This is a genomic window from Kitasatospora sp. NPDC056138 (assembly GCF_042264695.1).
In the GTDB taxonomy this organism is placed as follows: Bacteria; Actinomycetota; Actinomycetes; order Streptomycetales; family Streptomycetaceae; genus Kitasatospora.
Genome location: NZ_JBHJVK010000040.1, coordinates 1 through 84,909, shown reverse-complemented (window position 1 = coordinate 84,909; position 84,909 = coordinate 1). Strand labels below are relative to the sequence as shown.

Below are 84,909 nucleotides of genomic sequence, written 5' to 3'. Positions count from 1 at the left end.
GCGCCGTCGCCGGCGAAGTAGCGGCCCTGGAAGCGGGACCAGTAGGTGTCGATGTAGCGCTGGTCGTCGCCCCAGATGGTGCGGAGCATGGAGGGCCAGGGCTGGGTGAGGACGAGGTAGCCGCCGGAGCCGTCGGGTACCTCGCGGCCCTCGTCGTCGACGACGGTGGCGGCGATGCCGGGCAGGGCGCGCTGGGCGGAGCCGGGCTTGGTCTCGGTGACGCCGGGCAGGGGGCTGATCATCATGGCGCCGGTCTCGGTCTGCCACCAGGTGTCGACGATGGGGGTGGTGCCGGCGCCGATGTGTTCGCGGTACCAGATCCAGGCTTCGGGGTTGATGGGTTCGCCGACGCTGCCCAGGATCCGCAGGGAGCTGAGGTCGAACTTGGCGGGGATGTCGTCTCCCCACTTCATGAAGGTGCGGATCGCGGTGGGGGCGGTGTAGAGGATGGTGACGCCGTACTTCTGGACGATCTCCCAGAAGCGGCCCTGGTGCGGGGTGTCGGGGGTGCCCTCGTAGATGACCTGGGTGGCGCCGTTGGCGAGGGGGCCGTAGACGATGTAGGAGTGGCCGGTGACCCAGCCGATGTCGGCGGTGCACCAGTAGACGTCGGTGGCGGGCTTGAGGTCGAAGACGGCGTGGTGGGTGTAGGCGGCCTGGGTGAGGTAGCCGCCGGAGGTGTGCAGGATGCCCTTGGGCTTTCCGGTGGTGCCGGAGGTGTAGAGGATGAACAGCGGGTGTTCGGCGTCGTGGGGCTGGGGGGTGTGTTCCGCGGGCTGGCGTCCGGTGATCTCGTGCCACCACACGTCGCGGCCGGGGGTGAAGGAGACGTCCTGGCCGGTGCGGCGGACCACGAGGACGTGTTCGACCTGGGGGCAGCGGTCGAGGGCCTCGTCGATGGCGGGCTTGAGCGGGGAGGGCTTGCCGCGGCGGTAGCCGCCGTCGGCGGTGATGACGAGTCTGGCGTCGGCGTCCTGGATGCGGGAGGCGACGGCGTCGGCGGAGAAGCCGCCGAAGACGACGGAGTGGGTGGCGCCGATCCGGGCGCAGGCGAGCATCGCCACGACCGCTTCGGGGATCATCGGGAGGTAGACGGCCACCCGGTCGCCCTTGGTGATGCCGAGTTCCAGCAGGGCGTTGGCGGCCCTGGAGACCTCGTCCTTGAGCTCGGCGTAGGTGATGGAGCGGCTGTCGCCGGGCTCGCCCTCGAAGTGGATCGCGACGCGGTCGCCGTGGCCGGCTTCGACGTGCCGGTCGACGCAGTTGTGGGCGACGTTCAGCCGGCCGTCGGCGAACCACTTGGCGAAGGGCGGGTTGGACCAGTCCAGGGTCTCGGTCGGCTCGACGGCCCAGTCCAGGCGGCGGGCCTGCTCGGCCCAGAAACCGAGCCGGTCCTCGGAAGCCTGCGCGTACGCGGCCGCGGTGACGTTGGCGGCCGCGGCGAGCTCCGCGGGCGGAGCGAAACGACGCTCCTCCTTGAGCAGGTTGGCCAGGCTCTCGTTGCTCAACGCGCACTCCTCATCGAGTTTCATCTGCCGGGCGATCCCGTGCGGAGGGATTGTCCCGTGTGTCCCAGCGCACAGCTCACCAGGTAAACCGCCATGTTGACAAGAGGCTCCCTTCAATTGGTTTAGACCTTTGGTTGCTGCAGGTGGGAGCCGTGGGCATCACCCCGGGCCAAAGGCGTTGCCCCGCCTCGGCGAACGCCCGGGCCGCAGATCCGCGCAGGTCCCGACGGGCTCCGCGGCAACCGTCCACTGCGAGAGGTCTTGACGGGACGTCCGGCCGGTACTCCACTGACGGTACGGGCCCGCTGCCGCCACTCGCGGGCCCGCTCCTCAGCGCACCGCTCCTGCACGGGGGGACGAAGCATGCCCGGAACTCCCTCGACTCCCACCGCCTCGGCCCACTTTGACGCTCCTCTCCTGCCTCCCCTCCCCGGGGACTTCGCCGTTGTCCGGATGAGCGGTCGGATCGGCCGCCTGATCAGGATCGGACAGTGGCTCAACGGCGATGGATTCGCCGACTTCGAGCACGCCTTCGTCTACGTCGGTGACGGCGAGTTGGTGGAGGCCGAACCCGGCGGTGCCCGGCTCGGGCCGCTGACCGCCTACCGGGGCCAGCCGATCCGCTGGTCGACCGACCGGTTCCCGCTGACCGAGGAACAGCGGCACGCCGTCGTCGCGGCGGCCCGCGGCTTCATCGGCGTCCCCTACAGTGCGGCCGACTACTTCGCGCTCGCCGCGCACCGCTTCCACCTTCCGATCGGCCCGCTGATCAAGGCCTACGTGGCGGACAGCCGGCACATGATCTGCTCCCAACTCGTGGACCGGTGCTACCAGGACGCCGGTGTCCACCTCTTCGGTGACGGCCGCTGGCCGGGGTACGTCACACCGGCGGACCTGGCCGCCCTCCTGAGCCCCTGAGCCGCCCCCCGGGCCCGCGAACCATCCTTCCGATCCTCCGAAGCGTCCTCCCCCCGCTTCCGAAAGGCCCGCCCGTCGGTGCTTCTGAGGCCCTGCCGCCTGGAGCGGTTCGACTCCGAAGCTCCCGACGGGCCCGCAATGGCCGGGCCCGGTCCTGTCCGACCGGGCCCGGCGGGCGCCGGAGCGCGCGACGTCAGGCTGCCACTGGCCGTTCGTCGTGCTCTTCCTCCGACACGGACACGAACCGGCCCCTCTCCCGGTCCAAGACGTACGCCTGGGCGGTGGCGAAGTCGAAGTACATGCCGACCAGCCGCAGGGTGCCCGCGTTGACCCGGCGCTCCACCGCCGGATTGGCGAGCAACTGGTCCAACTGCTGGACCACGTTGGTGATGCAGAGCTGTTCGGCGAGATCGGTCACCGGTCGGCCGGCGAACTCGGCGGGCGCCCGCTTCAGCCGGGCCAGCGACCCGCGCCCGTTGCGCAGCCAGCGGGCCAGCGGCGTCGGTGGCCCGGGATGCTCGTGGACCCCGTCCAGCAGGGCCTTCATGGCACCGCAGCCGGAGTGCCCGCAGATGGTGATGCTGCGGACCTCCAGCACCTCGACGGCGTACTGCACCGCAGCCGCCACCGAGTCGTCGGCGGCGCCCGGCTCGTACGGTGCGGGGACCAGGTTCCCGATGTTCCGCACCGTGAACAGGTCGCCCGGGCCGCTGTGAGTGATCATGCTGGTGACCAGGCGGGAGTCGGCGCAGGTCAGGAAGAGCTGCGAGGGGGTCTGGCCCTCGCGCGCCAGTCGGGCCAGTTCGTGGCGGACCAGGGGCGCGGTGTGCTGCTGGAAACCGCGGACCCCGTCCAGCAGGCGGCCGTGCGGGTCCTCGTGGCTCTGCTCGATGCAGTGGTGGCCGCCCCAGGGCGTCCAGGCCCGGCAACGGTGCGGACCGGGGGAGCTGCCGACGCGGACGGTGCCGTCCGGGTCCAGTACCCCGTCGTCGTGGCGCTCCGTCAGGACCGCGACCCGGCCACCCCCGGCCTGGTGGCCGACCCGCCAGGCGTGCACCTGCTCGTACGCCGCGTGGTCGAGGAACGATCCGTCGTGGGCCACGGTCACCCGGGCACCGGCGGGGATCAGGGCGAGCGCCCGGCTCAACCGGGGGACGGCGGCGAAGGTGAGCGGGCCGTGGGTGCGGACCAGGTACGAGCCGTCCGGCTCTTCCGACACGTCGACATGGGCTCGGGTCAGCCGGTACAGGGCCAGCAGGGCGGCCACCGAGCCGCCCAGCACCACGCCGAGCGGGACGCCGAGCAGGACCACGCCCAGCACCGTGGTGAGGTAGACCGGGAACTCCCGGTGCCGGTGCACCCGTCGGATGTGCGCGAAGCTCACCATCTGGATGCCGACCACCAGGACCAGTGCGGCCAGAGCGGCCAGCGGGATCCGGCGCAGCCCGCCGACCAGGGCGAGAGCGGCCAGGGCCACCCAGAGCCCGTGCAGCGCCGCGGACCTCCGGGTGGCGGCGCCGGCCCGGATGTTGGCGGTACTGCGGACGGCTCCGCCGGCCACCGGCAGCCCGCCGAGCAGCCCGCTCAGCAGATTGGCGGCGCCCTGCCCGCGGAGCTCGCGGTTGAGGTCGCCCGAGCCGTGGGTCATCCGGTCCACGGCGACGGCGGAGAGCAGCGACTCCACGCTTGCCACGGCCGTCACCGTCAGCACGGCGGTGAGCAGTACGGGCCAGTGCTGGACGACCACGGCGAGGCTGGGGGCCGACGCGAGGTCGTGCTCCGCCCAGGCGGGCAGTTCGACCCGGGCGAGGCTGAGCCCGAGGCCGATGGAGAGCCCGGTGCCGGCGGCGACGGCCACCAGGGCGGCGGGCACCCGGGCCAGCGCGCTGCCGACCCGGCCCGCCGTGCCGGGGAGGCGGCCGAGCCGGGGCCAGCCGCAGAGGACGGCCACGGCGACCGCGCCGACCGCGAGCGCGGGCAGGTGCGGGACGGAGAGCTGGCCGGGGAGCGCGAGCAGGTTGGCCAGCGCGGAGCTCTGCGGTGAGCCGCCGAGCACCACGTGCAGCTGGGCGATGGCGATGCTGAGGCCGACACCGGCCAGCATCCCGTGCACGACCGCGGGCGAGACGGCCAGCGCGGCGCGCGCCACCTTCAGCGAGCCGAGCAGCAGCTGCAGCAGCCCGGCGGCCACGGTGACGGCGCAGGTGGCCTGCCAGCCGAACTGGGCGGTCAGCCCGGCGACGATCACGGTGAGCGCTGCCGAGGGGCCGCTGACCTGGAGCGGCGTACCGCCGAGGAGCCCGACCACCAGACCGCCGACGGCGGCGGCCACCAGTCCTGAGGTGAGCGGCGCGCCGGTGGCCAGGGCGATGCCGAGCGAGAAGGGGACGGCGACCAGGAAGACCACCAGGGAGGCCGCGAGATCGTGCAGGAGGAACGCGGACCGCGCCGGGGGGTTGACGGCGGCTGCGGTGTCCGGTGACGCGGTGTCCGGTGGTGCGTGGTCGGTGGTGTCGGAGGCGATCGGTGCGCTGGAGATGTCGAGGGTCATGTCTTCCCGTCTTTCCGGGGAACGAACGCAGTCAGGTCCGGGGATGGGGCGCGGGGGCGGATCGGCTGTCGTGGGTCGCAGCGGTGTGGCGGGATGGCGTGGGCGCGGCGGGGGAGTGTCGCGGGCGGCCCGTTAACCATCAAGAATCGGTAAACCGAGAGTAATGAGATCTTTGCACAGAGTGAAATCGGGGAGAAGGAAACGGGTCTGGATTCATCCCTACGGGTGGCAGTGCCGCTGGTCGGGAATACCCCCCTGAGCAGCGCGAAGGCCGACACCCGGTCAGTGGGTGTCGGCCTTCGCGCGGATCTCGGGCGGCTCTGCTCCCGGCCTGGTGCCGGCCCGGCCCCCGGAGCCGGGGGCTGCTGTCAGGCGTGGGCGGCGTCCAGGTGGTCCACGGTGTGCTCGGCGCCGAGTACGAACTCCTCGTCGATCTGCGCCGCGAGGTCGATGCCGACCTTCGCGTTGCCCCAGCTCTCCGCGTTGCGGAGGTGGAAGTGGACGGCCTGCCTGGTGTAGCGGTGCGGGTCGCGGAGCCCGAAGGTCGCATCCGCCTCCGCCTTGAGCTGGGCGAGCACCGTGCGGTTGGCGGGCTCCAGCGTCCTCAGCTCCGGCTCGGCGCCCTGCTCCAGCCGTCGGACCCAGGCGGACTGGGCGAAGACGGCGAGCAGGTCCTCGCCCACCTCGCGCTGGAGGAAGGCCAGATCCTCCGGGCCCTGCACCTTGTTGCCGACGACCCGCAGGGCGACACCGAAGTCCCGCGCGTAGTCCTTGTACTGGCGGTACACCGAGATGCCCTTGCGGGTCGGTTCGGCCACCAGGAAGGTCAGGTCGAAGCGGGTGAACAGGCCGGAGGCGAAGGAGTCCGAGCCCGCCGTCATGTCGGTGACGACGTACTCGTCGGGGCCGTCGACCAGGTGGTTCAGCAGTAGTTCGACGGCGCCGACCTTGGAGTGGTAGCAGGCGACGCCCAAGTCCTCCTCGGCGAAGGCCCCGGTCGCCAGCAGGCGCACGGAGCCCTCGTCGAGCGCGATCGGCCGGGCGCAGCCCGCGTACACCGGGTTCTCCTCGACGATCCGCAGCAGGCGTGAACCCCGGCCGGGCGGCGTGGTTTTGATCATCTCCTCGGCGGAGCCGATCAGCGGGTTGCTGCCGCGCAGGTACTCCTTGATCTGCGGCAGGTGTTCGCCGAGGGCGGGCAGCGCCGCGGTCTGATCGTCGGTCAGCCCGAGCGTGGTGCCGAGGTGTTGGTTGATGTCGGCGTCGACGGCGATGACCGGGCGCCCGGCGGCGGCCAGATGCCGGATGAACAGCGCCGACAGCGTGGTCTTGCCGCTGCCGCCCTTGCCGACGAAGGCGATCTTCATCTGGGACCCCGACTCTCACTTCGGCCGGCTGTGCGTCGCCGGAGGTTGTTGGAAACCGTTATCGTCACCGATAGTGGCCATGCTAACCGTGGTTTGGGGTCACGCAGGGGCGGGAATCGAGGATTGCCTCAAACGGGTGATGCCGGGGTTGCTGTGTCGGCATGCAGGGGTGGTTCATTACTCTCGGGTAGGTGACCACTGGAACTGATCCCCTCGCCCCGCTGGCAGAGCTCCCCGGGGTGCCCGAGGCCGTTGCCGAGGTGCGCAAGGCCGTGGACCGGCTGTACGGGCACCGCGTGATGCGCCGCCGTTCGCACGAGGTGACCTCGGAGGCCGCCCTGCGCGGGGCGCGTGCCTCCGCCGCCCTGGACGGCGCGGACTGGCCGTTGGAGGAGGTGCGCCGCCGCAGCGACTTCGGGGCCGATCCCGAGGCGCGCACGGTCGGTGGTGCGCTGCGGATCTCCGCCGAGGCCGGGCAGCTGCTGAGTGTGTGGCGGCACTCGCCGCTCCAGGTCCTGGCCCGGCTGCACCTGCTGGCGGTCGGGGACGCGGACGCCGCCGCCGGGCGGCCGCGACGTGCGGGGGAGCCCGCGGCCGAGCTCTTCCCGCTGGAGCTGGCGGCCGCGGAGGGCGTGGGCGCGGACCACGGGCCGCGGGTGTCCGGTGCGGCGGAGCTCCCTGCCGCACCGTCGGCCGAGGAGGTCGCGGCGCGCCTCGACCAGCTCTCCCAGTTGCTGGTGGCCCGCGCCGAGGGTGTGGCGAGCGGTACTCCCGCGCTGGTGGTGGCAGCAGTGGTGCACGGTGAACTGCTCGCGCTGCGGCCGTTCTCCTCGCACAACGGGGTGATCGCCCGGGCCGCGCAACGCATCGTGCTGATCGCCGAGGGGCTCGACCCCAAGGCGATCTGCCCGTCGGAGGTGGGTTTCGCCGAGCTGGGCACGGCGGCGTACCGAACTGCCCTGCAGGGCTACCTCAGTGGGACGGCGGAGGGCATGGCCGCCTGGATCGCGCACTGCGGCCAGGCGCTCCGCCTGGGCGTCCGGGAGAGCACGGCGGTCTGCGAGGCGATGCAGCGCGGCATGGTCTGAGCGCGGTTGCGGAGCCGCCCGGGCCCGGCCGGGCGGCGAGCGTTTCGCGCAGAACGTTCCGCCAGGGCGTTACGGGCAGAGTTGCGGCGGCACCTGATCCTGCTGGGTGCCGCCGCTGGTACAGGTACCGGGTTACCAAGCATGCACCGTAAGTGCCCATCAGGCGGGGATCCTGCCCGTTCACCTGGTGCGGCGGCCCGACAGCGGGTCGGCTGCATGTGGGTGCTCAGTTATCTGTACGCGGTCCGTGTGGCCTGAACTGCGTTGTCGGAATGACCCCTCTGGGTCCTGACCGGGTCTCGCGGGCCGTAACTCATTTCTATCGCGGTTTGACGAAAAGCGGAACCCGAAACGAGAAGTCTTTACTTTTTGTCCGGATCGTCCTGATCCGTTGGCTTTCGGGTCGGGCCCGCAGTGGCCCGTGGGGGCCGGGCCCGACCCGCGTTCCGCCGGGGCGTGTCCGGGTGGATCAGGCGGTTGGGCGGCGCCGCTTGGCCGCCGCGTACCAGACCGCCCCGGCCGTCAGCAGTGCGGTGCCGACCGCGACGGCCGTCACCACCGAGCGGCTGGGTGCACTGAAGTCCGGGAGCCGGCGCCGGAGTTCGACCGGGCGGTCGAAGACCAGGACCGGCCAGTCGCGGGCCAGCGCCTCCTTGCGCAGAGCGCGGTCCGGGTTCACCGCCGACGGGTGGCCGACCGCCTCGAGCAGCGGCAGGTCGGTCGAGGAGTCGCTGTACGCGTAGCAGTTGGTGAGGTCGTAGCCCTCGGTCGCGGCCAACTCGCGGATCGCCGCTGCCTTGTTCTCGGCGTAGGCGTAGTACTCGATCTCGCCGGTGTACCGGCCGTCCTCGATCTTCAGCCGGGTGGCGATCACGTGGTCCGCGCCGAGCAGGGTCCCGATCGGCTCGACCACCTCGGAGCCCGAGCTGCTGACGATCACGACATCACGGCCGGCCGCGTGGTGCTGCTCGATGAGGGAGGCGGCCTCGTCGTAGATGATCGGGTCGATCAGGCCGTGCAGGGTCTCGGCCACGATCTCGCGGACCTGCTGGACGTTCCAGCCCCGGGTCAGTGCGGAGAGGTACTCGCGCATCTTCTCCATCTGGTCGTGGTCCGCGCCGCCGACCAGGAAGACGAACTGGGCGTAGGCGCTCTTCAGCACGGCCCGACGATTGATCAGTCCGCCCTGGTAGAAGGGGCGGCTGAACGCCAGGGCGCTCGACTTGGCGATGATCGTCTTGTCGAGGTCGAAGAAAGCGGCGGTTCGTACCGCGCCATACTGGCGACGAGGGGCGGCTGCGGGTGCCGGTTCGGCGCCGTCCGGTGCGGAACGGTGCGCGGAGTTCCCGTCGTGCCCGGCGATGTCGGCGTTCTCGGTGGTGTCCACGGGATCCGAGGATAGAGGGCCCGGCAAAACACCCCGCCATTCGGCGTACTCGTGGGCGTGCGGGTTTGTGTTTCTGGCCGCTCGGGTACACCATGGAAGTCACGGATCGTTCGCGACCGTGCTAACCCGGTCCGGCTCCTCCCCCCCGAGTCGGGCTGTGGATAGACGACCCCCGCTCTCCCCCCCGGCGGGGGTCGTCGCACGTCCGGGGCCATTTTCCGGGGTTCTTGAGGGGGCTGGGGAAGTCCTGCCGAAGGTTTTCGCGGCGGGTGGGGGCGATCATCCCGGTCGGTTGACCGACTCCGCTTCGTTACTCTCCGTATCCATTGGACCTTGGTCCGTGAGGCGCGGCTCCGCCCCCTCGCGGTGGTTCCCGGAGGAGATGCGACCACTGGGCTCCCGTGCTTCTCGGCAGTCCCGATGGCGTCAATTCTTCGGTCATTACCCCACCGGACGGGTGAACGCAGTTATCCACAGCCCCGACTTATCCACAGGTAATCGGAAGGGGGATGACGGATTCCGTCGCGCCCGTCACCTTGGTGTCCGGGCAGCTGCCGCTTCGCAGTCGGGGAGGCCGCTGACAACCCACCGGCGGGCGCCGGGGCCGAGGTCGGGCCCGGCGCCCGGACAGCACCTCACCGGGGGAGACAGCCATGTCAACACCCACCACAGACCGCCATCCGGCCGATCGCGCGGCCCCCTCGGGCCCGCTCATCGTCACCGAGAACGAGACCCTCGTCGAACATCTGCTCAGGCTCTGCGCCGCCGCAGGCACCGACCCGCACCTGCTGGGCGGCGCGCCACCCTCCCGGGACCTCTGGGAGAGCGCGCCGCTGGTGCTGGTCGGCGACGACCAGGCGGAGCGCTGCGCAGGTCTGGGGCGCCGGGCCGGCGTCCTGCTGCTCGGCATCGACCTGGACGACTGCGAGGTCTGGGTCCGGGCCGTCCAACTCGGCGCCGAGCACGTGCTGTTCCTGCCCGATGCGCAGGCGTGGCTGCTGGACCGGATCGCCGATGCGGCCGAGGGCGTCGGCCCGCCCGCCCTGACGGTCGCCGTGCTCGGCGGCCGTGGCGGGGCCGGGGCCTCGACGCTGGCCTGCGCCCTCGCGATCACCGCAGCCCGGACGGGCCGCCGCACCATGCTCATCGACGCCGACCCGTTGGGCGGCGGGCTCGACGTCCTGCTCGGCGGCGAGGGCACGGGCGGCCTGCGCTGGCCCGACCTGGCCGGATCGCGCGGCCGGGTCAACGGAGCCGAACTGGCCAAGGCCCTTCCCGAGTTGCACCACCTGACGGCCCTCTCCTGGGACCGCGGCGACACACTCACCGTGCCGCCCGAGGCGATGCGCAGCGTGCTGGCCGCAGCCCGCCGCCGAGGTGGGCTGGTCGTTCTGGATCTGCCGAGGCACCTCGATTCGGCGGCCGGGCAGGCACTCGAACAGGCCGACACCGGGCTGCTGGTGGTCCCGGCGGAGCTGCGCGCCATGGCGGCGGCCGACCGGGTGGCCTCGGCCGCCAGGATGCGCCTTTCCGACCTGCGGGCAGTCGTCCGAGTGCCGGGGCCGGCCGGGCTGGCGGGCCCGGAGATCGCCCGGGGCCTGGGGATGCGGCTGGCCGGAGAGCTGCCGCAGGAGCCGGGGCTCGGCATCGACGTCGAGCGGGGAGCGCCGCCGGGCATCCGCGCGAAGGGGCCGTTGGCGCGCTTCTGCGGCCGTTTTCTGGACGAGGCCATGCCGCCGGTTGCGGCGGACGGAGGGGGAGCGCTGTGACGGGCCGTCTGCGGGGGCCGAGCAGGCCGGGGGAGTACGACAGGAGCACAACCGGGCCGCACCGGCGGTCTCTCGGTGCCGGCGCGCGCCTCGGCGCCCGACAGCACGGGCCGGACCAGGCCGGTACCGGTCGGACGCGGCCGGGCACGGGCGATCGGAGCGCGGCGGTGGAGACGGGCGGGCCCCAGGTGTCCGGCGGTCCGCAGCCGGTCGGTCAGGGAAGGCCCGGTAGGGCGGAGGGCGGTGGATCCGGGCAGGCGGCGTCGGCGGCTGTCGGCGGGCGGCCCGACCCACGGGCGACAGCCCTGCTCGATGCGGTCCGGCTGCGCCTGGCCGAGGCCGGCGCGCAGCCCACCGCCAGGTCGGTGGCGGCGGCGGTGCGGGCCACCAGGCCGCCGCTGGGCGGCGACGACGTCCTCGACGCCGTACGGGTACTCCGCTCGGAGCTGGTCGGAGCAGGGCCGCTCGACCAACTGCTCGGCGAGCCGGACGTGACCGACGTCCTGGTGAACGGGCCTGACGAGGTGTGGGTCGACCGGGGCGCCGGGCTGCAACGGGTGCTCGGCATCCGGTTCCCGGACGCCGCCGCCGTACGCCATCTGGCGCACCGGCTGGCGACCGCGGCCGGGCGGCGGCTCGACGACGCCAGGCCGTGGGTCGACGCCAGGCTGCCGAACGGGACTCGCCTGCACGCCGTGCTCCCGCCGATCGCCGCCAATTGCACCCACATCTCGCTCCGGATCTCCCGCTCCCGCCCGTTCACCCTGGCGGAGCTGGTGGCGGGCGGCTCACTGCCCCCGGCTGGAGCCGACCTGCTCTCGGCGGTGCTGGACGCCAGGCTCTCGCTGCTGATCAGCGGGGGCACCGGCACCGGCAAGACCACCCTGCTGGCAGCACTGCTGGGGCTGGTCGGGCCGGGCGAGCGGATCGTGCTGGCCGAGGACTCGGCCGAACTCCGTCCGGCCCACCCCCATGTGGTGCGGCTCCAGGGCAGACCGCCGAACCAGGAGGGCCTCGGCGAGCTGACCCTGCGGGACTTGGTCCGACAGGCGCTGCGGATGCGCCCGGACCGCCTGGTGGTCGGGGAGGTCCGGGGAGCCGAGGTGGTCGACCTGCTGGCGGCGCTCAACACGGGGCACGAGGGCGCGTGACCATGCAAACCGTACAGGCAATGCCCGACCACGCAGAAGCCCCGCCCATGCGCGACGGGGGACGACGCATGGACGGGGCTGCCCTTGCCCCGTGTAGCAGTGATGATCAGGCTGTCAGGGCTTCCACGCGTGCCTTGAGCCGTACGTCAGTGATGCTGGCGATCGGTCGCCAGGTGTACCCGCTGACCTCCTCTTCCTGGAGCGTCACAAGCTCGCTTCCCGTCGTGCGGAACACGAACCGGAAGTCGATGTGGAAGTGGTCCGGCTCGCCCTTGGTGGGGTTCTCCGGGATCGGATGCACATCGATGTGCACGGGGCCGTCCACGGCCAGCGTGACCGCTTCGGTCGGGATGCCTGCCTCTTCGGTCAGCTCGCGGAGCGCGGCACCGCTCAGCGTGGCGTCCTCGGCTTCCAGGTGCCCACCCGGGGTGAGCCACTTGTCGAGTGCCACGTGATGGATGAACAGCACGTGCTTGTGCTCGTTGACCAGGACGGCACCGGCCGTGGCGTGGCCCCGGAACTCCTTGCGGCTGGACAGCTCAGCGCCGGAGTCCAGCAGCGACAGCGGCAAGGCCAGGTCCGCCTTGTCCTCCGGGAACTCATCAACGTAGGCCGTCAGCGTGGCGCGGATGTGGTCGGCCGTGATGGTCATGGGATCACCTGTTGTAGTAGTTGAGCCAGGTAGCGGCGATGGTCGCGCGGTCGTCCGCCGGGACTTCATGCATGGTGGCGCCGAGATCCCGCCGCGCGAGCAAGCGCACACCTGCCAGGATCTCAGCCTGAACGAGGAAGATGAACGGCCCGACGCTGGCGCCGTGCAGGAAGTTGACGGCGTTTCCGTTGTTGAGCAGGTAGAAGTAGTGGCCCGTGGTGCTGTAGCGGGTCACGTTCTCACCCGAACTGCTGCGCGTGTAGCCGTCGGGCAGTCCGTCAAGCTCCAACTCGTCCTCGCTGCTGGTGACGGTGGCGATGTAGGCGCCGTTCCGCAACAGCGGGAAGTCCTCGCCACGCAGCGAGAGAGCACCAGTGGCGCAGAGCACGAGCCCCGCCCGGCTGATGGCTTGGTCACGGTCCCGGGCCACGCTGAACCCCTGAGACAGCGCCTGCGCGCGCCGCACGGGGTCAATGTCGTACACGGTGACATGAACTCCCTTGGCGTGCAGCAGCCTTGCAATGCTTGACCCTAGCTTGCCGAAGCCGATCACAAGGGCCGGGCGGCCGTGCAGGATGTCTCCGCGCCCGCGCAACAGCGCTTCGGTGGAGAAGACCACGGACTGACCAACAAGGAAGTCTTCCGGGTCCTTGAGGGGCGAGCGGGCCACCGACACCACGGGGCACGGCAGCTTGTCCCGCTCGGCGTACCGCCTGTGCCCGTTCTCCGTGTCCTCGACCACCCCGAGGACGCGGCCCGAGAACCGGTCGCACAGCGCGTCGATCACCGGGGCGAAGTACCCGCCTACGTCCAACAGAACCACGTCTTCACCGGCCGCCCTGGTCTCCAGGTATGTTACGGCCGTGTCGGGGTTGGCGAACATCTCGCGCGACAACTCGTCGCAGGGAACGGCCTGTTCGACCTCCCGCCGCGCTGCCGGGTCGATCGACTTGGGCTTGGGCAGTACCGCCCGGAGGTTCGTCACAGCGTCCACCGCTCGCACGAACGCCGGGCGCTCCGGCAGCAGGTGCGTAACCAGCAGGGACGACGGGAGTTCCGGCGGCGCGAAATGCCCCGCGATCTTTCCGAAGTACGTGTCCAGCCGTGCGCGCTCCGAGGCTTCCACAGCTATACCCCTCCTTGTCTTCGGCGTGATTGAACCCGCCCCGACCGGCTCGACCTGTCCGGGGTTGGGGACGGCCGGGGCGGGGGTCTATGCGGGCCTGACAGCAGGCCGGGGGCTCCGGGGCCGCCTTCGGCTCCTCCGGCGCCGTCTGGGGCGGTCTGGGGTCTTCCCGGCGGTCATGCGGCTCCACCTACGGTGCCGGGCACCGTCCCGTGCGCGTCGTGCATGGCGGCAACCAACTGCGCCCGCCGTACGTACCGGTTCGCCCGCTCGAATCCGTCAACGCAGTACGGCAGCGTCACCAGTCCGGCGTCAGTCGGGATCGTCGGCCCGGGGGCTACCAGGGTCGGACGGTCACAGCAAGCACAGCGGCCAAGTCTCCAGAGCTTTCGGGGCGGCAACGGCCAGGGCGGTGCGGGCAGGACCGCGCCAGTCATCGCTGCCTCGCTTTCCTGGCACGGCGCTGGGCAGCACGCCGCATGAACGGCTCACTTGCCGACACCCCGACCATGAGCACGGGGCAGGCGGTGAACATGAACAGCGCCGCCTTGGTCGAGAACGGGGCGCTCGCGCTGAGCGGCAGCGTGGCCAGAAAGCCCACCCCCAGGCTTACCGAGATAGTTACAACAACCGCAACCAACAGCGTTGCAGCGCCGCCAAGTTGAGGCTTCACGGGGCACCCTCACCCTGCGGCCGGCCGGGGGGCTGCCGGTTGCCTAACTCCCTTGAAGGGATGATGGGTTGAATCTCACTAGCCGGAGTGTCCCACGCCACGCCCCCACCTACGGGCTTGAGCTCTACCGCGTGCTTGGTGGTGTAGCTGGGGCCGTCGTAGATCCCGTTCACGCCGTGTTTCGTGTCCCGGACCAGCTCCCCAATCTGGGGCTTGTACAGCGTCTGCGGGGGTCGTCTGCGCACGGTCATTGCCCCTCCGGAGTCTGGTCGTGAGTCTGCGCGGGCATGGCCGGTGCGGTCCGGATGACCTTCGCCGTGCGCGTGATCACGTCCGGTCGATCGCCGTATCGGTTGGCCGCGCGGCTGTCGATGGTGGAAGTCATGGTGTGTCCGTCCTGATCAACGCCAGCCGTTGTGTGAATCACCAGTACAGGGCGGCTTCTCGACCTTGAACAGCGCACGCATGCCGCATCTATGCCGCATCGGTGCCGCAGAGTCGCTGCACCACGTGCTGTGGCCTGGTAGAACAGCAGTCAGAGACTGGGAGGCGGGAATGGTAGCGCGGCGCGAGGATTTCATTAAACGGCGCAAGCTTCTTGGATTTACACAAGAATCATTGGCTCAAACCGTCGGTGTCGATCGCTCCACGGTGGGCCGTTGGGAAATGGGGCAAGTCGATCCCCAGGACTGGAACCGTCCCGCCCTCATGAAAGCTCTTCGGGTCACCGCTGATGAGCTCGAATTGCTCATCAATGCTCAGGCCGCTCCAGCGCCAGCAACGCCGGTCACGATCGTGGAGTCCAGCTATGACGACGAAATTGAAGCTCTGGAGCTTGTTCGCCGTGTCTCAGCAAGCGACGTCGGCAAAGCTACGCTTTCGCATCTAGAGCTAGCGTTTGATGAGCTGGCAACCAAGTACCCGACTGTTCCTCCGCATGAGCTGCTGGGGCAGGTACGGAAATACTCCGGATACGTCGGTCGCCTCATGGACGCGAAGAAGACGCTTGCAGAGCACCGGCAACTACTCGTCATAGGCGGATGGTTCTCCCTGCTGGGTGCGACTCTTCATATCGACCTCAACCAGCAGGACGCGGCAACGGCGAGACTGCGAACGGCAATGACGCTGGCTCAGCACGCCGACTACCCAGAAATTCAAGCTTGGTGCTACGAAACAGACGCCTGGCGTGTGCTGACGGACGGCGAATATTCCAAAGCTGTGGAATTGAGCAAGGCTGCTCTGCAAATCGCCCCAAAGGGAAGTTCTGTCGAGATCCAGGCCACAGCGCAACAAGGTCGAGCATTCGCGCGGCTAGGTAATTCTCTTGAGACGTACGCCGCAATAAGTAGGGTTCATTCCCTTTCCTCGACGGCTGGCCTGCCTAACCAGCCAGAGCATCACTTTCAGTACGATCCTGCGAAATCCGTCGCTTATACAGCTACAACACTCGCGTGGCTGGGAGATCCCGCAGCTGAGACGTATGCCCGAGAAGTAATTGCACGGCTAGCGCCGCCGGACGATATCTCGAAATGGCCGCGTCGGGTCGCCTCGGCAAATATCGACCTTGCTCTGTCGCTCGTAGCCACAGATAGGTTGGACGAAGCATGTAACGCTGCCCAGCTCGCCATGCTTTCCGGCCGAGTGGCACCCTCTAATCACTGGCGGGCGCTCGAAGTCGTTCGCGCAGTCGAGACACGGAGGATTTCGGATGCCAGGGACCTGCGAGAAGTCTACGAGGGGATGCGACTCGAAATAGAGCCACCGAAGGCCAGCTGAAGGGGATGCAAGAAAGCCCCCTGCGCCGACCATGACGGACGGTACAGGGAGCTTGTGCTGCGGGCGGGTAGCGAACCGCCACGGGTCCATGAGCTAAGTCGAGTTGACCACACGCGCTGACAGCGTGGATGGCCAACTTGCCTGCGTGAGCGAGCAGTTAGCCTCGGCCGGCCGCAGGGTCGAGATTCCCAACTCAACCTAGCCAAACAGGGGTTGCCGTTGATCAGTCGGCGGGCATGTCGGCGAGGATGCGCGCGGCGTGTTCAGCGGTCAGAAGCTCATGTTCAGCGCTGCCAGCGGCTACCGCGCGGATCACGTCGAGTTCTGCGGGGGTCGCCACACCGTGTCCCACGAGCGTCCCGATCCCCGCAGCGGGTAGCGCGGCAAAAAATGCGGCCCCACGGTCGTGACCTAGGATTCGCTCCCACTGGCTTTCGGTCCGCCGGAACAGAGCGGCGGTATTCTCGGTCTTTCGCTTGGCCTTAGCCATGCTTAGCCGCCTTTCACGAGCTTGTACGGTCCCCGGGTGCCGAGGCGCTGGTATTTCGGCGGGGCGTCGTCGTCCTCTTCAAGGTCCGGCAGCGCGAGAGCGGCGTTTAGGCGAGCAAAAGCAATGCGGGTTTGCCGCAATTCGACCACAGCGGGATTAACCTTGTTTGCCCGCATCACGCCGTTGCGCTGCACGTCGGCATCAAGCGCGTCTAGTGTGTCCGAGGTGCGGCAGATCTCCAGCAAAAGGCGCCGTTCCTGCGGAGTCAGCTCGTAGTCAGCGTTTACCGATTTCCACAGGTCGAGAGCAGTAACACTGAGCGACGAAAGCTGCTCTGAGAAGTCCACAGAAACCCTCCTTTCCTCGTTTCGTGCGTTTCACGGAGTTAGTTCATGCGCGTTTCCTGGGGGCCGGGTCCCCCTAGCGTGAGCGGCTATAGATTGACCCGCCCCCGGTACCCCCTACTGTCCGCCTTGGGAGTCACACTAAGTAAGCGTCGCGCGCCGAGAGGGACGGAAAGGAAAGGCGCCCGCCACAGCACATGGCCATGACGGGCGGCAAGCGGCAGAGTTAGAACGACGGAGTGGTAAGGCCGGTGCCAGAAATGACCGAAATGGACTGCGGGAACCGCGCAGGCTGGAAAGACACGTAATTGTAGAGTCGCACCAGGACACTCATATTCTGGGCATAAGTTTGCTGGAACGCCTCAGCCCGGATATTTGACTCCCAGGCCCAGAGGTCAGCCATGCGGGCGACAATAATGCGGTCTTCATTGCTACCCGCACCGAGATTCGTCGGCACATTTGCGTCAACAAAGACGGGCAAGCCCTGGAGTTCTCCGACGTAACCCTGCGCCCGCACATCACCGGAAACACCAGCGGCGTTGAACGGGCCACCGGCCACCGGAACGACTAGCGGACGGTTCTGCGCGTCCAGCTGCGATACACACCAGGCCCAGCGACGCGGGTGCATGATGATGGTGTCCGGCGGCAGGAAGCGACTAGTGTGAACCGCCTGAATTGCCCCGGCGATCTTGCTGTAAAGAAGACCGAGAGTCGGTGAGGCCGACGTAAACGTAATTGCGTTGGTACCCGCCTGGGTGAGAATTCCGGTCAGCTGACCATTGGTGCCGGTACCGGCGAGGACCTGAAGGTCAAACCTCATGGCATAGTCGGCGGCAAGGTCGCCGAGTACGACCGAATCCATGGACAGCGGGCTCTGCTCAATGAGCTGAAGACTCAGCGTCTGCGCGCCCGCGATGGTCGCGACCGACGACGAAACCGAAGTAGTCGTCAGATCGGTATTCTGCACCGCGCTATTCTGCGTGGTCTGGATAGCCGTAGCGGTACCTGTATTGATCTTGGGCAGAATTAGCTGATCGGTTCCAGCGGGCAGGGGTTCGAGATTGCAGCGATCAACGGTCACGCGACCCGGACGCGCGTACTGAATGAACTGCTCCTCAAGCCACTTCGGCGGGACGAACTCACCGCCCGCACCGGCCACATTTCCGGAAATAGCGCGAGTCTCCGCCTGAAGCTTCTGATTTCGATGAAGCCGGCCAGCGGCATCGCGGTCGCCCAGCTCGCGGGCCAGATACAAATCCTTGAAATAGGAAGTGCCATTATCGGGCCGGTACACTTCCTCGCTGCGCGTGACCTGAATTCGGCTATAGCCCGGCATGCTGGTACGGTTTTCCATGCTGGTGCCCTTCGTGCTGGTGGGTGCGTACTTGCGCTGCATTGGCGCGGCGGCAGCGTCGGCCTCGATCTGCTCTGCGAGCTCGTCAATTCGCTCGTCGATTTCTCGAATCTGGGCTTCGGCCGTATCAAAGTCCGCAGATTCCGCTTGCGTCAGATTTCTGTTTTCCGCCTTGGCGCGCTCTACGAGGTCCTGAAGCTGTGCGGTATAGGGCTTGCGCCTCTGCCGGAGGTCGCTGACCATCTGGCGCTTACTCACTCGCAACCACCGATCTCGTCGGCAAGGTGCTCGCCATTGCGCGGAAGGCGACGCCGGACCGCTTCAACGGCTTCCGGAATATCCCGGATAAGCGCGAAGGCATCTTCCGCTGCTGCGAGATCACCGCGCGACTCGGCGGCGAGAATGTCTAGTACAAGCTTTCGCATTTCTGGCGACGCTCCGGCGCCCTGGGCGCGGCTATCCATAGGCGCGCGGAGGGCTGCGTATTCGACGCCAGCGGATGAACGCAGTTCCGTGAGTGTGGGGGCCATCTCAGCTCCTAAAACAAAAAGGCCCCCGCGAACCCGGAATGCCTATGGGCGGCATGCATTCGGGGTTCACGAGGGCCAAGATCAAAGGGCGCGCCGCCGAGCGCAGAGAGAGCAGAGCGCTGCGCGAGGGGCGCGACCTATTCTCATTTTCTACTAGAGAGCAATGGATTCCCGGCGACTGGGCGGGCGCGGGGCCGATGTAGATATGTAGGTTGGGAGTGTGTTTCCGGTTTCCCTATAGAGTTCTATATGCATTACGAGAACAAGGGTCCAAACTACATATCTACATGGCTGAGTCAGATTTCCAGGAGTTTCCCGCGCTGCTCATCGCGTCTGTTCACTGGCGGGCGTCAGCGCTGCGCCGGGCAGTCCCCGCCAGCGGCTCTGTACGGCCGTCTACGGGCACGAAGAAGCCCCCGCCGGGCCGAGGGGCCAGACAGGGGCTGAACGGGCGCCAGAGGGGCACTCAGGGGCTCGCTCGGCTAGTCGAGAGCGCCACTCTCTTCGAGCGCGATGGCTTGCAGTGCGGCTACGTCGGGATCAACCTCACGCCACCACGCTGGGCCGTCGAAGCTGACTGACACGCGAGTCGGGGTGAACCGCTTGGGTGCTCCCGGTACCGGAGGCGATATCACCGCCCGTGCGCCCAGGTCAGCGAGCAAGGCCCGCCGCCCCTCGTCGTCTCGCCGGTTCCACTCGTCAGCGATGGTCCTGCCAGCATCCACCCAGCGCCCTTCGGCGTGCTCGGCCTCTGCGCGCAGTTCGGCAGCTCGGTGCTCAAGCGCGTTCAGTTGCGGGATGACGATCCGCGCTGCCGCTCCGTTGGGGTCAAGGTTCACCAGGTTTCCGGCCAGCCGCTCAATCTGCGTGCTCACTTCGGCGAGTTGAAGAACCGCACTGCCGTCCGGCTCAGCCCAGCGCATCAGGTTCAACCGGCCGAACCGCTTGAGGTAGTCGGCGGTCACCATGTCTTCAACCGGCGCGGCAACTACTACGTTCGGCCGGTGGATGCCCAGTCTGCCCACACCTTCGCGACACACGTACGTGCTGTAGTCCTTTCCGCGTACCTGGCGGCGCTGGCGATACATCGGGCCGTTGCACTCGGAGCAGCGCGCCACGTGCAAGAGGAGCGCCTTCCCGCTGCGCTCCACGCCACGTCCCTTGGCCTTCCCGTCGATGACAGCGCGTACGGCAGACCACGTCGCGCCGTCCAGGATGGCGGGGCCAGCAGACAGGGGTTGTCCCTCCGCATCCAGGACCGGCTGATTGGTCAGTGCACCCCGCTTGGAGCCCGGTACGGCCTGAATCAGCCATCCACGAACCGCAGGGGTGTACAGCACATCGCGGAGGGTTGACGTGTGCCAGCGACCACCCCGCACCTTGCGGCCGTCCCGCTGCCGTGCATGGTCCGCCGGGGGCAGCACTCCGCGTTCGTTCAGCTCACGGGCAAGGCCAGTCAACGACGCCCCGTGGTTGATAAGCCGGTCGGCGCACTCGCGAACGTTGGCGGCAGCGGTCTCGTCGATGGCCCAACGCTTGTTGTTCACTGGCCCATCGACTGCGTAGCCGTACGGTGCGAGACCGCCCAGATGGTTGCCGCGAGCCCGAAAGTGCTTCTTTGAGTCCTGGATACGGGACGTGATCATGTCTCGCTCGTACTCGGCGAACGCGGCAAGCACGTTGATGATGATCGAGGCGTTCTCCGGCGACACCACGCCATCGGCGGTGACGACGGTCGTCCGGGTGGATTCCGCCGCCTTCAACAAGCGCTGGAACTCCAGGACACTCCGGGCGTACCGGTCGAGCTTCGCGGCGAGCACGTAGTCAGCGCGCGGCAGCCAGGCAAGTACCTCGCGCATACCGGGGCGATCCTCTAGCTTCGTGGCACCGGAGACGTTGGTGTCGCTGGCAACGTGGATCACTTCCCAACCTCGCTGTGCCGCATACGCTTTGCACGCGGTGATGCGGTGGTCAGGTGCCTCGTCGGCGAACAGGCGGGACAGGCGGTCGTAGATGATCACGGTTGGCATGGGGCCCCCTCTCTCGTTCCCCCTAGCGCGCATCGACTTCCTGCACGGTTAGGGCGGTCACGCGGGCGGCAGCGGGACGCTCCACGCCAACACCGCAGCCGACGTCCCGGCCAGACTGGAGGCGCTCGGTTCGCTCGCCGGACTGGACCGGCTCTCCCTGCACAGCCAACTGCGGGCGGCCCTCGACGTCATCGTCCACCTTGTCCGTGATCCGGGCACAGGGCTGCGCAGGGTCGCCGAGATCCACATGCTCACGAGCGACGAGCGCGGGCTCGCGACGACCACCCCGGCGGTCACCTTCGCGGCTGACGGCAGCTGTGGGCCAGGCCCCGGTTGGGAGCGATTGCGGCAGCGCTGTGCGGCCCGAGGGGTGGAGCTGCCGGGGAGCATCCGATGAGCGCGCGTCAGGTCGAGGCCCTCTGGACGCTGCTGTTGTGCGGTACCGCGCTCGGCGCCTGGTGGTTGCTGCAGTCCGCGAGGCAGGGGTTGTCGCGGCAGAGGCCGGTGGGGCAGGGGTCGCGATGACCGAGGAACAGGCGCTATGGGCAGCCGGACTGCTCGGTGCGGCAACCGGGCTCCGGTGGGCTCTCCACCGGAGGGCGCGGGCAGCCGAGCGGGCCCGGGGACTCTTCGGCCCCGTGGTGGGAGAGGACCGAGGAGGCTTGCTGGACCGTCTCCGAGCCTGGGCGCAGTCAGGTCGGCTGCGCCGGTTGGTGCCGGAACTCCTGCTCCTCCCGGTCGGGTTGGCGCTCGGGCAGGCGACAGGGTCCCCGGTGCCACTGGTGGTGGCGGCCATCGGTGTGGTGCCGCTGCGGCGATGGCGCCAGCGCCGTCGCGGCGCGAGAGCGGCACGCAGGCGGGCGACGGCGGTGATCGAGCTCTGCGTCGGCCTCGCGGCGGAGCTGCGCGCGGGCGCGACGGCGGACCAGGCCCTGGGCTCGGTGACCGCGCGCACGGGGTCCCTGCGGGCCGGCCTGGGGGCCGAGGCCACCGCCCGGTTGGCCGCCGGGCGGTACGGCGCCGACATCCCGGCCGCGCTGAGATCCGTGGCGGATCTTCCCGGCGGGCAGGGCGCGGCTGCCGTTGCGGCGTGCTGGGAGGTGACCGCGGAGGGTGGCACCGGCCTGGCCGCCGGACTGGACCAACTCGCCGATGCGCTGAGGGCGGAGCGAGCGCTGACCGAGGAGATCGCCGGGGAATTGGCCGGGCCGAGGACGACCGTTGCCGTACTCGCCGCCCTGCCGCTGGTCGGCCTGCTGCTGGGCGCCGCACTCGGGGCGAAGCCCGTGCAGGTACTGCTGCACACACCCGTCGGCCTGGGCTGCCTGGCGGTGGGGGCGCTGCTGGAGGCGGCAGGGCTGGTGTGGACTGCGCGGATCGTGCGTGCGGCGGAGGCCGCCGAAGGCTTGCCGGGCCGAGGGGGGCCGACAAGCGGGGCGGAGCCGTCCGGGCGGCAGTTGGCGGCGGGGGCGGCTGCTGATCGGCGTAGCCCGGCGAGACCGGGCGCAGGGGGTCGACGGGGAGCAACGGGCCTGCCGGGGCGAGCGGTTGAGTGCGGGATCTCCAGAGTGCGCAGCGGCAGGGCGGAGGTGGCGTGGTGAGCGTCGGAGTTCCGATGCTGTCGTTCGCCCTGCCCGTGGCGGTGGTGGCGGCCGCCGGGGAGGCAGTGGTGGCAGGTCGGCGGCGAGCTGTTCGGCGCAGGCTCGGCCGGTGGGGCGGTTCCTGGGCCGACCGGCGGGGCGGTCAGTGGGACGGTCGACTGGATGGTCGGTGGGATGTCCGCACTCCCGGGTGGGATGTCCGGAAGGGACGGCTGTCCTGGAGAAGCCGCGGCCTACGGTCCGGGCACGACACCCACGGGGACGGCCACCGCCTGCGGTCGCGAGGCTGGCGAGACCGGATGACCGACCTGGTGGGTGCCGACTGGACGGTGCCGATCGTGACGGGGGCCGGTGCGGTAGCTGTCATCGGCGGTCCGGTCGGGCTGTCGGCCGGAGTCGTGATCGCACTCGCCGCGAAGCGCTGGCTGCCTCGCGTGCGTTCTCCGGCTGCTCGGCAGGCCGCACTGGAACAGGACCGGTTGACCCGGCAACTGCCGCTGACGGCCGAGCTGCTGGCCGCCTGCCTCGGGTCCTGCTCGTCGCCGGCCCAGGCTGCCGCGGCCGTCGCGATGAGCGTGAGTCCGCCGATGAGTGACCGGCTGGCCGGTGTGGCGGCCGAGTTGTCGCTCGGGGCGCCGCCGGAGGTCTGCTGGGAGAGGCTCGGCGCGGAGTGCCCGACGCTCGCTCCGCTGGCGCGCTGCCTGGTACGGACGAGTGTCAGCGGCTCGCCGCCTGCCGCGCCCCTGATCGGACTGGCCCAGACCGAGCGGGCGGCGGTCGGCCGGGCTGCCCACGCCCGCGTTCGCCGCGCGGGGGTGCTCGCCACCGCTCCGCTCGGCGTCTGTTTCCTCCCCGCCTTCGTCCTGATCGGGGTGGTGCCCGTGGTGGTCGGGCTGACGTCGCTCTTCAGCAAACGAATCTGACGATTCGTGGGATTCATCCAGTTCGTGAAGTCGAGCGCTTGGACCGAGTCGAAGGAGATCTGCCATGACCGTTCCCGTCGCGATCGCAGTGGGCCGAGGTCCCGCCCGCCCCGCTCAGCTCCTCCGGAGGGCCGGAAAGTGGCTCTCCGCGCGGCTGAGAAGGCTGCGGGGCGTGCAGGGCGATGCGGGGATGACGACGGCCGAGTACGCCGTCGGCACCGTGGCCGCGTGCGCAATCGCTGCGGCCCTCTACAAGGTGGTGACCAGCGGGACGGTCACCGACGCGTTCAACGAGCTGCTCACGCGGGCACTCCATGTCGTCTGATCCGCCCCGACCTCCCCGGCTGTTCGGGCAGTGCAGTCCGAAGCGGCCAGGATGCCGGTGCTCCTCCCCGTGCGCTTCGCGGCAGCACACGGGGAGGAGCACCGGGGACGGCGGCTTCGTGACGGCCGAGACGGCGGTCGCGCTGCCGGCCCTGGTCCTCCTCGCAGCGATGCTGATGTGGGGGGTCGTGGCGGCCGCTGCCCAGATCCGCTGTGTGGATGCCGCGCGGATCGGGGCGAGGGCGGCGGCCCGGGGCGACGTGAACGCCGCTGAGGTGGCACGGGCGGCGGCACCCAGCGGGGCGGCCGTCCAGATCTCCCGGGACAGCGAGACGGTGCGGGTGGCGGTCGATGCACCCTGCCCGGGGCCGGGGCACCTCGCCTCGGCTCTGACAGCCCGCTTGAGGGCCTCTGCGGTGGCGGCACGCGAGGACGTCATCGGTGTGGTGGAAGGCGGTGAGCGATGACGATCCGGGCCCCGGAGACCGATGTTCCTCGCGCTCCTTGCGGTCTCGATGCAACCGGGCGCGACGCGACCAGCCTCGATACGGCCGGCTTCGATGAGGGTGGGCTGACCGTGACCCTGCCTGTGCCCCTGCCCCCACCCCTGCCCGTGCCCGTGTCCGGAGTGATCGCAGTTCGATCGGTCGGGACCGGAGCCGTCGAGACCCCGTCGGCCGGCCTCACCGCAGCGCACCCCAGACCGGATTCCCCACCGGACTCCACCCCGCGCTCCGCACCGGACTCCACCCCGCGAGGGGCTGCGCCCGACGAGGGCTCGGCCACCGTGTGGCTGGTTGCGCTGGCGATGCTCGGCTGCGTGGTGTTCGCGGCGAGCCTGGCCGTCGGATCGGTCGTGGCCGCGCGGCACCGAGCGGAGTCCGCCGCTGATCTCGCCGCACTCGCAGCCGCCGACCGACTGCTGCTGGACCCGGACGGCGGCTGCGGTTGGGCCGCCCGGATCGCGGACGCCCACCGGGCAGCGCTGGTCTCCTGCTCGGTGGATCCGGACGCGGACGCCGTGGCGGTGACGGTCGAGGTGGAAGTCCCCCGAGGGGCGGTGCCGTTCCCGATCGGCCCGGCCCAGGGACGGGCCAGGGCCGGACCGGTCTGGTCCTGGGAGGCCGACGGTCCGGAGCCCGCAGCAGGGTCGGCCCGGGAGCACCCGGCCGTGACCGGTCAGGCCCCACCGCCGGTCGCCTCAGGTAGTCCCGGAGCTCCGGCCAGCAGGATGTCCAGCAGCCGTACGGCTGCCGCCTTGTCGAGCGGCTCGTTGCCGTTCCCGCACTTCGGGGACTGCACGCACGACGGGCAGCCACGTTCGCACTCGCACGCCGCGATCGCGTCCCGGGTCGCCGTGAGCCACGGCTCAGCCCGGTGGAAACCGCGTTCGGCGAAGCCGGCGCCACCGGAGTGCCCGTCGTACACGAAGACCGTCGGCAGTTGGGTGTCGGGGTGGAGCGGCACGGAGACGCCGCCGATGTCCCAGCGGTCGCAGGTGGCGAAGAGCGGGAGCAGGCCGATCGCGGCGTGCTCGGCCGCGTGCGCGGCACCCGGGAGCTGGTCGAACGGGATCTCGGCGTCGAGTAGTTGGTCCTCCGTGACGGTCCACCAGACGGCCCGGGTGCGCAGTGTCCTCGGTGGCAGGTCGAGTTTGCTCTCGCCGAGGATCTCGCCGGTGGAGATGCGCTTGCGCAGGTATCCCACCACCTGGTTGACCACCTCGACCGAGCCGAAACAGAGCCGCGCCTCGCCCCACTCCACGCTGGTGTCGGTGCCGAGGACGGAGATGGAGGTGATGTCCCGGGCAGCCGTCGTGTAGGGCGGGTCGGCCCGTTCGACCACGGCGACGGAGGTTTCGAGGTCGAGGTCCTGCACCAGGTACGTACGGCCCTGGTGCAGGTGGACCGCGCCGGTGTGCACGGTGGTGTGGGCGGCGGCCGCGTCCACGGTGCCGAGCAGCCGGCCGGTGGAGCCTTCGACGATCTGCACCGGGCTGCCGCCGCTGCCCCGCAGGTCCACGGCGTCCGCGGCGCGCTCACGCCGGGTCCAGTACCAGGCGTTGTCGCCGCGCCGCCGCAGCAGCCCGCGCTGCTCCAGCACCGGGAGCAGCTGGGCGGTGGAGGGGCCGAACAGGGCGAGGTCGCTTTCGCCGAGCGGGAGTTCGGCGGCGGCCGCGCAGAGGTGGGGCGCGAGGATGTGGGGGTTGTCCGGGTCGAGCACGGTGGCTTCGACGGGGTTGGCGAACAGCGCCTCCGGGTGGTGCACGAGGTAGGTGTCCAGGGGGTCGTCCCGGGCGATCAGCATGGCGAACGCGCCCTGGCCCTCCCGTCCGGCCCGACCGGCCTGCTGCCAGAGCGAGGCTCGGGTCCCCGGGTAGCCGGCCATCAGAACGGCGTCCAGGCCCGAGACGTCCACGCCGAGCTCGAGGGCGGAGGTCGAGGCGAGGCCGAGAAGCCGCCCGGAGTACAGGTCACGCTCCAGGGCCCGGCGTTCCTCGGCGAGGTAGCCGCCCCGGTACGCGGCGACGCGGGCGGCGAGCGGTGAGCCGAGCTGGTCCTGCGCCTGCAGGGCCACGAGTTCGGCGGCGCGGCGTGAGCGGACGAAGACCACCGTCCGTGTTCCGGCCCCGACCAGGTCGGTGAGCAGGTAGCCGGCTTCGGCGGTGGCGGTACGGCGTACGGGGGCGCCGTGCTCGCCGACGATCTCGGTGAGAGGAGGCTCCCAGAGGGCGAAGACCAGCGGGCCGCGTGGCGAGGCGTCCTCCGTCACCGCGACGGCCGGGAGGCCGGTGAGCCGTTCAGCGGTGGCCGCAGGGTCGGCGGTGGTGGCCGACGCGAGCAGGAAGACCGGTTCGGAGCCGTACCGGGCACAGAGCCGGCGCAGTCGGCGCAGCACCTGGGCGACGTGCGAGCCGAAGACACCGCGGTAGCTGTGGCACTCGTCGACCACGACGTACTTCAGCGCTTTGAGGAAGGAGGACCAGCGCGCGTGGCCGGGGAGGATGCCGCGGTGCAGCATGTCCGGGTTGGTGAGCACGTACGAGGCGTACTGGCGGACCCACTCGCGTTCCTCGGGCGGCGTGTCGCCGTCGTAGAGGGCCGGGCGGACCCGGTCCGGGACGAGTTCGGCGGCGCGTCGGCGCTGGTCGGCGGCCAGTGCCTTGGTCGGGGCCAGGTAGAGCGCGGTCGCGCCGCGCCCGTTCGGGGCTTCGGTGCCGTCCAGCAGGTCGCTGAGCAGCGGCGCCAGGTAGCCGAGCGACTTGCCCGAGGCAGTCCCTGTGGCAATAACCATGGTTTGGCCGTTTTTGGCCAGATTCATTGCCTCGGCCTGGTGGGCCCAGGGCAGGTCGACCCCCAGGGCCTGCGCCGACGCCACGATCTCCGGTCGAATGCCGTCCGGCCATGGCGAGAAGCGCGCCTGACGGGCCGGTAGATGCTCCGTATGGGTGAGGCGGTCCGAGCGGGACCGACCCTTGGCCAGGGCGGCCAACAGGGCCTCGGGCGGGCGGTGGTGGGGTGGCATGAGGACCCAGTGTGTCACTGGCGTGACGGAGAATCGCTCCAAGCCATCGTGCGGGCATGGTTGCAAGTGGTTGAATGAAGCCGTGACGGCCGCATGGCCGAGGGCCGCAACGCCGAGGTGCGATTTGCCGTGGCAGCGCGCCCGGCCTGCGACCAAAGCGACGGCGGCCGACCGGCCGAGGTCGCAATGACGTAGCAAGGCAAGGTGCTGGAGGTTCCGTGGACCTGTCCCTGTCGACCCACACGATCGGCGACCGCACGGTTGTCGAGGTCGGTGGCGAGATCGATGTGTACACCGCCCCCAAGCTGCGCGAGCAGCTGGTCGAGCTCGTCAACGACGGTAACTACCACCTGATCGTCGACATGGAGGGCGTGGATTTCCTCGATTCGACCGGTCTGGGTGTCCTCGTCGGTGGCCTGAAGCGGGTCCGGGCGCACGAGGGTTCGCTGCGTCTGGTGTGCAACCAGGAGCGCATTCTCAAGATCTTCCGGATCACTGGCCTGACCAAGGTCTTCCCGATCCACAACTCGGTCGAAGAAGCGGTCTCGGCGACCGACTGATCCACTTTCAACACGCCGGCGTGAGCAGACCGACGGGGCGACCGCGCCTCGTCGGCCTGTGGGGCGCCGGAACGGACCCGGCGTCGCCGTGACCGGCGGCGCCCGTGGTGAGGTGTTGGGAAGTAACCCCGGAGGGGGAGAGATGGCAACCGTCGAACTTCGATTCAGTGCGCTTCCCGAGCACGTGCGTACGGCCCGGCTGGTGGCTGCGGCAGTGGCGAGACGCGTAGGTGTCGACGAGTCGGTGCTCGACGAGGTGCGACTCGCGGTGGGCGAGGCCTGCTCGCGTGCGGTCGGGCTGCACCGCCGCGGCGGTATCGACGGTGCGGTGCGGGTCGCTCTGATCGACCAGGAGAAGCGTTTCTTCATCGAGGTGGAGGACGAGGCCGGTCCGGCCGGTGTGCCCTCCGCCGATCGGGGCGAGGACTCCGATGCGGAGGAGGACGCGCTCGGCCTCGCGGTGATCACCGGACTGGTCGAGGACGTCGAGGTGACCAATGGCGCCGAAGGCGGTCTGATCCGCATGAGCTGGCCGGTGGCCGACCCGTCCGCGGACGACTGAGCCCCGCCGCTCCGAACCCGAGCCGGACTGAATCCGAGCCGGACTGAATCCGAGCCGGACTGAATCCGAGCCGGACTGAATCCGAGCCGGACTGAACCGGATCGGATCGAGCGGGGCTGACCCGCTGCTGCGGCCTGCCGACGTACACCGCGCCGGTGGTCTGCGGCTTCCGGCTGCGCGGGCGATGATTGACAAGTTGTTGAAGTTGGCTGTTCCCTGCTCTCGGGCGCGATCGGTACGGTTCGAGACAAGGGACACCCCCATGCGGATACGCATTCTGTGGCCGGCCGGGCAAGCGATGGCGACGCTGCGGTCGACGCCCACCTCGACGGCGCTCTGGGAGGCGCTGCCGATCGCAGCCTCGGCCGGTACGTGGGGCGAGGAGGTCTACTTCGGGACGCCCGGTCAGCGTGCCCCGGGAGGACGACGCCAGGCAGGTCGTGGAGCCCGGCACGGTCGCCTTCTGGACGGACGGCGACAGCCTGGCGCTGCCGTACGGGCCCACGCCGGTCTCGTACGGGGACGAATGCCGACTGGCCAGTGCCTGCAACATCCTCGGTGAGCTGGCCGGCGACCCGCGGGTGCTGCGCACCGTCCGCAACGGAGATCCGATCCGGGCCGAGCGAGCCTGACCGGAGGCACTTCTGCGGCCGGGCCCGATCCGAACCCGCAGGTCGGCCGTCCCCGGCTCGAGGGCCGGGCCTCCTGCGATCCGCGTACCGGCCCCCTCGGCCGGTGGCGGGGCCGAGGTGGCGCGGGGAGGGCCGGGCCGCAGGGGAGCCGGGCGCCTGCGGGCCCGACGGACGGCCGTGTAGGTTCGCAGGTCGATGACCGACACCGAAAGGGCCTCCCGGTGAAGAAGCGACTGTTGACCGTGTCCGCGCTCGGTGCGCTGCTGGCGTTCGGTGCCGTCGGGTGCGGTGGCAACGACAGCGCTGCGCTCGACAACTGGGCTAAGAGCGTCTGTGACAGCGCTCAGAGCCCGATAGGCAAGTCCAGCGACGCCCTCGCCGACACCGGCAGGGTGAAGCCGGGAGAGGCCCCGGTGGACCTCCAGAAGCGGCTGTCGGCCGACCTCGCCGTGCTCGCGACCGCGAACCAGCAGTTGGCCGACGCGATCGACAAGGCGGGTGCACCGAAGGTGAGCGACGGCGCGAAGCTGCAGCAGGGCGCCGTGGACGAGCTCAAGCAGGCGACCCAGGGCTACCTCGACGTCCAGAAGAAGCTGAACGCACTACCCAACGACGACCAGGCCCGGTTCGCGGACGGTCTCAGGAGCGTCGGCGACCAGGTCCAGCGGTTGGCCCAGCAGTCCACGTCCGCGCTGAAGAACATCCAGGCCGGTGATCTCGGGGCGGCGATCAGCAAGCAGTCCGGCTGCAAGGCCAAGCCCGGTGCGGGAGCGGCGGCGGGCGGTGCGGCGGGTGCTACGGCAGGCGCGCCCACCGGGTCCGTCACTGGCAGCGTCGGTGCCAGTTCTTCGGCCCGGAGCGGAGCATCGTCGGCCTCGCCGTCCGCCTCCCCGTCGGCCGCCGAGTCCAGTGCGGCTCCCTCGGGCGGTGCTTCGGACTCCGCCTCGGCCTCCGCTTCACCGTCGGCCTCCTCGTCCGGTAACTGAGCCGCCGGGCAGCTGAGCCGTCCGGTAACTGAGCCGCCCCGCAGCTGAGCCGTCCGGTAGCCGGGCCCTTCGGCAACCGGGTCGACCGGCAACCGGGCCGTCCCGAAGCCCGCCAGCCCGCCGACCCGCCGGCTCGGCTGCCGTACCGCTCGGAGGTCGAGCCGCTCGGAGGTCGAGCCGCCCGGAAACGCTCCGCTCGGCGGGTGGGGGCTGTGCCGCGAGGTGGGTGGTGACGGGGGACGGGGGACAATGGGCCGGTGACCAGTAGCCCCGTTCTTGACCCCAGCCGCCTCGCGAAGCTCCGTGAGGCGCTGCTCGCCGCCTCGTACACCGCCGACGGCTGCCTCGACCTGCTCGGGCCGACCGGCTACGCAGCCCTGGCCCGCAGCGAGGCGGTACCCGCACTGCGGGCGACCCGTGGCGGGAGCCCGCTGGAGACGTTGGTGCGGCTCTTCCTGCTCCAGCAGCCGGTCCCGTACGCGGCTGCCGCGGCGGCGTTGCCGGTCGAGGACTGCCTGGCGGACGGTTGGCTGGCCCGGGACGGCGAGACCGTACGGGCCACCGTGGATGTCCGCCCGTACGCCAACGAGGTGGAGGGCCTGCCGAGTGCGGACGCCTGGGTGGTCTCCGACCTGGGGTGCGCGGTCGGCGGCGCCGGTGGCATCGGCTCGGGGGAGACCGCGCAGGGCGTGGCCCGGAAGGACCTCGTGCTCGGCGTGGGCGGCGCCTCCACCACGCTCGCCAACCTCGCCGTGCGGCGGCCGGTCCGTACCGCGCTCGACCTCGGTTCGGGTTCCGGCGTGCAGTCGCTGCACGCCGCCCGGCACGCGCAGCGGGTCACCGCCACCGACCTGAACCCGCGGGCCCTGCACTTCACCCGTCTGACCCTGGCCCTCTCCGGCTTCGAGAACGTCGAGGTGGCCGAGGGCAGCCTCTTCGAGCCGGTGACCCACGGGCAGTCCGGCCCGCGGAAGTTCGACCTGATCGTCTCCAACCCGCCGTTCGTGATCTCGCCCGGCAGCCGCTTCGTCTACCGTGACGGCGGGATGGCCGGTGACGACCTCTGCCGCAGCCTGGTCCGGGGCGCGGCCGCACACCTGGAGCCGGGCGGGTACTGCCACCTGCTGGCCAACTGGCAGCACGTCAAGGGCGAGGACTGGCACGACCGTCTGGCGGGCTGGGTGGCCGGTACCGGGCTGGATGCCTGGGTCGTGCAGCGCGAGGTCCAGGACGCGGCCCAGTACGCCGAGTTGTGGCTGCGGGACGGCGGCGACCACCGTGGCCCCGGCTCCGACTACCAGACCCGATACAACGAGTGGCTGGACGCCTTCGAGGCCGAGGGCGTGGAGGGCATCGGCTTCGGCTGGATCACCCTGCGGGCGGGCGGCGCGGACCGGCCGACCGTACGGGTCGAGGAGTGGCCGCACCCGGTGGAGCAGCCGCTCGGCCCCCACATCGAGAGCTGGTTCGAGCGCCAGGACTTCCTGCGGACGCACGACGACGCGGCCCTGCTGGCCGCGCGCTACGTGCTGGCCGACGAGGTGGTCCAGGAGCAGGTCGGCCCGCCCGGCGCGGAGGACCCTGAGCATGTGATCCTCCGTCACAACCGCGGCATGCGCCGGGCGACCAAGGTGGACACGGTCGGTGCGGGCTTCGTCGGAGTCTGTGACGGTACGCTCACGGCCGGCGAGATCGTCGACGCCATCGCGCACCTGCTCGGCGAGGACCAGGTGCTGCTGCGTGACCGGGTGCCGGAGTCGCTGCGGCTGCTGACCGAGCAGGGCTTCATCAACCCGGTTCGCTGACCGGCCCCTTGGCCGGCCGGACGGGTCGGCCCCTGTGTGGGGGCGACCCGTCCGTGGGGGCCGACCCGGGTGCGGTGGCCCGCCCGGTCGCGGGTGGTAGAGCTCCGTGACGTGGGTGATGCGGCCGGAGCCGTCCACGGTGATGTCGTAGTTGCCGCCGAAGCAGGAGTACGGCTGGTCGACCGGGCGTCGCCGCCGAAGCGGCGGAGGCGGCGTTGGAGGCGGATCCGGCGGTGGCGGCCTGCTTGCCGTCGCTGCCGCAGGCGGTGAGGGTGAGGGCGGTGGTGGCGAGCAGTGCTGCGGCCGCCAGTGGGCGCTGAGCTGACATTCTGAATCCCCCTGGGCGTCCGGCCAGTTGGTGCGACCGGCCGAGGTGTGGCGTCCGTACCTCTCTCCACGTGGTCTCCACGTGGCCGACCGGCGCGGGGTTGCCGCTGTTTCGGAGCCGCGACGGCCCGGTTGCCCTGTGTGGTCGGGGTCGGGTCGCGTCACCCGGTCGCGCTACCGGGGCGGAGCCGGATCAGCCGGCCTCCGAGATCTCGACGATCTGCCCGCCGGAGTCCACCTTGATGAGGAAGTAGTTGCCGTGGCAGCTGAACGGCTCAGCGACCGCGCCCACTTGGGTGCAGTCGTTGACGTGGTCGATCAGCCGGGAGATCGGCACCGTCGTGCCGCCGGTCCTGCCCGGAACGAGCAGTTCGGCGCTGACCTCGGTGGTCATCGAGTAGCGGACCGCCGGGCCGCTCGCGGAGAACGTGGCACCCTTCGGGCCGCAGTCGAGGGCGGCGGCCGAGGCCCGCAGCTGCTCCTCGGGCTGCAGAACGCCCGACACCGCGTGGATCAGTTTGTAACCGGGCCGGACGAAGCCCGGATTGCAGGACGCCCCCGCTGCGGACGCCGAGGCCGTCGGCGACGGACTGGCAGGCGCACTGGAGGGCGAACCGGAGGGTGAACCGGGGGCGGGCGAGGCGACGACGGGCCCGGACGGCGTCGCCGGTGAGCCGGACGAAGCCCCGGCCTCGGTGGCCGGTTGCGACCCGCAGGCTGACAGCGACAGCGACAGCGCCAGTGCGGCACCGGCGAGTCCGGCGGTGCTGAGCAGCGGTCGGCGAACGAACATGACTGTGTCCCCCCGAAGTTCCCCCGAGCCCCGGGCGGCTGCCCTGGGCCGTTGTCGGTCGTGCAGTCCTGGTAGCGCAGGCCTGGTGGTGCGGTCCGCGCTGTGGTGCGGTCCGTCCGTGGCGCGTGCGCCAGTTCACCGGCCTGTCCCCCCGGTGTTCTCCACCGTACTTCGAACGGCATCCCCAGGTTGTCCACGGGCTGTCACGCTCCGGTGCACCGGCTCCGGTGGCCGGGCGGACAGCGGGACGTGCAGGGCGCGGGAGGAGACGTTCATGGAGACGCCGACGGCGACCACAGCGGGGTCCGTCCTCATCCTCTTCGGCGGCGCGCTGCTCGTCTGGTGCGCCCTTGAACTGCGCCTTCGCCACCATCTGCGCCGTCACGGTGTTCCGGCCACGGCCAGGGTCGTGGTGGACGGCGATCCGTACGGGGAGCTCTACGGCGATCCGTACGGTGAGCTCGACACGGCTCCGCTGCTCTCGTACTGCACCCTGCCCACCGTCGGGGCGACGGGCCTGGGCCAGGCCGAGTCGGTGCTCTCCCGGCCGCGCGGGCACACCAGGCTCCGCCGCCCGGCCGGACTGGCCCCGGGGGCGGTGGTCCAGGTCGCCTACGACGCGCGCCGTCCGAGCCGGGTGGTCCTCGCGGCCTCCGAGACCAGGCCCTCCCTGCCCAGTGACGTCTTCTGGGCACTGCTCGGTACGAGTGCACTCGCCGTCGGCCTGACCCTGATCGCGTCCGTCCTCACGGACTGAGTCCACGGACCGAGTTCAACCGAGTTCAACCGGGTTCACGGACCGAGTTCAGGAACCGGGTTCACGGACCGGGGCGCGTCGGCCCGGCCCGCACCTCGTCAACGACCCCACTCCGCCGCGCTGTCCGGCCCGCGCCGTGGCCCGTGATGTGACCCGTCGTCCGGCCCGCCGCAGTGCCGGTTTCCCGGCTGATCGGACATCAGCCGTTCGGGGCCCCTGATCGGCCGAATCCGGCCGCTGGCAGGCCCTCGCCACCCCTCCGCGCGGCGCGACCGAGCGTCGTCGGGTTACCGTTCGAGTGGCGTCGGTCGGCCTTGCCGGTGAAAAAGTGGGATCCGTCCGTTTGACAAGGGTGGCCAGGGTACGGTCACACTCCGCTGGTGGGGCCGTCGCGCAGCGGCAGCTCCGGACGGCGGTGGTCGGGCGGGACGTCTCCTTCGCCGGTGCGCCGCCCAGCACAGGAAACGACCGGGAGAGAAGAGCGAAGGTGTCCCCGAGCAGCGAGACCGCGCACGGCAAGCGACTCGTCATTGTCGAGTCGCCGGCCAAGGCGAAGACGATCAAGGGCTACCTCGGCCCCGGCTACGTCGTCGAGGCCAGCGTCGGGCACATCCGCGACCTGCCCGGCACTGCCGCCGAGGTCCCGGACAAGTACACCGGCGAGGTGCGCCGCCTCGGGGTCGACGTCGAGCACGACTTCGCCCCTATCTATGTGGTCAACGCGGACAAGAAGTCGCAGGTCACCAAGCTCAAGAGCCTGCTCGCGGAGTCCGACGAGCTCTTCCTCGCCACCGATGAGGACCGCGAGGGCGAGGCTATCGCCTGGCACCTGCAGGAGGTGCTGAAGCCCAAGGTGCCGGTGCACCGGATGGTCTTCCACGAGATCACCAAGGACGCCATCCAGGAGGCCGTCCGCAATCCGCGGGTGCTGAACCAGCGACTGGTGGACGCCCAGGAGACCCGCCGGATCCTCGACCGCCTCTACGGCTACGAGGTCTCGCCGGTGCTCTGGAAGAAGGTCATGCCGAAGCTCTCGGCCGGCCGCGTGCAGTCGGTCGCGACCCGGCTGGTGGTCGAGCGCGAGCGTGAGCGGATCGCCTTCACCAGCGCCTCGTACTGGGACCTGACCGGCGTGTTCGCCACCGGCCGCACCCCCGCCGACGCCGCGAACCCGGAGACCTTCGGCGCCCGGCTGGCCGCCGTCGACGGAAAGCGGATCGCCAGCGGCCGCGACTTCGGCCAGGACGGCCGCCTGAAGACCGCCAACACCCTGCACCTGGACGAGACGGCCGCCCGCGCGCTGGCCGCCGCCCTGGAGCAGACCGCGTTCGCCGTCCGCAGCGTCGAGTCCAAGCCGTACCGCCGTTCGCCGTACGCGCCGTTCCGCACCACCACGCTCCAGCAGGAGGCCAGCCGCAAGCTGGGCTTCGGCGCGAAGCGGACCATGCAGGTGGCCCAGAAGCTGTACGAGAACGGCTTCATCACCTATATGCGTACCGACTCCACCACGCTCTCCGACACCGCGGTCGCCGCCGCCCGCGCCCAGGTCACCCAGCTCTACGGTGCGGACTACCTGCCGGGCGCGCCGCGCACCTACGCGTCCAAGGTCAAGAACGCCCAGGAGGCGCACGAGGCGATCCGCCCCTCCGGCGACCGCTTCCGCACGCCCGCCGAGACCGGTCTGTCCGGTGACGACTTCCGGCTCTACGAGCTGATCTGGATGCGCACCGTCGCCTCCCAGATGAAGGACGCCGTCGGCCAGTCGGTCACCGTCAAGGTCGGCGGCCGCGCCTCGGACGGCCGGGACGTCGAGTTCTCCGCCTCCGGCAAGATCATCACCTTCCACGGCTTCCTCAAGGCCTACGTGGAGGGCGCCGACGACCCGAACGCCGAGCTGGATGACCGCGAGCGCCGCCTGCCGCAGGTCACCGAGGGCGACCCGCTGGCCGCCGAGCAGCTCACCCCGGAGGGCCACGCCACCAAGCCGCCGGCCCGCTACACCGAGGCCTCGCTGGTCAAGGAGCTGGAGGACCGCGAGATCGGCCGTCCCTCCACCTACGCCTCGATCATCGACACCATCATCGGGCGCAAGTACGTCTTCAAGAAGGGCACAGCGCTCGTCCCGTCCTTCCTCTCCTTCGCCGTGGTGAACCTGCTGGAGAAGCACTTCGGCCGCCTGGTCGACTACGACTTCACCGCCAAGATGGAGGACGACCTCGACCGCATCGCCGCCGGTGAGGCGCAGTCCGTCCCGTGGCTGAAGCGCTTCTACTTCGGCGAGGGCGAGGGCGCGGGCGTCGCCGCCGAGGCCGGGAACGGCGACGGCGACCACCTCGGCGGCCTCAAGGAACTGGTCACCGACCTCGGCGCGATCGACGCCCGGGAGATCAGCTCCTTCCCGGTCAGCGACGAGATCGTGCTGCGGGTCGGCCGGTACGGGCCGTACGTCGAGAAGGCGTCGAAGGTCGCCGACGAGCCCGGCCAGCGCGCCGACATCCCCGACGAGCTGCCGCCGGACGAGCTGACCGTCGAGCTCGCCGAGGAGCTGCTGGCCAAGCCCAGCGGCGACTTCGAGCTGGGCGCCGACCCGGTCAGCGGCAACATGCTGGTGGCCAAGGACGGCCGGTACGGCCCGTACGTCACCGAGATCCTGCCCGAGGGCACGCCCAAGACCGGCAAGAACGCGGTCAAGCCGCGCACCGCCTCGCTGTTCAAGACGATGTCCCTGGACACCGTCACCCTGGACGACGCCCTCAGGCTGCTCTCGCTGCCCCGGGTGGTCGGCAGCGACCCCGAGGGCAACGAGATCACCGCGCAGAACGGCCGCTACGGCCCGTACCTCAAGCGCGGCACCGACTCGCGCTCGCTCACCAGCGAGGACCAGCTCTTCACCGTCACCCTCGACGAGGCGCTGGCGATCTACGCCCAGCCCAAGCAGCGCGGCCGGGCCGCCGCCGCCCCGCCGCTCAAGGAGCTCGGGACGGACCCGGTCAGCGAGCGCCCGGTGGTCGTCAAGGACGGCCGCTTCGGCCCGTACGTCACCGACGGCGAGACCAACGCGACGCTCCGCAAGGACGACGAGGTCGAGACCCTCACGCCCGAGCGCGGCTACGAGCTGCTCGCCGAGAAGCGGGCGCGCGGACCGGTGAAGAAGGCGGCCAAGAAGGCTCCGGCCAAGAAGGCCGCGGCGAAGAAGACCACGACGGCGAAGAAGACCGCCGCCAAGAAGACGGCCGCGAAGAAGACCACCACGGCGGCGGCGAAGAAGGCCACGACGGCCAAGACCGCGGCCAAGACGGCGGCCAAGAAGGCCGCCGCCCCGTCCGAGGAGAGCTGAGCCGAAGCAGGATCGGCCCGTGAGTCCCGGTGCCGGGGTTCACGGGCCGCCGTCCGTCCGGCGGACGGGGGCGGTCGCGTCACAACCCTGTCATGAGCGGCTGTCGGGGCCCGTTCCCCGGCTCTGCGACAGGGCCCGCCCGCTACCCTGACCGTATGACGAGCGAGGAGCAGCCCACCAGCACGAGTGCAGCCCTACCCAGGCTCCCCGAGGCGGCCCCGGCCGGAACTCCCGGAGAACGGGCCCGCGCGCTGCTGCGGTTGCGCCCCTACCGTCGGCTCTGGACGGCCCAGCTCGTCGGAGGCACCGGCGACCGGCTCGGTCTGCTGGCGCTGCTCGCGCTGACCTGGGCCGCGGCGGTCTTCGGCGGCCAGTTCGGTCACGGTTACCGGGCGCAGGCGCTCACGGTGGCCGCCGTGCTCGGCGTCCGGGTACTCGCCACGCTGCTGTTCGGAGCCGCGCTGCTCGGTCCGGTGCACGGTCTGGCGGCCGGGAAGCTGGACCGCCGCTGGGTGCTCTTCGGGGCCGACGCGTTCCGGGCCGTGCTGATCGGCATCGCCCCGTGGTGGCTCGCCTGGAGCCCGGGTTCCGCCACCTACCTGCTGCTCGGCACGGTCTTCCTGACCGGTGCCGCCGAGCGGGTCTGGTCGGTCGCCAAGTCGGCCGCCGTGCCGTCGCTGCTGCCGCCCGCCGACTCCGCCGCCGCCCCGTCCGAGCAGCGGCCGTCCGCGTCCAGCCTGGACGCCGTACGCATCCTGGACATGCGCACCGGCTGGGCGACCGTTCCGCTGGCGGCCCTCGCGCTGGTGGCGTTCACGCTGGTCAACAACGTCTTCGCGGCGCTCGGCTCGCACTGGCTGCGGACCCACCAGGTCACCTCGGCCGGTGTCGGCGCGGCCCTGCTGCTGGCTGCCTCCGCCGTCCTGGTCTTCCTGCAGGAGCTGCCCGGTGGCACGGCTGCCGCGCCGCGCTCCCCGCTCCAGGGCCTGCGCGCCCCCACCGACGCCACCCCGGGACCGGCGCTGCGCAAGGGCCGCACCGGCTCCGCCCCGTACTTCACCTTCTCGGTCGCCGCCGCCTACGCCTCGATGGCGGGCGTCGGCGCGCTCGGGCTGCTGACCGCAGTCGACCACCGGGCCGGACCGATCGGCTTCGGCCTGCTGGTGTTCGCCGCGGCCGGTGCCCCCGCGCTCGGCGTCCGGCTGACCCGGGCCACGCTGCCCTCGCTCTCCAGGCGCCGTCTGCTCGCGCTGGCCCTGCTCACCGAGGGCGTGGCGCTGATCCTGGCCGGCCTGGTGCTGGACTTCGTCCTGGTGCTGCTGCTCACCGTGCTGGCCGGGCTGGCCGCCGGTGTCGTGATCGCCACCGGCCGGACGCTGCTCGCCCAGGAGGTCGAGGAGATCCGGCTGCCCAAGGTCACCGAGCACCTGTACGCGGTGCTGCGGGCCGTGGTGGGCGCCGCGCTGGTCGTCGTCCCGCTGATCGCCGCCGGGTACGGGGAGGTCCAGTACGGCGAGGTCAGGCCCGGTGGCTTCACCTTCATCCACGACGGGGCCGCGCTGGCGATTGCCACCGCCGGACTGCTGACCATGGTGCTGGCGGCGGTCGTGCTGCTGAAGACCGACGACCAGCGCGGCAGTGTCCCGCTCGGCCGTGAGCTGGTGCAGTCGCTGCGGGGTGGGGCGCCGCTGGCACCGCACCGGGTGAGCGGAACCGGCTTCTTCATCGCGCTGGAGGGCGGCGACGGCGCCGGGAAGTCCACCCAGGCGAACGCGCTCGCGGAGTGGATCCGCAGCAAGGGCCACGAGGTGGTGCTCACCCGTGAGCCCGGCGGCAGCCCGATCGGACAGCGGCTGCGCGCGCTCGTTCTGGACGTCGGCAACACCGGCCTCTCGCACCGTGCCGAGGCACTGATCTACGCGGCCGACCGGGCCGAGCACGTGGAGAACGTCATCCGGCCCGCGCTGGAGCGCGGTGCCGTGGTGATCACCGACCGATACATGGACTCCTCCATCGCCTACCAGGGCGCGGGCCGCGACCTGGCGGCCACCGAGGTTGCCCGGATCTCCCGCTGGGCCACCGGCGGACTGGTCCCGGACCTGACGGTGGTGCTGGACGTCGACCCGACCAAGGCCCGGGAGCGCTTCACCGAGGCGCTGGACCGGCTGGAGTCCGAGCCGACCGAGTTCCACACCCGGGTGCGGGCCGGGTTCCTCGCCCTGGCCGCCGCCGACCCGGCGCGCTACCTGGTGGTGGACGGCAGCCAGCAGCCCGCCTTCGTGACCACCGCGATCCGCCACCGGCTCGACCGCGAGCTGCCGCTCTCCGCCCAGGAGCGGGCCGCCCAGATCGAGCAGGAGCGGCTGGCCCGCGAGGAGGCCGCCCGGCGGGCCGCCGAGGAGGCCCGGAAGAAGGCCGAGGAGGAGGCAGCCGAGCGCAAGCGCCAGGAACTGCTGGAGCAGTTGCGCGCCGAGCAGGCCGAGAAGGAGCGGCAGGCCAAGCTGGAGGCCGAGCGGGCCGCCGCCGAGGAGGCGAAGAAGGCGGCCGAGGAGGCCAGGCTCAAGGCGGAGGCCGCGGCGAAGCGACGCGCCGAGGAGGAGGCCGCGCGACAGGCCGAGCTCGCCGCCAAGCGGAGGGCCGAGGAGGCCGAGCGGGAGCGGCTCGCCGCCGAGGCGGCGGCGCAGGCGGAGCTCCAGCGCCAGCGCGACCTGCAGCGGGCCGAGCAGCGGCGGCGGGCGGAGGAGGCGCTCCAGCGCGCCGAGGCGGCCCGGCTGGCGGAGGAGACCCGAGTGGCCGAGGCAGCAGCAGCGGAGGCCGCGGCCAAGACCGCCGCGCCGACGGTCGACGCCGCGACGGTGACCTCGACGGTGGAGCTGCCGAGGGTCGGCGGCACCGAGGAGATCACCCAGGAGATCTCCGAACGGGAGCGGCAGGCGGCGGTCCGGGCGGCGGAGGCCCGGGCCGCCGACGAGACCGCGGTGCTGCCGACGGTTCCGGCCGCCGACGAGACCGCGGTGCTGCCGCGGGTGGAGCCGGAGCGGCCGCAGGCGCGGTCCGGTTCCACCGGCAGCGGAGCGCGGACGTCCTGGGGGAAGCCGGGCGCCGGCTCGCCGGCCGGTTCCGGGGCGGCCGACGCCGCCCGTCCGGTCGAGGACCGGGTGCCGCCGGGCCTGTGGCGGGGCGAGCAGTCGTCCGGCCAGGAACCCGCCACCGAGGTGACCAGGGAACTGCCCTCGGTCGAAGCCGACCAGGCCCCGTCCTGGAAGGCCCCGGCGGACGACACTCCCAGCCTCACCGACACCCTGCTGGGCTCGCGCGAGGAGTGGGAGCACGGCCGGCAGCAGGACTCCGAGGACCCGCAGGACGGCCGCGGCAAGGGCCGTCGGTGGCGCGGGGGCCGGGACTAGCGGCTGTCCGGGGGCGCAGAGCCTGCGCCCCCGGTAGTGCTTCGACGAACGACCCGGGGGCGGGAAGCGGCGCCGGATTCTGAGAGACTGCTACGCCCGTCCCGTCCGTTCCGTCCGGCGCCTAGGAAGTCATCGCACGTGATAGCCACCGACCCCGCCCCGAAGACGCCAGTGCGCGCAGGGCGGCTCGCCGCGCTGGACGGCCTGCGGTTCGTCGCCGCGCTGATGGTGGTGGCGTACCACTACCTGGCCTTCGGCTCGGACTGGGGCCGCCCGCGCGCCGAGGTCTTCCCGGTGCTGCACCTGCCCGCCTCGTACGGGTGGCTGGGGGTGCAGCTGTTCTTCCTGATCAGCGGGTTCGTGATCTGTCTGAGCGGCTGGGGGCGCTCGCTCTCCGACTTCTTCACGTCCAGGGTGATCCGGCTCTTCCCGGCCTACTGGCTGGCCGTGCTGGTGACCACGCTGGTGCTGGCGCTCGTCCAGGGCGGTACGGCGCCACGCGGCTGGCAGGACGTGCTCACCAACCTGACCATGTTCGAGCACCCGTTCGGCGCCCCGTACGTGGACGCCGTGTACTGGAGCCTGTGGGCGGAGGCCAGGTTCTACCTGATCTTCGCGCTGGTGGTCTGGCGCGGACTGACCTACCGCCGGGTGCTGACCTTCTGCATGGTCTGGCTGGCCGCCGGGGTGCTGGCGTACGGCCTGCCGAACGAGGGCCTGCTGCAGCTGCTGGTGATGCCCGAGTACTGCTGGTTCTTCGTCGGCGGGATCGCTTTCTACCTGATCCGGCGGTTCGGCCCGGACCTGCTGCTCTGGCTGCTGGTCGGCTTCACCTACCTGGCCGGGGTACGGGCGGTGGAGCCCACCTTCCAGTTCGTGCAGCGGAACACCGAGTACCACCTGCCCGACCTGGCCGTGCCGGCCGTGCTCGCGCTGTGCTACCTGCTGATGGCCGGGATCGCCCTCGGCTGGTTCGACCGGATCGACTGGCGCTGGCTCACCACCGCCGGAGCCGTCACCTATCCGCTCTACCTGCTGCACGAGTACATCGGGTGGGAGCTGATCGAGAAGCTCCGGTACCGGGTGGACCCGTGGCTGCTCGTGACGGCCCTGCTGGTGCTGATGCTCGCGGCGGCCTGGCTGGTGAACCGCTACGTCGAGCGGCCGCTCTCGCGCTGGATGAGGCGGCACCTGCGGAACTCCTTCGCCCGGGTCAGGGCCGTCGACGAGCAGGTGGCGAAGGAGGGGAAGGACGAGGCCGCGGCCGGACGCGGTGCGTCGGCCGGGCCCGGGCCGCTCCCGGAGCAGCAGCCCGCGGCGGAGCCCGTTGTCGGCCTGCGGCGCTAGGCTCGACCGGAGACGAGGAGTACCGGTGGTCGGCGGGAGCGCGGCGTGAGTGTGTGGGACGACCTGGTCGGCCAGGATCGGGTGGTCGAGCAGTTGACGGCGGCCGCCCGGTCCGCGCGGGCCACGGTGGCCGCGGGGCGTTCGGCTGCGCCGGAGCCGGGCGGGAACGCCTCGCTGATGACGCACGCCTGGCTGTTCACCGGTCCGCCGGGCGCCGGGCAGACCACTGCCGCGCGGGCCTTCGCCGCCGCGCTCCAGTGCACCAGCCCGGACCTGGACCTGGGCGGCGTGCCCGGCTGCGGGTTCTGCGACGGCTGCCACACCGTGCTCTCCGGCAGCCACGCCGATGTGAAGTTCGTACGGACCGACGGTCTGTCGATCGGCGTCGGCGACATGCGTGACCTCGTGCTGCGCGCCTCCAGCTACCCGACCGGCGGGCGCTGGTCGGTGATCCTGGTGGACGCCGCCCACCGGCTCACCGAGGCGGCGGCGAACGCGCTGCTGAAGGGTGTCGAGGAGCCGTCGCCGAGGACGGTCTGGCTGCTCTGCGCGCCGTCCGTGCAGGACGTGCTGCCCACCATCCGCTCCCGCTGCCGACTGCTGGTGCTGCGCACCCCGGCGGCCGAGGCGGTCGCCGACACGCTGGTGCGGCGGGACGGCGTCGACCCCGGGGCCGCCCGGCTGGCGGCGCTGGCCGGCCAGGGCGACGTGGAGCGTTCGCGCCGACTGGCGGTGGACGAGCAGGCCCGCGCCCGCCGCCTCGACGTGCTGCGCATCCCGCTGGAGGTCGCGGACATCGGCGGCTGCCTGGCCGCCGCCCAGCGGCTGGTGGACACCGCCAAGGCCGACGCCGAGGCGCTGGCCGAGACCCAGGACGCCAAGGAGACCGACGACCTCAGGGCCGCGTACGGCGCGGCCGAGGGCAGTCGGGCGCCGCGCGGCATGGCGGGTGCGGTGAAGGAGCTGGAGAAGCGGCAGAAGAGCCGGGCCACCCGGACCAGGCGCGAGACCCTGGGGGTCGCGCTGCTCGACCTGCTCGGGTTCTACCGGGACGTGCTCGCCGTCCAGCTCGGCTCGACGGGCGCCCTCGCCAACGAGGACCAGCGGCCGGCGCTCGCCAAGGTCGCGGCGGCCGGGGCGCCGGAGAACACGCTGCGCCGGATCGAGGCGGTGCTCGCCTGTCGGCAGGCGCTGGACCGCAACGTGGACCCGCTGCTCGCGGTCGAGGCGATGACGGTGGCCCTGCGGGCCGGCTGAGGCGTCGGCGGTCCGGCACCCGCACCCCCCGAGGGCGGACGCCGGCCCTCCCGCGGCCTGCGGAGTCCTCCGATCCGCGGGCGTCCCCCGGGACCGGACGGTCCGGCCGTGTGATCGGCCGGTCGCGTGCCGGAGGTATCCGCGGCTCGCTCGTTCGAGTGAACGTGGGGGCGGGTCAGGGAGCCCCGCGCGCTGCACACCCGCGCGTCTTGCACCCTGTGGACCGAGTCCGCCGTGGTGGTCCGCGCCGCTGAAGGCCGGACCCGGGCGGTGCCGGTCCTCCCGAGGTGGTGCGTCCCATGACCCGTCCGCTCCTCGTCGTTCCCCTGCTGGTGGCGGCGGTAGCCGGGACCTGGCTGCTCAGGTCCGCCTTCCTCCGCTGGCGCGACCTCCGGGTGGCGCAGACGTACGAGCTGGCGGCCGAGCAGCGCCCGCTGCTGCTGCGGGTCGGCGGTGCGATGGTCTGCGGGATGTGCGTGACGGCACTGGCCGTGACCGTCTCCCTGGACGGTCGGGCCGGGCGGTCCGTGCAGCAGGCCGCCCCGGCGGCGGCCACCGCCGAACGGAGCCCGGCGCCGCCTCCGGCGCCCCCCTCGTCCGGAGCGCCGTCCCAGGCGGCGGCCTCGCCCTCCGGTGCGGTCCCGCCGGTGATCACCCAGTTCAAGGCGGTCGGGCAGCCGGCCGGGGGAGAACTGCTGGAGGGCGCGGTGCCCGGTCCGGACGGGCGCCCGCGCACCGTACGGGTCTGGCTGCCGCCGCAGTACAAGGAGGACCCGAACGCCCGGTTCCCGGTGATCGTGCTGCACGCGGGCGGTGCCAGGACCACCGCCGACGCCGAACTCCCGGACGTCTTCGACGGGGTCGCCTCGGCGGTGAAGCTGGGCCGGTCCCGGCCGTTCGTGGTGGTCGTACCGCAGTCGCCGACCGGTACCGCCCGGCCCTGCGAGCTGGTGGCCGCCGCTCCGCAGGCCGTGGCCGACGACACCGCGCTGCGGACCGCCGTCGGTGCCGCGTTCCGCACCCTTCCGCCCGGCCCGGGAGACTGGGGGACCCTCGGCATCGAGGCCGGAGCCCCGTGTGCGGTCGCCGCCGGGCTGGCCCGCCCAGACCTGTACGGCGCGGCTGCCGCCGTCTCCGGCCGCTACGACCCGGCGGCCCTCGCCCAGACCGGCGCCGACGCGCCCGGCACGTCCGCCGCCAGACTGCTGCTCGCCGCCGCCAAGAGCGACACCGCCGGACTGGACTCCGCCCGCAAGCTCCAAGGCGCCCTGCAGAGCGGCAAGGGCCGCGCCGCGCAGGCCGACGTCAGGATCTCCGACATCGTCCAGGACTACACGCCGGAGCGGGTGCGGCTGCGGCTGGTCCGGGTCGCGGTGCAGTACCTGGCGGAGAGCCTAGCCAAGCCCGCGTAGCGACTCGGCGCGATGGCCGGCCGGGGTGACGGCACGCGGCCCGGCGGTGCCGCCGGATGGGCTGTTCCCCGCCCGGCGGCCCCCGGAGTGACCGGGCGCAGCGGGTACGGCCGGTTACGCTCTGCTGAGCCGGGCGGTGATCACCGAACCCGGCGAGCCGAGCGACCTCGCGGTCGGTGCCCGATGGGAGAGAGAGCCTCCATGCGAGCTGTCCGGTCGACCCGTGTCCTGCCCGCTACGGTGGCCGCCGCCGCGCTGCTGCTGGCCGGCTGCAGTTCGGGCGGCGGGCCGTCGGACTCCAGCGCCGGTTCGGTGTCGGGCTCCGAGGGCGGTGCCGCGCAGGGCCGGGACGCCAAGCCGCTGGAGCCGCTTCCGGCCGCGATCCCGCCCGACCTGGCCCCGTACTACGCGCAGAAGCTCACCTGGCAGCCCTGCGACGAGGAGTTCGAGTGCACCACCTTCAAGGTGCCGCTCGACTACGCCGACCCGGGCGGCGGTGACATGACCCTGAGCGCCGCCCGCAAGCCGGCCGGCGGCGGGGTGGCGCCGCAGGGTTCGCTGCTGCTCAACCCGGGGGGGCCCGGCGGTTCGGCGATCGAGTACCTGGAGGGCTCGGCCAACAGCTTCGACCCCGGTCTGCGCGCCGCGTACAACCTGGTCGGGCTGGACCCGCGCGGTGTCGGCCGCAGCTCCCCGGTGAAGTGCCTGGACGGCCCGCAGATGGACGCGTACACCGCGATCGACATGACCCCCGACGACCAGAGCCAGATCAGCGCGCTGGTCACCGCGGACAAGGGCTTCGCCGCCGCCTGCCAGAAGCAGTCCGGCAGCTTCCTCGGGCACGTCAGCACCGTGGAGTCGGCCAGGGACATGGACGTGCTGCGCGCCCTGCTCGGAGACGACAAGCTGCACTTCCTCGGCAAGTCGTACGGCACCTTCCTCGGCGCCACCTACGCCGGGCTCTACCCCAGCCGGGTCGGCCGGATGGTGCTGGACGGGGCGATCGACCCGTCCCTCGACTCGCTGGCCGGCAACCAGGTTCAGGCAGGCGGCTTCGAGATCGCCTGGTCCGCCTTCGCCAAGGACTGCATCACCCACGACGACTGCCCCGTGGGCCGGACCGAGCAGCAGGCCGGGGAGGAACTCGACGCCCTGCTGAAGCGGATCGACGCCCAGCCGCTGTCCACCGAGTCCGGCCGCAAGCTCACCGCGTCCCTGGCGGTCTCCGGAGTCATCCAGACGATGTACGCCGACTTCCTCTGGCCCGCTCTGCGCACGGCGCTCACCGCGGCCAAGGCGGGTGACGGCACTCCGCTGCTCAAGCTCTCCGACAGCTACTACCAGCGCTCGCCGGACGGCAGCTACGCCAATCTGATGTTCGCCAACACCGCGGTCAACTGCCTCGACCTGCCCGCGCCCTTCAACGACCCGCAGGGGGTCGAGAAGGCGCTGCCCTCCTTCGAGAAGGTCTCCCCGCACTTCGGCCGCGACATGGCCTGGATGGCCCTCTCCTGCGCCTACTGGCCGCACAAGGCCACCGGCGCGCCGCACACCATCCGCGCCGCCGGCGCACCCCCGATCGTGGTCGTCGGCACCACCCGCGACCCCGCCACCCCGTACGTCTGGGCGCAGGCGCTGGCCACCCAGCTGGAGTCCGGCCGGCTGCTGACCTACGACGCCGACGGCCACACCGCGTACGGGCGGCGCAACGCCTGCATCGACAACGCCGTCAACAGCTACCTGCTGGGGGGGAACGCCCCGAGTACGGGGACGCGCTGCGCCAAGTAATTTCCGTTTCCGGCCGATGCTACTGACGGATACGATGGCGCGTCCCCCGCCATCCCCCGTATCCGCTGGGAGCGAACCGTGCTCGGAGTCAACGACCTGGCGACCTACGTCCTCGGCGCCCTGGTCATCGTCCTGCTGCCGGGACCGAACTCGCTGTACGTCCTGTCCGTCGCCGCCCGCAAGGGCATCCGCACCGGCTACCGTGCCGCCGCCGGAGTCTTCGTCGGCGACTGCACCCTGATATCGCTCACCTCGCTCGGTGCCGCCTCGCTGCTGCGGGCCAACCCCGCGGTCTTCCTGGTGGTCAAGCTGGGCGGCGCGGCGTACCTGCTCTGGATCGGCATCGGGATGCTCCGGGCGGCCCGCCAGCTCTGGCGCGAACACCGGATCGCTGCGGCGCGGTCCGGTGAGGCGGGGTCCGGTGCGGCGGGAGCGGCCGACGGGGCCGTCGAGGCCGTCGAGCCCGACGCGGAGCGCCCGTTCCGACGGGCCCTGGTGGTCAGCCTGCTCAACCCGAAGGCCATCCTCTTCCTGCTCTCGTACTTCACCCAGTTCGTCGACCCCTCGTACGGGGAGCCGGTGTTCTCCTTCGCCCTGCTCGGCGGCATCCTGCAGACGTTCAGCGTGCTCTACCTCTCCCTGCTGATCTTCGCGGGCACCACGCTGGCCAACGCCTTCCGCCGCCGCAAGCGACTCTCGGCGGGCCTCACCAGCGCCGTCGCCGTCCTCTTCGCGGGCTTCGCCGCCAAGCTCGCCGTCTCCTCCGCCTGACCCCGCAGGCGGGAGCGGGTACGGACCACGCCCCGAATGTGTGTAGACTTGCGCCCGTTGTCAGTGCGACGATCAACCTTCCAGGTCAGGTCCCGCCGGACGGCGGTGCCGCCTTAGCTCAGTTGGCCAGAGCAACGCACTCGTAATGCGTAGGTCGCGGGTTCGAATCCCGCAGGCGGCTCAGCGTGAAGCCCAGGTCGATTCCTTGTCGGCCTGGGCTTCTTCCGTTCCTGCCGACTTTCGGTGCCGCGTCTCCCGTGGCGGCTTGCCTCCCCCCGACTCGTCGCTGCGGCGGCCCGTCTGCCGTCGGGGGTGGTCCGGCGGGGTGGAGGGGTGGAGGTGTCGGCCCCGGTGGCGGTGGGCCTCAGCGGGCGGTACCCGGCGCGGCCCGTCCCCTCGAAGCGGTGTCCTGCTGATCTGGGCGCACCTGCTGGCCCGGCCGGCGCGGCGAGGCGGGCTCCTCTGCGGGGCGGCCGACGTGGGTGCGCCGTGCTCCGACTGTCCGAACTGTGCATGATCTACCGCTGTGCGTCACGACCGATACGCTGTTGGCGCCCTCAACAAGAGACCAGGCAGCAGCACTATGAGGGGGAGTAGTGGAAGCACAGCACGTCGGGGCGTTCGACGCGGCGCGTCTGCTGGAGGACACCGACACGGCCGTGTACGGCTGGGTGCTCAGGCACCGCGTGTCCGACCGGGCCGCCCTCGCTGCCGCCGCCGGGATCAGCCGGGACGAGGCCGAGCGCAGTGTCGAGCGGCTGCTGCGGGCCAGGCTGCTGCACGCGGCCCCGGACGCCCCCCACGAGCTCTTCGCGGTGGCGCCGGAGACCGCGGCGGCGCAGCTGGCCGCCCCGGTGGAGGCCCGGATCCGCGAACAGCAGGGGGTACTCGCGGAGATACGGCAGGAGCTCGACCGTTTCGCCCCGCACTACCACCGCCACAAGGCGCCCCGCGGGGCGCTCGAGTTGCTGGAGAACGTGCAGGACGTGCGCAACACCCTCAACCAGGCGTCCGACCGCTGCCGCAAGGAGGTGCTCACCAGCCAGCCGGGCGGCGGAGCCCGTGTCCCGGAGGCGATGCAGGACGCGCTGGTGCGCGACCAGGCGATGCTGGAGCGCGGGATCCAGCTCCGTACGCTCTACCACCACACGGCTCGCTTCAACGGTCCGAGCCAGGCCTACGTCGCCGCCGCGTCCGCCCTGGGCGGCCAGTACCGCACCGCGCACGAGCTGTTCGGCCGGCTCATCGTCTTCGACCGCGAGCTCGCCTTCATCCCGGTGAAGGACGACAGCTGGGGGGCTGTCGTGATCCGTGAACCGTCCACGGTGGCCTATCTGTGCGAGATCTTCGAGCAGACCTGGGACCGGGCCACTCCGTTCGTCGACGCGGTCAGCCAGGGGCTCGAAGAGGTCTCCCGGGAGATCCACGAGACGATCGTCAGGCTGCTCGCGGCCGGGCTCAAGGACGAGGCCATCGCCCGTCGCCTCGGTATGTCGCTGCGCACGGCGCGTCGTCACATAGCCGACATCATGGAGGAGTTGGGGGCCGCGAGCCGTTTCCAGGCCGGCGCCCAGGCCTCCGCCCGCGGACTGCTGGGACCGGGCGGCGTCGCCGTGGGGCAGACGTCCCCCTGATCGTCGGGCGCCGCCGGGGTCCGGCCCCTGCTCCCCGGCGGCCGCGGTGCGGGGGATGCCGGGGGTCAGGGGCCGGACTCCCGGGTCAGCAGGTCAGCCGCCCCAGGAGGTGTCGCCGCACGGGCTCACGTGCCGCCCGTCGGAGGAGTCGGCCTCGACCGTGGGCAGCCTGTCGACGGTGAGGCTCATCGCGCTGCCGCCGTGGCCCGGCTTGCACTCGATGTGGCTGGTGCCGCCCGCCGCCGAGGCCGTGGCGACCGGCTGGACGGCCAGTGCGGCCAGTGCGACGGAGACGGAGAGGACGAGACGCTTCAGCATGGATCCCCTTGGTGAAGAGCAGTGGCGTGATGGCGGGCCACTCGGTCGCTGTGGTGTGCAAGGCCAACCCTGTCCCAGTGCGGCGCCGTTTGCCGGGAAACGGCCCTTCACCAAGTTGCGTGACCATAAAGTGAAGGGGGAACAAAAGCGACTTTGCCGCTGAAGTGTGATATTCGCGGCTGTCGGGGTCACGACACATAGCCCCCCTGTAGGGCCATCACCACGAGCTGGGTGCGGTTGGCCGCCCCTGTTTTGCCGCGCAGCCGCCGCATGTAGGTGTCGACGGTGTGCGGGCTGATCCCCAGCTGGCGGCCGATGTTCCAGTACGTCTCACCGCTCACCAGCAGGGCGAGGACCTGGCGCTCGCGGGTGGTCAGCGCGACCTGCATGGGTTCGGGAACGGCGGCGTCGATCATCACGGGCTCCGGGACTGTCGGAATGCGACCGGTGGTCACCGGCACGACGACAACAGCCTGTGCGAACGTCCCTACCGATCGCGACAGCGGGGACTCCTCACCAACGTGCCTGACAGCAAAGGGACGTGGGAACGAAGACGGCCAACCGCACGAAACCGCAGCAATATCAGCGGCCGGGCGCGGGCCCGCCCCCTCGGATCCCGGCAGGAAACGCCCACCGGTGCGGCGGACGTGCACTTCTGGCGATCCGTCAGACCGGTGGCGGTCCGGCTACGGGCAGCGGGCGACCTGGCCGGCGTACGAGAGGCCGCCGCCGAAGCCGAAGAGCAGGACCGGTACGCCGTTCTCGAGCTCGCCGCGTTCGACGAGCTTGGAGAAGGCCAGCGGGATGCCGGCGGCGGAGGTGTTGCCGGAGTCGACCACGTCGCGGGCGACGACCGCGTTGACCGCGCCGATCCTGCGGGCCACCGGTTCGATGATGCGCAGGTTGGCCTGGTGCAGGACGACCCCGCCGAGCTCCTCCGGGGTGACGCCCGCGCGCTCGCGGACCTGCCGGGCGACGGTGGGCAGGGTGGTGGTCGCCCAGCGGTGGCCCTCCTGGCTGAAGGTGCCCGTACGGCCCTCGATCAGAACGGCCCGCCCCATCTCGGGGACCGAACCCCAGACCACCGGGCTGATCTCCGCGGTCGGGGAGGCCACCACGACCGCGGCCCCCGCACCGTCGCCGACCGGGACGCAGGTGGAGCGGTCGGACCAGTCGGTGAAGTCGGTGAGCTTCTCCACCCCGATGCCCAGGGCCTCGGTCGCGGAGCCGCCCCCGACGGCGAGGTTCGCCACCGCCAGGGCGTGCGGGAAGCCGGAGCAGGCGGTGTTGACGTCGAGGGTGGCGGGAGCGGCCGCCGGGTGATCCCGGCCGGCGTCCCGGACGTCTTCGACCGTAGAACCCGTACAGGTCGGAATCCGTCCTCTACGTCCGTCATGCTGGCCGGCATGACGGACACCCCCGCACGCTTGCTGACTCTGCTCTCCTTGCTGCAGACCCCACGCGAGTGGCCGGGCAGCGAACTGGCCGACCGGCTCCAGGTCACCCCGAGGACCATCCGCCGCGACATCGAGCGGCTGCGCGACCTCGGCTACCCGGTCCAGGCCACCCGGGGCCCGATCGGCGGTTACCGCCTGGTCGCCGGGACCGCGATGCCGCCCCTGCTGCTCGACGACGAGGAGGCGGTGGCCATCGCGGTCGGATTGCGCGCCGCGGCCGGGGAGGCCGTCGAAGGCATCGAGGAGGCCTCCGTACGGGCCCTCGCCAAGCTGGTCCAGGTGCTCCCGGCCCGGCTCAGACACCGGGTGGGCTCCCTCGGAGCCGCCACCGTACGACTGGACGCGGGCGGCCCCCGGGTCGACCCCGAGACGCTCACCGTGCTGGCCGCGGCGGTCGCCGCCCGCGAACGGGTCCGCTTCACCTACCGGGCCGGCTGGGGTCAGCCCCAGGGCGGCGGCACCGAGACCAGGCGCCTGGTCGAACCGCACCGCCTGGTCGCCGCCGGACGGCGCTGGTACCTGGTCGCGTACGACAACGAACGCGACGACTGGCGGATCTTCCGCGTCGACCGGCTGCGCGAACCCCAGCCCACCGGCGCCCGGGTGCCGGTCCGCGAACTGCCCGCCGAGGACGCCGCCGCCTACGTGGCCCAGAAGCTCTCCGGCCTCACCACCACCCACGTCGCCGTCGTCACCCTGCACACCCCGGCCGACCGGGTCTCGCGGTGGCTGACCGGCCCGTCCGACCGGCTCGAGCCGGTCGACGACCACACCTGCCGGCTGCGCACCTGTGCCGAGTCGCTGGAGTGGCTGGCCATCCGACTGGCCATGCTGGGCTGCGAGTTCGAGGTCCACGAGCCCGCCGAGCTCCGCGACCGGCTCCGCGTCCTCGCCGCTCGCGCGGCCGCCGCAGCGGTGGCGCCCGAGGAGCGCGCGGATCGGTGAGGCCCGTCCGCGCTCGCCGGGGGAGCGGCGCGGGTGACTCCCGGGCCGGGCCCCGCCCTTCAGGGCCGCCCGGCCCGGCCCGGCAGCGGGAGACCGCGAGGCCGGGCCGCCCTGACCGTCAGTGGCCGAGGGAGACCACGCCGGCCTGGGCGTACTTCTCGTCCAGGTCACCGCTCGGCGCCCCCGCGACGCCGATGCCCGCGATCGGGGCGCCCTTGTCGGCGACGGGGGCGCCGCCGGCCAGGAAGAGCGTGCCGGGGATGTCCTTCAGGCCGGGCGCCTGGGCGAGCCGCTTGACCAGCTCGGAGGTCGGCGCGTTCCAGGACACCGCCGTGAACGCCTTGCGCGCCGCCGACTCGTACGACTGCGGCCCCGCGCCGTCGCCGCGCAGGGTCACCACGGTGGTGCCGTTGCGGTCCACCACGGCGACCGAGACGTGCTGGTTGTCCTTCTCGGCGGCGTGCAGCGCGGCCTGCGCGGCCCGGGTGGCGGCGTCGATGTCCAGGTGGGTGCTGGTCACGGTGTCCGACTTCTTCAGGTCGGCGGCCTGCGCCACAGCCCCGCCGGGAGCGTCGCTCTGCGGAGCGGCCGTCGCCGACATCGCGCCGAAGCCCCCCGCGCCGACGGCCGCGACGGCGACGGCGGCGGTGAGCACTCGGGTGCGAACGGTCGTCCTCTTCATGGTTGCTGCTCCTCCTGGGCGGGACCGGACCGGGAGCCCTGCTGCTCCCGCCGTATCTCGATCCTCGCGGCGGGCCACGCCCTGCCGGGTCCGCGCGACGGCCGACCGCGGGGTCGACCGATCGGCTGACCCGCACCGGCCGCCCGGCGTGCCGTGCGGGCCCCGGGCAACACGCCGACGCCGCCGCGAGGGCGCGCGGCCCGGCCGTCGCCGTCGGATACTTCCAGTACCGACCTGGGCCCAGGTGGGGCTTCCAGCAGCAGGGACGGACGCCATGCGCCAGAACCCCGAGAACCCCGAGTTCCCCGAGGACTTCGACGACTTCGCCGACGAATCACCGCTCGTCCTGGAGGCCGAGGACGAGGAGCGGGATGCCGGCGGCCGACCGGGCGACGACTACGAGCAGCTCCGCGAGCGCCGCTCGCTCGGCTCGGACGACGCCAACGACGCGGACGCCGTCGAGCAGGCCCGGGTGGTCGAGCTGGACGAGGACGAGTACCGCTGAGGCCACTGCTCGGGGGCGGCGGCCGAGCGGGCTCCCGGGGGCGGGCTGGCCGGTTCCCGGGACGCGGCGAACCCGGTGCACCACCTGATGGGCGGCCCGTGCGGTTCCGCGTGTCCCCGGGCCGGTCGCCGGGGTGCCCGGGTCGCCGGCGCGGCCTCAGAGAGCGCCGCGTCGCTGGAGCCAGGCGAAGCCGGCCCAGCCGGGCAGGATCGGGAGCACGAAGGTCAGCAACCGGAAGAGGATCACCGCGGCGAAGGCGGTACCCCGGTCGATGGACGCGGTGGAGGCGAGGGCCTCGGTGAGGAGACCCTCGACGACACCGGAACCGCCCGGCGTCGGGGCGGCGGACCCGGCGGCGTTGCCGGCCAGGAAGGTGACCGCGACGGCGGCGAAGGACGGCTGCTGCCCGACCGCCCGGGTGCAGCAGTACAGGCAGGCGACGAAGGCCATCGACACCAGCAGCTGCCCGGCCAGTCCGGCGGCCAGCCGGCCCGGCCGCTGGAGCAGGTCGAGCAGCCGGGGCAGGACCTCGGCCCGGAGCGGGCGCAGCAGGCCGGCCAGCCGGCCGCGCACCCAGGGCACGGCGAGCGCCAGGACCACCAGGACCGCCGCGACCGCGAGCACGGCGACGAACACCGGTGCGTCCGGCAGTTCGGAGCCCGCGCCGTGTCCGAGCAGCGCAGTGAAGGCCGCGAGCTGGAGCAGGTGGAGCACCAGCCCGATCAGCTGGGAAGCGCCCACGCTGGACAGTGCCTGTGCGGTCGGGATGCCGCTGCACTGCAGGAAGCGGGTGTTCAGCGCGACCCCGCCGACGCCGCCGGGGGAGACCAGCTTCACGAAGGAGCCCGCCACCTGGGCGGCCAGTGAACGCCGGAAGCCCACCCGTTCGGGGACGAAGCCGATGAAGCCGAGGGTGGCCGCGAAGTGGCTGGCGACGGCGGCCAGTGCGGCCAGGGCCAGCCAGCCGGGGTCGGCCTCGGCGATGGCCGAGATCGGGTTGGTCTGCGAGCTGAACAGGAACTGCAGCAGCAGGTACCCGGCGAACACCCCGGCGAACACGGTCAGCAGGGTGCGCGGGCGCAGCCGCTCCAGCCGGACCGGTTCGGCTGGCGCCTGCGGGCGTCCGCGCAGGGCCTCCTCCCTGATCGCGGCGAGCAGTTCGGGCCGGTCCTTGAGGGCGCTCCGGGTGCCGCGCGGCAGCGCGATCGGCTGGAGCAGCGGCAGCGCGGCGCAGACCGCGGCCCCGCCGAGCACCGCGGTGCCGGCGGCCACCGCGCGTCCGGCGCCGACCCGCAGGGCGAGGGCGGTCAGCAGCCCGGCGACGTCGAGGCGCAGCAGCAGTTCGCCGGCGGCGATCTCGCCGTCGGCGAGTCCGACCAGGTGGACGGTGCCGTCCGGGCCGATCAGGACGTTGTCGGGGGCGAGGGCGCGGTGGGCGATGCAGCGGCGGTGCAGCAGGTCCAGCTGCTGCCAGGCGTCGGTGAGCAGTTCGTCGGTCAGCTCGGCGTCGTCGAGCTCGGGCAGGGTCCGTCCCGGCAGGTACTCGTACGCGACCACGGCGCGGTCGGCGTCGAGTTCGGCGGTGGCGGCCAACCGGCGGGTGCGGGCGCCGGCGGCGGCGGCCGCGTAGGCGAGCAGGACCTCGTGCTCCAGTCCGGAGCGCAGCGAGCGCAGACCGCGCGGGCGCGGTGCGGTGCGCAGCCGCAGCAGCAGCCAGAGGCGGTGGAACAGGCCGGTGGCCTGGGCGTGGCGGTCGAGCAGGTGGACGTCCAGGTCGGGGCGCCCGTCGTGCTGGGTGACCAGGTAGCGGCAGGGGCCGGTGCGGCGGGTGAGGTGCGGGCGGACGCCGGCCTGGCCGAGGGTCTGCCGCAGCTGCTCGGCGCTCGGCCGGACGATCGGGGTGCCGATCGCGTACACCGTGCCGTGGGCGGTGGCCCAGCCCACCAGCAGGGCCAGGACCAGGGAGAGCGGTGTGGCCCAGCCGATGATCAGACCGGAGAGCCCGGCCATGGCGAGGGCGGCGGTCAGCGCGGTGCGCCAGCGGCGCAGCCCGGTGAGGCCGGCGGCGGTCATGAAGGCGAGGACGGGGGCCAGGTGCCCGTACACCGCGTCGGTCCGGCCGAGGCCGTCGGGGGACTGGTGGGTGAGCGTGGCCAGGTTGCCGAAGGCCGCGTCGAGACCGAGCGAGAGCCCGTACGCGAGGACGGCGGCGAAGACCCCGTCGGCGACCCGGAGCGCGGCCCGGCGGGCGAGCCGGTCGACGGCGAAGGCGAGCGGGACGAGCAGCAGGACGACGGCGGAGGCCACTCCCGCGATCTGGCCGGGCGGCCAGGGGACGTGCTCCGCGCCCTCGGCGACATCGGCCTCCAGGCCGTCGGCGGTGCCGTGGGCGCCCATGGCGATCAGCAGGGTGAGTCCGGCGGCGGTGAGGCCGAACATGCAGCGGATCAGCGAGCCGGGGTAGCGCACCCGCTGGACTTCGGGGACTGCCGTGCCCTCCCCCGCCTCGGTCTGATTGTCGTTCCGTATCACCGTTGCCACGCGCGCATGTTTCCACACGCCCGGTTCGGCGTCCGGCCGATCAGTCAGGTGTGTCGCTGTTGGTACCGGGGCACGATGCCACGCCCGGACCACCCCGAACGGCTAGAATTCCGGTCATAACGTCCCATGCGCCCGTGTTGCCGCGCAGACCGCGCGACGAGCGGTCGCCGGAGGGAGGTCCACGATGACCAAGCACCCGACGGGCAAGATGACCAGACTCCGCCGTGGCACCCAGGAACTCCTCGAACGCCGCGGTATGGCAGCCGATCCGGGCGGGACCCCGCCCACCCTCGGCACCGAAGGACCGAAGAGCACGAAGGCCGGGCCGTACTTCGGCGACACCGCCTTCAGCCACGGCGGACGCCGCGCCGCCGCGGCGACGACCCCCCTCTCGGGGTCGGCCCACCACGCCGAACTCCCGGGTCACCGCCACCGCGGCGCGGAGAAGCACTCCGCCCACTGACCGCTTCCCGACGGGGTGGCGCCGGGCGACGGCGGCCACCCCGTCCGTCCGCCGCCTCCGGCTGCCGGTCCGAGCGCCTGCCGCCTTCGTCTGCCGGTCCGAGCGCCTGCCGACCGGTCTGCCGCCCCGTCCGCAGGGGTGGAGTGGGAGAGTGGGCGCGCACACCCGGCCCGCAACACCCCCGGAGGGAAAGCACATGTCGGACACCCCGCTGCTCCAGACCCGCGACGAGTGGCTCGCTTCGCTGCACCGCGTCTACGCCGCCTCCGGCTGCCTGATCAGCGACCCCGAAGGGCGGGTGCTGATCGTCAAGGCCGGCTACCGGGAGCACTGGCAGTTCGTCGGCGGCACGGTGGACCCGGGGGAGAACCCCGAGGAGTGCGCGAAGCGCGAACTCCTGGAGGAGACCGGCATCGTCAAGGACCCGGGCGCACTGCTCGCCGTCGGCTGGACCCACCCGTCGGCCGAACTCGACCACCCGGCCTGCCACTTCCTCTTCGACCTCGGCACCATCCCCGCCGACACCCCGATCACCCTGCCGGCCGGAGAGCTCGACGCCTACCGCTGGGCCGACCCCGAGGAGGCGCTCGCTCTCCTCGGCCCGAGCCGCTCGGTACGCCTCGCCGCCGGCCTCGCGGCCCGCGCGGACGGCCGCACCCGGGTGGTCACCAGCCCCACCGTGGGTTTCTGACCCGGGGTCGACGGGCGGCCGGTCGCCGCGCTGTTCCCGTCGGCCGTGCGGGCCGGCGGGCAGCGCGGGCTGGCGGGCTATGCGGGCTGTGCGGACTGTGCGGGCTTGCGCCAGACGTACGCTGCCGAGACCGGGTGGTGGCGGTAGCGCTCCCACTTGGGCTTCAGCTCGATCCAGTGGTCGTCCACCACCGCCTCGTGCATCTCGGCGAGTTGCCACCCGGCGGCCAGTCCGGCTGTGAGGTGGTCGCTGACCAGGTGGAGATGGGTGGTGATGGCGATCGGGGAGCCGTCCGCGCCGTCGAAGTGGGTGGGCATGCCGGTGGCCATGATGAAGTACGGGTGCAGGCCGACCAGGACGCACAGCGCACCCGGCGCGGCCAGCCGGAAGGCCTCCCGGTAGAGCGGGGCGAGGTCGGCCAGGTGCTCGTCGACCAGCGAGGAGACCACCAGGTCGTACGCCTCGCCGGGTAGGCCGGTCGCGGCCAGGTCGGCCTCGACCAGCCGGTCGTGGGCGCCCTTGGCGCGGGCCAGGTCGAGCATCTCGGGGGTGAGGTCCACCCCGTCCACCGCGCCCACGCCCCGACCGCGCAGCCAGACGCCCGTCCGGCCCGTCCCGCAGCCGAGGTCGGCGGCCCGCGCGGCCGAGCCCCAGTCCGGCACCCGGAGCCGGGCGAGGACGGCCAGGTCCATCGCGTCCTCGACGGTCCGCTCGTAGCTGTCGACCCACTGCCCGTACCCTGTGCGGACATCCACCATCGGATATCCGCGCGCATCGAAATCAGCGAATTGCACCATGCCATGGAGTATTGGCGGTTCGGTGCTGCCGCGGCGAGTGGATTTCCGATCGGCGGCCCCCGGCGAACTCTGGAGCGGTTCAGTGCAGTTGCAGATCGTGTCCGGTCCGGAGGGCGGACTGCCGGCCGAACTCCGGGCACAGGTCTGGGCGTTGCAGGAACAGGCCTGGCCCAGCGGTCGCCCCGATCCCGGGCTGAGCCACGACCCGGCGCTGGACCCGCAGTCGATGCTGCTGGTGGACGGCGACGGCCGGGTGCTCGCCGCCCTCGACCTGCTCGGCAAGGAAATCACCCATGCCGCAAGGACGTTCACCGCACGCGGGCTGAGCTGTGTGGTCACCGACCGGGCGCACCGGGGCCACGGCCACGGCAGGCGGCTGGTCGCCGCCGCCCGCCGGGCCGTCGAGGACAGTGGTGCGGATCTCGGCCTGTTCACCTGCGACCGGCCCCTGCGGGGTTTCTACGAGAGCGCGGGCTGGCAGTTGCTCCCAGGGACGGTGCTGGTCGGCGGCACCGCGCAGGACCCGTTCCCGAGTGACCGGCCGGGCTTCGACAAGGTCACCATGGCGGGGTTCTGCTCCCGGCGGGCCCGGGCGGCCAGGGAGAGCTTCGTGGGCGCCAGGATCGGCCTCCACCCGGGCACCATCGACAGGCTGTGGTGAGGCGGGCCGGCGGGCGCCCCCGGGACGTGGCGGCCGGCCGGGGTTCAGTCCAGCAGCCTGGCCCGAAGGGCCGCCAGCTCGCCGGGCGGCAGACAGCGCTCCGGTTCGAAGCCGGCCAGGGCGTCCAGCAGCGCGCCCTCGGCGGTGGCACCCGCCCGTGCCAGTACGTTCGCTGCCGCCTGCTCCTGGTCCGGCAGACCGAGCAGGCCCCGGAGCGGACGCAGGTTGGCGGTGCTGAGCAGATAGTCGGCGACGATCTCGCCGGGCTCGGTACGGGCCGCCGCCAGCAGGACCAGAGCGGCCAGGCCGGTGCGGTCGCGCCCGGCGCCGCAGTGCACCACGACCGCCCCGGGACGGGCCGTCGCGACGGCGGAGACCACGGACCGTACGGCGTCCGGGCAGTGGTCGAGGTAGGGGCGGAAGGAGAGCGGCGTGCCGTCGAACTCGCCGAACTCCTCCCACCAGGCCGGTCCCGCCAGCTGGTCGAGCGGGACCCGGACCAGGTCGACGCCCGCCGGGCGGGGGAGCAGCGGCCGGTACTCCTGCTCGTCCCGCAGGTCGACCACCGTGCGTATGCCGCCGCCGGCCAGCGCCGCCCAGCCCTCGGCGGTGAGCAGGTCGAGGTTGTCGGCGCGGATCACCGCACCGCGTCGGGTGCGGCGGCCGTCGGTGGTGGACAGTCCGCCGAGGTCCCGTACGTTCAGACAGCCGTCCCAGAAGAGCCGACGGTCGGTCGGCAGATCGTCGTTCATGCAGTGCTTCCCCCTTGGTGAGGAGCTGTTCGCCCCTTGTGCACCAGGACACCGGGGGGCCTGCCGCCGGTTCCCCGGGCCGCCCGCGCCGGGCGGGTCCGCGGAGGACACCGGTCGGGTCCGCAGGGAGAGGAGCCGGGGAGGGCGGGAACGGGCCCTGGCAGGCGGGATGCAGGCCCCGGCAGGTGGGATCAGAAGGTCCAGAGTCCGCGGCCGAGGGTGTCCTGGCAGCGCACCCGGACGAAGCGCTCGTCCGCGGCGGACAGGAAGCCCTCGGCCGCGCCCTGCAGGACCTCGCGGGCGATCCGGTCGGCACGGCTCCAGGCGCCGGTGAGCACGAGGTCCAGGTCCACCACCTCGGCGCGCTGGATGCGGGCCACGGCGGCGGTGAGCAGAGCGGCGTTGACCTCCTCCAGCTCGGCCGGGGTGAGGTAGGTCTCGGTGCCCGGGCCGGCGTCGGTCCCGGTCGCCCCGGCGAGCCGGCGGCGCAGCTCCGGCAGGCCGTAGTGGCGGACGGCGGCGATCGAGTCCTCCACGGCCACCAACCAGCGCGGCCCGACCGTGATCTCCCACCAGACCTCTCCGCCCACCGGCAGCAGCTCGCCGATCGAGGCGTGCCACTGCCAGGCGCCGCCCGGTGCGCTCCCGGACCGGGGCTCCTCTGCGGTCAGGCCGAGTTCGAACGTGTACCGGACGGTGTTCTCGCTCACGGTGCCGAGCCGGATGCCGAGCTGCGCCCGGTAGGCCTCGTCCGGGAGACGGAAGACGTACTGCTCGCCGCCCGTGAAGCCCATCGACCGGAGGGCCGGCGCGATGTGCGTGCGCACCCCCTCGGTGAAGAGGTCCTGGGCGGTGGTCATCGCGTTGTTCCGGGGTTGGCGGGGCGTGCGGGTGGGGGTGTGAAGGGCGGGGGCGCCTCGGGGCCGGTGCGGTGGGGCGGGGCCGGGACCCGGGGGATTGCCCCGTCCCTGCCGAGGCAGGACCGGGCCGACCCCGGTGGCGCGGGCGGACGGCGGTGGCGCTCGGCACGTCCGCCTGCCTGAGCAGGGCCTTTCGCCCGGCCCCGGCTCGCCCGGGCCATGCCGGGTCCCTGCTGGCAAGGGTGCTCCTCGGCGTCGCGAGGGGCCATCCGGAGCGGACGGTGCCGCCGCCCGCAGCTTCGGCGGGCGCGTCGCACCGCCGCGCCGAGGGGCCGCGCGGTGCGGTCGGCCCGCCGGCCCGCCCGGACACGGCGGTGGTGATCCGTGCGGCTCCCGCGCCCGTGGAGACACCGCCCGCGGTCCGCGCCGGGCGCGATGGCGCATGATGTGGCGGGTGCACAGTGCAGAACCTCAGGGGACGGACGCCGACCACACCGCCGGCGGCCCGATATCGCCCGGCCCCCCGACCACCCCGGGCCGGCCGGGACCACCGGACGATCCACTGCCGATGGGCCGTCCGGCAGACCTCGCGACCGCAGTACGGGCGGCCCAGCAGGGGGACGAGGACGCGTTCCGGCTGCTGTTCCGTGCCGTCCAGCCGGGACTGCTCCGCTATCTGCGACTGCTGGTCGGCGGCGGACCGGAGGACGCCGAGGACATCGCCTCCGAGACCTGGCTGCAGATCGCCCGCGACCTCGGCGGCTTCAGCGGTGACGGGGACGGCTTCCGGGGCTGGGCCGCCACCATCGCCCGCAACCGGGCCCTGGACCACCTGCGGCGGGTGCGCCGCCGCCCGGTCGCCGACCTCCCGGTCGAGTACCTCACCGAACTGGCCGCCGCCGAGGACACCGCCGGGTCCGCACTGGCCACTGTCGCCACCGCCGACGCGCTGGCCCTGATCGCCCGCCTGCCCAGGGACCAGGCCGAGGCGGTCCTGCTCAGGGTGGTGCTCGACCTGGACGCGGCCGCCGCCGCGCGGGTCCTCGGCAAGCGCTCCGGCAGCGTGCGGATGGCCTCCCACCGGGGGCTGCGCAAGCTGGCCAAGCTGCTCGACCAGGTCGGCGGGACCGACCTCGGCATCCCGAGTCGCCGCGCCGTACCGCCGCAGCGCGAGACCGGCCGCGAGACCGACCGGGAGGTTGACCGCGGGACCGACCGGGAGGCCGACCGGGACGGAAGCCGGGAAGCCGGGAAGCGGGATTCCTCGAAAACCTCCGCACAGGGTGTGACACGCGCCAGAGCCGCGACGCTGAAGGACATGAGATGAGCACCAACCGATCCCGCCGGATCGACCGCGACACCGCCGAGCAGCTGCTCGGCGGTGCAGTGGCCGACACGTCGGCCGGTCAGGCCCCCCTCACCGGTCACGCCGCCCTCGCCGGGCTGCTCGCCGCCGCTGCCGCCCCGTCGGCGGTGGACGGAGCGCCCGAGGCGAGCGGCGTGCTGCCCGGGGAGGAGGCCGCCCTGACCGCGTTCCGGGAGGCCCGTCGCAACCCTGCCCCGAAACCCCGGAGACGAACGATGCTGGACACCGCGCCGGCGCGGGCCTTCAGTGCGAAGGCCGTCGCTGTCGCGTTCACCGCCACCGCGCTCGGCGGCGTGGCCGTCGCCGCAGGCACCGGGCACCTGCCGGCCGCCCTGCGCGGAGCGGCGGGCGACGGCGGCCGGTCGGTCGCCCGCGCCACGTCGCCGGCCTCCGCCGCCTCCACCGCGCGGTCCAGCTCGGTCAGCACGGCTTCGGGGCAGCCGAGGCTGAACGGCGTCGCCCCGTCGTCCCCGCCGCCGAGCGCGGGCGGTTCAGGCACCCCCGGTGCGGACACCGGCACGGACGCGGTCACGGGGACGGGCACCGGCCGGCCGGACGGCCAGGGCGGGGACGGGAGCGTCGCGGCCCAGCTGCTCCGGCTCTGCCACCTCTACACCGACCGGCTGGCCTCCGGTGACCGCCCGCGTCCGCTGCTCAAGGAGGCGCCGCTCGCGCCGCTGGTGCTGGCCGCAGGTGGCGCGGACCGGGTCGACGACTACTGCACGGCAGTCGCCGCCGGCGGCGACGGGGGCGCGCAGCGGAAGGGCGGCGACAGCGGTGGCGGCACCGGCCGGGGCGTCGCACCGGCCCCCGCCCCCGACCCCGGCCGCACCCCGGGCCTTCCGAGCAGGCTTCCCCTCGAGCCGACCCGGCCCGCGCAGGATCCCGAGCCGACCGGTCTCCCGGGGCTTCCCGGCGGGAGCGGTGGGACCGGCGGGAACTCCCGGAACGGCTCGGAGAGGTGAGCCGCTGAGACTCCGGACGGGCAGTGGGCGAAACCCCCCGGGCCCATTGCCCGTCCGGTTGCAGCACGAGCGGTACGGCGCCGGTGCCCCCTCGCAGGAGGGTGCGCCAGGCCGCGCCCCGGCTGCAACTCCCTGATCCCGGGCGGTCGGTGGGCTCCCCCGTGTCCACCGGCCGCCCGGTCCGAAAGCTCCGGGCGGGTGGGCGAGGTTCCCCCGGGCCGCGCCCGCCCGCCCGGATCCGCCTGCCCTGCCGCAGGCTCAACTCCCGATCGCCGTCCGGTCGGTGGGATCCCCGCGGCGGCCGCCCCGGCGGTGCGCCGGGTGGCACCGTGCGCGCGGCCTGGAATCGACGGCTATCGTGCACACGTGCACGAGGCGGTCCGAAGCCTCCGGCCGGTGGACCCGAGGGGAGTGGTGCCAGGTGATCGGACGCGCGCTGAACGGGCGTTACGTACTGGAGGAGATACTCGGCGTCGGTGGGATGGCCACCGTCTGGCGCGGTCACGACCGGGTGCTCGGACGAGCGGTCGCGGTCAAGGTGCTCAACGGCGGTCTGGCCGACGACCCGCGCTTCGCCGAGCGCTTCGGCCGCGAGGCCCAGCACGCCGCGATGCTGGTCCACCCGCGCATCGTCACCGTCTTCGACTCCGGCGTGGACCAGGGCTCCCCGTACATCGTGATGGAGCTGGTGCACGGCCAGCCGCTCAGCCGGCTGATCGCCGAACTCGGGCGGCTGCCGGTCGAGCGGTCCGTCGGTATCGCCGCCGCCGTCTGCGAGGCGCTGGAGGTCGCCCACGCGGCCGGGCTCGTGCACCGGGACATCAAGCCCGGCAACATCATGATCACCCAGGACGGCGGGGTGAAGGTGGTGGACTTCGGCATCGCCCGCGCCGGCTCCTCCAGCTCCCGGCTGACCCAGACCGCCACCGTGCTCGGTACCGCCGCCTACCTGTCGCCCGAGCAGGCCACCGCAGCCGGGGTGGACGGCCGGTCCGACCTGTACGCGGTCGGCTGCGTCCTGGTCGAGATGCTCACCGGCCAGCCGCCGTTCGACGCCGACACCCCGGTCGGCATCGCCTTCAAGCACGTCAGTGAGCAGCCCGCCCCGGTCGCCGCGCGCCGTCCCGACGTGCCGCCCGCGCTGGACGCGGCGGTGCTGCGGCTGCTGGCCAAACAGCCCGCCCGGCGTCCGGCCGACGCGGCCGCCGCCCGGTCCGAGCTGCTCGCCGCCGTTCCGGTCGCGCTGGCCGCGGACCGTACGGCGGAGCTGCTGGCGACCAGTGCGCCGCCCGCGGACCTCTTTGCCGCCACCCAGCTGCTGCCCCCGGTCGTGGGAGCAGCGACCACGGGAGCACCGGTCGCCGGGCCGCCGGCGGACGCGGCGGGCCAGGGGTACGCCGATCCGCAGCGCACCGCCGTACTGCCGCCCACGGCCCCGCCTCCGTTCGCGCGGCCCGCGCCCTCCGAGCCGTCGGGCCAACCCCCGGCGACCGGCCCGGCGACCTCGCTGATGGAGGCCGTCCCGCTGCCGCCGCGCCCGGTCGCCGAGCCGCCGCAGCGCCGCAGGCGACTGCTGGTCCCGGTCGCGATCGGCGTCGCGGTGGTGGCGGGAGTGGCCGCGATCGGCGCTTTCGCACTCGGCGGGTCCTCCGACAGCCCGGCCCAGGCCGCAGTCCCGAGCGGCCACTCGCCGACCGTGAAGGCACCTGCGTCCACCCCCGGGGCACCCTCGCCGAGTGCCGGGGCGAGCACCCCGCCCGTGCCCAAGGGCGGTCCGGCCGCCACCCTGGCCGCGCTCCGCGCCGACGTGGCGCAGGCCCAGTTCGGCAAGGACCGGGACAAGCAGGGCGAGCTGCTGGACCGCCTGGACACCGCCGCGGAGGCGATCGCCGAGCACCGGCCGCAGGACGCCGAGACGGTGCTGCGCGCGGTCCAGAAGTCCGTCCGGGACCTGTCGAAGAAGCACGCGGTCGACGGTGCCGCCGTGCAGAACTGGCAGAACCGCCTCGGCGGACTGATCAACACCCTGCACAGCCAGCAGACCCGTGACCACGCCGGCGGCGCCGGCAGCACCAGCGGTGCCGGCACCACCAGCAACACCAGTGACACCGGTAGCGCCGCCAACGACTGGAACGACGGCTGACGCCGGATCAGTCGCCCGCCCGCCGCCGGTGGTGCCGTTCCGCCCGCGGCGGTACGGCCCGCTCCGCCAGCCGGACCCGCAGCTGTCGGCCGGCGGTGGTGGCGCCTGCGGTCAGGAAGATCAGTGTGTAGAGGATCTGCAGCATCACCACCACCCGGGCCTCCTGACCGTGCGGGGTGATGTCCCCGTAGCCCACCGTGGACATCGTGATCACCGTGAAGTACAGCGCGTCGAGCCTGGTCCGCAGCCCGATGAACTGGCCCGGCTGCCGGGACAGCGCGAGGTAGGCGGTGGCGAAGACGACCAGGGCGAGCGCACTCAGCAGGAGGATCATCAGGCCGGGCCGCCCGCGCAGGCCCATCATGGCCTGCCAGATCTCCCGCAGTAGCAACATGGCCACCACCACCAGCAGCAGGGTGAAGCAGAACCAGCCGAACGCCGGATGCTTCGGTCCGAACACATCGAGCGGGAGTGTGAAGTAGAGCACCACCAGCACGACCGGGCCGAGCAGGGTCAGCCCCAGTGACGCCAACTCGTGCCGCCGCAAAGGCTCCTGCGGCTGGTACGGCTGCGGATGCTGCTCGGGAGACGGCGACGGCACCGGAGGCTCCAACCGGCTCGGGGACGGGCGTCCCATCCTCCGGGGACCCGGCCGGGAGTGCCCGGCAGAAACGCCGCACACGTGCCGGAGCCCCCGGCCCGTCAGTTGACGGACCGGAGGCTCCGGACGGAAGGCGCGTGGGCCGACTCAGGCGGTGGTGGCCGACTTGTCGGCCTCGGTGGCCTTGGTGATGTTCGTGGGGTTCACCGCCGGACGGGGCTGCTCGGTGGCCGTGTTGGCGGCCGTGGAGTTCTGGGCGCCCCCGTCAGCCTGCGTCTCGTCCTCGCGCAGAGCCTTGGTCTCCGCCTTCAGAATGCGCATGGACTTCCCGAGGCCACGGGCCATCTCGGGCAGCTTCTTCGAGCCGAAAAGCAGGATGATGACAGCCAGCACCACCAGGAGGTGCCAGGGCTCCAGACCGTTGCGCAGCATCCCTGACCACCGGTCCCTTCGGATATCTCGCCGTTATCAGAGCCGGGCGGGCTCGCCCGACTTGGCCAGTATGCCTGGCGCGAGCGCAGAACGTATACACCGGTCGGGAAACGGTGGTCAAAAACCAGGTGTTCTGCAGGTGGGACCGGATATGTGGTCTCGACCACTCTGCGTCAGGTCGGCCGGTCGGGGGACCTTGCGCACCGGCCGCCCGTACCTGCTCCGCAGCCCCTGCGGGCGCCGTCGCCACTGTCGCTCCGGGGCGGGTTCCCAGCGGTCCGCAGGGCGCCTCGCCCGAGCCTCGGAGGCGGTCCTGCCCTCGCGGGACAGGGATGGCGAGGGTGGTGGACGGTCCGGTGCGGGACGGGGACGGCTGACGGTGGATCAGTCCGGAGTGCGGCCCGGGGGTGCATCGACGACTGCCCGGCGCGCGGTCTGCCGGACCCCGGCGGAGTGCCGGCGCGGAGTGCGGTGCGAGCCCCCGGCCGCGCGGTCGACGGCTTCGGATTGTTCGCACTCTGTCAGGTTGCTCGATCATTGTTCGGCCGTTGTTTCGGCGGTCTCCCGGCCTCCCGGTCTCCCGGTCTCCCGGTCGCTCGGCTGCTCGGCTGTGCGGCTGCTCGGGGGTGTCCTTGTGGAACGTATGTCTGACTCGATTGTCCAAGACATCTGTCCATGGCTGACGTAGCATCGGGACCATGGGAAATCGCGAGGATCTGCTGGTGGGGGCCAAGCGCTGCCTGTACGAGAAGGGCTACGCACGCACCACCGCCCGGGACATCGCCTCGGCCGCGGGGGTCAGTCTGGCCGCGATCGGCTACCACTACGGCTCGAAGGACGCCCTGCTCATCCAGGCGATGATCGAGGCGATGGGCGAGTGGGGCGACGCCGTCGGCGGACTGCTGGCCGATCGGCGCGGCGCAGCCGCCACTCCGGAGGAGCGTTTCGTCGCCGCCTGGGACCGGGTGCTGGAGAGCTTCGTCGAGCACCGGGAACTGTGGGCGGTGCAGTTCGAGATCTCCGCCAGGACGGGGAGCTCGCCCGAGCTGCAGGAAGCCCTCGCGGCGGTGCAGCGCAGCGGTCGGCTCGGGCTCTCTGCCCTCTTCCAGGGGCTGGAGGAGGTGCCCGACACCCCGGACGAGCTGGCCAGGGGCGCCTTCTACCAGTCACTGCTGGCCGGCCTGGCGGTCCAGTGGTTCACGGCACCCGATCAGGCGCCGGACGGCCGGGAGCTCCTGCGCGGCCTGCGCCTGGTCGGCGGGAGCGTCCTGGGCGCACCGGCGCCCGCCGAGCCGTAGCGGGCCCGACGCGCGGCTCCCGGCGCCCCGCAGGCGCCGGTCCGGGCACCGGGTGGTGGCGGCCCTAGGTGGTGACGGCCGTGAGCAGGACGACCGAGTCCTGGTGGGCCAGCAGGCCGTGCCGCTCCTGGGGGATCGGGCGCAGCTGGCCCGCCTTCAGTTCGATCTGCCGGCCCGAGACGGTCAGTGACACCCGTCCGCGCAGGACCTGGAGGCTGGCGGCGAGCGGCGCGTTGTGCTCGTCCAGCGAGGTCCCCGCCGTCAGTGCGATCACGGTCTGCCGCAGGACGCCGTCGTGGAGGAGCAGGTGCGCGCTGCGCCCGTGCGGGTCGGCGGCGGCCTTCGCGGCGTGCTCGTCGGCGAGTGCCACGAGATCGACGGGGGCGGTGGCGGGGGCTGGCTGGGCCATCGCGTTCCTCCTGGTTCGCGGCTCCTGCTGGCGGGTCCCTCGACGGTGACCCTAAGGCCTGTCCGACAATTCCCGCCAGACGCGCGGCGCCGGGCGGCCCGTCGCGCACCACCGCACCGCCCGGGTACGGCCCGGGTACGGCCCGGGCACGAGGACGGCCCGGTGGCACGCCCGGCCAGACGCGCGGCGCCGCGCGCCGATCCGCCGCGAATCGTTCGGGCAGGCCTCGGGCGGGTCCCGCCGTGGGCCGCAACCGTGCGGCGGTTTCGCCGCCCGCCGCCGGACGGCGTGCGGCCGACCTTGTGGCCCATCCGCAGGCGGCTTCCGGGTGCGGGCGCCGCGGTGCTCTTGGATGGTGGATGCCATGGCGACCTATCAGAAGTTCATCGGTGGATTCCAGGTCAACCGTGGCATGCTCACCGCCGGTGCGGCGCTCACCGGAGTCGGTGCGCTGATCGGCCTGACCGGCACGGTGATCGTGGGCGTGGCGCTGGCCTCCGCCGGGCGGGACTGGGTCCAGCAGCTGGAGACGCCGCCCGGCGAACTGGCGGCCCGTACCTTCCAGCAGGCGAAGGCGGCCTCCCAGGCGGGTCTCGACGCCTGGCGCGCACAGGCGGCCGGGACGGCGGGCTGAACGTCCCGCGCACGGCGGCCGGGCTCCGCCTCGGGGGCCGCATGGTCCCGGCGCCCTCCCGTGCGCCCCTGTGACGTCACGGCGCCGGCCGATCCGGGGTGGGCCCGGGCGGCGGCCCGGTGGTGACCTCGCTGCGCAGGGCGCGCTTGACGATCTTCCCGGTCGGGTTGCGGGGCAGGTCCGTGCTGCGCAGGAACACGTGTGCGGGCACCTTGAAGGCGGCCAGCCGGGCGGCGACGTGGTCGCGCAGCCCGTCCGCGTCGACGGACGAGCCCGGCCGGAGGACCACCACGGCGGCGACCTCCTCGCCGAGCACCGGGTGCGGTACGCCGATCACGGCGGCGTCCGCGACCTCGGGGTGGTCGAAGAGCACGCCTTCGACCTCGACGCAGTACACGTTCTCGCCGCCCCTGATCACCATGTCCTTCAGCCGGTCGACGATGTAGACCTCGCCGTCCCGCAGGCGGGCCAGGTCTCCGGTGCGGAACCAGCCGTCGGTGAAGGCGGCTGCGGTGGCCTCGGGGTTGTTGCGGTAGCCGCTGAAGATCGGCTGCCCGCGCAGCCAGAGTTCGCCGATCTCGCCGTCCGGGAGTGCGGTGCCGGTCGGGCCGGCGATCCTGACCTCGACGGCGGGCGCCGGGTGGCCGATGCTGTCGGGCTGTTCCAGGTAGCGGGCGCCGAGGTTGGCGATCACGCCGCCGCAGGTCTCGGTGAGCCCGTAGCCGTTGCGGGCCTCCACCCGGCCGTCGAAGCGGCGGGCGATCCGCCGGGCCAGTTCGGGCGGGGCGGCGGCACCGCCGGTGCTGATCGCGCGCAGGCTGTCCAGCGGTGCTCCGGCGGCATCGGCCGCGTCGAGCAGGCCGAGCGTGGTGGCGGGGACCCCGTAGTAGGCGGTGACCCGGTGTTCGGCGATCAGCCGGAGTGCCTCGGCCGGGTCCCACCTGTGCATCAGCACCACGGCGCCGCCGCTCGCCATCAGCGGGAACAGTGCGGTGAACGCCGCGACATGGAAGAACGGGTAGGTCATCAGCGCGGTGTGCACCGGTGCCCGGGCCGGGTCCAGGTTTGAGCAGATCATCGAACCCAGGGCGAAGAAGCGGGGGTTGAGGGCGGCCGCGCACCAGGCCCGGTGGGTGGCGGCAACTCCCTTGGGGTGTCCGGTGGTTCCCGAGGTGTAGAGCAGGGTGGCCTGGTCCTCGGGGGAGGGTGAGACCCCGGGGGCGGCCAGGCCGTCGAGCGGCAGCTCCTCCAGCCGGTCGTGCGCCGGCCCGGGGGTCCGGACGGTGAGCAGCGGTACGCCGTGGGCGGCCGCCCAGGACGCGGTCCGCTCGGTGCGCTCGCGGTCGGCGACGATCAGCCCGGGGCTGCAGTCGTCCAGTGCGTACGCGAGTTCCGCCGCCTCCCACCAGGCGTTCAGCGGGACGGCCACCAGCCCGGCCAACTGGGCCGCCCAGAAGGCGGTCTGCCATTCGGGGAGGTTCCGCATGGCGATCACCACCCGGTCGCCGGGCCGCAGGCGGTACCTCTCGCGGTAGTGGTGGGCGAGGGCGGCGGCCGCCGCGTGGTGCTCGGCGAAGGTCAGCCGGTCGGAGCCGGCGATCAGGAACGGGCGGTCGCCGTGTGCCAGGGTGGCGTCCAGCAACTCCCGCAGGGTGTGCGGGCCCTGCCGGTAGCGCGGGCCGTCCGGGGTGTCGAAGGTCTCGAACGGGGCGCCGGGCGCGCGGAGCGCGGCCCGGACCCGGACGAGTTTGGCGAGCACAGCTGTCATGACGTCCTCGGTGCGGCGGCTCGGGAAGTCGTGGGCGGGGTCCGGCAGCGGGCCCATGGGGGAAGCCCGCTGCCGGAGACGCGGTGGCCGGTGGGGGCGCGTCCGCCGCGCGTATCGGCGGGCCTACAGGCCCAGGGACTTGGCGATGATGGTCCTCATGACCTCGCTGGTGCCGCCGTAGATTCTGAAGACCCGGTTGTCGGTGTAGAGACGGGCGATCGGGTACTCCAGGATGTAGCCGTAACCACCGTGCAGCTGAAGGCACTTGTCGATCACCTGGGAGGCGGACTCGGTGCAGAACAGCTTGGTCGCCGCGGCGTCCGCGACGGTCAACTCGCCGTTCTGGTAGAGCTCCAGGGCGCGGTCCACCATCGACTGCTGGGCCACCACCTGGGCCTCGCAGTCGGCCAGGCTGAACTTGGTGTTCTGGAACTCGGCCACCGCCTGGCCGAACACCTTGCGCTCCTTGACGTAGCCCACCGCGAAGCGCACCGCGGCGGCCGCGGACGCGTACGCGCCGACGGCGATCGCCAGTCGCTCCTGCACCAGGTTGTGGGTGAGGTAGCCGAACGCCTTGCCCTCCTCGCCCAGCAGGTCCTCCACCGGCACCTTGACGTCGGTGAAGGAGAGCTCGGCGGTGTCCGAGGTGCGCAGGCCGATCTTCTGGAGCTTGCGGCCGACCGCGTAGCCGGGCGAGGTGGTGTCGACGCAGAGGATCGACAGGCCGGCCCGGCGGTCCTGCGGGTCGTACGGCGCGGTGCGGCAGACCACCAGCACCAGGTCGGCCAGGACGCCGCCGGTGATGAAGGTCTTGGCGCCGTTCAGGACGTAGTGGGTGCCGTCCTCGGAGAGCTTCGCCGTGGTGGTGATCCCCGCCAGGTCCGAGCCGGCGCCCGGCTCGGTCATCGCGATCGCCGTCATGATGTCGCCCGAGACGAAGCCCGGCAGCCAGCGCTGCTTCTGCTCCTCGTCGGCGTACTCCAGGAGGTAGGGCAGCACCAGGCCGGTGTGCACACCGGAGGAGCCGAAGGTGACGCCCGCGCGGGCGCACTCCTCGCTGACCACCGCCTGGTACTTGAAGCCGGTCTCGCCCGCGCCGCCGTACTCCTCGGGCACCTCGATGCCGTACACGCCCAGGGCGCCGAGCTTGCGGTAGAAGTCGCGCGGCGGGTGGCCCGCGGCCTCCCAGCTCTCGTAGACCGGGACGACCTCCTTGGCGATGAAGCTCCGGATGGTCTCCCGGAACGCCTCGTGGTCCTCGGTGAACACGGTGCGGCGCACGGCGGCGCTCCCTTCGTGGTGCCCGTTGATCGCCCCACAAGTTAATCCCGGGTAGCTTCGGCTGTCCAGCATCGGAGTGCCTCTTCTTCGCTGATCAGGGGCGGCCAAGTGAATCCTTGCTAGCCTGGGGCGAGCAGCCGGGGCCGATCGCGAGGGGACGTACGTGACGACGGAACGGGAGGTCGTGCGCAGGCCGCCCGGACGCGGGGCGCAGATCCTCGCGGTGGCGAGCGGGCAGTTCCACCGGCGGGGCTACCACCAGATCTCGATGGCGGAGGTCGCCGCCGAGGTCGGCATCACCGCCCCCGCGCTCTACCGGCACTACCGGAGCAAGCCCGAACTCCTGCTCCGGGCCGTGGAGTCGGACCTCTCCGCGCTCCGTGCGGCGGTCCGCGCCGACCACCGGGACCTCGGCGGACTGTGTGCCGCGCTCGCCGCCGTCGCCGTGCAGCACCGGGCGCTCGGCACCCTGTGGCAGCGCGACGCCAGGCTGCTGCCCGCCGCCCAGCGCGCCGAGCTGTGGGGCCGGCTGCGCGAGGACGTCGGCACGATGGCCGGGGTGGTCTCCGCCGCCCGGCCCGAACTCCCCCCGCAGGACGCCGAGTTCCTCTGCTGGTCGATGCTCTCCGCGTACGGGAGCCTCTCCTACCACACCTTCGCGCCGCCCCCGCGCCGCTTCGAACGGCTGCTCCGGGAGATCGGCGGCGCGGTGCTCGCGGTCACCCCGGACGGCCGCCCCGACGGCCGGCCGGCCCGGCCGGTGGACGCCCCGGCACGGTCCGCGCGGACGGAGTCCAGGCGCGAGGAGCTGCTGACCGCCGCCGTCCGGCTGTTCCACGAACGCGGCTTCGACAACGTCAGCACCGATCAACTCGGCGCCGCCGTCGGCATTTCGGGGCCCAGCGTGTACAAGCACTTCGACACCAAGGCCGACCTGCTCGCCGCCACCCTGGTCCGCAGCCGGGAACGGCTCTGGCACGAGGTCGAGGGGGCCATCGCGGCCGGCGGTGCACCCGGCGAGGCGCTCGCCGCCGGGCTGCGCGCGTACGTCGACTTCGCGCTGCGCCACCGGCACTACCTGGGCGTGATGCTCAGCGAGACCGAGCGGCTGAACGAGCCGGACCGCAGGGCGGCGGTCGACTTCCGCCGGAACTTCCTGCGCACCTGGGTCGGCCTGCTCCGCCAGGTGCGGCCCGGGTTCGCGAACGCGGAGGCGCGGATCCGGGTGCACGCGATGTTCGCGCTGGTCAACGACGGGGTGCGGAACCGGGCGGGCTGTACCAGGCCCGACCTGGCGGGCTTCCTGGTCGAGTCGGGCCGCGCCGTCCTCGGCCTGGCGGAGAGCCGCCCCTGACCGCGCGCGGGTTCCGGGGGGAAGGGCGGGCCCCCGTGGAAGGGAGGGGCCCGCCCGGTCACTCACTCAGTGGCACGGGGTCGGCTCAGTCGAGGACGAAGGGGTGGTACACGTGGTGCGCCAGGTCGCCGTTGCCCTGGAGGCCGCCGACGGCACCTGCGTTCCCGGCGACGCCGAGGCTGTTGTTCTGGTTGCCGCCGCCCGAACCGGTGGCGGACTGCTGGCTCCCGTTGCCGTTGCCGTCGACGCTGCCGACGACGTTGCCGGAGCCGACGTTGCTCACCACGCTGCCGTTGGAGTGGTGCTCGGCGCCGGCGCCGTTGTCCGCCTGGGCGGTGCCGATTCCGGCGAGGAGGAACGCGCCGAGGGTGGTGGCGACAGCGGCTGCGCGAATACGGGACACGGTGGTCTCCCTGCTGACTGGTGCGAATTGTGGCGCCGACGGGGTGGCCGCCCCCAAAGCGCCGGTTCCTGACGTCGCATGACAAGCATTCCCCGATCAGCCGATTGACTTCAATGGATCACCGGCCGGTTCCCCCGTTCGTGTCATCCGGACGGAATGTCGCGCAGTGGTCCCCGGCCGGTCCGAGCGGGTGGTGAAACCCCGGAATTCCAGCGGAAATCCGCAATCTCCCCCCTCCCGGCGGGGGCGGCCACGAGGCACTGTTGCGTCAACGATGAGTTGACCGGTTCACGTCGCATGAATAGCAGCTGAAAACGGTGGTCGAAGGATTGTCGTACTGGCAGACTGGGGCCTCATGTCTGAAGGTCTCCAGTCCGGGCGGCAGCCTGATCGCGATCTGCGTACGACCGAGGTCGACCTCGGCGGCCTGGTCGGCGTGCTCGCCACCCACCTGTACTCCACCCCCCTGGTCGCGCTGCGCGAACTCGTCCAGAACGCCCACGACTCGCACACCCGCCGCAGGCTGGAGGACCCCGACAGCACCGCCGAGGCGGTGATCCGGGTCCGCGGTGACGCCGAGCGGCGCACCGTCGCCATCGAGGACACCGGCGCCGGACTCACCGAACCCGAGATCCACTCCTACCTGGCCACCGTCGGCACCGGCTACACCCGGCTGCTCCGCGAGGTCACCGGGGACCAGAGCCTGATCGGCGCCTTCGGCCTGGGCTTCCTCTCCGCCTTCTCGGTGGCCGAGGAGGTCACCGTCACCACCACCTCGCACCGGGAGCCCGGCACCGGCCACCGCTACCGCAGCCGCGGCGGCGAGCAGTACAGCGTCGAGCGGGTCGCCCCGCGCCCCGTCCCCGGCACCGTCGTCGAGTTGCTGCTCAAGCCCGAACACGCCCACCTCGCCGACGAGTACGCGCTGCGCGAGGCGCTCGGCCGGTACTGCGTGCTGCTGCCCGTCCCGGTCCACGTCGGCGAGGACCGGACGCCGGTCAACGACGTCCCCGTGCCCTGGCGGCACGAGGTGCCGGGGGACCGGTACGCCGCCCGGATGCGCTTCGCCACCGCCTTCGGCCGCCGCTTCGAGCCGCTCACCGCCTTCCCGGTCACCCCCGTCGAGGGCTCGACCGACGCCGTCGGTCTGCTCTGGGTCCAGGACGGCGGCACCTACGGCAGCACCGACAACCGCGACCTGTCGGTCTACCTGCGCGGCATGCTGCTCTCCGAGGACGCCCGCGACCTGCTGCCCGGCTGGGCCGGGTTCATCGGCGGCGTCATCGAGTCCACCCGCCTCACCCCGACCGCCAGCCGCGAGGACCTCCAGCGCGACGACCACTACCGCGCGCTCCAACTGGCCCTCGCCGACGCCGTCGTGGACGGTCTGTACGAGACCGCCCGGCTGCACCCGGCCGCCTGGCGCCGGATCCTCGCCCGGCACGGCCAGGACCTGCTCGGCGCCGCGCTCTGCGACGACCGGCTGTTCACCCTGCTCGCCGACGACGTCCCCGTCCCGACCTCGCAGGGCGACCTGACGGCCGGTGCGCTGCGCGCGGCCGGCGACGGCGCGGTGCACGTCGCACTCGGCAGCGGCGGCGGCTTCGAGGAGATGCTCTACCGGGCCATGCAGGTGCCGATCGCCCGCGGCGACCGGTACGCCGTGCTGCCGTTCCTGCGCCGCTACGCCCAGCTGCGCGGCTGCCGGATCGTCGAGCTCGGCAGCGAGAGCGGCAACCGCGAGCTGTTCCGCGACCCCGAGCAGCCGCTGCCCGCCGAGGAGGCCGCCTGGCTCGGGGCCGCCCTCGCCGACCCGGGCGAACAGCTGGTCCCCGCCCGCTTCGACCCGCCGGGCCTGCCGCTCGTCCTGGTCCCCGACCGGGAGGCCGAGCTCAAGGCCAGGATCGAGGACGACCAAGCGGACGCCCGCATCCCGTCCGCCGCGCTCCGGCTCGCCCGCGCCTTCACCGCGAAGACCGACGGCACCGTCAAGGCCAGGCTCTACCTCAACCTCGCCTCGCCCGCCGTCGACCGGCTGCTCACCGCCTACCGCACCGGGCACACCGGCAGCACCACGGCGGCCGGGCTGCTGCGCTCGCTGAAGGTCATCATGGCGGCGGCCTCCGGCTCCCCGGCCGGCGACCTGACGGTGGCCCTGGCGGGTGTCGGCACCGCCGTGGCGGCGCTCACCGCGGCCGTGCCGGAGGGACTGTCAGTGGTGCCGGACACACTGTCCGGAAGCGATCGGCACGACGCGCCGCAGGGGGAGGAGACCGGATGAGCACCGACATCTGGGCCTGGGTCCACGACGTCCACGGCGATCTGGTGGATTCCGGCCAGCACCGGCTGGCCACCGCGCTCGCGGAGATCGCCGGGCACGCCGTCGAGGGCCGCAACGACCGGCTCGACGCGATGTACCCGGAGGCCGTCGCCTCCGCCCGCGCGCTCGGCCTGCCCTGGGTCGAGGTCTTCCTGCGCCACTGGCGGCTGCAGAACCTGCTGAACAAGCGTCACCAGGGCGAGGCCGCGATGGCCGAGGCGGTCTCGCTGCTGGAGTTCGCGCACCGCGAGGAGACCGCGAGCTGCCCGCAGTCCGTCTGCGCCGTGCAGGACTTCACCATCTGCCACGCCAACATCGACGGGCCCGGGTACGTCACCGAGCGGCTCGCCGTGCTGGAGGAGACGCTGGAGCGGGTCGAGCCCGCCCGCGCCTGCTTCGACTGCCTCTCCCGCGAGTACGCCGACACCCTGGAGGACGACGGCCGCGCCGAGGAGGCCCTGGTCCACCTCGACCGCGCGCAGTCCCGGATCAAGGCCGCGGGCCAGCAGGTCTCGCTCTCCTTCGGCCACAGCCGCGCCTCCGCGCTGTACCGGCTCGGCCGTTACCAGGACGCCCTGGCGGCCTACGACGCCGCCGAGCTCGCCCAGGTCTCGGCCCGCCACAAGCCGGACGACGACGACCGGCGCAAGCTGGCCGTCGGCCGCGCGGTCATGCTCGCCGCCCTCGGCCGCACCGAGCTCGCCCTGGAGCAGCTCCCGAGCGCCGAGGAGGCCGAGCGCTACCCGGACATCCGTCACCGCTGGGCCACCGCGGTGGAGTCGCTGACCGCTGCCGGCGCCTACTCGAACGACGCCGGCCTCGGCGCCCGCCTGGCCCACTGGGTCGGCTACCTGGACACCGCCGGTTCCCACCGGCCCTGCCTCGACCTGCTGCTGATCGCGGGTCGGCTCGCGGTCCGGCGCGGTGCCCGCACGGTGGCCCTGACGCTGGCGGCCACCGGTGAGCGCAAGCTGACCCGACTGCGGCGCACCGACGGGGTCGCCGAGCAGGTCGCCGCGGTGCGGGCCGAGGCCGAGGCGCTGCCCGTCCCGCCGCTCCCGGTGCCCGCCGGCGAACTGCTCGACTGGCTGGCCGGGCACGAGGTCCCGACCGAGCACGCCGCCGACCTGCTCGCCGCCGCCCATGCGGAGGCGACCGCGGAGCCGGCCGCCGGGCCGACCGCCGGGGCGCCCTCGGACGGCCGGGAGGCCGCCGCGTCGGCGACCGACCTGGTGCTTAACCTGGCCGGTGCGCTGGGCGGTCTGGGGCACACCGCTGCCGCCGCCGAACTGCTCTGGGCCGCACTGGAGCAGGACCACGAGCACGAGCACCTGGTCCACATGCTCGCCGGGGTGCTGATCGAGGCCGGTGACGGCGAGGGCGTGAAGCGGCTGGCCGACCGCCTGATGCCCGGCAGCCCGGCGGACGCCCACTGGACGCGGGCGCGCTGGGCCGCCGCCGAGGGCCGCTGGGCGGAGGTCGGCGAGCACTGCGCCGCCCTGCTCGCCGAGGACCCTTCCCGGATCAACCCGCGCCGGCTGGCCGCCGCCGCCGCGACCAGGCTCGGCGACCACGCCACCGCCCAGCGGCTCTACCAGGAGCTGCTGGAGCACGCGCTGCTCGCCGAGGGCACCCCGCCCGACGAGCAGTACCGGACGGTCCAGCAGCCGGACCTCTGGCACCTGATAACCGCCGCCACGGCGAACCGGGACTGGGCGGCCGTGCGGTCGGTCGGCGCCCGGCTCGGGATCGAGTTCGAGAGCGGCAGCGGTCCGGTCGACGAGGAGTGGCAGCTGGTCACGGTCCGGGCGACCAGGACCAACGGCTCCACCGCCGAACTCCCCGCGGTCCGTACCGGTCCGGCCACCGCACGGATCCTGCCGGTGCTCGGCGAGGAGCTGCCGCTCAACCACCGGGACACCGTGGTCTTCGCTCCCGCGCTGCTCAACGAGCCGCCCGCCGAGGGCGAGTCCGGCGAGGGCTGGCGGCCCGCCTTCGAACTGCTCACCCTGCTCGACCCGGCCGGCTACACCACCTACTGGCTGGACGGCGGCTGGCCGGGCAGCGCGGCCTGGGACGCGCTGCGCGATGCTCTCGGCGAGGCGGGCTACGGCCTCTGGGCGTACAGCAACGGCGAGTACACGATCACCGACCCGGCGGACCAGGACGGTGCGCTGCCCGGCGTGTACGCCGCGCTCGGCGTGCCGCCGACCGCCTCGGCGATCGAGGCGGACGCGCTGCTCACCCGGTTGACGGCGGCCTGGGAGCACCCGCTGAGCTGGCTCGACCTGGCCGCGACGGCGGGCGCCGACGTGGCCCGCCACCAGGGGATCGTCGACCGCTACGGCCTCTGAGCGCGGCCCCGGAGCGAGCGGGAGCCTCCGGGGGCGCGGGAGCCGTGCGACCGGGTCCGCGGATTCGCCGCCGGCCGGTCGAGCGGTTCCCGCGCCCCACGGGCTCCTGGGGCGTGCGGCACTGAGGCGCTGTCAGGCCATCCAGAAGAAGACGGCGGTCATCCGCTTGTCCTCCAGGGTGCTGCCCCAGTACTCGGTGGCGCTGTGGATCATGTTGGAGGTGTAGAGCAGCAGCCGGTTGTACTTGTTCGCCACCCGGACGTCCTCGGTGAAGGCGTCGGGGGAGACGAAGCGGGTGCCCAGGGCCTCCACCAGGTTGGTGTGCGGGGCGGTCACCATGTTGCCGCCGAGGGTGCCGCCGGGCATGTTCTGCCGGTAGAAGCTGGTGCCGCAGTCCCTGGGCACGTCCGGGTTGAGGTAGAGCACCGCGGCGTACCGGCACAGCGCGCGCGAGTCGGTGTGCGGGCGGACCTCGCCCTCGTCCCGGCCGACCACCTGGATGCAGTTGTGGTTGAGGGTGGCGCCGCCGGGGGCGCTCTCCTGCCAGAGCCTGCGCGCGCCGGTCGCCTTCATCACCTGCCGCTCGATCCGGGCGAGTTCCTCCGGTTCGAGCCCGGGCATGGTGCGCAGCCCGGGCCACGTCTCGGGCTTGTACGGGTAGCCCTCGGTCCAGTCGTCCTTGGCCAGGCAGCGCGCCCGCACGGCGTCCACGTCGGGGAGCACGTTGTCGAGCACCCAGTAGTCCCGCCCTGGGGTGGGCTTTCGGTAGGGGAGGACCGGAAGAGCCGGGGTCCTCTGCGGCCTCGGGGGCATTGGCATGGGCAGACCATACAGTTCCGGCCTGTCACGGCACCCCCGCGAGATGGTCAACCTTCGGTCAACTCAAGGACGTTGACCCATCTCTTGGCAAGTGCTTTACCATTCCATTGCACAAGTCATACCGACCGTACCGTCCGTCAGGAGTCCAGCGCGTGACCAGCCTCTCCCTCGGCCCGTCCTGGCTCGATCCCACGACCCTGATCTCCACCTTCGGCCTGCTCGGCATCCTGGCGATCGTGTTCGCCGAGTCCGGCCTGCTGATCGGCTTCTTCCTGCCCGGTGACTCGCTCCTCTTCACGGCCGGCCTGCTGGTCGCCGACGGCACCTACCTCGACCAGCCGCTCTGGCTGGTCTGCCTGCTGGTCGTCGTCGCGGCCGTCGCCGGCGACCAGGTCGGCTATCTGTTCGGGCGGAAGGTGGGCCCCGGCCTCTTCCGGCGTCCGGACTCGCGCTGGTTCAAGCAGGAGAACGTGGAGAAGGCGGGCGCCTTCTTCGACCGGCACGGCCCCAAGGCGATCGTGCTGGCCAGGTTCGTCCCGATCGTCCGCACCTTCACCCCGATCGTCGCGGGCGTGAGCCGGATGAACTACCGCACCTTCGTCGTCCACAACGTGATCGGCGGCGTGCTCTGGGGCGGCGGCGTCACCGTCCTCGGCCACGCGCTCGGCCGGGTGGCCTTCGTCCGGGACAACATCGAGGCGATCCTGGTCGCCATCGTCCTGGTGTCGGTGGTGCCGGTCGTCGTCGAACTGCTGCGGGCCCGCCGGGCCGCCCGCGCGGCCGAGCGCCGGAGGGTGGACGAGTTGGTCGGCTGACCGCAGCAGAGGGTGCCGCTCCGTACATGTGCGTTCGCGCGTTCGATCAGGCAAGGTGGGACAAAAGATCACATCGGTGGCAGGATGCCACCGGGGGCGGCGAGGAGTGGTAGTGCCTAAGCGGGGCCGGGGCCGATCGGGCGGCGGCAAGAAGGTCAGGGGCGGGCGGGCGGTGAGGCCGGCGCCGAAGCCGGTACCACCGCGCGAGGCGCCACCCACCGAGGGCCTGCTCGGCTCCGCCGCGCCGCCCGTCGAGCGGCCCACCGTCATCCCGCTCGCGCCGCCGCCGGTCGAGACCGAGGGGCTGCTGCGCCCCGGTGAGCCCGAGCCGCAGGAAGCCCGGCCGACGGGCGGCGCCGAGGACACCCTCACCCCCGAGGTCTGGCGCGCGGTCGGCTACGCCCTGCCCACCGGCCTGACCGTACCCACCCTCAGCCCCGGTGCCCCCGGCGCCGCACCCTGGCCCGACCGGATGCGCACCCTGCTGCGCACACCCATGGCCGAGCGCCCCGCCTACGAGCGCACCCAGCGCGAGCAGAAGCCCGAGGCGGCGGTCAAGAACATCCCGCGCATCCTCGACCTGACGCTCCGGATCGCCGAACTGCTGCTCGCCACCGGCGAGGCCGCCGAGGACGTCGAGGCCGCGATGCTGGGCATCGCCCACGCGTACGGGCTCGACCACTGCGAACCGCAGGTCACCTTCACCCTGATCGGGATCTCCCACCAGCCGTCGCTGGTCGAGCCCCCGGTCACGGCGGACCGGGTGGTCCGCCGCCGGACCACCGACTACAACCGGCTCGCCGCCGTCTACAAGCTGGTCGGGGACATCACCGCCGAGAAGATCTCGGTCAACGACGCCTACCGCCGCCTCGCCGAGATCCGCCGCAACCGCCACCCGTACCCGACCTGGGTGATCTCCCTGGCCACCGGACTGCTGGCCGGTGCGGCCTCGTTCCTGGTCGGCGGACGGCTGGACGCCAGGGCCTGGCTGGTCTTCGCCAACGCCTTCGTCGCCGCCATCCTCGGCGACCGGCTGGCCTCGCTGATCGCCCGGCGCGGCCTGCCGGAGTTCTACCAGTTCGTGATCGCCGCGATGCCGGCCGCGACCTCCGGCGTCATCCTCTCGCTCTACCACTCCAGCCTGCGCGGCTCGGTGGTCATCACCGGTGGACTCTTCGCGCTGCTGCCCGGCCGCGCCCTGGTCGCCGCCGTGCAGGACGGCCTCACCGGCTTCTACATCACCGCCGCCGCCCGGCTGCTGGAGGTCCTCTACCTGGTCGCGGGCATCATCATCGGCGTCATGCTGGTCATCTATCTCGGGCTGAACTTCGGCGCCCGGCTCAACCCGAGCGAGAGCCTGGCCGGCTTCAGCCACCCGCCGGTGCAACTGCTCGCCGCGATCGTGCTGACCGTCGCCTTCGCCGTGCTGCTCCAGACCGGCCGCAGGAACCTTCCGCTGGTCGCCCTCAACAGCTGCGTGGGCTGGTCCACCTACGGTGTGCTCACCCAGAACGCCGACGTCTCCCCGATCGTGGCCACCGGTGTCGCCGCGGGCCTGGTCGGCCTGTTCGGCCAGCTGATGGCCCGCTACCGCAACGCCTCCTCGCTGCCGTACGTGACGGCCGCGATCGGCCCGCTGATGCCCGGTTCGGCGATCTACCTCGGCATGCTCTCCTTCACCCAGAACGAGCCCGTCTCCGGCCTGGTCGCGGTCGGCCGGGCCGCCGCGCTGGCGCTGGCACTGGCCGTCGGGGTGAACCTCGGTGGTGAGATCGCCCGGCTCTTCCTCAAGCGGCCGGGCGTCGAGCAGCCCCTGGCGCCCGCACTGAGGGTGCCGCGCCGTGCCGCCAAACGCACCCGGGGATTCTGACCACGCGTTAGCCGGGCGACACCCGGAGCAGCACGGAACGAAGGCACCGCCACCCATGATCAGCACGCTGTTGGACGGTTACCGCACCCACGTCGTCGCCGCGCACAAGCAACCGCTGTTCCTGCTGCTGGTCGGGTTCATCTGCTCGTTCGTGATGATCAGGTTCAGCGTCCGGATGATCCGGGCCAAGGTCCGCTGGTGGCCCGGCAACATCACGCCGGGCGGCCTGCACATCCACCACATGGTCTTCGGGCTCGGCTTCCTGCTGGTCGGCGGCATCGGGGTGTTCGCCACCAACGGCGGCCACCCCTGGATCAACTGGTTCGGCCTCGCGTTCGGGATCGGCTGCGGACTGGTGCTGGACGAGTTCGCGCTGATCCTGCACCTGGACGACGTCTACTGGAGCGAGCAGGGACGCAAGTCCGTGGACGCCGTCATCCTCGGCATCCTGGGCACCGCCCTGCTGCTCACCGGGTACGTGCCGCTCGGGGTGGTCCCCGGCCAGACCACGCCCGCGGGTTCGGGCCGGTGGGGGCTGGTCGCGGTGATCGCGGTGAACGCCCTGGTCTCGGTCGCCGCTCTGCTCAAGGGCAAGATGTGGACCGGACTGCTCGGCATGCTGGTGCCCGGTCTCTCCTGGATCGGCGCCATCAGGCTGGCCCGGCCGAACAGCCCGTGGGCCCGCTGGTGGTACCCCGCCAGGCCGCGCCGGGAGGCGCGAGCGCTGCGGCGCGAGCGCCTGCTGCACCAGCGCGCGGACCGTGCGCGCACCTGGCTCTTCGACCTGATCGCCGGTGCGCCCGACAAGGTCCCGGCGCACCACGTCGCCACCCACCGGGTCGCCGAGCGCATGGCCGCCCGGGCCACCGCCCACCTCGACGCGCACGCGGCCCGGTCCCTCGCCCGCCGCTCCGCCCGCCTGGCCGACCGCCGCTCGGCCGCTCCGTCCACCGCGGCCCTGCCGGTCGCCGCGTCCACCGCGACCGACCCGGAGCGGCAGGGGCGGGCCCAGCAGCGCCGCCGCACGGTGCGCGCCGGGCGCAGCCGCAGCTACGCGGTCCACCTGCCGGTCCGGGCCGGCAAGATGGCCGCCGGCGACCGCCGCACCGGCGGGGCGCTCAGCGCGTCCGGCGGCAGGCACGCTGCGCCGAGCGCCGTCGGCCCGGAGACGCGCGCCCTCCACCGCCGCTCCCGGTTCCCCCGGCTGCCCCACCCGGCACCCCGGCGCTGACCGCGGGCCCGGTGCTCGGCCGGCCGCGGGCCCGGCGCCCATCGGGCGTTCACCGAACGGAAGCTGACGCAGGGCCGGAACGTCCGACATCTCACCCGACAGGACGCGTGGGGCTGGCGCCGGTCCGTTGCGAGGTTTGAGAGCATTACGGTAAGTGACTGATTTGTCACGTGATGGGATCGATGGATCGTCAGATGTCGTGAGAGAGGGCCCGCCCGTGGCACGCAGACTCCTGCCGACGCTCCTGCTGTCGCTCTCGGGCCTGCTCGGCATACTGCCCACGGCCGCCGCAGCGCCGAGCGTCACGGCCGCCGCCCCCGCGCTGCCCCTTCCGGCAGTCCCTGCGGACGACCCCCACCCCTCGGCCGACGACGTCGCCCAGGCCCGGGACGACGCCACCGTGAAGGCCGGCGACAGCGCGGCGATCGAAGCCGGGCTGGCCGCCGCGCAGGCCGAACTCGCGGACGCGGACCGGGCCGCCGAGCAGGCGGTGGAGACCTACGACGGCGCGCAGGCGCGGCTGGCCAGGGCCCGAACCGACGCGGCCGCCGCCGCCCGGAGCGCCGCCGCGGCCGAGGCGGCCCGCACCGACGCGGCCGAACGCGCCGCCCAGCTGGCGGCCGAGACATACCGTCAGGGCGCCAGTGCCGAGCTCTCCGCGATCAACGCCCTGCTCGGTTCCGAGGGCCTGCGTGCCGTCGGTTACCAGGCCACCGCCGTCGGCGTGGCCGCCACCCGTACCCGGGAGATCCTGGACGCGGCCACCGCCACCGCCGCGGCCGCCACCCGCACCTCCGCCGCCGCCCACGAGGCCGAGCAGGCCGCCGTCCGCGCCACCGAGGCCGTACGGGAGGCCGAGGAACGGGCGCAGAGCAGGCTCGCCGCCCAGCAGGCACGGGTCGCCGAGATCGCCGAACGCCGTGAGCGCCTGCTCGCCGAGCTGGCCGCCGCCCGCAACACCACCGTCGAGCTGGAGCGGCAGCGGCGCGAGACCCTGGAGTCGGTCGCCGCGCGCGCGGCGGAGGAGGAGGCCAGGGCGGCGGCCGAGGCCGCGGACCCGGCGCCGAACCCGTCGGCCGACAGCGCCTGGTCGGCCGGGGGTGCGGAGGCCGCCATCGCCTTCGCCCGTTCCAGGATCGGACTGCCGTACATCTGGGGCGGCGAGGGCCCGGACGGGTACGACTGCTCGGGGCTGACCATGATGGCCTGGCAGCGGGGAGGCAAGCCGCTCACCCACTTCGCGGCCACCCAGTACGCCGAGTCCACCCCGATCGGGTACCACCAACTCCGGCCGGGTGACCTGGTGTTCTGGACGCACACCGGCCGTGCCGCGGACATCTACCACGTGGCCATCTACATCGGTGACGACCAGATGATCGAGGCCCCGCGCCCCGGTACGGCGATCAAGCAGGCCAGCCTCTGGATCATGGGTCGCCCGGACTTCTACGGCCGGCCGTAGGCGATCCCACGAGTCCTCGGGCCAGGTCCCGCCCCCGCCGACTCCGGGCCCACGCCGTGCGTGCCGCGACATGGGTGAGAGGCCGTACCCGAACCCCGCCGCCGGGTCGTCGGCGGGCCGTACGGCGGAGGTGGTGAGTGCTTCCGCCGGCGCTTGCCCGCGCAGAGCGGACCGGTGAGGACTGCGGCGGCTTCGGGGCGCGACGGGGGCAGCAGGGGCGGCGGCGGGAACTCGTCGTCCTCGTCTCCAACGGGGTCCTGCGACGGCCGTGGGTGCAACCGGTGCGACGACACGGCGGGCGGCGGACCGTTCGCCCGGGGCCGGGGTTCCGGGCCCGGTCGGCTCCGGCGGAGCCCGGGCGCGTTCGCTCCCCGGAGAGCAGGTCGTGGTGAGGTTTCTCGGATGCGGTCGCAACCCCGGGGGGTGTCGCACGTCTGGTGGGTTGAAGGCGCCCTTCAGCTGTTGTTCCAGACCGTGTTTCCGTCACTTCCTCGGGAGAGTCCCATGTCCGTGCACGCCAAGTCGAACTACCGTCCCCGTCCCCGGGTCCTGGCCGTCGTCACCGGCGTCGCGCTGCTGCTGGGCGGCGGCTTCGCCGCGCAGGCAGCGGCCGACTCCGGCGTGAAGCCGGCCCCCGCCGCGCCGAAGGTCACCACGTCCGGGGACGCTGCCCCGAAGGTCGAGTCGGCGCCCGGCGTCTCGACGCCGGGCGGTGGCCCGAAGGTCGTCGAGCCGGGCGGTGGCCCGAAGGTCGTCGAGCCGGGCAAGCCGGCCGAGGTGGTCAAGCCCGGTGCCGGGTCCGGCCCGGCCGAGAACGCGCCCCGGGTGATCCAGCCGGGCAGCGGGGGCAAGAAGTAGCAGCAGCGGCAGCACCACGGGGCGGGCCGGCCTCTTCGCAGGCCCGCCCGCCCCTCCCGCAACGGATCGAGGCCCATGCAGTACGCCATCCCCGCAGCGCCGCCCTGGCGGTCCGGTCTGCTCTCCCGCCTGCCCTGGCTGTCCCGGGTGTCCCGGGTGCCCCGCCCGCCCCGGACCGAGGGCGCGCCGGTCCGGGGGCGTCAGCTGCGGGCACTCGGTACGCCGGACGACGGCGGGCCGCCACCCACCCTGCCCGAGCTGTACCGGGCACGGCGACTTGACATGGTGCGGCTCGCGCTCTTCCTGGTGGACGACCTGCACACCGCCGAGGACGTCGTCCAGGACGCCTTCGCCGCCGTCTGCCGCACGTACGGCACCTCGTTGGACGGGCTCCAGGACCCCGGCGCCTACCTGCACACCGCCGTGGTCAACGCGGCCCGCTCCGTGCTGCGCAGGCGTCGCACCGCGCGTGCCTACACGCCGCCCCACCAGGGTTACGGGCCACCCGTCGACGAGGGCCTGCTGCTCGCCGAGGAGCACCGGCAGGTTCTCGACGCCATGGCACAACTGACGCGACGCCAGCGCGAGGTGCTGGTGCTGCGCTACTGGTCGGAGCTGACCGAGGCGCAGATCGCGCAGACGCTCGGGCTGTCGCGCGGCACGGTGAAGTCCACCGCGAGCCGCGCGCTGGACGCCCTGGAGAAGAAACTGGGGGCCAGCCGATGAGGCCGGATGCCGAAGACCGCCGGTCTGCGACCGAGGACCGGCTGCGCGCCGCGCTGGCCGCCCGCGCCGCGCTCGTCACGTACCGCGACCTGCGCCCCGAAGTGCCCGTGCCGGAGCGCAGTTGGGGAGTGCGCCGGGTACGCCGGGTGGCCTTCGCCGCGCTCGGTCTGGCTGCCGCCGTGGTGGCCGTGTGCCTGCTGGTGCTGCTGCCCCGAAGCCCGGCGGACCCGGCTCCGACGACGCCCGCCCACGCCCCGGGCATCAGTGAACCGCCGCCGTCCGCACCTGTCCGCCCGGCCGACCCGTCCAGTACGGACCCCCGTGTGACCCGGCCCTGAGACCGGTCCGGATCGTGGCCGGTGCGGCGGGCCGGCCCCGCCCGCCGGCGCCGCCGGTGCCGACCGCGGCGACGGCCCCGCGTAGTCAAAGAGCAGGTAAAAAAAACCTGGTGCGGAGGTCCGAAAGGCCGACGTACGGTGGCCGAATGGGCAACGACGCACATGGTCGGACCGGCCAGGACATCGAGATCAGGTACATCGGCGAGGACGAGCTCCAGGTCTGGGACCGGGCACTCAGCTTGGCGTTTATGGTCGCTGGTCACTCGACCGGCTGAGGTCTCCGGGATCCGGGCGCACGTGACGCGGCCGTTCTTCACGCTTCGAGATGTCG

At 72.5% G+C, this 84,909-nt stretch carries 72 protein-coding genes, 1 tRNA gene and 4 pseudogenes; 47 read left to right on the top strand and 30 right to left on the bottom strand.

Annotated elements, in window-relative coordinates; genetic code table 11:
• Positions 1-1,508 (bottom strand): acetate--CoA ligase (acs, locus tag ACFC1R_RS23485; protein ID WP_375941597.1); only part of this gene is annotated, 1,508 nt, incomplete at its 3' end.
• Between the two features lie 453 nt (positions 1,509-1,961).
• On the opposite strand from acs, the gene ACFC1R_RS23480 reads away from it, so the two are divergent.
• Positions 1,962-2,426, top strand: coding sequence for a hypothetical protein (locus ACFC1R_RS23480; protein WP_375941595.1), 465 nt, complete (start codon positions 1,962-1,964; stop codon positions 2,424-2,426).
• A gap of 193 nt (positions 2,427-2,619) precedes the next feature.
• On the opposite strand, the gene ACFC1R_RS23475 is transcribed toward ACFC1R_RS23480, so the two are convergent.
• On the bottom strand, positions 2,620-4,977 hold the full coding sequence (locus ACFC1R_RS23475) for a SulP family inorganic anion transporter (RefSeq protein ID WP_375941593.1): 2,358 nt from the start codon (positions 4,975-4,977) through the stop codon (positions 2,620-2,622).
• 368 nt (positions 4,978-5,345) lie between these two features.
• Positions 5,346-6,344: an ATP-binding protein gene (locus ACFC1R_RS23470; RefSeq protein WP_375941591.1), complete on the bottom strand. Its 999-nt coding sequence runs from the start codon at positions 6,342-6,344 to the stop codon at positions 5,346-5,348.
• Positions 6,345-6,535: 191 nt separating this feature from the next.
• On the opposite strand from ACFC1R_RS23470, the gene ACFC1R_RS23465 reads away from it, so the two are divergent.
• On the top strand, positions 6,536-7,432 hold the full coding sequence (locus ACFC1R_RS23465) for an oxidoreductase (RefSeq protein ID WP_375941589.1): 897 nt from the start codon (positions 6,536-6,538) through the stop codon (positions 7,430-7,432).
• Positions 7,433-7,901: 469 nt separating this feature from the next.
• On the opposite strand, the gene ACFC1R_RS23460 is transcribed toward ACFC1R_RS23465, so the two are convergent.
• Entirely contained in the window at positions 7,902-8,819 is a 918-nt protein-coding gene (locus ACFC1R_RS23460; RefSeq protein ID WP_375941587.1) for an HAD family hydrolase, read from the bottom strand.
• Between the two features lie 653 nt (positions 8,820-9,472).
• On the opposite strand from ACFC1R_RS23460, the gene ssd reads away from it, so the two are divergent.
• Positions 9,473-10,588: a septum site-determining protein Ssd gene (ssd, locus tag ACFC1R_RS23455; protein WP_375941585.1), complete on the top strand. Its 1,116-nt coding sequence runs from the start codon at positions 9,473-9,475 to the stop codon at positions 10,586-10,588.
• Positions 10,589-10,893: 305 nt separating this feature from the next.
• Positions 10,894-11,733: pseudogene (locus ACFC1R_RS23450) on the top strand (TadA family conjugal transfer-associated ATPase); the annotation flags it as partial.
• Positions 11,734-11,845: 112 nt separating this feature from the next.
• On the opposite strand, the gene ACFC1R_RS23445 reads toward ACFC1R_RS23450, so the two are convergent.
• The 4 genes from ACFC1R_RS23445 to ACFC1R_RS23430 all read right to left on the bottom strand — a co-directional run bounded on the left by ACFC1R_RS23445 (position 11,846) and on the right by ACFC1R_RS23430 (position 14,575).
• On the bottom strand, positions 11,846-12,391 hold the full coding sequence (locus ACFC1R_RS23445) for an NUDIX hydrolase (protein WP_375941583.1): 546 nt from the start codon (positions 12,389-12,391) through the stop codon (positions 11,846-11,848).
• A gap of 4 nt (positions 12,392-12,395) precedes the next feature.
• Positions 12,396-13,517 (bottom strand): adenosylhomocysteinase, encoded by a 1,122-nt coding sequence (locus ACFC1R_RS23440; protein WP_375941581.1) that lies wholly within the window; start codon positions 13,515-13,517, stop codon positions 12,396-12,398.
• 433 nt (positions 13,518-13,950) lie between these two features.
• On the bottom strand, positions 13,951-14,190 hold the full coding sequence (locus tag ACFC1R_RS23435) for a hypothetical protein (protein WP_375941579.1): 240 nt from the start codon (positions 14,188-14,190) through the stop codon (positions 13,951-13,953).
• Between the two features lie 247 nt (positions 14,191-14,437).
• Positions 14,438-14,575 carry a hypothetical protein gene (locus ACFC1R_RS23430; protein WP_375941577.1) on the bottom strand — a complete coding sequence of 46 codons (138 nt, stop codon included), beginning with the start codon at positions 14,573-14,575 and terminating at the stop codon, positions 14,438-14,440.
• 65 nt (positions 14,576-14,640) lie between these two features.
• Here ACFC1R_RS23430 and ACFC1R_RS23425 point away from each other — a divergent pair, with 65 nt between their 5' ends.
• Positions 14,641-15,966, top strand: coding sequence for a helix-turn-helix domain-containing protein (locus tag ACFC1R_RS23425; RefSeq protein ID WP_375941575.1), 1,326 nt, complete (start codon positions 14,641-14,643; stop codon positions 15,964-15,966).
• A gap of 223 nt (positions 15,967-16,189) precedes the next feature.
• Here the strand turns inward: ACFC1R_RS23425 and ACFC1R_RS23420 are convergent, their stop codons facing one another.
• The 5 genes from ACFC1R_RS23420 to ACFC1R_RS23400 all read right to left on the bottom strand — a co-directional run bounded on the left by ACFC1R_RS23420 (position 16,190) and on the right by ACFC1R_RS23400 (position 20,705).
• Positions 16,190-16,456, bottom strand: a complete 267-nt coding sequence (locus ACFC1R_RS23420) for a hypothetical protein (RefSeq protein ID WP_375941573.1) — start codon at positions 16,454-16,456, stop codon at positions 16,190-16,192.
• A gap of 2 nt (positions 16,457-16,458) precedes the next feature.
• Positions 16,459-16,803 (bottom strand): hypothetical protein, encoded by a 345-nt coding sequence (locus ACFC1R_RS23415; RefSeq protein ID WP_375941571.1) that lies wholly within the window; start codon positions 16,801-16,803, stop codon positions 16,459-16,461.
• A 223-nt stretch (positions 16,804-17,026) separates the two neighbouring features.
• Positions 17,027-18,412: a phage major capsid protein gene (locus ACFC1R_RS23410; RefSeq protein ID WP_375941569.1), complete on the bottom strand. Its 1,386-nt coding sequence runs from the start codon at positions 18,410-18,412 to the stop codon at positions 17,027-17,029.
• A complete protein-coding gene (locus ACFC1R_RS23405) occupies positions 18,409-18,684 on the bottom strand; it encodes a hypothetical protein (RefSeq protein WP_375941567.1) in 276 nt (91 codons plus the stop codon). The genes ACFC1R_RS23410 and ACFC1R_RS23405 overlap by 4 nt, the downstream gene beginning before the upstream one ends.
• A 482-nt stretch (positions 18,685-19,166) precedes the next feature.
• Positions 19,167-20,705, bottom strand: coding sequence for a recombinase family protein (locus ACFC1R_RS23400; protein ID WP_375941565.1), 1,539 nt, complete (start codon positions 20,703-20,705; stop codon positions 19,167-19,169).
• A gap of 124 nt (positions 20,706-20,829) precedes the next feature.
• On the opposite strand from ACFC1R_RS23400, the gene ACFC1R_RS23395 reads away from it, so the two are divergent.
• The 6 genes and pseudogenes from ACFC1R_RS23395 to ACFC1R_RS23370 all read left to right on the top strand — a co-directional run.
• Positions 20,830-21,111, top strand: a complete 282-nt coding sequence (locus ACFC1R_RS23395) for a hypothetical protein (protein ID WP_375941603.1) — start codon at positions 20,830-20,832, stop codon at positions 21,109-21,111.
• Between the two features lie 265 nt (positions 21,112-21,376).
• Entirely contained in the window at positions 21,377-22,315 is a 939-nt protein-coding gene (locus ACFC1R_RS23390) for a type II secretion system F family protein (protein ID WP_375941563.1), read from the top strand.
• Between the two features lie 299 nt (positions 22,316-22,614).
• Complete coding sequence (locus ACFC1R_RS23385; RefSeq protein ID WP_375941561.1) at positions 22,615-23,238, top strand: type II secretion system F family protein; 624 nt, start codon at positions 22,615-22,617, stop codon at positions 23,236-23,238.
• A 64-nt stretch (positions 23,239-23,302) separates the two neighbouring features.
• The gene (locus ACFC1R_RS23380) at positions 23,303-23,563 is read left to right on the top strand and encodes a DUF4244 domain-containing protein (RefSeq protein ID WP_375941559.1); all 261 of its coding nucleotides are present in this window, start codon (positions 23,303-23,305) and stop codon (positions 23,561-23,563) included.
• 118 nt (positions 23,564-23,681) lie between these two features.
• Positions 23,682-24,029, top strand: coding sequence for a TadE family type IV pilus minor pilin (locus ACFC1R_RS23375; RefSeq protein ID WP_375941557.1), 348 nt, complete (start codon positions 23,682-23,684; stop codon positions 24,027-24,029).
• Positions 24,026-24,610: pseudogene (locus ACFC1R_RS23370) on the top strand (Rv3654c family TadE-like protein); the annotation flags it as partial. The gene ACFC1R_RS23375 and the pseudogene ACFC1R_RS23370, both read left to right, overlap by 4 nt.
• Positions 24,611-24,741: 131 nt before the next feature.
• Here the strand turns inward: ACFC1R_RS23370 and ACFC1R_RS23365 are convergent.
• Positions 24,742-27,087 carry a DEAD/DEAH box helicase gene (locus ACFC1R_RS23365; RefSeq protein ID WP_375941555.1) on the bottom strand — a complete coding sequence of 782 codons (2,346 nt, stop codon included), beginning with the start codon at positions 27,085-27,087 and terminating at the stop codon, positions 24,742-24,744.
• Positions 27,088-27,305: 218 nt separating this feature from the next.
• Here ACFC1R_RS23365 and ACFC1R_RS23360 point away from each other — a divergent pair, with 218 nt between their 5' ends.
• From ACFC1R_RS23360 to ACFC1R_RS23340, 5 genes and pseudogenes are all read left to right on the top strand, one after another.
• Positions 27,306-27,647: an STAS domain-containing protein gene (locus tag ACFC1R_RS23360; protein ID WP_045299370.1), complete on the top strand. Its 342-nt coding sequence runs from the start codon at positions 27,306-27,308 to the stop codon at positions 27,645-27,647.
• A gap of 142 nt (positions 27,648-27,789) precedes the next feature.
• The gene (locus ACFC1R_RS23355) at positions 27,790-28,209 is read left to right on the top strand and encodes an ATP-binding protein (protein ID WP_375941553.1); all 420 of its coding nucleotides are present in this window, start codon (positions 27,790-27,792) and stop codon (positions 28,207-28,209) included.
• Between the two features lie 262 nt (positions 28,210-28,471).
• Positions 28,472-28,841: pseudogene (locus ACFC1R_RS23350) on the top strand (cyclophilin-like fold protein).
• A 221-nt stretch (positions 28,842-29,062) separates the two neighbouring features.
• Entirely contained in the window at positions 29,063-29,827 is a 765-nt protein-coding gene (locus ACFC1R_RS23345; RefSeq protein ID WP_375941551.1) for a hypothetical protein, read from the top strand.
• A 257-nt stretch (positions 29,828-30,084) separates the two neighbouring features.
• Positions 30,085-31,632, top strand: coding sequence for a methyltransferase (locus ACFC1R_RS23340; RefSeq protein WP_375941550.1), 1,548 nt, complete (start codon positions 30,085-30,087; stop codon positions 31,630-31,632).
• Positions 31,633-32,152: 520 nt separating this feature from the next.
• Here the strand turns inward: ACFC1R_RS23340 and ACFC1R_RS23335 are convergent.
• A complete protein-coding gene (locus tag ACFC1R_RS23335) occupies positions 32,153-32,752 on the bottom strand; it encodes a hypothetical protein (RefSeq protein ID WP_375941548.1) in 600 nt (199 codons plus the stop codon).
• 274 nt (positions 32,753-33,026) lie between these two features.
• Here ACFC1R_RS23335 and ACFC1R_RS23330 point away from each other — a divergent pair, with 274 nt between their 5' ends.
• The 10 genes from ACFC1R_RS23330 (at position 33,027) to ACFC1R_RS23285 (ending at position 48,462) form a co-directional block, all read left to right on the top strand.
• Complete coding sequence (locus ACFC1R_RS23330; protein WP_375941546.1) at positions 33,027-33,509, top strand: DUF3592 domain-containing protein; 483 nt, start codon at positions 33,027-33,029, stop codon at positions 33,507-33,509.
• A 487-nt stretch (positions 33,510-33,996) separates the two neighbouring features.
• Positions 33,997-36,846: a type I DNA topoisomerase gene (topA, locus tag ACFC1R_RS23325; protein WP_375941544.1), complete on the top strand. Its 2,850-nt coding sequence runs from the start codon at positions 33,997-33,999 to the stop codon at positions 36,844-36,846.
• 155 nt (positions 36,847-37,001) lie between these two features.
• Positions 37,002-40,253 carry a dTMP kinase gene (gene tmk, locus ACFC1R_RS23320; RefSeq protein ID WP_375941542.1) on the top strand — a complete coding sequence of 1,084 codons (3,252 nt, stop codon included), beginning with the start codon at positions 37,002-37,004 and terminating at the stop codon, positions 40,251-40,253.
• A 138-nt stretch (positions 40,254-40,391) separates the two neighbouring features.
• On the top strand, positions 40,392-41,600 hold the full coding sequence (locus ACFC1R_RS23315; protein WP_375941540.1) for an acyltransferase family protein: 1,209 nt from the start codon (positions 40,392-40,394) through the stop codon (positions 41,598-41,600).
• A gap of 45 nt (positions 41,601-41,645) precedes the next feature.
• On the top strand, positions 41,646-42,857 hold the full coding sequence (locus tag ACFC1R_RS23310; protein WP_375941538.1) for a DNA polymerase III subunit delta': 1,212 nt from the start codon (positions 41,646-41,648) through the stop codon (positions 42,855-42,857).
• A gap of 299 nt (positions 42,858-43,156) precedes the next feature.
• Positions 43,157-44,269: an alpha/beta hydrolase-fold protein gene (locus ACFC1R_RS23305; protein WP_375941537.1), complete on the top strand. Its 1,113-nt coding sequence runs from the start codon at positions 43,157-43,159 to the stop codon at positions 44,267-44,269.
• A gap of 201 nt (positions 44,270-44,470) precedes the next feature.
• Positions 44,471-46,057, top strand: a complete 1,587-nt coding sequence (locus ACFC1R_RS23300) for an alpha/beta hydrolase (RefSeq protein WP_375941535.1) — start codon at positions 44,471-44,473, stop codon at positions 46,055-46,057.
• Between the two features lie 78 nt (positions 46,058-46,135).
• Positions 46,136-46,828, top strand: coding sequence for a leucine efflux protein LeuE (leuE, locus tag ACFC1R_RS23295; RefSeq protein ID WP_375941533.1), 693 nt, complete (start codon positions 46,136-46,138; stop codon positions 46,826-46,828).
• Positions 46,829-46,935: 107 nt separating this feature from the next.
• A tRNA-Thr gene (locus ACFC1R_RS23290) sits at positions 46,936-47,009 on the top strand.
• A 415-nt stretch (positions 47,010-47,424) separates the two neighbouring features.
• Positions 47,425-48,462 carry a LuxR C-terminal-related transcriptional regulator gene (locus ACFC1R_RS23285; RefSeq protein WP_375941531.1) on the top strand — a complete coding sequence of 346 codons (1,038 nt, stop codon included), beginning with the start codon at positions 47,425-47,427 and terminating at the stop codon, positions 48,460-48,462.
• Between the two features lie 93 nt (positions 48,463-48,555).
• On the opposite strand, the gene ACFC1R_RS23280 is transcribed toward ACFC1R_RS23285, so the two are convergent.
• The 3 genes and pseudogenes from ACFC1R_RS23280 to ACFC1R_RS23270 form a co-directional block, all read right to left on the bottom strand.
• A complete protein-coding gene (locus ACFC1R_RS23280; protein WP_375941529.1) occupies positions 48,556-48,780 on the bottom strand; it encodes a hypothetical protein in 225 nt (74 codons plus the stop codon).
• Between the two features lie 188 nt (positions 48,781-48,968).
• Complete coding sequence (locus ACFC1R_RS23275; RefSeq protein ID WP_375941527.1) at positions 48,969-49,235, bottom strand: response regulator transcription factor; 267 nt, start codon at positions 49,233-49,235, stop codon at positions 48,969-48,971.
• Positions 49,236-49,466: 231 nt separating this feature from the next.
• Positions 49,467-50,090, bottom strand: a pseudogene (locus tag ACFC1R_RS23270) (3-oxoacyl-[acyl-carrier-protein] synthase III C-terminal domain-containing protein); the annotation flags it as partial.
• 96 nt (positions 50,091-50,186) lie between these two features.
• Here ACFC1R_RS23270 and ACFC1R_RS23265 point away from each other — a divergent pair.
• Positions 50,187-51,182, top strand: coding sequence for a helix-turn-helix transcriptional regulator (locus ACFC1R_RS23265; RefSeq protein WP_375941525.1), 996 nt, complete (start codon positions 50,187-50,189; stop codon positions 51,180-51,182).
• A 118-nt stretch (positions 51,183-51,300) separates the two neighbouring features.
• On the opposite strand, the gene ACFC1R_RS23260 is transcribed toward ACFC1R_RS23265, so the two are convergent.
• Positions 51,301-51,864, bottom strand: coding sequence for a heme-binding protein (locus ACFC1R_RS23260; RefSeq protein WP_375941524.1), 564 nt, complete (start codon positions 51,862-51,864; stop codon positions 51,301-51,303).
• Between the two features lie 274 nt (positions 51,865-52,138).
• Here ACFC1R_RS23260 and ACFC1R_RS23255 point away from each other — a divergent pair, with 274 nt between their 5' ends.
• Positions 52,139-52,369: a hypothetical protein gene (locus ACFC1R_RS23255; RefSeq protein WP_375941522.1), complete on the top strand. Its 231-nt coding sequence runs from the start codon at positions 52,139-52,141 to the stop codon at positions 52,367-52,369.
• Positions 52,370-52,525: 156 nt separating this feature from the next.
• Here the strand turns inward: ACFC1R_RS23255 and ACFC1R_RS23250 are convergent, their stop codons facing one another.
• Positions 52,526-54,910, bottom strand: coding sequence for a lysylphosphatidylglycerol synthase domain-containing protein (locus ACFC1R_RS23250; RefSeq protein WP_375941520.1), 2,385 nt, complete (start codon positions 54,908-54,910; stop codon positions 52,526-52,528).
• Positions 54,911-55,094: 184 nt separating this feature from the next.
• Here ACFC1R_RS23250 and ACFC1R_RS23245 point away from each other — a divergent pair, with 184 nt between their 5' ends.
• Entirely contained in the window at positions 55,095-55,373 is a 279-nt protein-coding gene (locus tag ACFC1R_RS23245; protein ID WP_375941518.1) for a hypothetical protein, read from the top strand.
• Between the two features lie 196 nt (positions 55,374-55,569).
• Positions 55,570-56,064: an NUDIX domain-containing protein gene (locus tag ACFC1R_RS23240; protein ID WP_375941516.1), complete on the top strand. Its 495-nt coding sequence runs from the start codon at positions 55,570-55,572 to the stop codon at positions 56,062-56,064.
• Between the two features lie 77 nt (positions 56,065-56,141).
• Here ACFC1R_RS23240 and ACFC1R_RS23235 read toward each other — a convergent pair whose 3' ends face one another.
• Positions 56,142-56,822: a class I SAM-dependent DNA methyltransferase gene (locus ACFC1R_RS23235; RefSeq protein ID WP_375941514.1), complete on the bottom strand. Its 681-nt coding sequence runs from the start codon at positions 56,820-56,822 to the stop codon at positions 56,142-56,144.
• Between the two features lie 121 nt (positions 56,823-56,943).
• Between ACFC1R_RS23235 and ACFC1R_RS23230 the strand changes: the two genes are divergently transcribed.
• Positions 56,944-57,522 carry a GNAT family N-acetyltransferase gene (locus ACFC1R_RS23230; RefSeq protein WP_375941512.1) on the top strand — a complete coding sequence of 193 codons (579 nt, stop codon included), beginning with the start codon at positions 56,944-56,946 and terminating at the stop codon, positions 57,520-57,522.
• A 44-nt stretch (positions 57,523-57,566) separates the two neighbouring features.
• On the opposite strand, the gene ACFC1R_RS23225 is transcribed toward ACFC1R_RS23230, so the two are convergent.
• Complete coding sequence (locus tag ACFC1R_RS23225; RefSeq protein WP_375941510.1) at positions 57,567-58,274, bottom strand: tyrosine-protein phosphatase; 708 nt, start codon at positions 58,272-58,274, stop codon at positions 57,567-57,569.
• A gap of 191 nt (positions 58,275-58,465) precedes the next feature.
• Positions 58,466-59,134, bottom strand: coding sequence for a hypothetical protein (locus ACFC1R_RS23220; protein WP_375941508.1), 669 nt, complete (start codon positions 59,132-59,134; stop codon positions 58,466-58,468).
• Positions 59,135-59,702: 568 nt separating this feature from the next.
• On the opposite strand from ACFC1R_RS23220, the gene ACFC1R_RS23215 reads away from it, so the two are divergent.
• The 3 genes from ACFC1R_RS23215 to ACFC1R_RS23205 all read left to right on the top strand — a co-directional run bounded on the left by ACFC1R_RS23215 (position 59,703) and on the right by ACFC1R_RS23205 (position 63,608).
• The gene (locus ACFC1R_RS23215; protein WP_375941506.1) at positions 59,703-60,461 is read left to right on the top strand and encodes an RNA polymerase sigma factor; all 759 of its coding nucleotides are present in this window, start codon (positions 59,703-59,705) and stop codon (positions 60,459-60,461) included.
• Positions 60,458-61,465, top strand: coding sequence for a hypothetical protein (locus tag ACFC1R_RS23210; protein WP_375941504.1), 1,008 nt, complete (start codon positions 60,458-60,460; stop codon positions 61,463-61,465). Before ACFC1R_RS23215 ends, ACFC1R_RS23210 begins: the two co-directional genes overlap by 4 nt.
• A 421-nt stretch (positions 61,466-61,886) precedes the next feature.
• Positions 61,887-63,608 (top strand): protein kinase, encoded by a 1,722-nt coding sequence (locus tag ACFC1R_RS23205; protein ID WP_375941502.1) that lies wholly within the window; start codon positions 61,887-61,889, stop codon positions 63,606-63,608.
• A gap of 7 nt (positions 63,609-63,615) precedes the next feature.
• Here ACFC1R_RS23205 and ACFC1R_RS23200 read toward each other — a convergent pair whose 3' ends face one another.
• Both ACFC1R_RS23200 and tatA read right to left on the bottom strand, forming a co-directional pair.
• Positions 63,616-64,209 carry a potassium channel family protein gene (locus tag ACFC1R_RS23200; RefSeq protein WP_375941500.1) on the bottom strand — a complete coding sequence of 198 codons (594 nt, stop codon included), beginning with the start codon at positions 64,207-64,209 and terminating at the stop codon, positions 63,616-63,618.
• A gap of 147 nt (positions 64,210-64,356) precedes the next feature.
• A complete protein-coding gene (gene tatA, locus ACFC1R_RS23195) occupies positions 64,357-64,641 on the bottom strand; it encodes a Sec-independent protein translocase subunit TatA (protein WP_375941498.1) in 285 nt (94 codons plus the stop codon).
• A gap of 698 nt (positions 64,642-65,339) precedes the next feature.
• Here tatA and ACFC1R_RS23190 point away from each other — a divergent pair.
• Positions 65,340-65,939 (top strand): TetR/AcrR family transcriptional regulator, encoded by a 600-nt coding sequence (locus ACFC1R_RS23190; RefSeq protein ID WP_375941496.1) that lies wholly within the window; start codon positions 65,340-65,342, stop codon positions 65,937-65,939.
• Between the two features lie 64 nt (positions 65,940-66,003).
• On the opposite strand, the gene ACFC1R_RS23185 is transcribed toward ACFC1R_RS23190, so the two are convergent.
• Positions 66,004-66,348, bottom strand: a complete 345-nt coding sequence (locus ACFC1R_RS23185; RefSeq protein ID WP_375941494.1) for a cupin — start codon at positions 66,346-66,348, stop codon at positions 66,004-66,006.
• Between the two features lie 364 nt (positions 66,349-66,712).
• On the opposite strand from ACFC1R_RS23185, the gene ACFC1R_RS23180 reads away from it, so the two are divergent.
• The gene (locus ACFC1R_RS23180; RefSeq protein WP_375941492.1) at positions 66,713-66,982 is read left to right on the top strand and encodes a hypothetical protein; all 270 of its coding nucleotides are present in this window, start codon (positions 66,713-66,715) and stop codon (positions 66,980-66,982) included.
• Positions 66,983-67,058: 76 nt separating this feature from the next.
• Here ACFC1R_RS23180 and ACFC1R_RS23175 read toward each other — a convergent pair whose 3' ends face one another.
• Positions 67,059-68,807: a class I adenylate-forming enzyme family protein gene (locus ACFC1R_RS23175; protein WP_375941490.1), complete on the bottom strand. Its 1,749-nt coding sequence runs from the start codon at positions 68,805-68,807 to the stop codon at positions 67,059-67,061.
• Positions 68,808-68,873: 66 nt separating this feature from the next.
• On the bottom strand, positions 68,874-70,031 hold the full coding sequence (locus ACFC1R_RS23170) for an acyl-CoA dehydrogenase family protein (protein ID WP_375941601.1): 1,158 nt from the start codon (positions 70,029-70,031) through the stop codon (positions 68,874-68,876).
• A 163-nt stretch (positions 70,032-70,194) separates the two neighbouring features.
• Here ACFC1R_RS23170 and ACFC1R_RS23165 point away from each other — a divergent pair, with 163 nt between their 5' ends.
• On the top strand, positions 70,195-71,385 hold the full coding sequence (locus tag ACFC1R_RS23165; RefSeq protein ID WP_375941488.1) for a TetR/AcrR family transcriptional regulator: 1,191 nt from the start codon (positions 70,195-70,197) through the stop codon (positions 71,383-71,385).
• 85 nt (positions 71,386-71,470) lie between these two features.
• Here ACFC1R_RS23165 and ACFC1R_RS23160 read toward each other — a convergent pair whose 3' ends face one another.
• On the bottom strand, positions 71,471-71,788 hold the full coding sequence (locus ACFC1R_RS23160; RefSeq protein WP_375941486.1) for a hypothetical protein: 318 nt from the start codon (positions 71,786-71,788) through the stop codon (positions 71,471-71,473).
• A 355-nt stretch (positions 71,789-72,143) separates the two neighbouring features.
• On the opposite strand from ACFC1R_RS23160, the gene ACFC1R_RS23155 reads away from it, so the two are divergent.
• Both ACFC1R_RS23155 and ACFC1R_RS23150 read left to right on the top strand, forming a co-directional pair.
• Positions 72,144-74,069: an ATP-binding protein gene (locus tag ACFC1R_RS23155; protein ID WP_375941484.1), complete on the top strand. Its 1,926-nt coding sequence runs from the start codon at positions 72,144-72,146 to the stop codon at positions 74,067-74,069.
• Positions 74,066-76,462: a hypothetical protein gene (locus ACFC1R_RS23150; protein ID WP_375941482.1), complete on the top strand. Its 2,397-nt coding sequence runs from the start codon at positions 74,066-74,068 to the stop codon at positions 76,460-76,462. The genes ACFC1R_RS23155 and ACFC1R_RS23150 overlap by 4 nt, the downstream gene beginning before the upstream one ends.
• 132 nt (positions 76,463-76,594) lie before the next feature.
• Here the strand turns inward: ACFC1R_RS23150 and ACFC1R_RS23145 are convergent, their stop codons facing one another.
• A complete protein-coding gene (locus ACFC1R_RS23145; protein WP_375941599.1) occupies positions 76,595-77,275 on the bottom strand; it encodes a DUF6445 family protein in 681 nt (226 codons plus the stop codon).
• A gap of 158 nt (positions 77,276-77,433) precedes the next feature.
• Between ACFC1R_RS23145 and ACFC1R_RS23140 the strand changes: the two genes are divergently transcribed.
• From ACFC1R_RS23140 to ACFC1R_RS23105, 8 genes are all read left to right on the top strand, one after another.
• Positions 77,434-78,096, top strand: a complete 663-nt coding sequence (locus tag ACFC1R_RS23140; protein ID WP_375941480.1) for a DedA family protein — start codon at positions 77,434-77,436, stop codon at positions 78,094-78,096.
• 112 nt (positions 78,097-78,208) lie between these two features.
• Positions 78,209-79,966, top strand: a complete 1,758-nt coding sequence (locus ACFC1R_RS23135; protein WP_375941478.1) for a threonine/serine exporter family protein — start codon at positions 78,209-78,211, stop codon at positions 79,964-79,966.
• Positions 79,967-80,021: 55 nt separating this feature from the next.
• The gene (locus tag ACFC1R_RS23130; RefSeq protein ID WP_375941476.1) at positions 80,022-81,197 is read left to right on the top strand and encodes a hypothetical protein; all 1,176 of its coding nucleotides are present in this window, start codon (positions 80,022-80,024) and stop codon (positions 81,195-81,197) included.
• Positions 81,198-81,414: 217 nt separating this feature from the next.
• Positions 81,415-82,656, top strand: a complete 1,242-nt coding sequence (locus ACFC1R_RS23125; protein ID WP_375941474.1) for a C40 family peptidase — start codon at positions 81,415-81,417, stop codon at positions 82,654-82,656.
• A gap of 504 nt (positions 82,657-83,160) precedes the next feature.
• A complete protein-coding gene (locus tag ACFC1R_RS23120) occupies positions 83,161-83,514 on the top strand; it encodes a hypothetical protein (protein ID WP_375941472.1) in 354 nt (117 codons plus the stop codon).
• A gap of 75 nt (positions 83,515-83,589) precedes the next feature.
• Entirely contained in the window at positions 83,590-84,240 is a 651-nt protein-coding gene (locus ACFC1R_RS23115; protein WP_375941470.1) for an RNA polymerase sigma factor, read from the top strand.
• On the top strand, positions 84,237-84,578 hold the full coding sequence (locus tag ACFC1R_RS23110; protein ID WP_375941468.1) for a hypothetical protein: 342 nt from the start codon (positions 84,237-84,239) through the stop codon (positions 84,576-84,578). Before ACFC1R_RS23115 ends, ACFC1R_RS23110 begins: the two co-directional genes overlap by 4 nt.
• A 146-nt stretch (positions 84,579-84,724) precedes the next feature.
• A complete protein-coding gene (locus ACFC1R_RS23105; RefSeq protein WP_375941466.1) occupies positions 84,725-84,853 on the top strand; it encodes a hypothetical protein in 129 nt (42 codons plus the stop codon).
• The last annotated feature ends 56 nt before the right edge of the window (positions 84,854-84,909 follow it).

Bases quoted from the DNA above. Each gene is read 5' to 3' on its own strand.
- ACFC1R_RS23225 (WP_375941510.1), bottom strand. From the start codon at position 58,274: ATGAACGACGATCTGCCGACCGACCGTCGGCTCTTCTGGGACGGCTGT.
- ACFC1R_RS23145 (WP_375941599.1), bottom strand. From the start codon at position 77,275: ATGCCCCCGAGGCCGCAGAGGACCCCGGCTCTTCCGGTCCTCCCCTAC.
- ACFC1R_RS23420 (WP_375941573.1), bottom strand. From the start codon at position 16,456: ATGGCTAAGGCCAAGCGAAAGACCGAGAATACCGCCGCTCTGTTCCGG.
- ACFC1R_RS23185 (WP_375941494.1), bottom strand. From the start codon at position 66,348: ATGGCCCAGCCAGCCCCCGCCACCGCCCCCGTCGATCTCGTGGCACTC.
- ACFC1R_RS23180 (WP_375941492.1), top strand. From the start codon at position 66,713: ATGGCGACCTATCAGAAGTTCATCGGTGGATTCCAGGTCAACCGTGGC.
- tatA (WP_375941498.1), bottom strand. From the start codon at position 64,641: ATGCTGCGCAACGGTCTGGAGCCCTGGCACCTCCTGGTGGTGCTGGCT.
- ACFC1R_RS23300 (WP_375941535.1), top strand. From the start codon at position 44,471: ATGCGAGCTGTCCGGTCGACCCGTGTCCTGCCCGCTACGGTGGCCGCC.
- ACFC1R_RS23430 (WP_375941577.1), bottom strand. From the start codon at position 14,575: ATGACTTCCACCATCGACAGCCGCGCGGCCAACCGATACGGCGATCGA.
- ACFC1R_RS23110 (WP_375941468.1), top strand. From the start codon at position 84,237: ATGAGGCCGGATGCCGAAGACCGCCGGTCTGCGACCGAGGACCGGCTG.
- ACFC1R_RS23130 (WP_375941476.1), top strand. From the start codon at position 80,022: ATGATCAGCACGCTGTTGGACGGTTACCGCACCCACGTCGTCGCCGCG.
- ACFC1R_RS23470 (WP_375941591.1), bottom strand. From the start codon at position 6,344: ATGAAGATCGCCTTCGTCGGCAAGGGCGGCAGCGGCAAGACCACGCTG.
- ACFC1R_RS23355 (WP_375941553.1), top strand. From the start codon at position 27,790: ATGGCAACCGTCGAACTTCGATTCAGTGCGCTTCCCGAGCACGTGCGT.
- ACFC1R_RS23210 (WP_375941504.1), top strand. From the start codon at position 60,458: ATGAGCACCAACCGATCCCGCCGGATCGACCGCGACACCGCCGAGCAG.
- ACFC1R_RS23405 (WP_375941567.1), bottom strand. From the start codon at position 18,684: ATGGCCCCCACACTCACGGAACTGCGTTCATCCGCTGGCGTCGAATAC.
- ACFC1R_RS23260 (WP_375941524.1), bottom strand. From the start codon at position 51,864: ATGAAGAGGACGACCGTTCGCACCCGAGTGCTCACCGCCGCCGTCGCC.
- ACFC1R_RS23120 (WP_375941472.1), top strand. From the start codon at position 83,161: ATGTCCGTGCACGCCAAGTCGAACTACCGTCCCCGTCCCCGGGTCCTG.
- ACFC1R_RS23385 (WP_375941561.1), top strand. From the start codon at position 22,615: ATGACCGACCTGGTGGGTGCCGACTGGACGGTGCCGATCGTGACGGGG.
- ACFC1R_RS23245 (WP_375941518.1), top strand. From the start codon at position 55,095: ATGACCAAGCACCCGACGGGCAAGATGACCAGACTCCGCCGTGGCACC.
- ACFC1R_RS23190 (WP_375941496.1), top strand. From the start codon at position 65,340: ATGGGAAATCGCGAGGATCTGCTGGTGGGGGCCAAGCGCTGCCTGTAC.
- ACFC1R_RS23255 (WP_375941522.1), top strand. From the start codon at position 52,139: ATGCGCCAGAACCCCGAGAACCCCGAGTTCCCCGAGGACTTCGACGAC.
- ACFC1R_RS23330 (WP_375941546.1), top strand. From the start codon at position 33,027: ATGGAGACGCCGACGGCGACCACAGCGGGGTCCGTCCTCATCCTCTTC.
- ACFC1R_RS23215 (WP_375941506.1), top strand. From the start codon at position 59,703: ATGGGCCGTCCGGCAGACCTCGCGACCGCAGTACGGGCGGCCCAGCAG.
- ACFC1R_RS23335 (WP_375941548.1), bottom strand. From the start codon at position 32,752: ATGTTCGTTCGCCGACCGCTGCTCAGCACCGCCGGACTCGCCGGTGCC.
- ACFC1R_RS23475 (WP_375941593.1), bottom strand. From the start codon at position 4,977: ATGACCCTCGACATCTCCAGCGCACCGATCGCCTCCGACACCACCGAC.
- ACFC1R_RS23235 (WP_375941514.1), bottom strand. From the start codon at position 56,822: ATGGTGGATGTCCGCACAGGGTACGGGCAGTGGGTCGACAGCTACGAG.
- ACFC1R_RS23220 (WP_375941508.1), bottom strand. From the start codon at position 59,134: ATGACCACCGCCCAGGACCTCTTCACCGAGGGGGTGCGCACGCACATC.
- ACFC1R_RS23305 (WP_375941537.1), top strand. From the start codon at position 43,157: ATGACCCGTCCGCTCCTCGTCGTTCCCCTGCTGGTGGCGGCGGTAGCC.
- ACFC1R_RS23365 (WP_375941555.1), bottom strand. From the start codon at position 27,087: ATGCCACCCCACCACCGCCCGCCCGAGGCCCTGTTGGCCGCCCTGGCC.
- ACFC1R_RS23480 (WP_375941595.1), top strand. From the start codon at position 1,962: ATGAGCGGTCGGATCGGCCGCCTGATCAGGATCGGACAGTGGCTCAAC.
- ACFC1R_RS23155 (WP_375941484.1), top strand. From the start codon at position 72,144: ATGTCTGAAGGTCTCCAGTCCGGGCGGCAGCCTGATCGCGATCTGCGT.
- ACFC1R_RS23175 (WP_375941490.1), bottom strand. From the start codon at position 68,807: ATGGGCCCGCTGCCGGACCCCGCCCACGACTTCCCGAGCCGCCGCACC.
- ACFC1R_RS23280 (WP_375941529.1), bottom strand. From the start codon at position 48,780: ATGCTGAAGCGTCTCGTCCTCTCCGTCTCCGTCGCACTGGCCGCACTG.
- ACFC1R_RS23150 (WP_375941482.1), top strand. From the start codon at position 74,066: ATGAGCACCGACATCTGGGCCTGGGTCCACGACGTCCACGGCGATCTG.
- ACFC1R_RS23445 (WP_375941583.1), bottom strand. From the start codon at position 12,391: ATGACCATCACGGCCGACCACATCCGCGCCACGCTGACGGCCTACGTT.
- ssd (WP_375941585.1), top strand. From the start codon at position 9,473: ATGTCAACACCCACCACAGACCGCCATCCGGCCGATCGCGCGGCCCCC.
- ACFC1R_RS23265 (WP_375941525.1), top strand. From the start codon at position 50,187: ATGACGGACACCCCCGCACGCTTGCTGACTCTGCTCTCCTTGCTGCAG.
- ACFC1R_RS23380 (WP_375941559.1), top strand. From the start codon at position 23,303: ATGACCGTTCCCGTCGCGATCGCAGTGGGCCGAGGTCCCGCCCGCCCC.
- ACFC1R_RS23115 (WP_375941470.1), top strand. From the start codon at position 83,590: ATGCAGTACGCCATCCCCGCAGCGCCGCCCTGGCGGTCCGGTCTGCTC.
- ACFC1R_RS23105 (WP_375941466.1), top strand. From the start codon at position 84,725: ATGGGCAACGACGCACATGGTCGGACCGGCCAGGACATCGAGATCAGG.
- tmk (WP_375941542.1), top strand. From the start codon at position 37,002: ATGACGAGCGAGGAGCAGCCCACCAGCACGAGTGCAGCCCTACCCAGG.
- ACFC1R_RS23240 (WP_375941516.1), top strand. From the start codon at position 55,570: ATGTCGGACACCCCGCTGCTCCAGACCCGCGACGAGTGGCTCGCTTCG.